The organism is Brevibacterium sp. LE-L, from assembly GCF_050214925.1.
Taxonomy (GTDB): domain Bacteria; phylum Actinomycetota; class Actinomycetes; order Actinomycetales; family Brevibacteriaceae; genus Brevibacterium.
This window is the reverse complement of sequence record NZ_CP189759.1, coordinates 1,089,168-1,203,449: the sequence shown is the minus strand read 5'-3', so window position 1 is coordinate 1,203,449 and position 114,282 is coordinate 1,089,168. Positions and strand designations below refer to the sequence as shown.

Annotated in this window: 105 protein-coding genes and 2 pseudogenes (2 of these 107 running past the window's edge); 57 read left to right on the top strand and 50 right to left on the bottom strand. The window is 63.3% G+C overall.

Going from position 1 to position 114,282, the window contains the following annotated elements:
* Window positions 1-82: the start of a glycosyltransferase gene (locus ACQE2J_RS05405; protein ID WP_135540366.1), read on the bottom strand. It extends 941 nt beyond the left edge of the window; the window shows 82 of its 1,023 coding nt (coding positions 1-82); the start codon lies at window positions 80-82; the stop codon falls past the left edge of the window.
* A gap of 380 nt (window positions 83-462) precedes the next feature.
* Between ACQE2J_RS05405 and ACQE2J_RS05400 the strand changes: the two genes are divergently transcribed.
* From ACQE2J_RS05400 to ACQE2J_RS05390, 3 genes are all read left to right on the top strand, one after another.
* The gene (locus ACQE2J_RS05400; protein WP_426937267.1) at window positions 463-1,431 is read left to right on the top strand and encodes a methionine ABC transporter ATP-binding protein; all 969 of its coding nucleotides are present in this window, start codon (window positions 463-465) and stop codon (window positions 1,429-1,431) included.
* The gene (locus ACQE2J_RS05395) at window positions 1,431-2,105 is read left to right on the top strand and encodes a methionine ABC transporter permease (protein ID WP_135540370.1); all 675 of its coding nucleotides are present in this window, start codon (window positions 1,431-1,433) and stop codon (window positions 2,103-2,105) included. Before ACQE2J_RS05400 ends, ACQE2J_RS05395 begins: the two co-directional genes overlap by 1 nt.
* An 88-nt stretch (window positions 2,106-2,193) precedes the next feature.
* Window positions 2,194-3,030: a MetQ/NlpA family ABC transporter substrate-binding protein gene (locus ACQE2J_RS05390; RefSeq protein WP_426937266.1), complete on the top strand. Its 837-nt coding sequence runs from the start codon at window positions 2,194-2,196 to the stop codon at window positions 3,028-3,030.
* 71 nt (window positions 3,031-3,101) lie between these two features.
* On the opposite strand, the gene ACQE2J_RS05385 is transcribed toward ACQE2J_RS05390, so the two are convergent.
* The 3 genes from ACQE2J_RS05385 to ACQE2J_RS05375 form a co-directional block, all read right to left on the bottom strand.
* A complete protein-coding gene (locus tag ACQE2J_RS05385; RefSeq protein WP_135811190.1) occupies window positions 3,102-3,983 on the bottom strand; it encodes an IS3 family transposase in 882 nt (293 codons plus the stop codon).
* Complete coding sequence (locus ACQE2J_RS05380; protein WP_135811191.1) at window positions 3,980-4,549, bottom strand: transposase; 570 nt, start codon at window positions 4,547-4,549, stop codon at window positions 3,980-3,982. Before ACQE2J_RS05380 ends, ACQE2J_RS05385 begins: the two co-directional genes overlap by 4 nt.
* 154 nt (window positions 4,550-4,703) lie before the next feature.
* Complete coding sequence (locus tag ACQE2J_RS05375) at window positions 4,704-5,105, bottom strand: VOC family protein (protein ID WP_135810850.1); 402 nt, start codon at window positions 5,103-5,105, stop codon at window positions 4,704-4,706.
* Between the two features lie 159 nt (window positions 5,106-5,264).
* On the opposite strand from ACQE2J_RS05375, the gene ACQE2J_RS05370 reads away from it, so the two are divergent.
* The gene (locus ACQE2J_RS05370) at window positions 5,265-6,287 is read left to right on the top strand and encodes a helix-turn-helix transcriptional regulator (protein ID WP_135810851.1); all 1,023 of its coding nucleotides are present in this window, start codon (window positions 5,265-5,267) and stop codon (window positions 6,285-6,287) included.
* A gap of 39 nt (window positions 6,288-6,326) precedes the next feature.
* On the opposite strand, the gene ACQE2J_RS05365 is transcribed toward ACQE2J_RS05370, so the two are convergent.
* Window positions 6,327-7,226, bottom strand: a complete 900-nt coding sequence (locus tag ACQE2J_RS05365; protein ID WP_135810852.1) for a serine hydrolase — start codon at window positions 7,224-7,226, stop codon at window positions 6,327-6,329.
* Entirely contained in the window at window positions 7,223-8,239 is a 1,017-nt protein-coding gene (locus tag ACQE2J_RS05360) for a LysR family transcriptional regulator (RefSeq protein WP_425118321.1), read from the bottom strand. The genes ACQE2J_RS05365 and ACQE2J_RS05360 overlap by 4 nt, the downstream gene beginning before the upstream one ends.
* A gap of 174 nt (window positions 8,240-8,413) precedes the next feature.
* Here ACQE2J_RS05360 and bla point away from each other — a divergent pair, with 174 nt between their 5' ends.
* The gene (gene bla, locus ACQE2J_RS05355) at window positions 8,414-9,346 is read left to right on the top strand and encodes a class A beta-lactamase (protein ID WP_135810854.1); all 933 of its coding nucleotides are present in this window, start codon (window positions 8,414-8,416) and stop codon (window positions 9,344-9,346) included.
* A 20-nt stretch (window positions 9,347-9,366) separates the two neighbouring features.
* Here the strand turns inward: bla and ACQE2J_RS05350 are convergent, their stop codons facing one another.
* Window positions 9,367-10,152 carry an SDR family NAD(P)-dependent oxidoreductase gene (locus tag ACQE2J_RS05350; RefSeq protein WP_135810855.1) on the bottom strand — a complete coding sequence of 262 codons (786 nt, stop codon included), beginning with the start codon at window positions 10,150-10,152 and terminating at the stop codon, window positions 9,367-9,369.
* Window positions 10,153-10,256: 104 nt separating this feature from the next.
* On the opposite strand from ACQE2J_RS05350, the gene ACQE2J_RS05345 reads away from it, so the two are divergent.
* The 3 genes from ACQE2J_RS05345 to ACQE2J_RS05335 all read left to right on the top strand — a co-directional run bounded on the left by ACQE2J_RS05345 (window position 10,257) and on the right by ACQE2J_RS05335 (window position 12,315).
* Window positions 10,257-10,772: a MarR family winged helix-turn-helix transcriptional regulator gene (locus tag ACQE2J_RS05345; protein WP_135810856.1), complete on the top strand. Its 516-nt coding sequence runs from the start codon at window positions 10,257-10,259 to the stop codon at window positions 10,770-10,772.
* A gap of 119 nt (window positions 10,773-10,891) precedes the next feature.
* Complete coding sequence (locus ACQE2J_RS05340; RefSeq protein WP_426937265.1) at window positions 10,892-11,689, top strand: NAD(P)-binding domain-containing protein; 798 nt, start codon at window positions 10,892-10,894, stop codon at window positions 11,687-11,689.
* A gap of 62 nt (window positions 11,690-11,751) precedes the next feature.
* Window positions 11,752-12,315, top strand: a complete 564-nt coding sequence (locus tag ACQE2J_RS05335; protein ID WP_426937264.1) for an antibiotic biosynthesis monooxygenase — start codon at window positions 11,752-11,754, stop codon at window positions 12,313-12,315.
* A gap of 114 nt (window positions 12,316-12,429) precedes the next feature.
* On the opposite strand, the gene ACQE2J_RS05330 is transcribed toward ACQE2J_RS05335, so the two are convergent.
* Window positions 12,430-14,277 (bottom strand): formate--tetrahydrofolate ligase, encoded by a 1,848-nt coding sequence (locus ACQE2J_RS05330; RefSeq protein WP_426937263.1) that lies wholly within the window; start codon window positions 14,275-14,277, stop codon window positions 12,430-12,432.
* A 169-nt stretch (window positions 14,278-14,446) separates the two neighbouring features.
* Window positions 14,447-15,115, bottom strand: coding sequence for a TetR/AcrR family transcriptional regulator (locus tag ACQE2J_RS05325; protein WP_426937262.1), 669 nt, complete (start codon window positions 15,113-15,115; stop codon window positions 14,447-14,449).
* 97 nt (window positions 15,116-15,212) lie between these two features.
* Here ACQE2J_RS05325 and ACQE2J_RS05320 point away from each other — a divergent pair, with 97 nt between their 5' ends.
* The 6 genes from ACQE2J_RS05320 to ACQE2J_RS05295 all read left to right on the top strand — a co-directional run bounded on the left by ACQE2J_RS05320 (window position 15,213) and on the right by ACQE2J_RS05295 (window position 20,469).
* On the top strand, window positions 15,213-16,118 hold the full coding sequence (locus ACQE2J_RS05320) for an SDR family oxidoreductase (protein WP_426937261.1): 906 nt from the start codon (window positions 15,213-15,215) through the stop codon (window positions 16,116-16,118).
* Complete coding sequence (locus ACQE2J_RS05315) at window positions 16,115-16,912, top strand: DUF998 domain-containing protein (protein WP_426937260.1); 798 nt, start codon at window positions 16,115-16,117, stop codon at window positions 16,910-16,912. Before ACQE2J_RS05320 ends, ACQE2J_RS05315 begins: the two co-directional genes overlap by 4 nt.
* Window positions 16,909-17,289, top strand: a complete 381-nt coding sequence (locus ACQE2J_RS05310; protein WP_426937259.1) for a cyclophilin-like fold protein — start codon at window positions 16,909-16,911, stop codon at window positions 17,287-17,289. Before ACQE2J_RS05315 ends, ACQE2J_RS05310 begins: the two co-directional genes overlap by 4 nt.
* Before the next feature lie 33 nt (window positions 17,290-17,322).
* Entirely contained in the window at window positions 17,323-18,456 is a 1,134-nt protein-coding gene (locus ACQE2J_RS05305) for a serine hydrolase domain-containing protein (protein ID WP_426937258.1), read from the top strand.
* Between the two features lie 115 nt (window positions 18,457-18,571).
* On the top strand, window positions 18,572-19,594 hold the full coding sequence (locus tag ACQE2J_RS05300) for an aldo/keto reductase (RefSeq protein ID WP_426937257.1): 1,023 nt from the start codon (window positions 18,572-18,574) through the stop codon (window positions 19,592-19,594).
* Window positions 19,595-19,716: 122 nt separating this feature from the next.
* Entirely contained in the window at window positions 19,717-20,469 is a 753-nt protein-coding gene (locus tag ACQE2J_RS05295) for a class I SAM-dependent methyltransferase (RefSeq protein WP_426937256.1), read from the top strand.
* Between the two features lie 42 nt (window positions 20,470-20,511).
* Here ACQE2J_RS05295 and ACQE2J_RS05290 read toward each other — a convergent pair whose 3' ends face one another.
* From ACQE2J_RS05290 to galE, 4 genes are all read right to left on the bottom strand, one after another.
* Window positions 20,512-21,648, bottom strand: coding sequence for an FAD-dependent oxidoreductase (locus ACQE2J_RS05290; protein ID WP_426937255.1), 1,137 nt, complete (start codon window positions 21,646-21,648; stop codon window positions 20,512-20,514).
* 45 nt (window positions 21,649-21,693) lie between these two features.
* Window positions 21,694-23,046: a sodium/glutamate symporter gene (locus ACQE2J_RS05285; RefSeq protein ID WP_426937254.1), complete on the bottom strand. Its 1,353-nt coding sequence runs from the start codon at window positions 23,044-23,046 to the stop codon at window positions 21,694-21,696.
* Window positions 23,047-23,097: 51 nt separating this feature from the next.
* The gene (locus ACQE2J_RS05280; RefSeq protein ID WP_426937253.1) at window positions 23,098-23,994 is read right to left on the bottom strand and encodes a LysR family transcriptional regulator; all 897 of its coding nucleotides are present in this window, start codon (window positions 23,992-23,994) and stop codon (window positions 23,098-23,100) included.
* Between the two features lie 189 nt (window positions 23,995-24,183).
* Window positions 24,184-25,176, bottom strand: a complete 993-nt coding sequence (galE, locus tag ACQE2J_RS05275) for a UDP-glucose 4-epimerase GalE (RefSeq protein WP_426937252.1) — start codon at window positions 25,174-25,176, stop codon at window positions 24,184-24,186.
* Window positions 25,177-25,328: 152 nt separating this feature from the next.
* Here galE and ACQE2J_RS05270 point away from each other — a divergent pair, with 152 nt between their 5' ends.
* Complete coding sequence (locus tag ACQE2J_RS05270; protein ID WP_426937251.1) at window positions 25,329-26,384, top strand: hypothetical protein; 1,056 nt, start codon at window positions 25,329-25,331, stop codon at window positions 26,382-26,384.
* Between the two features lie 80 nt (window positions 26,385-26,464).
* On the opposite strand, the gene ACQE2J_RS05265 is transcribed toward ACQE2J_RS05270, so the two are convergent.
* Window positions 26,465-27,736, bottom strand: a complete 1,272-nt coding sequence (locus ACQE2J_RS05265) for an integrase catalytic domain-containing protein (RefSeq protein ID WP_240688886.1) — start codon at window positions 27,734-27,736, stop codon at window positions 26,465-26,467.
* A 210-nt stretch (window positions 27,737-27,946) separates the two neighbouring features.
* Between ACQE2J_RS05265 and ACQE2J_RS05260 the strand changes: the two genes are divergently transcribed.
* A complete protein-coding gene (locus ACQE2J_RS05260; protein WP_135810873.1) occupies window positions 27,947-28,471 on the top strand; it encodes a Dps family protein in 525 nt (174 codons plus the stop codon).
* A 537-nt stretch (window positions 28,472-29,008) separates the two neighbouring features.
* Window positions 29,009-32,638 (top strand): choice-of-anchor G family protein, encoded by a 3,630-nt coding sequence (locus ACQE2J_RS05255; RefSeq protein WP_426937250.1) that lies wholly within the window; start codon window positions 29,009-29,011, stop codon window positions 32,636-32,638.
* 114 nt (window positions 32,639-32,752) lie between these two features.
* Here the strand turns inward: ACQE2J_RS05255 and ACQE2J_RS05250 are convergent, their stop codons facing one another.
* Together ACQE2J_RS05250 and ACQE2J_RS05245 are read right to left on the bottom strand one after the other, a co-directional pair.
* The gene (locus tag ACQE2J_RS05250; protein ID WP_426937249.1) at window positions 32,753-34,282 is read right to left on the bottom strand and encodes a deoxyguanosinetriphosphate triphosphohydrolase family protein; all 1,530 of its coding nucleotides are present in this window, start codon (window positions 34,280-34,282) and stop codon (window positions 32,753-32,755) included.
* Window positions 34,283-34,547: 265 nt separating this feature from the next.
* Window positions 34,548-35,153, bottom strand: coding sequence for a TetR/AcrR family transcriptional regulator C-terminal domain-containing protein (locus tag ACQE2J_RS05245; protein WP_426937248.1), 606 nt, complete (start codon window positions 35,151-35,153; stop codon window positions 34,548-34,550).
* Between the two features lie 69 nt (window positions 35,154-35,222).
* Here ACQE2J_RS05245 and ACQE2J_RS05240 point away from each other — a divergent pair, with 69 nt between their 5' ends.
* Window positions 35,223-36,185: a quinone oxidoreductase family protein gene (locus ACQE2J_RS05240; protein WP_426937247.1), complete on the top strand. Its 963-nt coding sequence runs from the start codon at window positions 35,223-35,225 to the stop codon at window positions 36,183-36,185.
* Between the two features lie 130 nt (window positions 36,186-36,315).
* On the opposite strand, the gene helR is transcribed toward ACQE2J_RS05240, so the two are convergent.
* On the bottom strand, window positions 36,316-38,499 hold the full coding sequence (helR, locus tag ACQE2J_RS05235) for an RNA polymerase recycling motor ATPase HelR (protein WP_426937246.1): 2,184 nt from the start codon (window positions 38,497-38,499) through the stop codon (window positions 36,316-36,318).
* A 284-nt stretch (window positions 38,500-38,783) separates the two neighbouring features.
* Complete coding sequence (locus ACQE2J_RS05230; RefSeq protein WP_426937245.1) at window positions 38,784-38,987, bottom strand: recombinase family protein; 204 nt, start codon at window positions 38,985-38,987, stop codon at window positions 38,784-38,786.
* Between the two features lie 306 nt (window positions 38,988-39,293).
* Between ACQE2J_RS05230 and ACQE2J_RS05225 the strand changes: the two genes are divergently transcribed.
* From ACQE2J_RS05225 to ACQE2J_RS05195, 7 genes are all read left to right on the top strand, one after another.
* Window positions 39,294-40,031: a class I SAM-dependent methyltransferase gene (locus ACQE2J_RS05225; protein ID WP_426937244.1), complete on the top strand. Its 738-nt coding sequence runs from the start codon at window positions 39,294-39,296 to the stop codon at window positions 40,029-40,031.
* Between the two features lie 159 nt (window positions 40,032-40,190).
* Window positions 40,191-40,979: an SDR family NAD(P)-dependent oxidoreductase gene (locus tag ACQE2J_RS05220; protein WP_426937243.1), complete on the top strand. Its 789-nt coding sequence runs from the start codon at window positions 40,191-40,193 to the stop codon at window positions 40,977-40,979.
* 374 nt (window positions 40,980-41,353) lie between these two features.
* A protein-coding gene (locus ACQE2J_RS05215) for an IS3 family transposase (RefSeq protein ID WP_425120641.1) occupies window positions 41,354-42,588 on the top strand; the annotation gives its coding sequence in 2 pieces (ribosomal slippage) (window positions 41,354-41,639 and window positions 41,639-42,588; 1,236 coding nt in all).
* A 151-nt stretch (window positions 42,589-42,739) separates the two neighbouring features.
* A complete protein-coding gene (locus ACQE2J_RS05210) occupies window positions 42,740-43,192 on the top strand; it encodes a MarR family winged helix-turn-helix transcriptional regulator (RefSeq protein WP_426937242.1) in 453 nt (150 codons plus the stop codon).
* Window positions 43,192-43,392: a hypothetical protein gene (locus ACQE2J_RS05205; protein WP_135811132.1), complete on the top strand. Its 201-nt coding sequence runs from the start codon at window positions 43,192-43,194 to the stop codon at window positions 43,390-43,392. Before ACQE2J_RS05210 ends, ACQE2J_RS05205 begins: the two co-directional genes overlap by 1 nt.
* A 36-nt stretch (window positions 43,393-43,428) precedes the next feature.
* Entirely contained in the window at window positions 43,429-44,418 is a 990-nt protein-coding gene (locus ACQE2J_RS05200) for an ATP-binding cassette domain-containing protein (protein WP_426937241.1), read from the top strand.
* Entirely contained in the window at window positions 44,415-45,227 is an 813-nt protein-coding gene (locus tag ACQE2J_RS05195) for an ABC transporter permease (protein WP_426937240.1), read from the top strand. Before ACQE2J_RS05200 ends, ACQE2J_RS05195 begins: the two co-directional genes overlap by 4 nt.
* Before the next feature lie 502 nt (window positions 45,228-45,729).
* Here ACQE2J_RS05195 and ACQE2J_RS05190 read toward each other — a convergent pair.
* The 6 genes from ACQE2J_RS05190 to ACQE2J_RS05165 all read right to left on the bottom strand — a co-directional run bounded on the left by ACQE2J_RS05190 (window position 45,730) and on the right by ACQE2J_RS05165 (window position 51,471).
* Window positions 45,730-47,211, bottom strand: coding sequence for a phytoene desaturase family protein (locus ACQE2J_RS05190; protein WP_426937239.1), 1,482 nt, complete (start codon window positions 47,209-47,211; stop codon window positions 45,730-45,732).
* A 176-nt stretch (window positions 47,212-47,387) separates the two neighbouring features.
* Window positions 47,388-48,050 (bottom strand): response regulator transcription factor, encoded by a 663-nt coding sequence (locus ACQE2J_RS05185; protein WP_135811128.1) that lies wholly within the window; start codon window positions 48,048-48,050, stop codon window positions 47,388-47,390.
* Window positions 48,050-49,216 (bottom strand): sensor histidine kinase, encoded by a 1,167-nt coding sequence (locus ACQE2J_RS05180; protein ID WP_426937238.1) that lies wholly within the window; start codon window positions 49,214-49,216, stop codon window positions 48,050-48,052. Before ACQE2J_RS05180 ends, ACQE2J_RS05185 begins: the two co-directional genes overlap by 1 nt.
* A gap of 104 nt (window positions 49,217-49,320) precedes the next feature.
* Entirely contained in the window at window positions 49,321-50,109 is a 789-nt protein-coding gene (locus ACQE2J_RS05175; RefSeq protein ID WP_426937237.1) for an ABC transporter permease subunit, read from the bottom strand.
* A 1-nt stretch (window position 50,110) separates the two neighbouring features.
* Window positions 50,111-51,076 (bottom strand): ABC transporter ATP-binding protein, encoded by a 966-nt coding sequence (locus ACQE2J_RS05170; RefSeq protein WP_135811137.1) that lies wholly within the window; start codon window positions 51,074-51,076, stop codon window positions 50,111-50,113.
* A complete protein-coding gene (locus ACQE2J_RS05165) occupies window positions 51,073-51,471 on the bottom strand; it encodes a hypothetical protein (RefSeq protein ID WP_426937236.1) in 399 nt (132 codons plus the stop codon). Before ACQE2J_RS05165 ends, ACQE2J_RS05170 begins: the two co-directional genes overlap by 4 nt.
* A 263-nt stretch (window positions 51,472-51,734) precedes the next feature.
* Here ACQE2J_RS05165 and ACQE2J_RS05160 point away from each other — a divergent pair, with 263 nt between their 5' ends.
* Together ACQE2J_RS05160 and ACQE2J_RS05155 are read left to right on the top strand one after the other, a co-directional pair.
* Entirely contained in the window at window positions 51,735-53,012 is a 1,278-nt protein-coding gene (locus tag ACQE2J_RS05160; RefSeq protein WP_135811124.1) for a sensor histidine kinase, read from the top strand.
* Window positions 53,009-53,671, top strand: a complete 663-nt coding sequence (locus tag ACQE2J_RS05155; RefSeq protein WP_135811123.1) for a response regulator transcription factor — start codon at window positions 53,009-53,011, stop codon at window positions 53,669-53,671. The genes ACQE2J_RS05160 and ACQE2J_RS05155 overlap by 4 nt, the downstream gene beginning before the upstream one ends.
* 59 nt (window positions 53,672-53,730) lie before the next feature.
* Here the strand turns inward: ACQE2J_RS05155 and ACQE2J_RS05150 are convergent, their stop codons facing one another.
* Genes ACQE2J_RS05150 through ACQE2J_RS05140 form a run of 3 tightly spaced genes read right to left on the bottom strand, consistent with a single transcriptional unit; the run spans window position 53,731 to window position 56,263 of the window.
* Entirely contained in the window at window positions 53,731-54,153 is a 423-nt protein-coding gene (locus ACQE2J_RS05150; RefSeq protein ID WP_135811122.1) for a hypothetical protein, read from the bottom strand.
* Window positions 54,150-55,508 (bottom strand): FtsX-like permease family protein, encoded by a 1,359-nt coding sequence (locus ACQE2J_RS05145; protein ID WP_168216804.1) that lies wholly within the window; start codon window positions 55,506-55,508, stop codon window positions 54,150-54,152. Before ACQE2J_RS05145 ends, ACQE2J_RS05150 begins: the two co-directional genes overlap by 4 nt.
* Window positions 55,502-56,263 (bottom strand): ABC transporter ATP-binding protein, encoded by a 762-nt coding sequence (locus ACQE2J_RS05140; protein ID WP_135811120.1) that lies wholly within the window; start codon window positions 56,261-56,263, stop codon window positions 55,502-55,504. The genes ACQE2J_RS05145 and ACQE2J_RS05140 overlap by 7 nt, the downstream gene beginning before the upstream one ends.
* A 1,074-nt stretch (window positions 56,264-57,337) precedes the next feature.
* On the opposite strand from ACQE2J_RS05140, the gene ACQE2J_RS05135 reads away from it, so the two are divergent.
* Both ACQE2J_RS05135 and ACQE2J_RS05130 read left to right on the top strand, forming a co-directional pair.
* Window positions 57,338-58,267 carry an ABC transporter substrate-binding protein gene (locus ACQE2J_RS05135; RefSeq protein WP_135811118.1) on the top strand — a complete coding sequence of 310 codons (930 nt, stop codon included), beginning with the start codon at window positions 57,338-57,340 and terminating at the stop codon, window positions 58,265-58,267.
* Between the two features lie 87 nt (window positions 58,268-58,354).
* The gene (locus ACQE2J_RS05130) at window positions 58,355-59,185 is read left to right on the top strand and encodes an isocitrate lyase/PEP mutase family protein (RefSeq protein WP_135811117.1); all 831 of its coding nucleotides are present in this window, start codon (window positions 58,355-58,357) and stop codon (window positions 59,183-59,185) included.
* Window positions 59,186-59,414: 229 nt separating this feature from the next.
* On the opposite strand, the gene ACQE2J_RS05125 is transcribed toward ACQE2J_RS05130, so the two are convergent.
* On the bottom strand, window positions 59,415-60,605 hold the full coding sequence (locus tag ACQE2J_RS05125) for an integrase catalytic domain-containing protein (protein WP_426937235.1): 1,191 nt from the start codon (window positions 60,603-60,605) through the stop codon (window positions 59,415-59,417).
* Between the two features lie 393 nt (window positions 60,606-60,998).
* Here ACQE2J_RS05125 and ACQE2J_RS05120 point away from each other — a divergent pair, with 393 nt between their 5' ends.
* Entirely contained in the window at window positions 60,999-62,393 is a 1,395-nt protein-coding gene (locus ACQE2J_RS05120; RefSeq protein WP_426937234.1) for an IS1380 family transposase, read from the top strand.
* Window positions 62,394-62,565: 172 nt separating this feature from the next.
* Here the strand turns inward: ACQE2J_RS05120 and ACQE2J_RS05115 are convergent, their stop codons facing one another.
* Complete coding sequence (locus ACQE2J_RS05115) at window positions 62,566-63,837, bottom strand: integrase catalytic domain-containing protein (protein ID WP_240688886.1); 1,272 nt, start codon at window positions 63,835-63,837, stop codon at window positions 62,566-62,568.
* 186 nt (window positions 63,838-64,023) lie between these two features.
* Between ACQE2J_RS05115 and ACQE2J_RS05110 the strand changes: the two genes are divergently transcribed.
* On the top strand, window positions 64,024-64,203 hold the full coding sequence (locus tag ACQE2J_RS05110) for a hypothetical protein (RefSeq protein ID WP_135810392.1): 180 nt from the start codon (window positions 64,024-64,026) through the stop codon (window positions 64,201-64,203).
* 26 nt (window positions 64,204-64,229) lie between these two features.
* Here the strand turns inward: ACQE2J_RS05110 and ACQE2J_RS05105 are convergent, their stop codons facing one another.
* Both ACQE2J_RS05105 and ACQE2J_RS05100 read right to left on the bottom strand, forming a co-directional pair.
* Window positions 64,230-64,934: a peptidyl-tRNA hydrolase gene (locus tag ACQE2J_RS05105; protein ID WP_346763157.1), complete on the bottom strand. Its 705-nt coding sequence runs from the start codon at window positions 64,932-64,934 to the stop codon at window positions 64,230-64,232.
* Between the two features lie 162 nt (window positions 64,935-65,096).
* On the bottom strand, window positions 65,097-65,597 hold the full coding sequence (locus ACQE2J_RS05100; RefSeq protein ID WP_135810393.1) for a DinB family protein: 501 nt from the start codon (window positions 65,595-65,597) through the stop codon (window positions 65,097-65,099).
* A 164-nt stretch (window positions 65,598-65,761) separates the two neighbouring features.
* On the opposite strand from ACQE2J_RS05100, the gene ACQE2J_RS05095 reads away from it, so the two are divergent.
* Window positions 65,762-66,331: a cupin domain-containing protein gene (locus tag ACQE2J_RS05095; protein WP_135810394.1), complete on the top strand. Its 570-nt coding sequence runs from the start codon at window positions 65,762-65,764 to the stop codon at window positions 66,329-66,331.
* On the opposite strand, the gene ACQE2J_RS05090 is transcribed toward ACQE2J_RS05095, so the two are convergent.
* Window positions 66,318-67,394: an alpha/beta fold hydrolase gene (locus ACQE2J_RS05090; RefSeq protein WP_205749958.1), complete on the bottom strand. Its 1,077-nt coding sequence runs from the start codon at window positions 67,392-67,394 to the stop codon at window positions 66,318-66,320. The two genes, ACQE2J_RS05095 and ACQE2J_RS05090, sit on opposite strands and share 14 nt — an antisense overlap.
* A 128-nt stretch (window positions 67,395-67,522) precedes the next feature.
* Window positions 67,523-68,542: an aldo/keto reductase gene (locus tag ACQE2J_RS05085; protein WP_135810395.1), complete on the bottom strand. Its 1,020-nt coding sequence runs from the start codon at window positions 68,540-68,542 to the stop codon at window positions 67,523-67,525.
* Window positions 68,543-68,677: 135 nt separating this feature from the next.
* Here ACQE2J_RS05085 and ACQE2J_RS05080 point away from each other — a divergent pair, with 135 nt between their 5' ends.
* The 4 genes from ACQE2J_RS05080 (at window position 68,678) to ACQE2J_RS05065 (ending at window position 73,522) form a co-directional block, all read left to right on the top strand.
* The gene (locus ACQE2J_RS05080; RefSeq protein WP_426937233.1) at window positions 68,678-69,253 is read left to right on the top strand and encodes a TetR/AcrR family transcriptional regulator; all 576 of its coding nucleotides are present in this window, start codon (window positions 68,678-68,680) and stop codon (window positions 69,251-69,253) included.
* Window positions 69,250-70,320 (top strand): alpha/beta hydrolase fold domain-containing protein, encoded by a 1,071-nt coding sequence (locus ACQE2J_RS05075; protein WP_240688786.1) that lies wholly within the window; start codon window positions 69,250-69,252, stop codon window positions 70,318-70,320. The genes ACQE2J_RS05080 and ACQE2J_RS05075 overlap by 4 nt, the downstream gene beginning before the upstream one ends.
* 125 nt (window positions 70,321-70,445) lie before the next feature.
* A complete protein-coding gene (locus ACQE2J_RS05070; protein WP_240688787.1) occupies window positions 70,446-71,588 on the top strand; it encodes a phosphatase PAP2 family protein in 1,143 nt (380 codons plus the stop codon).
* 197 nt (window positions 71,589-71,785) lie between these two features.
* The gene (locus tag ACQE2J_RS05065) at window positions 71,786-73,522 is read left to right on the top strand and encodes a DEAD/DEAH box helicase (RefSeq protein WP_135810397.1); all 1,737 of its coding nucleotides are present in this window, start codon (window positions 71,786-71,788) and stop codon (window positions 73,520-73,522) included.
* A 50-nt stretch (window positions 73,523-73,572) separates the two neighbouring features.
* Here the strand turns inward: ACQE2J_RS05065 and crtI are convergent, their stop codons facing one another.
* From crtI to ACQE2J_RS05050, 3 genes are read right to left on the bottom strand one after another with little or no spacing between them, the layout of a single operon-like run.
* A complete protein-coding gene (gene crtI / locus ACQE2J_RS05060; RefSeq protein ID WP_135810398.1) occupies window positions 73,573-75,162 on the bottom strand; it encodes a phytoene desaturase family protein in 1,590 nt (529 codons plus the stop codon).
* Complete coding sequence (locus ACQE2J_RS05055; RefSeq protein ID WP_426937232.1) at window positions 75,159-76,085, bottom strand: phytoene/squalene synthase family protein; 927 nt, start codon at window positions 76,083-76,085, stop codon at window positions 75,159-75,161. The genes crtI and ACQE2J_RS05055 overlap by 4 nt, the downstream gene beginning before the upstream one ends.
* Window positions 76,082-77,176 (bottom strand): polyprenyl synthetase family protein, encoded by a 1,095-nt coding sequence (locus ACQE2J_RS05050; protein WP_426937231.1) that lies wholly within the window; start codon window positions 77,174-77,176, stop codon window positions 76,082-76,084. Before ACQE2J_RS05050 ends, ACQE2J_RS05055 begins: the two co-directional genes overlap by 4 nt.
* A gap of 115 nt (window positions 77,177-77,291) precedes the next feature.
* Here ACQE2J_RS05050 and ACQE2J_RS05045 point away from each other — a divergent pair, with 115 nt between their 5' ends.
* Genes ACQE2J_RS05045 through ACQE2J_RS05020 form a run of 6 tightly spaced genes read left to right on the top strand, consistent with a single transcriptional unit; the run spans window position 77,292 to window position 83,202 of the window.
* On the top strand, window positions 77,292-77,870 hold the full coding sequence (locus ACQE2J_RS05045) for a MarR family winged helix-turn-helix transcriptional regulator (protein ID WP_426937230.1): 579 nt from the start codon (window positions 77,292-77,294) through the stop codon (window positions 77,868-77,870).
* A complete protein-coding gene (locus ACQE2J_RS05040) occupies window positions 77,852-79,237 on the top strand; it encodes a cytochrome P450 (RefSeq protein WP_426937229.1) in 1,386 nt (461 codons plus the stop codon). Before ACQE2J_RS05045 ends, ACQE2J_RS05040 begins: the two co-directional genes overlap by 19 nt.
* A complete protein-coding gene (locus ACQE2J_RS05035) occupies window positions 79,234-79,665 on the top strand; it encodes a lycopene cyclase domain-containing protein (protein WP_426937228.1) in 432 nt (143 codons plus the stop codon). Before ACQE2J_RS05040 ends, ACQE2J_RS05035 begins: the two co-directional genes overlap by 4 nt.
* The gene (locus tag ACQE2J_RS05030) at window positions 79,662-79,985 is read left to right on the top strand and encodes a lycopene cyclase domain-containing protein (protein ID WP_426937227.1); all 324 of its coding nucleotides are present in this window, start codon (window positions 79,662-79,664) and stop codon (window positions 79,983-79,985) included. Before ACQE2J_RS05035 ends, ACQE2J_RS05030 begins: the two co-directional genes overlap by 4 nt.
* Entirely contained in the window at window positions 79,982-81,664 is a 1,683-nt protein-coding gene (locus ACQE2J_RS05025; protein WP_426937226.1) for an FAD-dependent oxidoreductase, read from the top strand. The genes ACQE2J_RS05030 and ACQE2J_RS05025 overlap by 4 nt, the downstream gene beginning before the upstream one ends.
* Window positions 81,661-83,202 (top strand): cryptochrome/photolyase family protein, encoded by a 1,542-nt coding sequence (locus ACQE2J_RS05020; RefSeq protein WP_426937225.1) that lies wholly within the window; start codon window positions 81,661-81,663, stop codon window positions 83,200-83,202. Before ACQE2J_RS05025 ends, ACQE2J_RS05020 begins: the two co-directional genes overlap by 4 nt.
* Window positions 83,203-83,286: 84 nt before the next feature.
* Here ACQE2J_RS05020 and madM read toward each other — a convergent pair whose 3' ends face one another.
* Together madM and madL are read right to left on the bottom strand one after the other, a co-directional pair.
* Window positions 83,287-84,048 (bottom strand): malonate transporter subunit MadM, encoded by a 762-nt coding sequence (gene madM / locus ACQE2J_RS05015; RefSeq protein ID WP_426937224.1) that lies wholly within the window; start codon window positions 84,046-84,048, stop codon window positions 83,287-83,289.
* Window positions 84,048-84,443 (bottom strand): malonate transporter subunit MadL, encoded by a 396-nt coding sequence (gene madL, locus ACQE2J_RS05010; RefSeq protein WP_135810405.1) that lies wholly within the window; start codon window positions 84,441-84,443, stop codon window positions 84,048-84,050. The genes madM and madL overlap by 1 nt, the downstream gene beginning before the upstream one ends.
* Before the next feature lie 194 nt (window positions 84,444-84,637).
* On the opposite strand from madL, the gene ACQE2J_RS05005 reads away from it, so the two are divergent.
* The 3 genes from ACQE2J_RS05005 (at window position 84,638) to ACQE2J_RS04995 (ending at window position 88,193) form a co-directional block, all read left to right on the top strand.
* A complete protein-coding gene (locus ACQE2J_RS05005) occupies window positions 84,638-85,348 on the top strand; it encodes a GntR family transcriptional regulator (protein WP_135810406.1) in 711 nt (236 codons plus the stop codon).
* A 212-nt stretch (window positions 85,349-85,560) separates the two neighbouring features.
* Entirely contained in the window at window positions 85,561-86,832 is a 1,272-nt protein-coding gene (lhgO, locus tag ACQE2J_RS05000; RefSeq protein ID WP_426937223.1) for an L-2-hydroxyglutarate oxidase, read from the top strand.
* A 5-nt stretch (window positions 86,833-86,837) separates the two neighbouring features.
* Entirely contained in the window at window positions 86,838-88,193 is a 1,356-nt protein-coding gene (locus tag ACQE2J_RS04995) for an MFS transporter (RefSeq protein WP_426937222.1), read from the top strand.
* Window positions 88,194-88,372: 179 nt separating this feature from the next.
* Here ACQE2J_RS04995 and ACQE2J_RS04990 read toward each other — a convergent pair whose 3' ends face one another.
* The 3 genes from ACQE2J_RS04990 to ACQE2J_RS04980 form a co-directional block, all read right to left on the bottom strand.
* Complete coding sequence (locus tag ACQE2J_RS04990; protein WP_426937221.1) at window positions 88,373-88,795, bottom strand: hypothetical protein; 423 nt, start codon at window positions 88,793-88,795, stop codon at window positions 88,373-88,375.
* Window positions 88,796-88,801: 6 nt separating this feature from the next.
* Window positions 88,802-89,209, bottom strand: a complete 408-nt coding sequence (locus ACQE2J_RS04985) for a helix-turn-helix domain-containing protein (RefSeq protein WP_135810410.1) — start codon at window positions 89,207-89,209, stop codon at window positions 88,802-88,804.
* A 106-nt stretch (window positions 89,210-89,315) separates the two neighbouring features.
* On the bottom strand, window positions 89,316-89,522 hold the full coding sequence (locus ACQE2J_RS04980; protein ID WP_425118503.1) for a hypothetical protein: 207 nt from the start codon (window positions 89,520-89,522) through the stop codon (window positions 89,316-89,318).
* 51 nt (window positions 89,523-89,573) lie between these two features.
* Here ACQE2J_RS04980 and ACQE2J_RS04975 point away from each other — a divergent pair, with 51 nt between their 5' ends.
* From ACQE2J_RS04975 to ACQE2J_RS04945, 7 genes and pseudogenes are all read left to right on the top strand, one after another.
* Window positions 89,574-89,789, top strand: coding sequence for a hypothetical protein (locus tag ACQE2J_RS04975; protein WP_425118502.1), 216 nt, complete (start codon window positions 89,574-89,576; stop codon window positions 89,787-89,789).
* A 108-nt stretch (window positions 89,790-89,897) separates the two neighbouring features.
* Window positions 89,898-95,948: pseudogene (locus tag ACQE2J_RS04970) on the top strand (amino acid adenylation domain-containing protein); the annotation flags it as partial.
* Between the two features lie 78 nt (window positions 95,949-96,026).
* A complete protein-coding gene (locus ACQE2J_RS04965) occupies window positions 96,027-100,448 on the top strand; it encodes an amino acid adenylation domain-containing protein (RefSeq protein WP_426937495.1) in 4,422 nt (1,473 codons plus the stop codon).
* 13 nt (window positions 100,449-100,461) lie between these two features.
* Entirely contained in the window at window positions 100,462-100,668 is a 207-nt protein-coding gene (locus ACQE2J_RS04960; protein WP_135810413.1) for an MbtH family protein, read from the top strand.
* Entirely contained in the window at window positions 100,668-101,651 is a 984-nt protein-coding gene (locus ACQE2J_RS04955) for an ATP-binding cassette domain-containing protein (protein ID WP_168216756.1), read from the top strand. The genes ACQE2J_RS04960 and ACQE2J_RS04955 overlap by 1 nt, the downstream gene beginning before the upstream one ends.
* Window positions 101,648-102,448, top strand: coding sequence for an ABC transporter permease (locus tag ACQE2J_RS04950; protein ID WP_135810415.1), 801 nt, complete (start codon window positions 101,648-101,650; stop codon window positions 102,446-102,448). Before ACQE2J_RS04955 ends, ACQE2J_RS04950 begins: the two co-directional genes overlap by 4 nt.
* Window positions 102,445-103,311 (top strand): 4'-phosphopantetheinyl transferase family protein, encoded by an 867-nt coding sequence (locus tag ACQE2J_RS04945; RefSeq protein ID WP_135810416.1) that lies wholly within the window; start codon window positions 102,445-102,447, stop codon window positions 103,309-103,311. The genes ACQE2J_RS04950 and ACQE2J_RS04945 overlap by 4 nt, the downstream gene beginning before the upstream one ends.
* On the opposite strand, the gene ACQE2J_RS04940 is transcribed toward ACQE2J_RS04945, so the two are convergent.
* Window positions 103,222-104,262: a Vms1/Ankzf1 family peptidyl-tRNA hydrolase gene (locus ACQE2J_RS04940; protein ID WP_426937220.1), complete on the bottom strand. Its 1,041-nt coding sequence runs from the start codon at window positions 104,260-104,262 to the stop codon at window positions 103,222-103,224. The two genes, ACQE2J_RS04945 and ACQE2J_RS04940, sit on opposite strands and share 90 nt — an antisense overlap.
* Before the next feature lie 220 nt (window positions 104,263-104,482).
* Here ACQE2J_RS04940 and ACQE2J_RS04935 point away from each other — a divergent pair, with 220 nt between their 5' ends.
* Window positions 104,483-104,707, top strand: coding sequence for a hypothetical protein (locus ACQE2J_RS04935; RefSeq protein ID WP_426937219.1), 225 nt, complete (start codon window positions 104,483-104,485; stop codon window positions 104,705-104,707).
* A 12-nt stretch (window positions 104,708-104,719) separates the two neighbouring features.
* Here the strand turns inward: ACQE2J_RS04935 and ACQE2J_RS04930 are convergent, their stop codons facing one another.
* The gene (locus ACQE2J_RS04930; protein ID WP_426937218.1) at window positions 104,720-105,721 is read right to left on the bottom strand and encodes an ABC transporter substrate-binding protein; all 1,002 of its coding nucleotides are present in this window, start codon (window positions 105,719-105,721) and stop codon (window positions 104,720-104,722) included.
* A 152-nt stretch (window positions 105,722-105,873) separates the two neighbouring features.
* Between ACQE2J_RS04930 and ACQE2J_RS04925 the strand changes: the two genes are divergently transcribed.
* Window positions 105,874-106,599: a helix-turn-helix domain-containing protein gene (locus ACQE2J_RS04925; RefSeq protein ID WP_426937217.1), complete on the top strand. Its 726-nt coding sequence runs from the start codon at window positions 105,874-105,876 to the stop codon at window positions 106,597-106,599.
* Window positions 106,600-106,679: 80 nt separating this feature from the next.
* On the opposite strand, the gene ACQE2J_RS04920 is transcribed toward ACQE2J_RS04925, so the two are convergent.
* Complete coding sequence (locus ACQE2J_RS04920; protein ID WP_426937216.1) at window positions 106,680-107,792, bottom strand: DUF418 domain-containing protein; 1,113 nt, start codon at window positions 107,790-107,792, stop codon at window positions 106,680-106,682.
* Window positions 107,793-107,988: 196 nt separating this feature from the next.
* Here ACQE2J_RS04920 and ACQE2J_RS04915 point away from each other — a divergent pair, with 196 nt between their 5' ends.
* Window positions 107,989-108,786, top strand: coding sequence for a TetR/AcrR family transcriptional regulator (locus ACQE2J_RS04915; RefSeq protein ID WP_426937215.1), 798 nt, complete (start codon window positions 107,989-107,991; stop codon window positions 108,784-108,786).
* Here ACQE2J_RS04915 and ACQE2J_RS04910 read toward each other — a convergent pair.
* The 6 genes and pseudogenes from ACQE2J_RS04910 to ACQE2J_RS04885 form a co-directional block, all read right to left on the bottom strand.
* Window positions 108,736-109,119 carry a hypothetical protein gene (locus ACQE2J_RS04910; protein ID WP_426937214.1) on the bottom strand — a complete coding sequence of 128 codons (384 nt, stop codon included), beginning with the start codon at window positions 109,117-109,119 and terminating at the stop codon, window positions 108,736-108,738. The genes ACQE2J_RS04915 and ACQE2J_RS04910 overlap by 51 nt on opposite strands.
* A gap of 10 nt (window positions 109,120-109,129) precedes the next feature.
* The gene (locus ACQE2J_RS04905; protein WP_426937213.1) at window positions 109,130-109,789 is read right to left on the bottom strand and encodes a TetR/AcrR family transcriptional regulator; all 660 of its coding nucleotides are present in this window, start codon (window positions 109,787-109,789) and stop codon (window positions 109,130-109,132) included.
* A 47-nt stretch (window positions 109,790-109,836) separates the two neighbouring features.
* A complete protein-coding gene (locus ACQE2J_RS04900; protein ID WP_426937212.1) occupies window positions 109,837-111,306 on the bottom strand; it encodes an MFS transporter in 1,470 nt (489 codons plus the stop codon).
* Window positions 111,303-111,911: an NADPH-dependent FMN reductase gene (locus ACQE2J_RS04895; protein ID WP_426937211.1), complete on the bottom strand. Its 609-nt coding sequence runs from the start codon at window positions 111,909-111,911 to the stop codon at window positions 111,303-111,305. The genes ACQE2J_RS04900 and ACQE2J_RS04895 overlap by 4 nt, the downstream gene beginning before the upstream one ends.
* A 166-nt stretch (window positions 111,912-112,077) precedes the next feature.
* Window positions 112,078-112,668: a GNAT family N-acetyltransferase gene (locus tag ACQE2J_RS04890; RefSeq protein WP_426937494.1), complete on the bottom strand. Its 591-nt coding sequence runs from the start codon at window positions 112,666-112,668 to the stop codon at window positions 112,078-112,080.
* 45 nt (window positions 112,669-112,713) lie between these two features.
* Window positions 112,714-113,091: pseudogene (locus ACQE2J_RS04885) on the bottom strand (SRPBCC family protein); the annotation flags it as partial.
* Between the two features lie 260 nt (window positions 113,092-113,351).
* Here ACQE2J_RS04885 and ACQE2J_RS04880 point away from each other — a divergent pair.
* Both ACQE2J_RS04880 and ACQE2J_RS04875 read left to right on the top strand, forming a co-directional pair.
* Entirely contained in the window at window positions 113,352-114,149 is a 798-nt protein-coding gene (locus tag ACQE2J_RS04880) for an alpha/beta fold hydrolase (RefSeq protein WP_426937210.1), read from the top strand.
* Window positions 114,146-114,282, top strand: partial view of a M23 family metallopeptidase gene (locus tag ACQE2J_RS04875; protein WP_426937209.1) — the 5' end (the start) only. The gene runs 778 nt beyond the window's last position; only the first 137 of its 915 coding nucleotides appear in the window; its start codon is at window positions 114,146-114,148; its stop codon lies beyond the right edge, outside the window. The genes ACQE2J_RS04880 and ACQE2J_RS04875 overlap by 4 nt, the downstream gene beginning before the upstream one ends.

Sequence of the window (114,282 nt, the reverse complement as noted above, 5' to 3'; positions counted from 1 at the left end):
GGTCGCCGACGACCTTGGCGACGGTGATCTCCTCGTTGCGGCAGGGAACGATCGCCGCTATTCTCACCGGTTCTGCGTGCATCTCCTGCCCCCTTGAGGTGTGGGCGCTCCGGTCGTGGTGTGGTCTCTCGGGTCGAGTCCGGCCCGGTGCGCAGATGAGTCGATTCCACTGGTTTACGCCTCGGACATGGACTGCGGGTTACGGGACGGGAAATAGCAATGCACCCTCCCCTGAGCATGCGCAGAAAGCGTGGATCCGCGTGCCGGCGGGCGCGGCCCGAAGAGTATGCGCTTGGTCACGAACTCCCGGTTATGCGTCCTTTTGTGACATCTTCCTGTGAGCTCTGCGTCGTTCCTTGTCATCCTGAATCGTCGGCCTTACTGGACCGTAGGTCGACCCATCCCCATTTTTCGCTGTCCACCACCGTGCGCGGCGACCCTCAACCACACGAGGAGGCGCCTGTGATCGAACTGCGCGCACTGCGGAAGGTGTTCGGAGACACCGTCGCCCTGGAGGAGATCGACCTCTCGGTCCCTGCCGGAGAGATCCACGGCATCGTCGGGCGCTCCGGCGCCGGCAAATCCACCCTCATCCGCTGCCTGGCCGGACTCGAATCCCCCACCTCCGGCACCGTGTCGATCGACGGTGCCGACATCACCGACCAGACGGGACCGAGCCTGCGCGAGGCGCGCCGCAGCATCGGCATGGTCTTCCAGCACGTCAACCTCCTCGACTCGCGCACTGCGCTCAAGAACGTCGCCCACCCGCTGCAGATCGCCGGTGCGCCCAAAGCCGAACGGCTGGCCAAGGCCCGTGAGCTGCTCGAGATCGTCGGCCTCGGCGACCGCGCCGACAACTACCCTGCCCAACTCTCCGGAGGACAGAAGCAGCGCGTGGGCATCGCCCGGGCGCTGGCGGCCGAACCGAAGGTGCTGCTGTGCGATGAACCCACCTCGGCGCTGGATTCGTCGACCACGGAGCAGATCCTCACCCTCATCCGCTCCCTGCGCGACCGGCTGGGCATCACCGTCCTCATCATCACCCACGAGATGTCCGTCATCCGCGAGATCTGCGACTCCGTGACGCTGCTGGCCGACGGCAAAGTGGCGAAGACCGGGAAACTCGCCGAGGTGATCGCTGAGCCCGGTTCGGCCCTGGCGAAGGATCTCGTCCCCCTCCCACCGGTCGGCATCGACGATGGAGCCAGCCGCCTCGTCGAGGTGTCCCTGGCCGGCACCGACCTGCCCACCGTGCTCACCGCCGCGCAGAAGGCCGGAGTCAGCGCCGAGGCGATCCTCGCCGGAGCCGTCGAGACGATCGAAGGCCGCCAGATCGGGCGCCTGCGCTTCACGGTGGCTTCGGCCGACCAGTCGACGGGCCTGATCAGCGCGCTGAAGGCCGATGGAATCTACGCGGAGGAGGCTGCCTGATGAATGACCCCATGTGGTTCGACAACCCCGCGATCACGGATCAGATGTGGCCGGCGACCATCGAGACCCTGCTCATGACCGCCTGGTCGACCGGACTCGCCGTCCTCTTCGGGCTGCCCCTGGGCATCTGGCTGTTCACCGCCTCGAAGGGCGGACTGAACTCGAACCAGTTCGTCTACCGGGTGCTGTCCTTCATCGTCGACGTCACCCGCTCGATCCCATTCATCATCCTCATCATCGCGCTCATCCCCTTCGCCCGCTTCGTCGTCGGTTCGGCACTGGGGTGGCAGGCGACCGTCGTGTCACTGACCATCGGTGCGATCCCCTTCTATGCCCGGCTGGTCGAGAACTCGCTGCGTGAGGTCTCCGAGGGAAAGGTCGAGGCGGCACTGATGATGGGCGCCTCGAACCGGCAGGTGGTCCGTCAGGTCTACGTCCCCGAGGCGAAACCCGGTCTCATCGGAGCCGCCACGGTCACCTCGGTGACTCTGGTGTCCTACACCGCCATGGCCGGTGCCGTGGGCGGCGGCGGACTCGGTGCGCTCGCGATCTCCTACGGCTACAACCGCTACCAGGGAGACACGATGATCGCCTGCATCATCGTCCTCGTCCTCATCGTCACGCTCATCCAAGTCATCGGCGATCGTCTGGCCCGCGCGGTCGACCACCGCTGAGCCGCCTCGGCGCGGGATGTCTCCCACAGCAGACCGCGGCCTCCCCTGAACCACTGACTTCAACCCACACCACACATCAAGGAGAATCATGAAGACCAAGCTCATCGCGATCGCAGCGAGTGCGACCCTGCTGCTCTCGGGCTGCGGCCTCGTCGGCGGCGGCACCGATTCCGTCGGCGAGAAGGACGGCGACCTCACGAAGCTCACGGTCGGTGCCACACCGGTCCCGCAGGGCGATATCCTCAAGTTCGTCGACGAGAACCTCGCCGAGGATGCCGGCCTCGACATCGAGGTCACCGAGTACACGGACTACACCCTGCCGAACAAGGCACTCAACGACGGCGACATCGACGCGAACTACTTCCAGCACAAGCCCTACCTCGATTCCGAGGTCGAGGGCCAGGGTTACGAGATCACCGCCTTCGATCCGATCAACCTCGAGCCCTTCGCGCTGTTCTCGAACGACATCAAGGATGTCGACGACATCCCGAAGAACGCGAAGATCGGCATCAACAATGACCCGTCGAACCAGGGTCGGGCGCTGAAGATGCTCGAGGACGCGAAGCTCATCACCCTCAAGGACGGCGTGGACGCGGTCGACGCGAAGCTCTCCGACGTCGAGGACAATCCGAAGAACGTGAAGTTCGTCGAGGCCGACGCCGCGCAGCTGGCACGCACCCTCGAAGATGTCGACGCCTCTGTCATCAACGGCAACAACGCCCTCGAGGCCGGACTGAACCCGGCCGAGGACGGCATCCTGCTGGAAGAGGCCGAGGACAACCCGTACGGCAACTTCCTCGCCGTGCGCACGGAGAACAAGGACGACGAGAACATCAAGAAGCTCGACGAGCTGCTCCACTCCCCCGAGGTGAAGAAGTTCATCGAGGACAAGTGGGCCGACGGCTCCGTCCTCCCCAGCTTCTGACCCCAATTTGCTACCTGACGGCGGCTCTGCAACCTGGCGTGGACTGGTCCCGGAAAGTTGGACTGCTTGGGTCAGCATAGTTGATAGACATGCTCACCATCCTTGGCGGTCTTGGTCCGATACTCCATCGGGGCAAGACCGCCAAGTCGTGATGAGGATCGTTCGTAGTTATACCAATGAATGTATTCCTCGACCGCGGCCTTGAGATCCTCGATGGTGTTAAAGGATTCCAGATAGAACATCTCGGACTTCAACTGCCCGAAGAAGTTCTCCGCGACCGCGTTATCCCAACAATTCCCCCGCCTGGACATCGACGCCTGCGCACCATGATCGGCCAGGATCGCCGCCCAGGACACGTGCTGATACTGAAACCCCTGATCGGTGTGCACCAGGGGTGCCTGCCCGGGGCGCAGCCCCTGACAGGCCCGGGTCAGTGACTCATTCGTCAACGCCGTATTCGGTGACGTCGACATCGTGTACGACAGCACTCCACGGTCGAAGAGATCAATGACGGGTGACAGGTACAGTTTCCGGTCTTCAACAGCGAATTCCGTGACGTCAGTGACCCACTTCTGGTTCGGTTCCGCCGACTCGAAGTCCCGGGCAAGGACGTTATCGGCGATGGTCCCGACCGTCCCGCGGTGAGAGTTGAATTTCTTCTGCCGCACCCGGCTGAGCAGACCCAGCTGACGCATCAGGACCAGCACCGTCTTCTTCGACACGAACACTCCGGTCTTGGCCAACTCGGCCCGCACCCGACGGTGCCCATAACGTCCACGAGTCCGGTCGACGATGTCCTGGATGAGGGTCTTCACGTGGGCGTACCGGTCGGGTTTGTCCCCGAAGCGGTTCTTCTGGTGGTAGAAGAACGTCGACCTTGCCAGGCCTGCGATCTGTAGCAGCATCGCCAGCGGATAGTCAGCCTTGAGGCTGGCAACAATGCGTGCTTTCACTGCTGCCCTTGTTGCCTCAAGGCCCGAAGTTTTTTTAAGTACGCGTTCTCTGCTTCGGCCCGCAGCAGGCGGTCTTGAAGCTGTCGGTACTCAGCCAGACTGATGTCCTCAGCACTGGTCTTCGGCGCCAGCACATCCGGTTGCGACGGGTGTGGGTGCGCATCGGGGTCCTCACCCTTGTCGATGGCGCGTATCCGAGCCGTTTCACCCTTCGCAGTTGAGGGCTTCGGGGCGAATGCGTCATCGCCTTTGTCACGGTATTCCTTGGCCCAGTCGACGACCGGTCGAGATGAAGCCAGGCCGAGTTCCTGAGCCAAGGCGACTTTGTGTTCGCCGGCGAGATAGCGTTTGGCGGTCGCGATCTTCGTCTCTCGGGTGACTCGACGTGGCTGGTGGGGTTTCATGACCGCCATTGTTCCACGCACTAACCAGCGGTCATGGAGGAGTTTGAGTGTGGGTTTGTGCACGGCGAGTCTCGTGGCCGCAGCAGAGTATCCGTACCCGTGATCGAAGAGTTCGACCGCGGCTTGGGCTTGCTCGTCGGTGATCAGACAGTTGTGACGCATGGAGTGGTCCCTTCAAGTTGTCCTGTGTTAATCACAGTCCAACTTTCGGGGACCACTCCAGCGCCAGGTTGCAGAGCCGCCGTCGGGTTGTTTGGGGAGGGGCGCGACGGGGTGAGGCCCGCAGCTGGGACAGCGGAGCAAGCACAGCGCGCCCTCAGTGCGCACCCTTCCAATGCGGGCTGTACATGATTCCGAGCACATTGCCGAAGGGATCGACCACCGAGGCGGTCACGAACTCCGGACCCCGTGGTGTCACCGGCATATGCACTGTCGCGCCGCGGTCGACGAGATCTGCCACCGCTGCCTCGACGTCATCGACGTGCCAATAGGTCACCGAGCTGCTTCCCGGAGCTGTCCCCTCGGGCGAATAGGCCCGGTCCATGATTCCCAGCTCGTCTTCGTCGGGCCCGATTCGGAATTCGACATAGGCCGCCGGCCCCTCTGCAGGCTGGCGGAAGTAGGGCTCGATGCCCAGATAATCCGAATACCAGTTGACGGCCGCCGCCACATCATCCGCGGTGAGCACCATCGTCGTCAGTCCCTGGATTCCATTCATGGCTCTGCTCTTCTCTCTTCATCGCCGTCCGGCCTCGCAGGCCCACAATCGCAGCACTATTTCCCTGACGGCTCCTCATCCACCCGGCCGGATGAACAGTTCTCACTTTTCCAGCCAAAGCGATCACCTTATGATCACTTTTATTGAGATACTTCAGGTATGCGCGCAGACCGGCTCATCGCTCTCGTTCTCTTCCTGCAGTCCCGCGGGAAGGTGACCGCCGCCGAGGTGGCTGCGGAGCTCGACGTCTCGATTCCCACGGCTCGCCGCGACCTCGAGGCCCTGTCCGCAGCCGGAGTGCCCGTCTACGGACAGCCCGGCCGAGGAGGGGGCTGGCAGCTCGTCGGAGGAGCACGTACGAATCTCACCGGGCTGACAGAGCACGAGTCAAAAGCGCTGTTCTGGATGCTCGGCACCGCCGGGCTCTCCGATCCCGGAACGCGGGCGGCCACACGCAAACTCGTCCACGCCCTACCCGCGACGCTGCAGGACGAAGCCGAGATCCTCGCAACGAGAATCCACTACGACCACACCGCTTGGGGCGACCATCCGCGAACCGGTGAGCGCAGCGAGATCCTCCACGCCCTCCGCTCCGCGCTGGTAAATAGACGAGCCCTTCACATCAGATACACGAGGCGCGACGGCACCTCTGACGAAACCATTGCACGACCTCTGGCCCTCGTGGCGAAAGCCGGGACCTGGTATCTCATCGCCCACCCGCAGCACGACGACACACCGCGCACCTATCGGACTGATCGAATCAGTGAGGCCGAGCCGGTCGACACGAGCCGCGAACAGCCGTCGGATCGAACCGAGCGCCGGATCCGACGCGCGACCGTTGACGATGACCGCTTCGACCTCGAAGCATTCTGGACCGCCCATGTCGACGAAGTCGAGGCGCTGCGCTCGTCCGTGATCGCCAGGGTTCGATGCCCCAATTGGGCAGTGCCGATCCTGGCCGCTCAGTTCGGAAGGTATTTCTCCGTCATCGACCACGGCACAGAGTCCACCACCGCCGAGGTGGGGGCCAATCTCGTCATCGCCCTGGCCGAGCAGTTGGCCGGGTGGGGACGCACGGTGGAGGTTCTCTCCCCGCGCGAACTGCGAAGCGAACTTTCCCGAATCGGCGCCGAACTCAGCGACCTGTACGCCGAGCACACTGCAACGACCGGTGAACGGTGACCTGTGTCCACCGCCGATCCCGACCGATGCGAGGTGACCTCACCTCAGCAGATCGTGAAGGGCACGAGCAGCGGCACCGAGGGCAGCCTCGGCGGCGGGCTGAACCGAGGCGGGATTGCACGATTCGCTGAGCGCGACGATCGCGATCGACTGACCGTCGGCGTGGTCGACGACGCCGATCTCGTGCCTGAGGTGGAGCAGCGTCCCGGTCTTCGATGACCAGCGAGCCGAATCGGACATGAGGTCGGGCGCGAGACGATTGCGGACGATGTTGCCGGACATCAGCTCCCGCAGCCGGGCGGCGACTCCGGGGTCAACGCGCTCAGGGCGCCACACCTCGGCGAGGAGGCTCATCAGCCCGCGGGCAGCAGCGGAATTGGCGCGAGAGACATCGAGCTGCCAGATCCGGTGCCCGTCGCCCTGGGGCGGTCGCGTCTGGGCAAGATCGTAGGCAAGATGTGCGTCGGTCCTGTCGAGGCTCTCCAACGGTGTCATCGTCAGCGCGTCGAGCCGATGCCTGATATCAATGCCACGCAGTCCCAGAGCGTCGAGGTCTCGCTGCACCTCGGCTGCAGGAACGAGCTCGAGCAAGGCATCGGCAGCGGTGTTGTCGCTGAAGCACACGGCCAAGGTGAGCAGATCCTCGATCGCGATCCGCGCCGGATGCCGAAATCGTGCCGCTCCTGTCGGGCTCGCGGACCCGGTCGCGGCCGGTGCGACCTGGACCTGTTCGTCGGCCGAAAGATCCCCCGCCCCGATCCGATTGAGCACGGCGAGCGCGACCGGCACCTTGACCAAGGACGCCAACGGCAGCGCTCCGTCGGGCGAGAGCACAACCTCGGCGTTCGAATCGAGATCCCGGGCGATGATCCTGGCGCTCAGGCCAGCGTTCTCAAGCTCGGCGCCGACGGCTCTGACGACCTTCTTCCGCTCGATCATGGCGTATCCCTTGTCGATGTCCCGGTTCGCGGTTCCTTCGCCGAGGCGGGCCGGCCTGTCGGCGCTTGTCGTTTCCCCGACGCCGAGGTCCGGCTCCCCAGTGCCGAGGTCCGTCGACTCGAACCAGGGACGACCACCCCGCCGAGGCAGTCGGCGATCTCCTCGGCGAAGTCGGCAAACAACGCACTGTCGTCGTCCGAGTTCGCCGCGAACGTGTAGCCCCGTGCGAGGGTCGGGTCGAGGAGCGGCACCCAGGGGAGTTCGAGTTCCGCGGCTTCGGCTTCGCTGGAGAGCAGCAGATCACCCTCGCTGAGCACGGCCGCGACCGCGTCCGCGTCGGACGAGTCCACAACGACTTGAAAGGGAAGCAGTCCCGTGGTCTCGGCGGATCGTCGGACGCGCTCCCTGATGTGTGGGACGTTGTCCTCGCTCGTCAGTCGCAGGCGTCGTCCCGCAAGCCCGAGTTCATCGCCCGGCACCTGGGTCCGGGATCGCCGCAGATCAGCGATCCGCACCGGAGTCTTTATCGAAGATCGATGCGCACATCCCAGCGCAACCGTCCATGTGGCCTCGTCGGCGGGGACGGCCTGCAAAGAGGCCCGGGTTCGTCTCGCGGCGAGGTCATCGGCCCGCCTGCCAGGCGGTGCCGAATGGAAGTCGATCCGCAGTCCCTCGTCCTTCACCGAAGCGGCCAGCACTGCGAGGTTTCGCGTTGAGCAGGCCGTCGGGACCGCCAGGGAGATCGGTCGCAGCTTCGCTCTGTCGGCGTCGAACATCATCTCGTCGGCCAGGTCAACGAGGCGAGTCGCCGAGGCGAGCATGTCACGCCCGAACGGGGTGAGGCTGACACCGCGACCGGTCCTCTCGAGCAGACGAGCACCGAGCTCCTTCTCGAGCCCGGCGATGCGCCGGCTGGCCACCGGCTGCGGGATCCCGGTTGCAGCAGCACCGAGTGTCATGCTGCCGAGTTCGCTGACAGCGGTGAATGTTCGGCACGCGTTAACCAGATCCATCACCTCATGATATGCGTTACCGGTATGGGAGCAGACGTTTGAGTCTTCGACTGCATGACGACAGCGGAGAAAGATGGTCAGCACCGAGCATCGCGAGCTCGTCGACAGTGAGACCACTCCTGTCCGAAGGCCCAGCCCCACAGCCACTCCTCCGGGAGAGAACGGAACGAATCGATGAACATCCGAGCATTGCAGCTGCTTGCCGCGTCGACGGCGACAGTTCTGGCCGTTGCCGGCTGCGCTTCGAGCCGGTCACAGTCCGCGGACGAACCCGGTTCTCGCACCGACACGGCACCAGCGACGATGGAGGAATCCGCACACCGACAGCTCGACACGCAGCTCACGAACCTCGAAGACCGCTACGACGCACGGATCGGAGTGAGCGCGATCGACACCGGCACCGGAGAAGCGGTCGATCATCGGGGAGACGAACGTTTCGGGTTCGCCTCCTCTCTCAAGGTGTTTGCGGTCGCCGAACTCCTCGATCGCACGACGCCGAAGCAGCTGAAGAAGCATGTGACGTGGTCGCAGGCCGATGTCGACGAGGCCGGCTGGACACCCGTGACCTCGAAGCACGTCGACGACGGCCTCCCCCTCGCCGAGGTGGCCGAAAGCGCTCTGCGAGTCAGTGACAATGCCGCGATGAATATCGTGCTCGATGAGCTCGGCGGTCCCGACGGCCTCGACGAGGCGCTCCACAAGGGCGGTGACACCACCACCGAGGTGACCGACGAAGAGCCAGAACTCAACAACGTCGAAGCGGGCAGTACGGACAACACCACCACTCCGGCCGCTTTCACGGCAGACCTGCACGGCCTCCTCGACCCACAGCGGTTATCGGACGACGACCGCGACGTGCTCCTCGATTGGATGTCGGACAACGCGACCGGGGATCCGCTCATCCGCGCCGGGGCACCCGATGGGTGGACTGTGCAGGACAAGTCCGGGCATTCCGACGCGATCCAGAACGACATCGCCGTGGCGACTCCGCCCGATCGCGATCCCATCGTCGTGTCGGTGTTGATCGAGACCGAAGATCCCGAGTCAGCAGACGGCCCTGCCGTGGTCGCCGCCGTCGCCGAGGTTGTGCTCGATGAGTTCGAATGAGGGCGACTTGTCTGCCCCACTCAGACCACGGTCGGCAGCACTCCCCCGTCCGCGCGCACGGCAGCACCGTTGGTCGCCGAGGACAGCGGGCTGGCCAGATAGGCCACGAGGTTCGCGATCTCGCCGGGTTCGATGAAGCGCTGCAGGAGTGAGGATTCGCGGACGAGGGAGGCTTTCAGCTCGGCGGCGGGCATCGATTGTGCGGCGGCGATCCGCTCGACGGTCGCGGCCACCCCGTCCGAGTACGTCGGCCCGCCGAGCACGGTATTCACTGTCACCTCGGTGCCGCGGGTGAGCTTCGCCAGGCCATTGCTCAACGCCATCGCCGCAGCCTTCGTCGCTCCGTAGTGGATCATGTCACCGGGCACGTCGACCGCCGATTCGGTGCCGATGAAGATGATTCGGCCCCACCCGTCTTCGAGCATCCGCGGGAGCAGTCGCCGGGACAGGCGAACGGCACCCATCAGATTGATCTCGAAGTATCGCGTCCACTCCGCGTCGTTGATCTCGGTGAACGCCGCCACCTCGAATTGGCCGACATTGTTGATGAGCACGTCCACGTCGCCGAGGCGGTCGAGCAGTTCGTCGAACTGCCCGGCATCCGCGAAGTCCGCTGCGATGCCCCTCGCCGAGGCGTTCGGATTGTCGGCGCACAGACGTGCGACAGCCGCGTCGACCCCTTCCTCGTCGCGACCATTGAGAATGACCGTCGCCCCTTCGTACGCGCACAGGGCAGCGATCGCAAAGCCGATCCCTTTCGTCGAACCCGAGATGAAGACGGTCTTGCCTGCCAGTTGAAGATCCATGTGCTTTCCGCCGTGTCGTCTCTCAGTGAGTTTTTACTTGTCCAGGAAAGTCAACGCTAGATGAATTGAGTTTCCCAGGCAAGTCACCCGCTAGACTGCACTGCATGAACAGAGCCGACAGTCGCGCCTCAGAACGAAACCCTTCAGACTCTGATCCGGTCGCTTTCACCGCGGACGAGCTCGAGACCTGGTCCTCGATCGCGACCTTGCTGGAATGGCTTCCGGCCGCACTCGATGCGCAGATGCAACGCGATTCGCAGATCAGCCATTTCGAGTACGGGATCCTCTTCGCTCTCTCCCAGGCGAAAGAGGAGACGTTGGCGATGAAGATACTCGCCGGCTTCGCGAACAGCACTCTGTCCCGTCTCTCACGGGCGGTCGCTCGACTTGAACGCCAAGGGTGGGTGACTCGCTGCCCGGACCCCGATGACGGCCGCACGACGATCGCTTCCCTCACCGAGTCCGGTCGCACAGTCATGCATGCAGCCACTCCGGAGCACGTTGCCTTCGTGCGACACGTGGTCTTCGGTTCCTTGACCCCGGGCCAGGCTCGCGCGCTCGGCAGGGCAAGTCGGCGCATCACCTCGGCGATTAGGGAAGACGGCAGCTGGCGCCCCTAGCCGGCAGACTCTTGTCCAGGATCTCAACAGCCCGCCCTGACTGCTCGATTCGATGACACAATGCGACCAGACGAATACACCTGCGACAGTCTCAACGTGAGTCTCTCAAGGAGGACAGTATGAGCACGATCGGATTCATCGGAGTCGGAGAGATCGCCTCGGCGATGGTCGAAGGTCTGAGCGCGGGCACCGCAGCTGAGGACGGCGACGGGCAGGGGAACCGCCTGCGGTTCGTGCTCTCCCCGCGCAGCGCCGGCCGCGCACGGCACCTGGCCGACACGATCGAGGCCGCCGAGGTGGCCGAGAGCAATCAGGACGTCGTCGACCGCAGCGACCTCATCGTCCTTGCAGTCCTCCCTCAGCAGGCGGCCGACGTCCTCGGTTCCCTCGACGTTCCGGCGGAGAAGACCGTGGTCAGCGCGGTCGCCGGGATGCCGACCGACGAACTCTCAGCACTCCTCGCCCACGGTCCGGCCATCGTGCGGATCATCCCGCTCCCGGCCGTCCGTGAGCGCAAGGGAGTGACGGCGATGTTCCCGGCCGACCGCGATGTCGAAGCCCTCCTCGACCTCCTCGGCGGGTCGGTCACTGCCGACGACGAGACGAAGTTCAGCACTCTGTCCGCGGTGACCGCGACGATGTCGGCGCATTTCGCGTTCCTGCAGACGATCACAGCGTGGCTGGTCGACCAGGGCTGGGACCAATCCGACGCCGACCACTTCATCCGCGGCCAGTTCGTCGGACTCGGCACCACACTCGCCGAGACGACCGAGCCCATCGCCGACCTCGTCGCCGCCCACGAGACGCCTGGCGGACTCAACGAGCAGGTCAACCGTGATTGGATGGACGAGACGAACCGAGCGAACCTGGCCTCCGCGCTCGACGGAGTCTTCGCGCGGGTGACCGGGGACGCCTGAACTCGGTGCGGCAGCTCGAGGCGACCGCTGATCCGACCTGTCGGGTCTCTATACTCTCCCTTATGCCGCAATCGTCTCCGATCACTGTCTCGATCACCCGCACCGTCCAGCCCGGGCAGCATCGCCGATTCAACGCCTGGGCGCAGGCCGGCCAGGCGCTGGCGCGCGAACGCGAGGGCTACCTCGGTTCAGGTTGGGTGAGGACGACTCCGGACTCCGATGAGTGGCATCTGCTCTACCGTTTCGCCGACGAGAAGACCCTGCGCGCCTGGGACGAATCCGAGGATCGCCGGTGGTGGATCGACAGCGCCTCTGAACTCGTCGAGACCACCCGCGTCGAACACCGCACCGGCATCGAAGGCTGGTTCGAGCCCCAGGGCGAGGAGACGCTGACGATCCCCGAAACCGTCGTCCCACCTCGGTGGAAGCAGGCAGTGAGCATCTTCCTGCCGTTCTTCCCCCTCAGCCTGCTCTCGACGTTCTTCCTCCTGCCGCATCTGGACAGCTGGCCGACCGTGCTCGCAGTGCTGCTCAACATCTGCATCCTCACACCGCTGATGACCTACATCTTCCTGCCGATGAGCACCCGTCTGCTCAGGCCGTGGCTGCAGAAGCCACGACGTTAGGCACGGCAGGCCCCGACCCAACACGCGCACGCTCCATCCCCAAATTGCTACCCGACGGCGGCTCAGCAACCTGGCGCCAGGTTGTTAAGCCGCCGTCGGGTAGCAATGGGTGGGTCAGAAGAGGCCGGTGATGTTGCCGTCCTCGGTGACGTCGATCTTCAGCGCCGAGGGTTCCTTCGGCAGCCCGGGCATCGTCATGATGTCGCCGGCGATAACGACGACGAACCCGGCTCCTGCGGCCAGCCGCACGTCCTTGACCTCGATGATGTGCCCGGTCGGTGCCCCGCGGAGGCTCGCGTCCGTCGACAGCGAATACTGCGTCTTCGCGATGCACACGGGAGCATCCCCGTACCCCTCCTCGGTGAACTGCTTGAGCTTCCGCTTCACCGCAGTCGGCAGGTCGACATCTTTCGCCTGGTAGATCCGCTGCGCGATCGTCCGGATCTTCTCCTCCAAGGGCTGGTCGAGTTCGTAACTGTAGCGTGCCCGCGATGCGGCTCCCGACACCGAGGCGGTCCCTGCCGGAGGTGCTTCAGCGTCCCCAGCGGCCACGCCCCCAACGAAGAGTGAACCGTCCTCGACAGCAGGTCCGGCCGTACCGCCGCCGCGACTGGCATGGGCTCCCTCACCGGCCCCGGCGCTCGCACCGCCACCACTCGCCGCTTCGACGACCGCCTCGGCGAGCGCCAATGCACCCTGGCCTCCGTCGGCCCAGTGCGTCGACTCGACGGCCGCGACCCCGATCCCGTCCAAATGGGAGATCGCCGCGGCCATCTCCTCGTCGGTGTCCGTGGGGAACCGGTTGAAGCACACGACCGGGGTCAGCCCGTAGATCTCGCGCAGGTTCGTACAGTGCAGCTCGAGGTTGCTCATCCCCTCAAGCACCGCTGACACATCAGGTGAGTTGACGCCCTTGACGTCGACCCCGCCGTGGTATTTCAGCGCCCGCAGGGTCGCGACGACGACCACGGCCGAGGGCCAGATGCCAGCGGTCCGACACTTGATGTCGAGGAACTTCTCCGCCCCGAGGTCCGCACCGAATCCGGCCTCCGTGACCACCCAGTCGCCCAGAGCCAGCCCGGCCTTCGTCGCCAGAAGGCTGTTGCAGCCGTGGGCGATGTTGGCGAAGGGTCCCCCGTGGATGAACGCCGGCGAATGCTCGAGCGTCTGCACGAGGTTCGGTGCCAAGGCGTTGCGCAGCAGCGCAGTCATCGCCCCGGCCGCACCGATGTCATCAACGGTGATGGGTGCGCGTCCGCGGCTGTGCGCGAGCACGATCCGTCCCAGCCGTTCTTTGAGGTCCGCCAACGAGGTGGCCAGGCAGAATACCGCCATGACCTCGCTGGCGACGACGATGTCGAAGGCATCCTCGCGGGGCACTCCCCCATTGATGCCGCCGAGACCGACGACGACTCCGCGCAGCGCCCGGTCGTTGAGATCGACGACGCGGCGGATGTGGATGCGCCGCGGGTCGACGTCGAGGTCATTGCCGAAGTGGATGTGATTGTCGAGCATCGTCGCGGCGAGGTTGTTCGCCGCCGCGATGGCCGCGAAATCCCCGGTGAAATGCAGGTTGATGTCCTCCATCGGCACGACCTGCGCGTATCCGCCGCCGGCCGCTCCGCCCTTCATCCCGAAGACCGGACCCATGCTCGGCTCCCGCAGTGCCAGCACGGCCTTGCCGATATCGGGGTTCGCCCGCGCGAGTTCGTTGAGGCCGTCGGCCAGGCCGATGCTCGTCGTCGTCTTGCCCTCCCCCGCCGGAGTCGGGCTCATGGCGGTGACGAGGATGAGTCGGCCGTCCTCAGCGTCGGCCGATGCCTCGTCGAGGACGTCGATCGGCACCTTCGCCTTCGTCCATCCGTGGGGAATGATGTCCTGCGCGTCGAGACCCAGCCCAGCGGCGATGTCGACGATGGGATCGAGCTCGGCGCTGAGCGCAATATCCATATCTGTGGTCATAAGGCCATCATGCCCGTTCTGCGAGATTTTGTGACCATCAGCGACCCGAGAATTCGCGCAATGTGCACTGAGTTCCGCCCACCGCAACATCTCCCTCGCCGAGGCGGCCCTCCACTGAGGACGGATGTGCCCTTGCGTCACATGCGGGGTCCGCGCCCGCCCGGCGGTCCTACCCCGACGTCCGGCGAGCCGCCACGCCCGCGATGTGCACTGCGACCGTGGAGACGACGATGTCGTCGAACGACAGATACGTCGCGGCCACCTCGGGGTCGGAATCATATGCCGCCTGAAGAGCAGCCGATGGTCGGCTGTGCGGCCAGGCGGCACTGGCCATCAGCAACGTCACGACGACGATTCCATAGGCGTCTTCGGCACTGAGCTCGTGCAGCACCGTCATGATGATGTCGACGACCGCGTCCGCTGACACCGCTGTGGCATGTTTGTGGCTGATCGCTGCCTCGGTGGAGATGTTGCGCTCGAGAACGGCGGCCTGTGAGGCGATGAGATCGCACATCACCGGACTCTCGGCCATGGTCTCTGCGATCGCTTCGGCCAGCCTGTCGCCGCGCGCACGGAGATCACCGTCGATCGGCCCGGACCGCTCGCGGAGCCGCTCGGCCCATTCGCGCAGCTCGACGTCGAGCAGCTCGAGCAGGATAGCCTCACGGGACTCGAAATAGCGTAGTACGTTCGACTTCGCCAGACCGACCCGCCGGCTCAGCTCATTGAGGCTGAGTTCGGACACCGTCATCTCGGCGAGCATTTCCGCCGCCGTACCAAGGATGTTGCTTCTTCTCTGCTCTCGCTGCTCGGCACTTCGCGCCCTCTGAAAATCCATGCCTCCATTCTACAGACCACCTGTCTCTTGTTTACAGACCGGTGGTGTGTTAGCGTTGAAACCATACAACAGACCACCAGTCTTTAAGGAGACGAGCATGGCAGACCCGATCCCCGACCAGTCCGGGAAGCTCGCGATCGTCACGGGCGCAAACAGCGGCACCGGAAAGGAGGCCGCCCGCGGCCTTGCCGGCGCAGGAGCACGAGTGATCATGGCCGTGCGCACCCCGGCCAAGGGCGAAGACGCGAAGGCCGAGATACTGACCGACCACCCGGGCGCCGATATCGAGGTCCGAAGCCTCGACCTCGCCGACCTCACCAGCGTCAAGGACTTCACCGACTCCCTCATCGCCGACGACCGGCCCATCGATCTGCTGCTCAACAACGCCGGCGTGATGATGCTGCCCAAGCGGTATGAGACCGCTGACGGCTTCGAAATGCAGCTGGGCACGAACTTCTTCGGCCCCTTCGCTCTGACCCTGCGCCTGCTGCCCCTGCTGCTCAAGGCAGAGGCACCACGAGTGGTGACGATGTCGAGTGGCAACCAGGCACCCATCGACTTCGACGACCTCAACTGGGAGAAGGACTACAACGCCAACGGCGCCTACGGTCGTTCCAAACTCGCCGACCTCCTCTTCAGCCGAGAACTCGCCCGCATCGCGAAGGCTCGTGGCTGGAACCTGCTCTCCCTCGGCGCTCACCCCGGCAACGCCTCGACGAGCATCTTCGATAACGGCAAGCAGTACGGTGACGAACCGATCCTCGCCATCCGCATCGCCTGGCGCATCACCCCGCAGCATTCCGCTGCCGCCGGAGCCGCGCCGATGCTCTACGCCGCAACCCGACCCGATGTCGTCCAGGCCGGCTACTACGGCCCCCGGTTCAACCTTGTCGGAAAACCGGCACCGGCGAAAGTGTCCAAGCGTGGTCAGGACGCACAGGTCGCCGCCCGTCTGTGGGCCGAGGCCGAACGCCTCACCGGCGTGAGCCTGCCCGAGGCATGAGTGACATCAGCCCGGCCGGGTCCGGGGCGCCCCAGCGCCAAACAGGCGACTCCCCCACCCGCACAAAGCGGGCCAGGATCGGCGCCGTGCTCCTCATCCTCAACGCTGCGGCCTACGTCCTCGCCGAGGCGATCACTGCGGCACCGTGGCAGAACCCTGCCTACAGCTACAGCTTCAACTACATCAGCGACCTCGGAGTGCCCGATGTGGCCCGGTTCCAAGGCCGCATGGTCGACTCACCCCTGCACACGGTGATGAATACCGGGTTCATCATCCACGGCATCATCTTCATCCTCGCAGCCGTCCTCCTCCAACACGCGATCACCCGGACAGGACCACGGCGAACCTACCTGGTCCTGGCCGTCCTCCACGGCATCGGCATCAGCCTCGTGGGCCTGTTCCACGGCTCCCAAACCGCCGTCGATGACGGCACCGCCGCCTTCCACGGCCTCGGGGCACTGCTGGCCATCGGGGCAGGCAACACCGCCGCGATCATCGTCGGCATCCACCTGGCCCGCAACAGCCGCCACGGCAGTGGGCGAGCCAGTGGCGGCGGACGTGGCCGTGGCGTGGGGTGGGCGCTCGCCGGCCTCGGCACCACCGGGCTCGCCGCATTCACGTACCTGCTGGCCACCACCGGAACCGATATCGACGGAATCCCCGAACGCATCGCCGTCTACACCATCATGGTCGCCGAAGCACTCGCCGGAATCGCGCTGCTGAGCGCCCAGCGACGACAGCAACGACTCATATCCGAAACAACACCCCTACCGAATACAGGAGAGAACTCTTGACCGAGACCCTTGGCACCGTCATCCGATTCCACAATGCCCACACCTCCATCGACGTCACCGTCGATGAGGACAACTCCGCCGTCCGCTCCCTCATCGCCCAACTGCCCCTGAAGAACCTCGACTTCGCCGACAACGAAGGGTACGAGAAACTCACGCGCCTCACCGACCCGCTCGACACCGCCGATTCCCCCGCCTCAGGCATCCGGCCCGGCGATCTGATCTGCTTCACCCCGTGGAACAGCATCGCCTTCTGGTACGACCCCGACGGCTTCGAACCCCGCGAACAGCTCGTCCACATGGGCCGCTACGACGCCACCATGGACCAGCTCGAAGCACTGACAAGAGCACCCGTGAGCGCACACCTGGCCACCGACTGACCCAGACCATCCCCACCACGTAAGGGACAATCCATGCCTGTGCACGGAACCACTGAGACAGCATTCGAACCACTGAAGACCCTCCTCGCCGACGCCCTCGACACCGACGAAGTCGGAGCCTCACTGGCAGTCGATATCAACGGCGAAACCGTCGTCGACCTCTGGGGCGGATATCGCGACGTGGACCGGACGCTGCCGTGGACACGCGACACGATCGTCAACATCTTCTCCACCACCAAAAACATCACTGCCCTGGCCATCCTCGTCCTCGCAGACGGTGGACTCATCGACCTCGACGCCCCAGTGGCGACCTACTGGCCCGAATTCGCCGCCAACGGCAAAGAATCCGTCCTCGTCCGCCACCTCCTCGGCCACGCCTCTGGAGTATCAGGCTGGGAGCAGCCGGTGACCGTGACCGACCTCTACGATCTGCCTACCGCGACGGCCCGTCTGGCCGACCAGGCGCCCTGGTGGGAGCCTGGGACAGCGGCCGGCTACCACGCACTGACATTCGGCCACCTCCTCGGCGAACTCATCCGCCCCACCGATGGACGGTCCCTGACCGACTTCGTCGCCGAGGAACTCGCCATCCCACTCAACGCCGACGTCCAGATCGGAGCGAGGAAAGACGACTGGGACAGGATCGCACCCGTGATCCCACCACCCCCGCTCGACATCGACCTCACCGGACTCGACATGGACAGTGTCGCCGTGAAAACCATGACCGGGCCCACACCTGACGCCGACCTGGTCAACACTCCCGGATGGCGCAACGCCGAAATCGGAGCAGGCAACGGCCACGCCAACGCCCGCGGCCTCGTCGACCTGCTGCGCACAATCTCGTTGGGAGGCAACGTCGACGGCCACCGCCTGCTGTCGAAATCCATGATCGACAGAATCTTCGACGTCCAAGCCGACGGCCCCGACCTCGTCAACGGCGCACACGCGAAATGGGGCACAGGATTCGGACTCACCCCCTCCCCCGTCGCACCGTTCCTCCCCACCGGGAAGGTTGCGTGGTGGGGCGGATGGGGCGGATCCATCGCCATCGTGGACCTCGACCACGGTGTCACCTTCGCCTTCGTGCCCAACAAGATGGGCGACGGCGGTCTGGTCAGCTTCGACCGCCTCGGCGGTTACCTCGACGCCATCTACACCGCACTCTGAACTAACCCCACCAACCCCACCGAACCACCGAACCACCGAACCACCGAACCACCGCTCACCCCAACCTGACGCCCGGGCAGTCAACCGCCCGGCCACACAGAAGGAGAACACGACCATGGAACAGCGCACACTCGGCCGCACCGGCATGAAAGTCAGCACGCTTGGCTTCGGAGCCATGAATCTCGGCGCCTGGGGCCAAGTCGATCAGCCTGCAGCCGACCGCCTCGTCGGCAGAGCCCTCGACGCCGGCATCACCCTCTTCGACACCGCCGACATCTACAGCTTCGGCGAATCCGAGCAACTCCTCGGCAAAGCCCTCGGCACCCACCGCGAGGACATCGTCCTGGCCACGAAATTCCGCAACACCGCCAGCGACCACTCCCTGGCAGGCGGTGCCTCCCGCCGCTACATCCGCCGAGCCGTCGAAGACAGCCTGCGCCGCCTGGGCACCGACCGCATCGACCTCTACCAAGTCCACCGCCCCGACTGGGACACCGACATCGAAGAAACCCTCTCAGCGCTGACGGACCTGCAGCGAGAAGGCAAAATCATCGACTTCGGGACCTCCACCTTCCCCGCCCACACCGTCGTCGAGGCCCAATGGGTCGCCAAGGACCGTGGACTCGCACGTCCCGCCACCGAGCAGGTCTCGTACTCAATCTTCCAACGCGCCGTCGAAGCCGACCTCTTCCCCATCGCCCAGAAGCACGGGCTTGGGATCCTCGTGTGGAGCCCGTTGGCCAACGGGTGGCTGGCCGGCAAGGTCACACGCGAGAAAGCAGCGAACACACCGCGGACCAACCTCGCCCAGGCAGAGTTCGACCTGAGCACACCCGAGGCCCAACGCAAACTCGACATCGTCGACGGTCTCCGCGACATCGCCGACGACCTCGGCATCACCCTGCCCGCGCTGGCATTGGCGTTCGTGAAGTCCCACCCAGCCGTGAGCACCGTCCTCATCGGGCCCCGCACCCCCAAACACCTCGAGCAGAACCTCAAGGCCGCGGACATCACCCTTGACGAGGCGACCCTGGACCGGATCGATGAACTCACCCAGCCCGGCACCGACGTCGCACCCCAGGACCGCTACGAAGTCCCCGTGCCCGAAGTCACCGACCCCCGACTCCGCCGCCGCTGACACCCACCGGACCGGCAGCAGCGTTTCCGCCAGTATCGGTGCAGGCAGAGCCGAGCACTGGCTCCGCTGCCAGGGGCGAACCGCGCTGTACTCCCAACGGGTCAATGCGACAAGATAGCTTCATGCGCACATTCGACGAGCTCGTCACCGAGGCACAGTCCGCCGATGTCTCCGGTTGGGGATTCGATTGGCTCGACTGGCGCGCTACCGAAGAGCGTCCGCCGTGGGGCTACGCGACGCTGCTCGCCCGTCGCCTGTCGACGTCGACCGCGGCCCTCGACATCGACACCGGCGGCGGCGAGGTCATCGACGAGGCACCGGTCCTGCCTCCGCGCATGGCCGTCACCGAGTCCTACGCACCGAACGTCACCATCGCCCGGCACCGCCTCGGTCCGCGCGGGGTCGACGTCGTCGAGGCGGACCCGCACAGTTTGACCTTCGCCAACGGCAGCTTCGACCTCGTCAGTTCGCGTCATCCGGTCACGCCCGTGTGGTCGGAGATCTCCCGCGTGCTCGTGCCCGGCGGCACTTATCTTGCCCAGCACGTCGGTCCCGCCTCGGCGTTCGAACTCATCGAGTTCTTCCTCGGGCCGTTACCGGAGAACCGGAAGGCCCGCGATCCCGAAACCGAGACCAAAGCCGCCGAGGCGGCCGGACTCGTCATCGACACCCTGCGGACCGCACGCTGCCGCATGGAGTTCTACGACGTCGGTGCCATCGTGTGGATCCTGCGCAAGTGTCCATGGTGGGTTCCCGATTTCACGGTCGACGACTACCTACCGCAACTGCGTGAGCTCGATGCCCGGATGCGCCGAGGCGACCCCTTCGTCGCCCATTCGACGCGGCACCTCATCGTGGCGTCGAAACGCGGGTGATGCGGCTGCGTCCGCCGCCGGTGACATCCATCCTCATCCGCTTCAGGCACCCACCCGGAAACGGTCCGGCACCTCGCCGGTGCCCATTGCCAGGTCAGCCGCGAACTCGCCGAGCAGCGGCGCGAACTTCGCCCCATGCCCCGAACACGCGGAGACGACGACGAGTCCGTCCACCTCGTCGATGACGAAGTCCTCGTTCGGGGTGTTCGTGAACAGGCAGGTCGTCTCCGCATACGGCTCCGGAACGAGTCCGGGCAGGTGCCGCTTCGCGTAGTCGATCATCCGAGCACGCATCTCCTCGGTGATCTGTCCATCCTGGTCAAGTGCCGAATCGATCACTCGGCCGCCGTTGAACTGTGCGAGCTTCTGGCCGGTGAATCCTGCGTCCCGCCCGCCCGGCAGTCCGTAGGTGAAGATCTCGGAGGACTTGTGGATGAACGTCGGCCAGACAGTGCGCGGTCCTCCCGATTCGTCGGCGTCGCGGTAGGGCATATGGAAGGCCTGCTCCTGCCGGACTTCGAAACGCGGCAGGGCAGAGAGGAAACTCTGGGGTAGTCCGAGATCCCCGAGGAGGGCGGGCAGCCATCCGCCCGCGGCGACGATGGCGCGGTCCCCTTCGACGAATTCCCCCGTCGCCGAGGTGACTCTGAACCCTCCCTCGGAACGTCGGGTCACCTCGGCGACCGTCCAATCCCTGAGCACCCGTGCCCGTCCGGTGGCCGATGCGAGGTCGAGCAGAGTGTTCACGGTGGTCTCGGCGTCGATGACGCCGGCGTCGGGGTGCCAGAGAACATCGGTGTCGAAGGCGAACTGCGGCCACCGTTCGGCGGCCCGCGCAGGGTCGAGGACTTCATGATCGACGCCGACGGCCTCGAAGATCTCGGCGAGTCCCGCGGTGTGCCGGACGTCGCCGTGGTCGATCGCCCCGGTCACGGCAATGAGCTCCACGCCGGAAGCGGCTTCGACCTCGGTCCAGAGTTCCCGGGATCTCACGACGAGTTCGGTGTAGAGCCGGCCGGGGTAGGCGTAGCGGAAGATGCGGGCGGACCCGTGGGAGCTGCCGCGGTCGTTGGCCGGAGTGTGCCGTTCGAGGACGGTGACGTCTTCACCGCGGGCTGTCAGCGAGTAGGCGGCTGCGGCTCCGGCGAGTCCGGCGCCGATGACGATGTGGTGGGACACAGCTGTTCTCCTGGTCGGTGGGTGGATGGTGGCCGTCTTCGGCGGTCAGACTTGGATCTTACTGCGCCTGTCACCGGCAACGATGACGAGTGCCGCGACGATTGCGACCACGGTGATCGCGCCCCAGATTCCGACCACCGCCCACGAGGCGCCGGCGATGACGAGCAGTGGGGCGAAGGTGACGGCGGTGACCTCGACGGGGATGACGGGGAGGTAGGCCAGTGAGAAGTCTTCCAGGGTTCGGGAGTTGAGTTTCGGGTCGACGATGCGCAGCAGGGCGATTCCCGTGGCGACCGCGCCGGTTGCCCATCCCCAGGTGAAGAGCTGGCGTTCGAACCAGCCTTCCTGCATCACACGCGGAGCGACCCACAGTCCGAGGAACAGGCACAGGGCCAGTCCGACGGCGAAGAGGATGACGAGCGAGAGCCATTGGTCGACGACGAAGCTCGGCACCACCGAGGCGATGCCGCACACCATGAGTACGTCCGTTGCGGAACCGGAGATGGAGTTCTGAGTGTCCTTGTCGATGAACTTCGTCGTGCTCGTCGCGGACAGCAGTGCCCGGAGCAGGAGGCCGACGAGGAAGGCGATCGAGAAGAGCGGAAACGCCACCGAGGGGATGAGCCCGCCGAGGATGGCATTGATTCCAAAGGCCGCCGCGGACACAGCGGCGACGATGCCGGCCTGGAAGGTCAGGGATTCGATGGCGCTGCCGGAGAACTTGTGGGTGCCGATCGACGGTTGGTCGACGGTGTCGTCAAGGACTCCGGTCCGGAGTTCAGCGGGCACAGTGGCGAGACCGGCGAATTCGCGAGCGTGCCCCTTCACCGCGCCGTACTTCGCCTGGATGATGCCGCCGACGACTCCGACGAGCAGACCGACGGTGGCCGCGGTGAATGCCAGGGACTGCACTGCCGGGTCTCCGGAATCGGCGAAGACGGTGCCGATCGCCGCTGCGGAGCCGAAGCCGCCGGCCCACCCGGCGAAGAGCAGCAGCCCGACATAGTCGGGCGCCCCGAACAGAGGGCCGAGAGCGAGCAGCACCAGGCCCATGCCGATCGCCGTCTGAGCAGCATAGATGAGGACACCATAGCTGGCGAAGCCGGCGACCGATCGGCCGATCTTGAGGATGTTGAAGTCACTGGTCATCGCCAGGCAGGCGAAGACGAGGACGATGAGCAGGGAGGTGTACTCGCCGAGCTGGTCCGAAAACGGCAGCCAGCCGAGGACGTTGGGGCCGAGCACAAGTCCGAGCACACCGGCGATGACCCCGGCCGGAATCATCATCGTCTGGATCGCCGGAATCTTGGCGCGCAGGATCGTGCCGATGATGAGCAGTCCGCCGATGAGCCCGGCATCGACGAGCAGTGCTGAGGGGCTGAAGTCCGTGGGTTCCATGAGTGCAGTCTCCTGTGAAAGCGATTCGTGGACGTGAGGATGGGTGGCTGGTCAGGCGATGAGTCGGTTGTCTGCCGCCCACGTCTCGAGCGCGCTGGTCAGCGGGTCCAGCAGCCCGAGCGGGTCGCCGGGGGCGGTGCGGATTGTCAGCGGATACGTGTGTCGCGCCTCGGCGAGGGCGGCGAAGACGACGCCGTTCCACGGTTGGAGGGCGACCGATTCCGGTACGAGGGTGATGCCCATTCCTGCGGCGACGAGCCCGAGGATGGATTGTTCGTTCGACACCTGCGCCGAGGTCCGCATCGTGCGGCCGTGTTCGATGAAGATGCTGGCGACGAGGTCGAAGGCGACAGGAGCGAATGAACGGTGGAACAGGACGACCGGCTCATCGCTGATCTCCTCGACGCCGACGTCGCGTCGGCCTGCCAGCCGATGGCCCCGCGGGAGCGCCACACACAGCTTTTCCCGGAATGCGATCCGCTCATCGGGGCGGTGACTGCTGAACTCCCGCACCAGACATGCGTCGATGTCCCCATTGTCGACGGCCCGAGTGAGGCCGGAGCTGCTGCCGTCGGAGACGACGATCGAGTGGTCGGCGAGTGCTGTGAGCACCCCGGCAATGATCGCCGGGAAAGTCGAGCTGACCCCGCCGAGGCGGATGCGCTGAGTCTTCGTTCCGTCCCGCATATCGACGACGAGCTGCGGGAGCGAATCGGCTCGACGCCGCAGTTCGAGTACCTCAGGGTAGAGTCCGCGGGCCGCAGCTGTAGGGACGACCTCGCGGGGTCCCCGTTCGAAGAGTCGCTCGCCCAAATGTCGTTCGAGGGAGGCGACTGCCTGGCTGACCGGCGACTGTGCCATGTGCAGGGACTTCGCGGCCTTCGTGAAGCTGCCTTCGGAGTACACGGCGAGGAAGCAGCGCAGCTGTTTGAGACTGACTTCGCTCATCACTGCACTCCCGGCCGACGCGTGACACAAGCAACCGTGATTGTGTTCATGAGAGTCGAGTCTATGAAGTCACCCTCAAGCACATCAAGATGTCTTTCAGATCAGTTTTCATCTTTGCTAGACGAAAAACCGATAGCAGAATTGTCGGGTGGTGCCCTCGCAGCCTCAGCAAGGCCAGAGCAGTGCCGTCTACTGCTGCTCGGGCAGCATTCCCGCGGCCTCGACGGCGCTGCGGACGATCTCCTCGAGACCGAATTCGGCCTTCCAGCTCAGCAGGGCAGAGATCCGGGAAACGTCGGCGACCAAGGCAGGCGGGTCACCCGCGCGACGCTCGCCCATGTCGGGGACGATGTCACGGCCGGCCACCTCGGCGATGGTGTCGATGACTTCCTTGACCGAGGCCCCCGTGCCGGTGCCGACGTTGAATACGGTCTCCGTCGTGCCGCCGGCCTTCATATAGTCCAGCGCGGCGATATGGGCCTCGGCGAGGTCCTTGACGTGGACGTAGTCGCGAATGCACGTGCCGTCGGGGGTGTCGTAGTCGTCGCCGAAGATGATCGGCGCCTTGCCGTCGTTCAACCGCCCGAGCACGATCGGGATGAGGTTCATGACCGCGGTGTCGGCGAGATCGGTCCAGCCGGCGCCGGCGACGTTGAAGTAGCGCAGCTTCACCGCATTGAACGCGGTTGCCCGCATCTTTGAGGCAGTGATCTGGTTGTCGATCATCCACTCGCCGATGAGCTTCGTCTGGCCGTAGGGGTTGATGGGGCGGCAGTCGAGGTCTTCTGCGACCATATCGACGTCAGGCATGCCGTAGGTCGCGGCCGACGAGGAGAAGACGAGCGATGCGATGCCTGTGCGCTCCACTGCGGCGAGGATGTTCGTCAGGCCGCCGATGTTCTGCCGGTAGTACATGACCGGTTCTTCGACGGATTCGCCGACCTGCTTCTTCGCGGCGAAGTGGATGATCGAGTCGACGGAGTGTTCCTTGATCGCGGACACCAGGCGTTCCTCGGCATCGGCTGCGGCCAGGTCGAGGCTGACCACGGGCAGGCCGTCGACGCGAGCGTCGATACCGGTGGAGAAGTCGTCGACGACGAGCACATCGTCTCCGCGTTCGGTGAGCAGCCGCACCACGTGCGAACCGATATAACCTGCTCCCCCGGTCACCAGAACTGCCATTGACCGCGTCCTCCTTCATCTCGTCGACACGTCGGTATCAGAATACGCGTTCAGGCATCGGAGTTCAGATCCGACCTGAAAGACCGGTGGACAGAGTGTCGGAATTCGCCTCCGCTCTGGCCATGAGCAGGCGGTCCTGCCACAGTGGGAAAATGCACATCCTCCTCATCTGCGATCCCGGTCCCCCGAGTCGCCGTGTGGCCTCGCTCAAGGATGAGTTCGCAGAGCTCCTCCGGCAGGACTTCCAGTCGGATGTGACTGTCGACGTGTGTACGGAGGCGCTGCGAGTCCAAGCAGACCATCAACTGGAGCTGTCGACTCTCGATGCGATCGTCGACCGTTTTCCCGCAGCGGACCTCGTCATCATGCTCACGGACATTCCGCGGCACACCCACGGCAAACCACTCATCGCCGAGGTGCTGCCGGCGCGCAACATCGCTGTGATCTCCTGCCCCACCCTCGGCGCGCTGACGACGAAGCACCGTCTGCTCAAGATCTATATGAGCTGCGTCAATCAGCTCCTGCCCGACGGGCATCTGCCGGCGAGCACGCGTCGTCTTCCACGCTGGGGACAGTGGTCGAGCCGATCCGAGTCGGGGCGGCGCACCCTCCACGCCCACACCTTCACCGGCGGAACCCGGCTCGTCCTGGGCATGACCATGGCCAATGAGCCGCTGCGGATGTCCCGCAGACTCTCACGCGCCATGGCCGCAGCCGCTGCGACAGGGGCGTTCGGCATCTTCTACAGCTCCATCTGGCAGATGTCCCACCACCTCTCGACAGCTCGTCTCATCTCGATCGGCGCCATCGCCATCGCTGTCATGGTCGGCTGGCTGATCACGATCAATCGCCTTTGGGATCGTCCGGTCAATGAACGCCTGGCTCAGGTCGTCTTCTACTACAACCTGTCCACCGTGCTCACTCTCACCATCTGTGTGGCCGGCCTCTACGCCCTGTTGGTCGTCGGCATCCTCGTCGGCAGCCTCATCGTCATCGACCCTGAGTTCATGGCGCAGACGATCCACCGTCCCGAAGCGAGCTTGACGAACTACCTCGACATCGCGTGGCTGAGTGCCGCAATGGGCGTCGTCGCCGGCGCACTCGGGTCGAGCTTCGACAGCGACATCGACATCAAGAACCTCACTCACGCGCAACGACTGCGCTCCCGCGTCTACACCGTCCAGGACGACGACGGCGGCACATCCTGACGGGGGGGCGGAGTGCCTCATGTCAAGATCCCCGGGAAATGAGGCCGTGCCTCACAGACATTTTCCCCGCCAGCCGGGTCTTAACCGGCCCGGGTGTGATGGACCTTGATGCCCGCGGGATCCGGCAGGGCTTGGGCCTTCTCGATCTCGCGTTCCATCCTCGCGGTCTTGCCCGCCGCGAGCTTGATCAGCCGTTGCTGGATCTGGTCGATCTTCGCGGCGAGGTCGACCAGATCCAGGCCTGCCCGATACTGGTGAAGCTCGGCCTTCTGCTCGCCGCTGAGAATGCCGGAATCGAGCAGTCGCCGGTACGGGGTCTTCGGGGCGTCATAGACGCGTTTGCGCCTGCCCACACGGTCGGTGGAGTACCCGGTCGGTTTCTTCGTCGGGGTGAAGTAGTTCAACCGGTCATTGACCAGCGGCCACAGGCGCTGCAGCAGCTCGAGTTCGGTCGGGGTGTCGTAGCGGTAGTAGAACCCGTATCGACGCACGAGGTGGTTGTTCTTCGATTCGATCGTGGCCTGGTCGTTCTTCGTATACGGCCGTCCCCGGGTGAAGAAGATCTTGCGTTCGGCGGCCCAGTCAATGAGGGTGTGGTTGATGAACTCGGATCCGTTGTCGAAGTCGAGTCCGGTCACCAGGTAGGGCACGGTATCGACGAACTGGGTGCAGGCATCGATGACGTGGGTCGCGGCGTTGTTTCTGATCGCGTGGGTGTAGACCCATCCGGTGTGCATGTCGGTGTAGTTCACGGACCTAGCGAACTCACCCTTAAGCGTCGGACCGCAGTGGGCGACGGTGTCGACTTCGAAGAAGCCGGGTTCGTCTTCGACTTCGTCACCGGCCTTGCGCACGGTGATCGAGTTCCGCAGCAAAGGGCCGGGCTTCGTCGCTGACTTCCCGCGCAGGGGGTCCTTGTCACGGACGGGTTTGAGATACCGGTCGATAGTGGCCGGACTCATCGCCAACAGTTCTGCCCGCACAGTGTGGCTGTAGCGGCCCTTGCCCGGGATCAGGTGGTCATGGGCTTCGAGGGAGTCGAGGAGGCCGTCCATGGCCGCGGCGAGGTACTTGCCGCAGATACCACCGGCGATCGACCACACGTACTGCAGGATCTTGACTGCATCGTAGGTGTATTTGCGGGCCTTCGTCTTCCTGCCGTCGATGACCGCGACTGTCGCTTGTGCCCGTCCTTTGGGTTGTCGGGTGCGGCGGGTCAGTTGTTGGCGGGCGTGGTCACGGTTCCACCCGGTGATGGTGGTGACGGTGTCGAGGATCGCAGCTTTGCTCTTCTTCGAGGCCGTCGTGTAGGCGGTGGCGTATTTCTTCGTGATCTCGATTCTCGTGGTCATCGAAACGTCCTTATCGACCATGACCCCATCGTCGGCGTGCCCTGCTGCCCGGCGGAAGTGTTTCGCGGGGATTTTTCTGTGAGGCACGACCCCTTGGAACGCGGGGACTTTCTACGAGTCTCGTCGGGGGGTTACGTTGCGTCGATGGTGGCGTTATGGTGGCCACAGACTCCGGATCCACGCGAAACCGGAGAGATTGGAGCAAGAATCATGACACAGTCAGTGACAGTTCCCGACCCTCATGGCTCAGAGAAGACCACTCGCGAGAACGCCGAAAAGGGCTTCGTCGCCTCCGATGCCCTGACCAAGAATCTGCAGACGGTTCTGGTCGATTTCATCTCCCTCAGCCTCACTGCCAAGCAGGCACATTGGAATATTGTGGGCACGAACTTCCGTGACCTCCACCTCAACCTCGACGAGGTTACGGACATCGCCCGTGCCGGCAGCGATGAGATCGCCGAACGGATGCGCGCCCTCCACGCCTCCCCTGACGGTCGCCCAGCGGTGATCGCCGAACAGACCGGACTGCCGGAATTCCCCAACGGAGAGATCAGCACCCACGACGCAATCGACCACATGGTCGCGTCGATCGAGGCGACGGTGGATTCGATGCGCAGCTGCCATGACGAGGTCGACTCAGCGGATCCGACGACTGCCGACATCTTCCACAGCTACATCGCCCAACTCGAGCAGCAGGCCTGGTTCATCAGCGCCGAGACTCGTACACCCAAGTGAGTCGCTGCGGCTGAGCAGTCACACGGAACCCTCGGGCCGCCTCCCCGTCCTCATGGTCGGGGAGGCGGCCTTTCGTCGATCGCCGTCGCTCCCGTAGTTTGAGCCGACTGTAGGCGCTGTTTGGCAACAGGTGTTGTCTGTTTACACGGCGGAAGTCGTGACCTTGCAGATCACCCCATGGTCACAGAATGATGTCGCGACCAGTTCCATGTGGGTCGACTTGTGACAATCAGGAAAAGCAACAATGCCTCTAGTATGACCGCGGCATTTTTGAGGTCGATGAATTCACCGATGGATCACAAGCCTGTCACCGGGCGTTTTACTGATTCAGACAAGCGTGAGGTGAGCCGCGTCGGCTATCCGCAACTTCCACCGGGTTCTACCTGAGCGTAACTATAACGACGATGTAACTTTTCTGATGATTCACTGATTACTTTTTGGTTACTCCGTAATGTTGTGAGCGATCTGCCAGGAAACTGCCCGTTTCCGTCCAGGCCATGCTTGGAAATGATCAGGATCCGAACGATGTGGAGAACCATGAGAATACTGAGAGGCCGGCCCGGAACCGGTCGCAAGATTGCGGTGGGCTCTGTCGCCGCGGCGACAGCAGTGGGTCTGACACTGCTGACGACGTCGCCAGGCTCTGCCGATGAGCAGAACCCGAACGAAGATTCAGAAGCCTATGGGCAGCTGATCAATGCCGACATCCTGGGCGCCGACACGCTCGATGCCCTGTCGGCGTACAGCAGCTCTCCGACGAGCACGGATGCAGACAGCACTCCGATCAACGCCGAAGTGCTCCAGGCCATCGGTGTCGAACTTCCCGGAATCGGCATTCCGCTCATCAGCAACGAGGGCGGCGAGGGCCTCCTCGAGCTCGGTGAGGGCGGAGCGCTCAATACCTATGGACACGCTCCTGCCTACAACGACGCAACGGCCAGTTCCGGCGCTGTCGGGACAGACGGCGGGCTCAATCTCGATGACATCAACAACGGTGAGTACGGCAACGCGAAGGTAGACCTGACCTCTGTGCTTGGCCAGCTCAACCTCGACGGCGTCACCGATCAGGTCGTCGATGAGCTCAGCCTCGAGCTCGGCGCGATCGCGTCGACCGCCAACAGCAACGGCGAAGCCGACGACTCCGAATACGCCGTCGCCGATGGCATCCTCACGGTCTCCAGCCCCGCTGTGGGTGACCTCTCGGGCGCTCTCAATGAGGTCGTCGACGGCGCAGGCGGCACACTCGAAGATGTGATCGGTGAAGAGGGACTCGTCAATGCCCTCGCCGGCCTCGGCGTGAACCTCGATGTCGGGATCGCCTCGGTCAACATCGGCGGAAGCAATACCCAGGTATCCGTTGACGTGCGAGATGCGCTCAACAGCGTCGTCGAAAACGTCATCAACGAGGCGCTCGAGGACGAGGCGGGCATCGTCTCGATCGATCTCGCCAACGGCGACATCAAGATCGACCTCGCGAAGGTCGTCAAGGGCGGGGACGCCACCGACCTCAACGGTCTCGACCCGAACACTCAGGTGCTCACTTCGGATACCATCTCGAAGATCACCGATGCAGTGGCCGACGCCCTCGGCGCGCTGACCGGTAAGGTCAACGACACCTTGTCCGATGCGCTCAATAATGTGCACCTCGTCATCGAACTCCCGGCGAACATTTCTGCACTCGGAATTCCCGCCGTCGACGGCAAGGTCACGGTGGATGCCACGCTCGGACAGCTTGCAGGCACCGATGACTCCGCACCGACTGTCAACACCGATCTCTCCGTTGCAGGAGTTCCTGTCGGCACAGTGCTCAACGCCATCACTCAGCCTGTGATCAACGCTGTCCTCAGCATCACCGAGCCTCTCATCGGCGGCATCCTCGATTCCACAGCGGAAGAAGTCGCTGGTGCCGTCACAGGTATCGTCAACCCGGTGCTGAGCTCCCTCGACCCTGTCTTCGAAGCTCTCAATCAGGTCGTCGATCTCACGATCAACGAGCAGCCGACCAAGAGGGATCCGGCAGAGGAGAGCCAGGTCAAGGGTAATAACGGGCCTGGCTTCACGGTCAGCGCGGTCAGCCTGGAAGTGCTTCCGGGCGCCAACGCCATCGACATCAACCTGGCCTCGTCCTCGGTCCGTGCGACCGCGGACGCACCGGATCCGGGCGATGACGATGCGAACACCAACGCAGCGGCCTCGGCATCAGCTTCGGCTGATGCTGACGGTGATAACAACCCCGCCGCTCAGGCCGCATCCGAGGCAGCCGCCGACAACAACGCCGACAACACGGCATCGGCTGCAGCCGACGAGAACGCCGAAGCCGCCGCAGAATCGGCAGCGGCCGAGGACGCTTCGTCCGAAGCCTCTGCTGACTCAACGTCGGATGAGAACGCTTCATCGACGACCGCTTCGCAGGCCGCGGCGAACGCAGACAACACCGACAACACGAATGCGGAATCCTCAGCCGCAGCGGATGCCAACCCTGCAGCAGCCGCTTCAGCGGCCTCGACGGCAGATTCGTCAGCGACGGCTTCGGAGAACGCTGCGGCAAACGCCAACGCCGATCCGACGTCCGAGGCCACGGCTGACACAGCAACTGAAGCAGATGCGAACGTGAATGCAGCAGCTTCGGCTTCCGCATCCGCTGACGCAGACGATGATGGCGATCCGGCCGCGCAGGCCGCCGCTCAGGCAGCTGCCGACAACGATGCCAACTCCACGGCATCGGCAGCAGCCGACGAGAACGCCGAAGCAGCTGCGGAATCCGCTGCCAACGAAGAGGCCTCCTCGGAGACCTCGGCGGATGCGACATCGGATCCCAACGCCTCGGCCCAGCAGGCAGCCAACGCCGCCGCAACCGCCGACAACGAGGATTCGACGAACGCAGACGCCTCGGCCGCAGCAAATGCCAACGCCGGTGCCGCCGCTTCGGCAGCATCGACCGCGGACTCCTCCTCGGAAGCCTCCGCTGCTGCGGCGGCTGACGCTGATGGCTCGGACACGGCAGAGGCGGATACTGCCGCCGACACCGACGGAAACGAGAACGTCAACGCAGCCGCCTCGGCTTCGGCTTCGTCCAATGCCGACGACAACGGCAATGCGGTCGCAGAGGCCGCTGCTCAGGCAGCTGCCGACAACGATGCCAACACCACGGCATCGGCAGCAGCCGACGAGAACGCCGAAGCAGCTGCGGAATCCGCTGCCGACGAAGAGGCCTCCTCGGAGACCTCGGCGGATGCGACATCGGATCCGAACGCCTCGGCCCAGCAGGCAGCCAACGCCGCCGCAACCGCCGACAACGAGGATTCGACGAACGCGAATGCTTCGGCCGCGGCTAACGCCGATCCGGCAGCAGCTGCATCCGCAGCATCGACGGCGGACTCATCGTCGGAGGCTTCTGCCAACGCAGCGGCTGACGCCGACGGCGGAGATGGAGCCGCAGCCAACGCTTCGGCCGACCCGGACGACGATGCCAACGTAGATGCAGCGGCCTCGGCTTCGGCGTCTGCCACGGCCGACGCCGACGGCGACAACGATCCTGCTGCCCAGGCCGCTGCTCAGGCAGCCGCCGACAACGATGCCAACACCACGGCATCGGCAGCAGCCGACGAGAACGCCGAAGCAGCTGCGGAATCCGCCGCCAACGAAGAGGCCTCTTCAGAGACCTCGGCGGACGCGACATCGGATCCCAACGCCTCGGCACAGCAGGCAGCCAACGCCGCCGCAAACGCCGACAACTCGGATGACAGCAACGCACAGGCATCTGCCGCTGCGAACGCTAACGCCGGTGCCGCCGCTTCGGCAGCATCGACCGCGGACTCCTCCTCGGAGGCATCCGCTTCGGCAGCAGCTGACGGTGCAGAGGCGAACGCCTCGGCTAACGGCGACGAGGCCAACGCTTCGTCGGCAGACGACGCGAATGAGGCGTCGGCTGATTCGGACCAGGCCGCCTCGGCCAACGCCGGATCGTCGGCCAGCTCCTCGGCCGGTGCCAATGCTTCGGCCGGTTCGAGCACGAACGCCTCGGGCAGCAGCGATGGCGGAGACCTGCCGCGGACGGGTACCGACGGTATCCCGGCCCTGGTCGGATTCGCAGCACTGCTCCTCGCCGGAGGTGCCGCAGCGGTGTGGGCAACCCGCCGCTACCGCGCCTCGGCAGGCAAGCACTGAGGGTGACGCAGCCCAGCAGCTGAGCTGACGCCACAACGGCGGGGTCGGAGTGAGAACTCCGGCCCCGCCGTTTGCGTGCCCGCCGCTTTCCTGGAAACGGAAATGCGCCTGAGCCTACAACCCGCGCCCGGCCTCCCACGGCTCTTCCGAAGCGCCGGTGATCAAGGCGTTGACCGACATTGCCTGTGCATCGGTGAACGAGGCGATGTAGTCCACGACCGCCCGCGCCCGGCCACGTCGCACGATCCCCGTAGCGCCCTCCTCCCCCAGCGCCGCAGGATTGCGCGCATACAGGTCGGAATACTCCTGCGTGGCCGCCTCGACGGAATCGACGAGCCGCCGCGGAATCCGCGTCGCCTCCTCGGGGTCGAGCAGCCATTCGTGGAACCCCTCTACCAGGGACGCGATGATGCGGGTCTGCCCACGCTGATACACGGCCAGGTCGGACCGTTCGAGAACGAACCGCGAATGCACGAACTTCAGCACCACGACATCGTGCCAAGCCTCCTGGCTCAGTCGCACATGACCGCTGCGGATATGCGGCTCCGGGTCGATGACGATGGAGGCCTGCAGCCGATCGATCCACCGCCGGGTGAACCCGGTGACCGCCCGATCCGCCTCCAGCCCCCCGTCGTAGGGAACACCGAGCAGCCCTTCGGCCAGATCCCGATTGACCCGCTCCACCGACGCCCGGAACGCCTCTTCCGACGCGATCCACGGGTCCTTCTCCCGCGTATGCCGCCGGATCGCCTCGAGCGCATGCCCGGGCCGCCGGCGGTCCAATTCCGCGGAGTCGAGCGCCGCCAATTCCTGACAGTCGCGCAGCCAACGCCCGAGTTCCGCGGACACCGCCGTGTACTGCAGCACGTTCGACCGGTAGAAATCGTCCAGATCGTGCACCGCATAAGCAATATCGTCGGCGACATCCATGACCGCGCACTCGAGCGTCTGCTGATACTTCCCGATCGCCGGGAACACCGACAGCACGTCCGCCATCTCCTCGACCTCGGTGGCGTAGGCGGAGAATTTCATCGCCCCCGCACTGACATCATCGCCGACCCCGCGCGGCATCCGCGCCGCCGACGATGCCTGATCCCCACGCCATTCCCCGCGCTCCCACGGATACTTGAGCACCGCGGCCCGAATCGCACGGGTGAGGTTGAGACCGCGCGCCGTGGCCTCACAGCTGTCGAGGGCAGTGAGAATCCGAAACGTCTGCGCGTTCCCCTCGAACCCGTCATCGAGGCGCAGCACTTGCCGCGACACCCGATCGAGTTCCTTCTCGCCGAGGTGGCCGAACGGCGGGTGCCCCAGATCGTGGGCGGCCGCGGCCGCCTGGACGACAACTGGATCACAGCCGCCGAGGTGGCTGACCGTTTCGCGGGTCCGTTCGTCAGCGTTATTCAACGTGATCGCAATCGACCGGGCCACCGCGGAGACCTTGAGCGAATGGGTCAGCCGATTATGGATGACGGTGCCGGAGCCGGCCTGCGGGATGACTTGAGTGACCGAGGCCAGGCGGGAGAAGAACGGGGAGAACCGGATCCGTTCGATATCGACGCGGAACTCGTCCTCTCCGGGGCGGGCCGCCTCGGCGACATTGCGTTCGCGACCTCCGGTGGTGTGAAATCTCTGTCGTTCCATGAACTCAGACTACCGATTTCAGGCCTTAAGCGAATGCGGATTCCGTGACGCCGAGGCGTCGTGCCCCTGCAATCACGCCAAGGCCAAACTCGGACCTGTCGAGATACCGAACCGGGACCGCAGTGTCCGTACAGCTGCACACCACCCATTCGTTCCGTAGACACCGGGAGCAGGCGGAGTAGTCTGCGAACACAGATACACACCGGGCGCACCAAAGCTCACGGACGACGATCGTCAGTCCCGACTGATGTGTTGCGTTTTCAGATCAGTCGGCGAGTGAGGCGAGGATGAGTTGGAGACTCTCTCGGTAAAGATCCTCGAGGGTGGCACCGTCGGCGAAGTAATCGGCAATCGCCTTGGTGAGGAGTGGGTATCGCGCAGCGATCTCACTCGCTTCAAGGGGCGAGGCGACACTGGAGTCGACGGCACCAGACTGTTCTTCAAGGGCAACACCCAGAGTGAATCGTTCAATGAGGAGAACGAGCAACCGAGCTTGGTGCAGAGGCATGTGGGAGACGAGAACGCTCATCACGTGTTCCGAGAAGTCGGCCATTGCTGGTGATAGCTGTGCCGCAGATACAACCCGAGCCCCGTCGCGGTGGGCAAGCAGCGCGGCTCGGAACCGAACGGCGGCGTCGAGCAGCCACTCCCGCCAGTCGACGCACATCGAGTCGGGGAGGGTGTTGAGAGGGGAGAGGATGCCATCGCCGAGGTGGGCGAGTAGTTCAGCCTTATTGCGGATGTGCCAGTACAAGGTTGGAGCCTGTACGTCGAGACGGGAGGCAAGTCGACGCAGGGTCAGTCCGTCCAGTCCATCCTCATCGAGAAGTGCCAATGCCTCTCGTACGATCAGGTCTTGATTGAGCGCCACAGTAGTCCCTTCCGAATTGCCTCTTACGCTGTTAGAGTAACGTATCTAACGGTGTTAGAGAGGAGTGAGATGAAGGCTGCTGTGGTTCATGAGATTGGCAACCTCCCGCGTTACGAAGACTTTCCCGATCCCATTCCCGGCGATGGCGAGGTGATGATCGATGTCAAGGCAGTCGCGGTTGAGAACCTGGATCGCGAAATCGTTGCAGGACATCACTTCTCCTCCGGTGCATTTGCCCAGGCGTTGCCAGCTATTCCCTGCTTCGACGGTGTGGGAACGCTGCAGGATGGAACGCTGGTCGGTTTTGGCGGAGTACGTCCACCTTACGGAGCACTTGCCCAGCGTGTTGTCGTGGCTGAAGAGCATGTGTCCCCCGTACCGGATGGCCTCGAACCGGCTGTCGCCGTTGTTCTTGCCTCTGCTGTCACCGGTTTCACGATCAGCACTGCAGGTGACTTCGAGCCGGGAAAGACAGTGCTCGTACAAGGAGCTACTGGCGTGGCCGGACGCCTCGCCGTTCAGATTGCGCGCAAACTCGGTGCTGGCCGGATCGTCGCGACTGGGCGACGCGAGGACACCCTGCGCGAGGCGGCTCTGCTAGGTGCTGATGCGACCATCAATACCGCGGTTTCCGATGAGGAACTTGTGGCAGCGTTCCGAGAGCACTCGGGCGACGGCTACGATATCGTGCTTGACTTCCTCTGGGGCAGGCCCACAGAACTATTACTTCATGCGCTGACTCCGGAAGAACTCGGATTCGTCAAGCCGACGCGAATCGTCCAGGTCGGATCCAGTGCGGGTGAATCTCTTACCGTCCCTGCCGCCGCCGTGCGAACCTCCGGGGTCGAACTCGTCGGTGCCACCAAGGAGCTCGGACCTGAGTCGATGGCTGCCGCTTACAAACGGGCCGCAGGCTGGGCACATGACGGCGAACTCGTGTTTAACATCGAGCGCGTGCCGCTGAGTCAGATCGAATCCGCCTGGACACGCACTGACCTTGCGGGCAAGCGTTTAGTTGTCATTGCGGGATAGGCTCACCGCGACAATTCCACCAATTGAATTGATGTTGGTTGCCGCGGTGGCGGTTGAATTCTGCCCTGGTTTTTGCAAACGACTACTGCAACTGGCAGCCGCTCAATCCAACAATCAACCGTTGCGCCGACTATTTGTATACGGCTCCCCGCTGACGACTCGGAGGCACACCGTCCGTTGCTATCACCAGCTCAGCGGTCGCCCGGGTCATCGACACATAACGATCCACACCTCCCTGTATGCCGGTGCCGAAACCGTCCGGGTCCACGAGAATCACCAGATCGAATTCCAATCCTTTGACCTCGGCAGGGGCCATCACGCTGACTCGCTCAGCCTCCGCGGAGCTCCACTTTGCCGGTGACACCGTGACGATACAGACGGTTCCCTCGCGGTGAGAGTCCAACCACGTGCCGGCCAGTGATGACACTTCGTCCAGACTGCAGGATCCGACCGCACTTCCTGATTCCCGCACCGATTGCGGGACGTTCGCATGTGGGAGGACGGCACGGATCACCGGCTCTGCCGCGCCCATGACCTCAGCGGGGGTGCGGTAATTGATGCTGAGGTGAACCTCGTTGACGGTGAGGCCAAGCTCGGTCATCCTCTCGTCCCAGCTCTGGGCGAATCCGTGTCGTGCCTGCGCCCGATCGCCGACGATGGTGAAGCTCTTCGACGGACACCGGTCGAGGAGAATGTGCCACTGCGCATCGGTGAGCTCCTGCGCCTCGTCGACGATGATGTGGCCGAACGGTCCGGCCAGACGATCGGCGCTGGGAGTCTCTCGCCCTGAGGGATCGTCCAGTGCGCCTCGCAGATCGTCGCCTCTTAGCATCGTCATCTGCATCAGTTCGCTGTCATCTGCGGCGATGAGGTCGTCGACGACGTCGACCATCCGAGCCTGTTCGGCCGCGGCCTCCGACGCAGCACGCCGCCTCCTGCGCAGATCGGCCGGATCGCCGATGCGGCGCCTGGCAGCGTCGATGAGCGGGACATCGGCTTTCGTCCAGGCTCTGGGTTCGGCGCGCTGCAGACACGTTGCCTCCGCCTCGGTCAGGTCGGGAGCAGCCAGACTCAGATAGGCCGGAACACTCCACAGATCGCCCACGATGTCCAAGGGGTCGAGGATCGGCCAGGCAGCGGTCAGGGTCGCTCGCAGGTCGGGGTCCTGACTGAGGAAGCGGCGAACCTCCAGAGGTTCGGCGTCCTCATCGGCGTCGACGACCGACTCGGTGAGAATCTCCAGCAGTTCGTCCCAGATCTGATCACGAGCCGTGTTGTGATCGACGTCCGCATCGATAGAGGTGAATGCCGCCGCCCAATCGCCCGGTGTGACAGTGAGGTCACCCCCGACAGTGTCGATGACCATGGCGGCGGTGGGAGGTTCCTCGTAGATGCTCACCGCTCGGTCGATGACCGCACCGGGGTTCAGATTCGCCTTGAGGCCGGAGCTGTCATCGTCGTCCTCGGCGGTGGGGCTCTCCTGGATCAGGTCGTCAAGCGTGCACAGACGGACACCGTCTTCGCCGAGGCGGGGCAGAACGTCATCGACATATGACAGATATGTGTGGTTGGGGCCGATGAAGAGCAGTCCTCCGCCCCTGACGATGCTGGAGTCGCTGTAGAGGAGGTAGGCGGCACGGTGCAGGGCGACCACCGTCTTTCCGGTCCCGGGCCCTCCGTCGACGACCATCGGCGCATCGGCCGGGGCACGGATGATCGCGTCCTGGTCTGTCTGGATGGTGGAGAGGACATCGTGCATCTTCGCTGACCGGCTCGTGCCCAGTGAGGCGATGAACGCTGACTGATCGTCCAGGGACGCGGTGTCGTCGACGGTCGCCGAGGTGAATCGTTCGTCCCAGTAGTCCGAGATCAGGCCGTTCGCCCAGCGATAGCGGCGCCGTGTGGACAAGCCCATCGGGGAGGCGAGTGTGGCGGCGAAGAACGGCTTGGCCATGGGTGTCCGCCAGTCGATGAGCAGGGCGCGCCCATCCTCGTCGCGCAAGCCGATACGACCGATGTAGACGGTGTCTCCGGACTCAGCAAACACCATTCGTCCCAGGCAGACATCGAGGTCGAAGCGGCGTAGCAGGTTCAGCTCGGACGACAGTCGGTGGATCGCGGTGTCCCGTTCGAGTGCCGCCTCGCCACCACCTCCAGAGGACCGGCGGAGGTCAGCGAGGCTGGCCTCGAGAGTGGCGGCTTCACGGTCGAGTTGACTGGCGATGCGGGCGAAGTGCTGATCATCGGCGGCGATGAGATCCGCGGTCGTTTTAGCGGACAGTCGGGAAGGCAGGTCAAAGACAGTGGCGGGCACACGGGCTCCTTGCTCGGAAGAGTGAAGACACCATTGTTCCCCCTGACCAGGGCCTTGCGGCAAGGCCCTATCCGTGGCATATTCTGATAATGGCAGGCACACCGGAATTCCCGGAATTCGCCCCACAGGCGATGCGTGAGTCTGCATTTCTCCGCAGCCACCGGTGCTTTTCAGACTGAGAGCGCACGGAGTCTGGGCCAACGCGGTCGATCGCACTGGGACGATCTCGGCGTCGGCCGATACCGGTTCTCCATCTCCTGGGTCGGCAATCTCCTAGGCCCGCATCATCGGCGACGGATTCCCGAACACGAAATCCAAACCCCCGCGTCGCCGGGGTCAGAGTTGTCGGAGGCGGAACGGACCTCGGCTCCCCTTCTGCGAGGAAGGTTCACGGTAGCCGAAACCTCAAGTACTGATCGGCCAAGGCGCCTGATGCGCCAAATGACGATGAGGTCTCCGTCTTCAGCATCATCGAGCAATCGCCTCATTCCGAGGGCCTGTTTCGCGGGTCTTGCTGCCGGAAGTTGCGCCAGAGAATACTTTTCGCTTGGCCCCAGCACCGACGAATGCATAGAGGTGGGGCTGTGCATCTTGCCCGGCGGTAGTGGCTCACGTGCATCCCAGGACGCCAAGCTTCTTCATGGGAAAGGGACCGGCTTCAGTTCCGATCCACAGCCTTAGGAGGCGGAGCTCGGCGCGATGCACAAGTGATTAAGGCACGGCCTGCAATCAGCGCGGGTACTGCGGGCTGAAAAGGACGTTGCGGCATCCCGATCGACCGATAGTGTGGACAAATGCCTGATGCCCTATATTCACACCCCCGACTTGCTCGCGTCTACGACCCGCTCGACCCTGACCGGAGCGACCTCGACGCCTATCTGCAAGTTATCGAAGGCGTCGAGGCAAAAACGGTTCTCGACGTGGGCTGTGGCACAGGAACTCTGATCTCGATGCTCACCGAGTTGGGGCTGACAGCTCTGGGGGTTGACCCGGCTGAAGCGTCGATCGATGTCGCTCGCGAGAAAGTGGTCTCTGACCTCGCGGAATTCGTCGTCGGCACAGTCGTGGACGTCGCCGCCGATCCAAGCCGACACGGCACCTTTGATCTCGCTGCAATGACTGCCAACGTCGCCCAGGTGTTCCTCGACAATGACGACTGGCTCGCCAACCTTTGCGCGATCAAACTCTGCCTCCGCCCAGGTGGACACATCATTTTTGAGACAAGACAACCTGCTGATCGCGGGTGGGAGCGTTGGACGAAAGAGCAGACTCATCAAGTGGTGCATGTTGAGGGTGAAGGATCGGTCGAAGAATGGGTGCAGGTGACCAAAGTCGACGGCGAGTTTGTCACTTTCGAATCACCAACGATCTTTCACCGTGATGGAGAACGAATCGACTCCACGTCGACTCTGCGTTTCCGAAGCGAAGATGCTCTCGAGCGCACGTTATCGGATGCCGGCTTCAAAGATTGTGAGGTCCGAGATCTGCCCTACGCGCCCGGTCGTGGGTGGTTGATCCTCGCGAAGAGCTGAGCAGCCAAGATCGCTCACGCTCTGGGCAATACGCCCCTCGTGTCAGTGACGGATCGGCATCTGGCAATCAGACAAATGCACAAACCTGCTGAAACGACACCATCATTCCGTGCGAAATGAGGGGCCCTCTCTGCCAGAGGCGACGACTATGCTTGTTTCATGGATCTACATTTGGAGGGTAAACGCGCTCTGATCACTGGCAGCAGTTCGGGTGTTGGCCGCGCCGTCGCGGACCGGCTGGCCAAAGAAGGGTGCATAGTGTTGATTCATGGACGTCATGAGCAACCATGCGAAGATGTGGCCTCCGAGATCCGTGCGCAAGGTGGTACGGCGACCATCGTACTCGGAGACTTGACTGATCCGGCCGCAGTAGTCGAGGTAGGCGAACGGGCGTTGGAGCATGGCGTTGACATTCTGGTCAACAATGCAGGTCCATTCAGCGAGCATTCCTGGGACCGTGTCAGTCCAAGCGATTGGATTCAGTCGTATCAAGGCAATGTGGTCTCTGCAGCGTCGCTTATCCGCCAGTTGACCCCGATGATGCGCGAGAGAAGCTGGGGACGTGTCATCAATATCGGCAGCCGCGCAGTGGTGAGCCCGCTGGAGAACATGGTGGACTATTCTGCTGCCAAGGCGGCCGTGCTCAACCTCACTTCTAGTTTGGCCAAGAGTCTCGCACATTCCGGGGTCACTGCGAACTGTGTGAGTCCGGGAGTCATCCTCACTGAATCCCTGGAGAGAATGTTCTCTGAACGGGAAGACTGTACCGCTGAGGCGTCGAAAGACTCCGAGCCTGATGCGATGGCAGACTATGCGCCGAATCCCGCCGGTCGGCTCGGCCGCCCCGAAGACATCGCCACAGCAATCGCCTACCTCGCGAGCCCTCTGGCCGGATACATCAATGGTGCGAACCTCCCAGTCGACGGAGGAATCACCGGCGCCGTCTGATGTCTCACCGGTGCCCTGCTAAGGGGCCTTTATCCGAACCCCTGCGTCAGTTCCGCCTCTCGCAACCGGTCATCCGACACTAGATCTCAGGGCCTCTTGCACGCCGAGTCTCACTTCGTGACCTCGACTCCAGATCTGAGGCAACCCTCGAATAGTGGACACCCAAGTCAGCGGGATCTCCGGTCCTGCCGGAAAGCCAGATCAGAAGCGACAGCGTCAGCTTCGCACTCATCGGAATACGTTTCCAGAGACCTGCCGCTGCTTAACCGATGATCTGTCGTTCGGCCTGCTCGCTCACGTCTTCTCCCGGCGGGATAGTTGGGGTGTCATGATTTGAGTAGACAGCAGAACCCGATGAAAGGAAACTGCTGCACATGACTACCAACCAATCCCCGCGGCGGCCCCGCAGAGAGTTCACCTCGGAGTTCAAGGCCGACGCCGTCGCGATGGTCACCGACCTCGGGAAGTCCCGAGCCGAAGTCGCCCGCGACCTCGACATCAACGAGTCGACGCTGGGCCGGTGGGTCGCGAAGGCCACTGGCACTGAAGGAACCGGCTCCGGATCAGCTCGACGCGCTCCCGACGCCAACAGTGATGACCCGGCCGAGATGGCCAAGGAAATCGCTCGTTTGAAGCAGGAGAACGCGTTCTTGAAAAAAGCCGCGGCCTTCTTCGCGAAGGAACAGCCGTGAGCGCGAAGTACGAGCTGATCCACACCGAAGAAGGCGCCTTCCCCGTCACCTTGATGACCCAGATTCTGGGAATTGAGCGCACCGGCTACTATGCGTGGAAGAACCGGCAGGACACCGAACCGGACCCTGAGTCCAGGCGTGGTCGCCGCCAGATCGTCGCCGACCGGGTCTACGCCCTGTGGTTGGCGTCGAACAAGGTCTACGGCATTCGCCGGATCCACAAGGATCTCGCAGCCGAAGGGATCACCGTTTCGCTGGGGTTGGTCGCTGCGATCATGCGCGAGCTCGGGATCGCGGGTGTCCAACCCCGGGCAACGAAGCGAACCACGATCCCTGCCGCCGATGCCCAGGACAGGGCGGATCTGGTGCGGCGGGAGTTCAACCCGCCGGTACCCACGACGCATCTGGTCAGCGACATCACTTATCTGAAGACGGGTGAGGGGTGGTTGTTCCTGGCCACGGTCATCGATCTCACGACCCGGATGGTGGTGGGGTGGGCGACGGCGAAGCATATGCGCACGAGTCTGATCATCGATGCTCTTAAGGTCGCCTACCAGGGCGGATACGTTGCCGAGGGCGCAATAGCGCATTCGGATCGAGGCAGCCAGTACACCTCTGCGGAGTATGCGGAAGTCGCACGATTGATGCAGGTTCGCTTGTCAGTGGGCAGGACTGGGGTGTGTTGGGACAACGCGGTCGCGGAGGCGTTTTTCGCTTCGTTGAAGAATGAGATGTTCCATCGTCAGCGATTCGCTACTCGCGCAAGGGCACGGCTGGCGGTCGCGGAGTATATCGAGGTGTTCTACAACCGGAAGAGGCGTCACTCGGCGTTGGGCTATGAGATCCCTGCCCGGGCGATGGAGTCGTTCTTCGATCGCACCGAGACGGAATCATCGGCAGCCGACCGGGCTGCTTGAGGAAATAGTGTTCTCCTGTCGAAACAACTTGACACAGTCCAAGTGGACCGGGCCATGCGTACGAGCAGGGGGCCTCACGCGTCACCTTGGCATTGACGAACTCAGTCAGCACATATTGTTACCTACCTTCTTAATGTAGTATAGTAACTATATGCATTCCTCGATCGTAGACAAGCTGATGGCCATCACGAGCATGTTCCAGCAGGACATGGCCCGGGCCTTCGCCGGCACTCCATTCACGGAGTCGCGCGTCGCCGTCTTGTGGACGTTGGCACTGAGCGGCCCATCTACCCAGCAGACGCTCGCCGCGGCGTTGTCGGTGACACCTCGCAACATCTCTGGCCTCGTGGACGCGCTGGAGCAGCACGGATACGTTGAGCGCATCGCGCATCCCACCGACCGCCGTGCCGTGCTGGTGACCCTCACCTCGAACGGCGAGACGGCGATGGCCCGGATGCAGGAGGAGCACGCCCACCTGGAAGGCGAGTTGCGTGACGCGGTCGCGCCCGAGCAACTCGATGCACTCGAACAGGGCATCGACGCGATCATCGCCCGCCTCACCACGCTGGTGAGTGCGGAGCAGCCGGAAGCAGAGGACGGCTGATGGGCATCACCGACCGAACCAACATTGAGGTCATCCTGGAACGACCGACGACAATCCTCCTTCCCGGTCTGCCGCCGAAGGGCGACGAGCAGGTCGTCGACTGCGTCAACCTCTGGGCCGATGGGCCGAGGACCTCACTTTTCCCGGTGCGAGAGCATATCGGTTCTGAGGCGGACAGCGTCAGGGCCAAGAAGGCGTAGGTTTAGGCCGCGCAGGATGAAGAACGGAGAAAGCGCATGAGTCAATACTGCAGCAGCCCCGCAATCGAGGTGAGCGGCCTGGTCAAGAGATTCAATGACACCACCGCTCTCGACGGCATCGACTTCACTGCGGAGCCCGGGGCCGTACTCGGGCTGCTCGGCCCGAACGGTTCGGGCAAGACCACCACGGTGCGCATCCTCGCTACCCTGGCGAAGGCCGATGAAGGCATTGCTCGAGTCTGCGGATATGAGGTCATTCGAGACGCCTACAAGGTGCGGCAGCTCATCGGCCTCACCGGGCAGTATGCCTCGGTGGATAAGGACCTCAGCGGGCACCAGAATCTCACCATGATCGGTCGGTTGCTGGGCATGTCCCGCAAGCAGGCCCGAGCCCGTGCTTCCGACCTCATCGAAGAAGCCGGGCTCACCGACGCCGCAGCCAAACCGGCGAAGAGCTATTCCGGCGGGATGCGCCGCCGCCTCGACCTCGCAGCGAGCATCATCGGCGATGCTGCGGTCGTGTTCCTTGATGAACCCACCACTGGCCTCGACCCTGCCCGGAGGGGTGAAACCTGGGCGATGATCCGCAGACTCGCCGCGCAAGGGTCCACGGTGCTCCTCACTACGCAGTACCTCGAAGAAGCCGATCACCTGGCAAACGACATCATCGTCATCGACTCAGGCACGGTCGTCGCACGCGGCACTCCCGACAGCCTCAAACGGCGCATGGGAAGCCAGACGCTCGATCTGCGCCTGAGCGACCCCACCCAGCTCGAAGAAGCAACGAATCGCGTCCAGAACATCATCAACGCAACCCCGGTCGTCGATGCACACACCGGAGTGTTGAGCGCAGCTGTGACCGATGGCGAGGTGATGCCCGCCATCGTGCGGAGCCTCGATGAGGCCGCCATCGGAGTCAGCGACCTCTCGCTGCGCCTCCCGAGTCTCGACGACGTCTTCCTGACGCTGACCGGACACCGTGCGACCCCTGCCGACGAGAAAAACGAGAAGGAGGCAGCAGAATGACTGCCGCAACGCTCCCCACCGCCCACACACCACTGAGGAAGCACATCGGGCTCGGGCAGGTGTTGGTCCAGTCCGCGACGCTGTCCCGACGAGGCATCGTCAAGCTTCGTCGGCACCCGGCGGGCCTCGCCGACGTTATCATCGGCCCCGCGATCTTCCTCGTGCTCTTCGGCTACGTTTTCGGCGGCGCCATATCCGGTGACACTGGCGATTACCTGCAGTACGTCTTTCCCGGCATCCTCGGCATGATGAGCCTCTTCGCCACGATGGGCGTCGGCGTATCCCTCAGCACCGACCTCTCTGAGGGAATCTTCGACCGCTTCCGCAGCCTCCCCATCGCCCGCATCGCCCCACTCGTCGGTGCCATCGGCAGCGACATAGTCCGTCAGCTCGTCTCACTCGCAGCGCTCATCGGCTTCGGGCTGTTACTCGGCGTACGATTCGAGACCAACCTATGGTCGGTGCTTGCCGGATGTGCCCTCGCCCTCGCGTTCGCCCTCGCGGTGTCATGGGCGGTGGTCCTCCTCGCCCTGGCGATCAAAGACCCGATGGCAGTGCAAGATCTCGGCGCAGTCATCATTCTCCCCCTTGCCTTCGCCAGCAACATTTTCGTACCGGTCGAGACGATGCCGGGCTGGATGCAGACCTTCGCCTCATGGAACCCGATCGGGCACCTGGTCGACGCCGTGCGCGGTCTCATGATGGGCGGCCCCGTCAGCGAGCCTCTGATGCTCACTCTCATCTGGATGGCGGTGTTCGTGGTCGTGTTCGCTCCACTGTCGCTCATCGCCTACAACCGACGCGCATAGACGAAGTCGCTGGCGCGGAGGCGCTGCCTCGCCTACCTGCCGAAAGGCAATCCCCTGGTCACCGCTGCGCGCGGAGCTCCCACACGATCAGCCAGCTGCACGAGGAATATTGCTGTCTCCGCATGGTCAGCGAGAACGAACGCATGGCGAACTTCTGACAAGTCGCAGCGGACCGACAGGACCAGACCCTGCATGCGGCAACGCACGCTCCCCCAGAAGGTCGGCGAACGTGGGAGCGCTCTGGCAGGCGTCTTGCCGTGGGTACTGGTGGCTGGCCTCACGGGAGGGGGCACCGTGATCGAACACACTTCACTCGGCGGCTGCGATGCTGCGGCCCCGGCTGGTTCACCTCCTTGCCGGACGTGAACTCAGCACGGATGATCCGCACGAGCGAGTCGCCTTGAGCCATCCGACGTCATCACCACATCGGTGGTCCGAGTGCGATCGGCCGAATTCGGATACACCGAGGTTGGAAGACTAAAGGTTGAGTTGATTCCGGCGCTTATGTCGCCGCCAGACTCGGCTCGGAAGAGATCCCGAACTGTGAACGCAGCGCCCTCACAGCTGCGTACCATCCGTTCATTCCGTGCACGCCAGGAGCAGGCGGCGTGGCCTGCGAACACAAAAACACACCAGGAGCACCTAGGCTGTACTCGTCCCAAGCCACACGTGGTCGTGCCATCATCCGATAGAAGGTCACAAGACCAGTCGCGATGTCGCCGCCAACGTAGTTCTGATTGTGGTCAGCCATCTGCGAGGCAGGTATCGATACGTAGTCGACAATGGTGTCGCGGAAGCCCGGAGCGAAGCGCTCGATCTGACCGATGATGCTTTCTGCTGGATCCACTGAACAGTCGAACGGCACATGGCAATATGTCCACAGAGGACGCAGGCCACCGACTTCCCGTCCTGGATCGAACACAGTCGGATCAGATACCAAGCACACTGGATGTTCGGGCATGCGACCATGCGCGACCTCTGCTTCAGCGAAAGCCATCTGAGCACGGGTTCCACCAACATGAACAGTTCCAGCTCGACCGACAGCGGGATCTGCCCACGGGACCGGACCATTGAGAACAAAGTCGACTTTGGCTGCTGCATTGCCGTGTTTGAAAGTCCGCAGCGCTTTGTCGACACCGGGCGGCAGAACTCCTCTGAAGATACTCGCCGCGTCGGCGGCCGAAGTGTCAAGGAGATAGGCGTTGGCATGCGGCATATCAGAGACGTGTCGAATCCGCGCTTCCGTCGTCATGGTGCCGCCGTGCTCTTCGAAGTCCGCGACCATGCTGTCGACGATCGCCTGCGATCCGCCTATCGGTGCCGGCCATCCGACTGAGTGGGCCAACATCGACAGCATCGTGGCAGTTGCAGCACTGGCCATGCTGGGAAGCTTGCCGATTGTGTGGGCAGATACTCCTGTAAACAGTGATTGAGTCGCCTCGTGTGTGAAGGGCACGTTCCACAGTCGCCCGGATTGCGACAGCAATCGTGTTCCGAATCTCGCAATGCTGATGAGTCCCTGAATATCACGAAGAGTTTCAGGAAGTGACCGTTTGTCGCTGAGGGACAGCCAAGTCAAATCATCGACACGGTCCAAAAGCGGAGCGAAGAAGCGTCGCCACTCGGGTCCGGCCTTGCCAAGACGATCAGTAGTCTTGTTCAGATCGTGGTAAGCAAGCGCGGCGCGCCCTCCGTCGAGCGGTTGAGCGTAGGCAATTTCAGGGGTGAAGAATTCGACGCCTCGAGCACGGAGGTCGAACTCTGCGAAGAACGGGCTGGCAAGCGCGAGGGGATGCCCGGCCGAACACATATCGTGGGTGATGCCCGGAGCGATCCCTAAATCGAGAGTCCTCGCCCCACCGCCGATAGTAGGTTGCGCCTCATACACATGAACGCTCAGTCCTGCGCGAGCCATGGTCACCGCTGCAGACAGACCGTTGGGGCCGGACCCGACGACAATGACGTCGGCCTCACCACGATTCATTGAAGCAGTCCAACTTGGTCGCTTGACTCCGCCTGTCGAAACGGCAAGACGGAAATACGGACTTCGCACACAATGCGGTTGGCTTGGCCAGCGCACCTGGGTTTGGAAAGCGATGACCTTGAGCGGGTCCTCTGCCTGCGTCTTTCACCGGTGGCTGACGGCTGATCAGTCAATCTTCATCGCCTTATCTGTGCGTCTCGAACGATCAAAGCAATCTGGAGCCTGCCGGAAACCTCGAGTTTGTTGAAGATACTGCTGACTTGAGCCTTGACGGTCGGGACAGAAATATAGAGTTCCCGAGAAATATCAGCGTTGGCTTTGCCGTCGCTGATTGCAATTGCGACTTCCAGTTCTCGCGGAGACAGTCGCTTCAGTTGCCGCTGCGCGATCTTCTGCCGGTCGGAATTGAGATGCACCAGACCGATGAGCTGCCGAGACACTGACGGCGACAGCAACGTGTGTCCATGTGCTGCGCTGCGAATCGCCTCCAGCAGCTCTGCCGGTTCCGTGTCTTTGAGCAAGTAACCGGTTGCACCAACCCTCAGCGCTTCGGTGACTTCTTCATCGAGATGAAAAGTCGTGAGCACGATGACTGCCGGAGACGCAGGTCTGCGTTTGATCAACTCAGTCGCTTGGATCCCGTTCATCTGGGGCATGCGGATGTCCATGAGGACGACGTCGACGCCCTCGAGATCGGAATCGACGACCTCCTGACCGTCGGAGAAGCAGCCAAAAAGGATCACTCCATCAGTTGGAGACAAGACAGCTGTCAACGCTGCCCGTACGTAAGGGTCATCATCGACTACAGCGACGGTGATGGCCGATTCTCTGCCCGTCATCACTTCTCCTCCCACGGCAACCACACTTCCACCTCGAACTTATCCGCAACCGTCCGGCCTGCGGTCAACCAGCCGTCATGGACCTTGATACGTTCCGCCATCCCCAGCAAGCCAAACCCTCCCGAGCTGCCTCGACCATCGTCAGAGCCCACAGCGTTTGTCGACCGAATCGAAAGACCGGATTCGGTGTTCCCCGCGATCACCAAGGTGAGCAGACGATCAGAACTGTGCTTACGGGCATTTGTCAGAAGCTCCTGAACCGCTCGATACGCAATACGTGCGATGTTCGGGGGCAGTCCTGGAGCTAGCGAGACTTCAGCGTCAACCTCTTGGCCTGAAGCTCGCGATTCTTCGACCAGTTCGAGAATGCTCGCTCGTGCAGAATCCCGGTCAACGCAGACTTCGGCGGCCCGTCCCAAACGAACTCCACCGACAACAGTTCGCAGTTCGGCAAGCGCGTCGTTCGAATTCTTCTGCAGCGTTGCCGCAAGTTCGGCCAGGTCCGAGGGGATCTGGTCTCTTCTGAAGCTCAACGCGCCTGCACTCATGCTGATCAATGACAGTCGGTGTGCCAGTGAGTCATGCATATCCCGAGCGATCTCCTCTCGTTCAACACGGCGAGCCCAATCAGCAACGAGATCTCGCTCCCGAGCCAATTGTTCCGCACGCTCTCCGAGTGCTCGTACAACTTCGCGTCGAGACCGCAGTGCCATTCCCCACCCGACGACGAGCAGGGACCCAAGGCCAAGAGGAATGGCGGCTTTCCAGAAGTCACCTTCGGCAAGCGGTGTTCCCACGAGAATCTGCATGGGGGCACTGATCAGTGCCAGCACCGTGATCCACAGGGTTGGGGCCCACCGCCGATGGCTTGCTACAGAGAACAGTGCAATAAGGCTGGGCCCCGACAATATCGGGAGAACGATCGAGCCGACGATGAGCGTGGTGGCCAGAATGATGCCGTATTTCCGCCGCCACCACTGTGCAAAGATACTCAGAACACCCACCGTGTAGCTCACGATATAGTACCCGGCCCCGGCATATTTCGGCTCCGGTTCGGGATCGATCACCCATACAGTCACCATCAGGGCGGCAATCGCCATCGCGCCGGCGTCGAGCCAACGCTGACCAGTCTTGCGACGAGACTTGCCGAAAGCTTCGTCCCCCATCTGCCGCTCCTTCAGACTCGGATCTAGGTGTCACTCATACCAGCATGCCGCGTGGCACCAATACCTGCGACCCCTAATCGCTTCGAATGAGTAGGCGGCCCCTTCTACTCGTCCCGCCGCAGTTGACTCGCAAACGCCGCTGCAATGAATAGTGAGAGCCAGCCGATTGTGACACCGACGGCCGTTCCAGTCTCCATATAGCCGACTGTTCCCGGCTGCGCTTGGCCGGTCAGGCTTTCCATGGGTCCCCCTGGCGCAAGTCGCACAGCGATATCGGCCCACACTGATGAACCGAGTTCTGCCATCACCATGGGGAAGAACGCAATCAAGAGTGTGAGTAGAACGGCTCCCGTTGCATGGCGCGTGACGAAGGCCAGGCTCGCAGCGATCAAAGGGTAAACGAGTGTGAACACGCCAGTGACTGTCACAGCTCGGATAGTGCTGACATCGCCCAAACCAATGCTTGGCCGGTCCGTTCCCGAGAGGATCAGCTGACCGACTGCGTAGCACAAGAAGGAGAGAACGAGGCCGCTCAGCAGACTGATCGCCGCTACGAACAGCAGTTTCGAAGTGATCAGTCGCCCGCGACGTGGTGTCACCGCAAGTGATTGCTGGATCATGCCCGTTGAGTATTCTGTCGCCACGACATTTGATGCCAGTACAACGAGAAGCCATGTTCCAAGGAAGGGACCGATCAGGCTTAGCGACAGCGGATCTGCGCTGCCGTCGTTGAACACGGTGATAAGCACAGTGACGAACACTGCCACCCCTATCGAGAGCGCAATCGTCAGACCCGTGGACTTGGCGCTCAGGATCTTGACAATTTCGCCCTCCAGGCAATCACGCAGTCGGGGACGGGCGCTCGCTGTCTGGATTGGATCTGCTGTGGCCACCTCAACCACCCGTTCGTGCAGTCGTCGCCACAGAGGCGAGCATTGGATCGTGTTCCGTACCTTCATACTCGAGTGCGCCCGCGGTCAGATCCATAAATGCTTGCTCCAACGTTGTCTGTACCTGAGCCAGGTGATGTAGTGGGAGGCCGCTGCCGACAACAATCTCACCGACTTGAGCTGCCGAAAAGTTGCGGATGATCAGCGTTCTACCACTATCGTCGGTGCTGTCCCGCTCCACGCTTGCGTCGGACCTTTCGAGAAGACGCACAAGCTCGTCGGGCTCGGGAGAGACTGCGACGGTATGACTCGATCGCGCATGCTGATGAAGGTCGGCCATCGTGGACTCCACAATCAAGCGCCCCCGGCCGATGACAATGATTCGATCAGCCACTGTTTCCATTTCCGATAGCAGGTGACTGGAGATGAAAACAGTACGGCCCTCGTTCGCCAGCTCCTTGAAGAGCGATCTGGCCCACATCACCCCTTGGGGGTCGAGTCCGTTGATCGGCTCATCGAGAATCAGATGCGTGGGATCGCCGAGTAGGGCGGACGCGATTCCCAAACGTTGGCGCATCCCAAGAGAGAAGTCGCGAACCTGTTTCCGGGCCGCCTCTCCCAACCCAGTCTGTTCGAGCACCTCATCGATCCGCGATTTCGGAAGTCGAGCAGCTCGCGCCTGCCAGGCCAGATAAGCGCAGGCAGTCAAGCGAGGTTGTCGGCTGCCAGACTCAAGCATCGCACCGACGGTGCGTGAGGGAGCCGGAAGGTCAGCAAACTTCTCGCCGTCGACGAGCGCGACGCCATCACTGGGACGATCAAGGCCCAAGATCATTCTCATGGTGGTGGACTTTCCGGCCCCATTCGGCCCAAGAAACCCGGTGATGGAGCCGTTGGGGACAGTAAACGAAAGGTCATCGACAACAGTGGCATCGCCATAGCGTTTGGTGAGGTGATGGGTTTGAATCACGACTGCCACTCCAGAAGTGCGTCTTCCCAGTCAGGGTTGTCCGTCTTCTCGAGAAATGCCCGGTGGTTGAATAGGACATACATTACGGTTCCGTCTTTGAGTTCAATAATGACCGGAGCTCCCCATTTGGCCGAGGCACCGCCGATGAAGGCACCATAATGCTTGTCAAATTGGCGAGTGACTCTCCGAACCGATGTCGGAGAGAGGGTGATTGAACCTTTGGTGTCCCAACTTGTGAGTTCTAGTTGAGAAGCAGTCAAGATCGCTTTCCCTCGATGGGGAAAGAGTGCCCGTTGATTGATCAACGCGGCCGCACGCTTCGCCGGCCCGGCGTCAGACAGCTCGGTGCGAAGGGCTGCAATGTACTCGCTTGATCTGATGATTGGTGTGTTCATGTCGTCGAGCCTAGGTATCGCACCTGGCTGCTGAATCGGCCTTTAGCGTCGATTTATGCGACCAAAGTATGCATTTTCGCACGATGTTCAGTTCGCTGTGGTGCCGCAGTCAGCCACTTGGGTACATTCAGGATATCGCCCAGTCCAACGGCAAGCTCAGATTCGAGGATGCCCGTGGACTCTTGTCGCACTGATTACCAGAGTGTGCAGCAAGCGCGAGCTCTGTTCAGCAAGTCGACCTGATCAGTCAATCGACGGCATCAATGCGTATTGGGGGTTTCATGCGAGACACGAATGTCGTTGGAAGACCATCGGGCCAGCGATCGCTGGAGCGACCGTTTCGACGGATCATCTGCGAGTTCGTCGCAGTTTTGCTTTGGCCGTTTGAGTGCGTGGCAATCGTGTTCTTTCCGTTGTTGCCTTTCGCAGCTGCCGGAATCGCTGAGTTCGAGCGAGCTCGAGCACGGGAATGTGGACAATCGATACCCCGTATCAGGCCGAATGGCGCCCCATGGATGTCGTGGGCAGCAGTACGTGTCCGCTCATCTCCTTTGTGGTCCCAAGATGTTCCTCTGACCCTCGCGTCGGCTGTTGTCGGCCTGGCTTCGAGCACAACATTCGCTGTTGCGCTTATAGCATCGGTGGTTCTCATAGCCACACCAGTTCTGGTCAGTCGGGGAACCGGTGCAGTATTCGGTCCTGTGGAAGTTTCGGATGCACCCGGTGCGGTTTCTGTAGTTCTGATCTGCACAGTTGTCCTGCTGCTCATGGGCACTTCAGCTGTGTGGCTGTCTCTTCTGCGAGACGCTATCGTGCGTGCAGTGAGCCGTCCCGCGACCTCACAGCTTGTCTCCGAGCTCAGAGACGTCCGGTCCAACCGGGCAGAGATCGTCTCTGCGTTCGAACTTGAGCGACAGCGGATTGAACAGGACCTTCATGACGGCGTTCAGCAAGATCTCTTGGCACTGTCAATGAGCCTCGGGCTGCTCGACTACCGTCTCGGACCGACGAGTGGCGAGCATGACCTTGTCTTACGCGCTCGCAGGCAAGTCGAGACGTCTCTGCAATCTCTGCGAGAAATCGTGCACGGGGTGCACCCGAAAGAACTGTCAGACCTCGGGTTGAATGCCGCCATCACGGGCCTCTGCGAAAGGTCTGCCGTCGCTGTCGAGATCGATATCGACGGCAAAACTGACGAGATCTGTTCCACCACAGCTAGCGCACTGTACTTCGCAGCCTCTGAGGCGCTGAGCAACGTAGCCAGACATGCAGGCACAGGTCGGGCCTATCTCAGACTCAGACGCCTCAATGGCAGACTGTCGCTACTTGTGTCTGACAACGGCAGAGGCACAGCACACATCGATACGAAGAAGCGTACGGGCCTCGCCGGTCTACGTCACCGTATGCAGAGTGTGAATGGAGACCTCCACATCCACTCGGATCCGCACAAAGGGACTCGGATTGAAGCGACTGCTCCCGCAGTGCTCTCAACGTCGACGGGCGAACCGAGCCGTTACGTCAGTCATGAGCGTGAAGCATGAGGATCGTGATCGCTGAGGATGCCGCGCTCATCCGCGCGGGCCTGTCAGAGATTCTGACATCCGCCGGGCACGAGGTCACAGGCGAAGTCTGCGACGCTACCGAATTGGAAAACGTGCTGAGAGAACTCGCTGAGACGAGCTCTCTTCCGGACCTCGTTGTCAGCGACGTGCGCATGCCGCCGAGAAATGCCGACGACGGTCTGGAAGCAGCTGTTCGGCTGCGTGAGAAGCACCCTGACTTGCCAATAGTTCTTCTCTCCGCCTATATCGGGGGACCATACCTTCGAAGACTCGTCCAGAATGAAGCTTCGCAAGGCGGGATCGGATACCTGCTCAAAGAACGAGTGAGTCACGTCCGCGAGTTTCTTCAATCGCTCGACGTCGTCGCCAGTGGCGGCTTCGTCATCGACCCGGAGGTTCTGCATGCAGCCATGCACAACGAACGCGACGAATACCCCGGCGGGCACCTCACTGAGAAAGAACGCCAGGTCATCGAGTTCATGTCTCGTGGCCTATCGAATACTCAGATAAGCGATCAGCTGAGCATTTCCGCTCAAGGTACGAGTAAACATATTGCATCCATATTCCAGAAGATGGGGCTACATGCTGATGAGGACAACCGTCGCGTGCGAGCCATCCTCCGCTGGCTTCGAACCTAAAAGGGATACGATTCCCCTGCATCGCTCCATGACGATGCGTAAAGCGAATCGCTGCGTCATCAGCTTTCACTGCCGACCGTCTTCAACGGATCGACCTCGGTGCCTTTCGGCACTGTGATCCGATAACTGACCTGACAGATTCCAACCGTTGACGCACACGGTTTGCCCAAATCCAGTGTGCCCTGTTCAAGCGTCCATTCTGGATCGTCTGGCGCAGTTCCGAACGCAGTGCGATATTCTCGAACTGTGATTGATCCAGGCTCACCGTGGTCCACTTCCACGTCCGCGTAGTCGTTGGCGACTTCTAAAACTGTCTCGTCGAAATCAAAGGACTCGACGCGTTGTGCATCAGAATCTTTCCCCGTCGAGGGCGGACCGCAGCCGTTCAAAGCCGCCACGAGGCCGATGGCAACCAGGCCGTATATTGTCGTCCTCTCCACAGCAGGAAGCAGCGGCAAACTGACGTTGTTTTGATCACTCACGAGTATTCTCCTTGTGTATTTGTTGACCGCGGTTTTTCATCGCGTGCATTTTGGACAGGCTGATGGATTGAGATAAGAGCGGTACCGATGGCCAATCCGATAGTGGCCAAAGAAATAACAAGAAATGCCGACCACGGGAGCTCATGCAAGGCAGAGCTGAGACTGATGTCGCTGACGCTGCTCAAGACGAGAATCGTGGCCGAAAGAAACAATGCTTCATACAGGAGAGCTGTGATGGCGTAGATGATGCCTTCGAGGCAGACTGTCTGCAGAAGTAATTTCCTACTTGCACCTGCAGCAATGAGAAGTCGCCGCTCTCGGGCCCGTGACTGACCGATCAGCGCGATAATACAGATTCCGCCGCCCCATGCGACAACTATCGTCGGCCCGAGCAGAACACCGATTTCGGTAAGAGAGGTGCCCCCGCCCGAGATGGCACCTCCACCATAAAGTACCGCCAGCAACGACGATGCGATCGCAAACGGCACAACTGTTGCCAGAGTGCGTGAAGCAGCAAAGCGACAAGCTTCGCGAGCTAGAAACCATGGGGCGGACTGCGAGAATACGAGAGCCGTCCATCCCCAGAGCAGTGGCCGAATCGTCCACAACGGAACAAGCAATGTTGCAACGATCAAAAGCAGCAGACCTGACAAGGCTCCAGCCGCCCGGTCATCCGAACCGCCCAAAGGCAATAACGACACGGCCAAGAGAATTGCCGTACCTCCGACAAACAGCATGACGGCGAGGCCTGAGCGGACCCACGCTATATGCGGCTTGTGCGTGCTGGCTTCGCGCAAAGCAGTCGCTGCTGGAATCTTCGACGCTCTCCTGGTGGGTCCCCATGTTCCCCAGACGGCGGCCAACACCACGAGGAGAAGGATTGCGTACGGGTGCCAATATGCGGCCACCGGCAACTGACCCGAAGCAACAATGCCGATCGCTGCCCATTGCCACAGGATCACCGTCGCAGCTGCATACGACAACGGAATCGCTGCTGCTGCGGCAAACAGGACGAGGCATGCAATCTCGGCTCTTAACATTCGCTTCAATTGTTTGGGGGTGAACCCGATAAACAGCAACCTCGCATGGTTCGGCGCTTGGCTGGTGAGAATGAAACCAGCGGTCGATCCCACGACCCCGGACGTTGCAGTCAACGTCAGAAGTGAAACCGTGCCTCCGAGAACGCGAACTCCTTCCAGCGCATCGTTCACGGGGGCGGGCTCAGCTGTGTGCAGCCCAGAAGAGACCGCGATGATGACACCTCCGGCACACGCAGCTCCGAGACCCGCCGATACAAACGCCGGCAGCCAGAGTCGGATGTGGAATCGGAGATCTGAAAGCATGAATTTCAGCAACGAGGACGCTCCTTGATCTGAAGAAGGCATTCTGAGATTCGCTCCGGAGAACCGCCAGGAAGGTCGAATCTGAAACGTCCCGATTCCATGACGTATACATGATCCGCACGTGCCGCGGCGTGCACGTCGTGAGTCACCATTACGACGGCGGCTCCTTCGCTGGCCGTCCTGCGCAGCCAATGGAGAACCTTCGCTGAAGCGGACAGGTCCAACGATCCTGTCGGTTCATCGGCGAAGACGATCTCAGTGTGGTTGGCCATGACTCTCGCGATGGCGGTCCTTTGTTGTTCTCCTCCCGAAAGCTGGTGAGGACGATGACTCTTCCGATGGGAGAGTCCCACTTCGTCAAGATTCTCATCTGCTTTGGTTCGGCCCATCGGTTGTCTACGCAATAATGATGGCAACCGGACGTTGTCGCGAGCGGTCAGAGAGCCAACGAGGTTGTGCTCTTGAAAAACAAACCCGATGTGAGCTCGACGCAGAACCGCGCGTCGTTCGTAGCTCAACTTCGAAATCTCAGAGCCAGCGATGACCACCTCACCGGCGTCAGTGTCCTCGAGACCGCCTGCGCAGTGCAGGAGAGTCGATTTCCCCGAGCCAGACGGTCCGACAATTGCAATAAATGTTCCAGAATGAACAGTCATGGACACGTCCGACAGGATGGTCACAGGCATTTCGCTTCCGGGGCTGGGAAAAGATTTCTGTAAGCCATGAACTTGCAGCGCGGGTAGCCCGGTTCCCGAATTTTCAGTCATAGGATCATTTCAGCAACTCCGACGATGCAGGGAAATGGAGCCGCGTCCCGAATATTCGGTGGTGCTGTCTATACCTCGATAAGCAGCCAAGCTATTCACTGCTGCACACGGTCGTGGAGCTGTTGAGCAGCAACGATGATGGGCTGTTTCGTATACGAGGTGGAATACGGCTCAGGGCCGATCACGGAGCAAAACTGAGTTCAGTGCTAGGCAGCTGACACCAATACAGACGACGGCATCTAGACCGTGTGCAATAAATGAACCGACCGCAGTTGGCCCGCCCCAGGCATTCAACGTCAGCGCTGGATTGAAGCCGACAGTGGCTTGAAATCCCATCCTGAAGACAAGGAAGAAGTTGAACACCATCAGCGCTGTTCCGATGACGGTTCGAATCACTCCGCCGAATGACGTACGCGCTGACCGTATCGTCCAGGCGGCTCTAGAAGTTGTACGTATGCTGACCGGCCAGGTCACCCAGCGACAAGACCTGGAGCGCAGACTCACAATGAGCGCAGACACACCGACAACTGCACCGACGACTGCGTGAGGAACGATGGCATTGAGCTCAGGACGATGCTCGCCGGACAATGATCCGGTATTCGTTGCCGTGATTGCGCCCAGCAACATACCGATGAGCAGGACGACCGAGCACATGAAAACCATTGTCTTCGAAACTCTTCGCCATGGTCGTTGCCGCATGGACTTACCTCGCAGTACTTCTCGCACCCTCAAGTCTGCCGACCGCGGGCGCGGGTATGTCGTTGGTGAATCAGCGCTTCACCATGAATGTAGCGCCGATCATGGAACATACGCCCATTTTCTATACTTTGGTCGGAACTTCCGATACGTCGGTAGGCCTCTCCGTTCTGGAACGTGGACCGGAAGAGCAATTATCAGTAAGGTTAGGCTCACCTATTGTGGCGCTGAGGTCGGTTTGCGCCCTTTTATACGAACTGGGAGTCTCTCGTGCACTTATCGAACCATCAAAGAAGAGTCGCTGACCTCCGCGGCCAAATCCATCGCATTTCAAACCATCTGACTCGCCGCAGATTGTTGGCAGCGGGGCTCAGCACTATGGCTTTTGGGACCGTGGGCTGTTCATCGATCGGCGACCATGATTCTCCTGGCGCACACGCTCGGAGCATCGAACACGCTTTTGGATCAACCCAGGTACCTGAAGATCCTGAACGTGTGGTGGCCCTCGGATACACCGATGTCGAAGTCTTGCTCTCCCTGGGCATCGTGCCCGTCGGCTTCACCGATTTCTTCGGCACGGGGCTCAATGATTGGGCTCGGCACCTTGCCGGGAAGAAGACTCCGGAGCGCTGGGAACTCACCGACGGAGTGCCGCTTGAGAAGATCATCGAGCTGGAACCAGACCTCGTTATTGCCAGCGATGCTCTGGACAAGTCCAGCTATGACCGGCTGAATGCGGCAGTGCCGACCGTGGGGCCATTTGAAAAGAATGCCGCCTTCGGCACCCCGTGGCGTGATCACACTCGCCGCACGGCCAAAGCTGTCAACCGAGTCGATCGAGGCGAGAAGGTCATCAGTGAGCTGGAAGAACGGTACGCGGACGCCCAAGCGCGACATTCAGCTTTTCTCGACACGACGCTCACGTACACTTGGCCGATTGCGCCCGACTACTATGTCTACGGCGCAAGCGATCCGCGGGTGCAGGTGTTCCTGGAACTCGGGTTCGTACTGACGGAAGCAGTTGAAGACCTCGACCGTGACGAATCCAAGGCGTCGGAGGCCGGAATCGCACTCAGCGCCGAACGGCTCAACCTGCTCGATGCCGACCTCATCGTTGCCCAGAACTATGGGGATGAACGCGACGGTGTTGAACGGCGCGATCTGTTCGGCAACATCCCCGCAGTAAAACAGGGCAACCTCCTCTGGCTGCCCGAACGAATCTCCGATGGCCTGGCATTCGGGACAGCCTTGAGCACCTCAGCAGTTCTGGACGATCTAGTGGCATTGATCAGCAAAACAGTGGATTAGCTCTCACTACCGTGCGCACGCCAGCCCGCTGACTGTCAGGTCCGAATTCCGCCAGACACGGGCAAAGTGCCTTGGTTCACTTGAGACATGATGTATATCACTCGAGATAAGACAACCCAGTTTCATGCTCTCCACCATGCAGAGTCCCCTCTTTTACTCAGCAATGCGTGGGATGCCGCATCAGCACGAATTGCTGAGGCAACGGGAGTATCGGCGATCGCCACCACCAGCGCCGGTATCTCCTGGGCCGCGGGACTACCCGATGGCGACTATCTGGAAAGATCGCGGGCCGTAGCTGTGGCCGAATCCATCATTGGGGCAAGCGAGCTTCCGGTAACTGCGGATATTGAGGGCGGATACGCGGACACAGCTTACGGTGTCTCCGAAACGGTCAAAGCCTTTCTCGACGTCGGGGTCGTCGGAATCAACATCGAAGACGGAGACAGATCGGCCGATGACGCGGGCAACCGGATTGCAATGGCAAAGAAGGCTGCGGACTCTGCCGGTGTCGACCTGTTCATCAACGCTCGCACCGATGTCTTCCTCAAAGAGGCCGGACCCGACGAGGACCTGGTTTCCCTTGCTGTCTCCCGGGCCGAACGATTCATCGACGCTGGCGCCGACGGAATCTTCGTGCCGGGTGCCACTGAGATCGACACCGTTGCCGCACTCGTTGAACGCATTGATGCGCCTCTGAATCTTATGGTCGGGCCCGGAGCTCCCACCGTGCAGGACTTGGCCGCACTCGGCGTTGCACGAGTGAGTCTAGGCTCCGCGGTGGCTCAGGCCGCCTACGCCGTAGTGAAGAATGCAACCGCGGAGCTCTTAACATCCGGAAGCTACTCTCGGCTTGAGGATTCGCTCGATTACAGCTCCCTCAATGACTTGGCCTCGATGAATCATTCTGCAGATCAGTAGTCGATGCTGGGCTTGCACCTCCAAGCTGGAGGCAGATGCAACTCAACTTGGTCGCTGCAGCCAGGCGAGCGCGTTTGCTTTCGAGCTATCGCATCACTTCGAAACACTCTTGGCCTGAAGCCCCCCCCTGAAGCCTCATTGCAATACCTCCGGGAAAGAAACATCGTTGCCTCATAGGAAAACCTCCGGCACGGCAGGGTCGTTGCCTCAGATGAGAACCTCCGGAAGTTCACCCGTGTTCCCAGAACTTGTGGGGCACAGGCTTGGCCCGGGCTGGGTTCTTCGCCACCGATAGTGCCTCGAGCCGACCAGTGAGGTCGAGGACCTGCCGCTCCAGGGCCGCCGGTTTGATCCGTTTGAACGCAGCATTCATCGTGATGATCGGGCGTTTGCGCATGGTCTCGTGGCCGATCGCTCGCTGGTGGGGCGTCTTCGGCTGGTCATGATTCTTCGAGACTTTAGCTCCGTGGCGGGTCTTGGAGATGAGTTTCTGTTGTGGGAGCAGATAGTTCGTGAACACTCGGTCGAGTTCCCAGATCTGGTTGAGCAGCTCGAGTTCGGCTGGCGTGTCGTAGCGGAGGTAGCCGACGAGTTCGCGGACTCTGGCCCAGTTCTTCTGCTCGACATGAGCACCATCGTTCTTATTGCCAGCCCTTGACCGGGTGAACGTGATCTCATGGTCGGTGCAGTAGGCCAACAGGTGGTCGTTGATGAACTCTGACCCGTTGTCGGAATCGATGCCGATGATCGGGAAGGGGAAGACGCTGATGACGTGCTCGAGAGCTTCGAAGACCCATTTCGCGGCCTTGTTCTTCACCGACCTGTTCACCGTCCAGCCCGTGCTGATATCGGTCACGGTCAGGGTGAAGCAGTACTCGCCGGAAGCGTTGCCGCCCTCGTGGCCGACGAGGTCGATTTCGACGAACCCGGGCACCGCGTCGTCCCACTCAGCCCAGGTACGGATGGGGATCTGTGACTTCAACAGGGATCCGGGCTTGGTGTGGGACCGGCCCCGGGGAAGCATCTTCTTCCGCTCGCCGGCGAGCTTGCGATCGATGGTCGCCGCACTCATCTTCATGAGCAGGTCTGCTTGGTCATCGGTGATGTCGAGTTCTTTGTCGCGGCGCAGCATCGGCACCAGAGTCGGCAGCATCGCGGCCAGGAGGCGTCCTGCTGGTGCTCGCAGTACCGCCCAGCAGGTGATCAGCGCTGGCATCAGGTCGGGTCCATAGACGGGTTTCCGGCCCGGTTTGGGTTTGACGATGGTCGGGGTCAGCGCGTTCCTTAACGCTTGGCGGGCGTAGTCACGATGCCAGCCGGTGAGGTCGACGAGTTCATCGAGGATCCGGGTCTTGCCGGCCCGGTCGGCGCGTTTGTAGGCAAGGGCCTTCTTCTTCGTCACGGCTTGTCGTTGCTTCATTGTCAACTCCATGAAAATCAGGCGTACTCGTCATTGGTGCCTGCCTGGTGGAGCCACTCCGGTGGCGGAGGTTTTGTTCTGAGTCAACGACCCGGCCGTGCCGGAGGTTTTCAAATGAGGCAACGATGATGGTTACGCGGAGGTTTTCTATGAGTCAACGCGCCCCCCGGAGTGCCTCATGTCAAGATCCCCGGGAAATGAGGCCGTGCCTCACAGACATTTTCCCCGCCAGCCGGGTCTTAACCTTGATCCACCGATGCGAGTAGCCGGATCAAGCCGCGCGTGAAATGGAAATGCCCCTCCTGAACTGGGAAAATGGTGATGTTCTAAGTCTCCATATCCCACACAGAAAGGGGCACCTCTCAGGTGCTATTCAACCACACACCCACGACTGTGTCCCACTCCTTCGACGACACGAACCTCACCGCTGCCACCGGGCTCGTCCCGACCATGGCACTGGCCCAGAACGCCGCCCTGCCAGACCTTGCCGATGACCATCTGACCGTGACCACCACCGGGGCCGATAAGGGCGCGAACCCAGCAGCGAAGCTGGCCACACTGGTCGCGGGGATGGCCGCCGGGGCTGACTCGATCGATGACATGAACATCCTCCGCCATGGCGGCATGAAACACCTCTTCGACCGCGTCTATGCCCCTTCGACTTTGGGCTCGTTCCTCCGCTCGTTCGCCTTCGGCCACGTCAGACAACTCGACGCCATCTCCTCCCGCTTCCTGACCAACCTCAATGAACACACCCCTCTGCTGCCGGCCAGTCAGGACAACGAGCAATCATCCACAGTCTTCGTCGATGTCGACGACACCGTCATCGACGTTCACTCTGCGTCGAAGCAGGGAGCTGGGTTCGGCTACCAAGGCAGTCGCGGCCTCAACGCACTGTTGGCGACCGCGTCAACCCGCGACTCCAGCCAGATCATTGTGGGCCAGCGTCTGCGCAAAGGCTCGACCTCGTCAGCACGTGGTGCTGATAAGTTCGTCTCCGACGCTGTGGCCACCACCAAACGCATCAACCCTGGTGCTGCGGTGCTCGTTCGCGCTGACTCGGCATACTACTCATCGACCGTGACCAAAGCCGCCCACGATGCCGGGGCCAATGTGTCGATCACGGTACGCATGGACAAGAGGGTCAAAGCAGCGATCGGAACGATCAGCGACGACGCATGGACTGGCATCGAGTACCCCGATGCGATCTATGACGAGGAGTCCGGTGCCTGGGTCAGTAAGGCTGAAGTCGCCGAGGTTCCGTTCACCGCGTTCACCTCGAAGAAGAAGGCGCTGCAAACTACGGGCCGCTTGGTCGTCCGCCGCATCCCGGAGCTCAACGAGACGAAACGCGCTGCCGGGCAGGACCCATTGTTCGACTTGTTCCGTTACCACGCGTTCTTCACCACCGTCGATCAGGATCGTTTCGACACCGTTGTTGCTGATCAAGTGCACCGCAGGCACGCGATCATCGAGCAGATCAATGCGGAACTGAAAAATGGTGCCCTGGCGCATATGCCCTCCGGGGTGTTCAACGCCAACGCTGCCTGGCTCACGATCGCAGCGATCACTCACAACCTGTTACGGGCGGCTGCCGGGATCATCGGCGGGCGGATGAGCAAAGTGCGCGCCCAGACGCTGCGGACACGGATCATCGGGGTTCCGGCTCGGATTGCTCACCGGGCCAGGAAACTGATCCTGCACCTGCCCAGAGCCTGGCCGTGGGCGACGGAGTTCTCCCGGTTATGGCAATCGGCGTTGGGACCACCCCGGACAATGTCGACCTGACCAATTCGCCCTTTGGAAGGGGGCCCGAGACCGCAGTCATGGAGGAGGCTCTGGGAGGCTCAATGTGGAAGAGACCGGTGAGAGACCGGGACACTACCTCCTGCCCACTCATCGTGCCCAAGCTCAAATTCGAGTGGGCCACCGGACATCAAGCAGATCGGTGGATCAAGGCTTAACCGGCCCGGGTGTGATGGACCTTGATGCCCGCGGGATCCGGCAGGGCTTGGGCCTTCTCGATCTCGCGTTCCATCCTCGCGGTCTTGCCCGCCGCGAGCTTGATCAGCCGTTGCTGGATCTGGTCGATCTTCGCGGCGAGGTCGACCAGATCCAGGCCTGCCCGATACTGGTGAAGCTCGGCCTTCTGCTCGCCGCTGAGAATGCCGGAATCGAGCAGTCGCCGGTACGGGGTCTTCGGGGCGTCATAGACGCGTTTGCGCCTGCCCACACGGTCGGTGGAGTACCCGGTCGGTTTCTTCGTCGGGGTGAAGTAGTTCAACCGGTCATTGACCAGCGGCCACAGGCGCTGCAGCAGCTCGAGTTCGGTCGGGGTGTCGTAGCGGTAGTAGAACCCGTATCGACGCACGAGGTGGTTGTTCTTCGATTCGATCGTGGCCTGGTCGTTCTTCGTATACGGCCGTCCCCGGGTGAAGAAGATCTTGCGTTCGGCGGCCCAGTCAATGAGGGTGTGGTTGATGAACTCGGATCCGTTGTCGAAGTCGAGTCCGGTCACCAGGTAGGGCACGGTATCGACGAACTGGGTGCAGGCATCGATGACGTGGGTCGCGGCGTTGTTTCTGATCGCGTGGGTGTAGACCCATCCGGTGTGCATGTCGGTGTAGTTCACGGACCTAGCGAACTCACCCTTAAGCGTCGGACCGCAGTGGGCGACGGTGTCGACTTCGAAGAAGCCGGGTTCGTCTTCGACTTCGTCACCGGCCTTGCGCACGGTGATCGAGTTCCGCAGCAAAGGGCCGGGCTTCGTCGCTGACTTCCCGCGCAGGGGGTCCTTGTCACGGACGGGTTTGAGATACCGGTCGATAGTGGCCGGACTCATCGCCAACAGTTCTGCCCGCACAGTGTGGCTGTAGCGGCCCTTGCCCGGGATCAGGTGGTCATGGGCTTCGAGGGAGTCGAGGAGGCCGTCCATGGCCGCGGCGAGGTACTTGCCGCAGATACCACCGGCGATCGACCACACGTACTGCAGGATCTTGACTGCATCGTAGGTGTATTTGCGGGCCTTCGTCTTCCTGCCGTCGATGACCGCGACTGTCGCTTGTGCCCGTCCTTTGGGTTGTCGGGTGCGGCGGGTCAGTTGTTGGCGGGCGTGGTCACGGTTCCACCCGGTGATGGTGGTGACGGTGTCGAGGATCGCAGCTTTGCTCTTCTTCGAGGCCGTCGTGTAGGCGGTGGCGTATTTCTTCGTGATCTCGATTCTCGTGGTCATCGAAACGTCCTTATCGACCATGACCCCATCGTCGGCGTGCCCTGCTGCCCGGCGGAAGTGTTTCGCGGGGATTTTTCTGTGAGGCACGACCCCTTGGAACGCGGGGACTTTCTACGAGTCTCGTCGCCCCCTTGAGACTCAGATCACGGCATCGTATGGTGAGAACACCTGTAGGAGGTGGTCACAATGACCGGAGTCAATGAAGATTTCTACCAGCCCCAGACCCACCCCGGCGACATCATCGAAGTCGAGGACGAAGAGACCGGTGAGATGGTCAAGCACGTGATCTATCTCGACGAGTTCGGCAACGGCACGAAGACGCGGCCGCTGACCGAGGAAGAGCTGAAGGACCGCGGCGAGGCCTGAGTCGCCCCTCGCCGAGGCGGACACGATCACCAGCGGGCGCGCACGGTCTCCGTGGGTCCGTCGACTTCGGTGAAGCCTGCGTCGACGACGCTGATCTGCTGCTCGTTCGCCGCCCAGGCTTCCTTCGTCGCGGTCTGCACGCGCAGACTGAATCCCGACTCACGCCAACGATCCCGCACATCGTCTGGCATCTGCTCGAACGCCAGCTGCGCGGCGTGACCGCTCTGGGCGGCGGCCTTCCCGGTCGTCAACGTGAGCGCGGGTGAGAGTTCGATCGTCACGACCGCCTCGGCGGCGGGGACGGAGCTCTCCCCTCCACCGGGGAATTCGGTGCCGCCGACCTGGAGTTTCTTCAGCTCGGGCGGCAGCGGCTCCACGGGTCCGGGCGCGAAGACGAACGCCTCGGCGGCGGCGAAATCATCCGTCCCGCCATGAGTCACCCCCACGCACCCCAGGGCCTGTGCGTCCTCGAGCTTCTTCCCGTCACCTCGGCGCACGACCTTGCGAATGGCACCATCACGCCAGTATTCGACTGCGTCGTGCCACTCACCTCCTTCGTGGGCGCGCGGGTCGTCAAGGAAGGTGACGACGGCTCGGGCGGTGGCCTCGAGGACGTCGATATGGCGGGCGATGGCGGTCTTCGACCGGCGCACGACGATCGGCAGTGACCATGGGACTTCGTGGTCGGTCTCGTGTCGGCGCATGTGTTCGGTGCGCATGGGTTCGGTCAAAGTGCTCGCTCCTGGACGACGGTCGGAAGTCGGATGCTCCCCCCATCACAACGCCCCACAGCCGGCCGTATTCCCGTGGTCGCACCCGACTCGCCGAGGTGGCCCGCAATCGTCGAGGCAAGCCGCTGCCAGCGAGGCGATTGCTTGTCGGCCGGTCGGTCATCAGCGCCCGGTGCGTCCGTCGATGAGCTCGCGGAGGATGTCAGCATGTCCAGCATGGCGGCCGGTCTCCTCGATCATGTGGGTCAGCGCCCACCTCGCGCTGGGGCCGGTGCGGTCGCCTCGCGCACGAAGGACAGGCTTCGAGAGGTCCGTGCACCCGTCCAACACGGCATTCGCCCGACTCACAGTCTCGCGATATCGGGCGACGACGTCCTCGACGAGGTCGGTCTCTGAGCACCGGAACGTCGACTTCCAATCGGTGATCTTCTCACCCAAGAAGACGGTCTCTTCGACTCGCGTGAGGTGGTTGAGCAGGCCGAGCAGATTCGTTCCGGAAGGCACTTGAGCCGTACGCACGGCAGGTTCGGGAGCGGTTTCGACCTTGGCAGCGATCGACTCGCGCAGATAGTCGAGAAACCCGCGGAGCACGTCGATCTCTGTGTTGTCGGTCTTCGGAGGCGGAGTGTCACGGCGACGTCGCCGAGTCGTGGTTCCAGGCATATCATCCTCTTTCTCGTATGGTGCGGTGTCGCGGCCAGGGTTGCCGGGCGGAGGCAGGGCATCGCCTGATCGTGGGTTCCACGCTCCCACGGGCCATTGCAGAACCGTGAGATCTTTTGCAGAATTGCAAGTGATAACGCAGTTGTCGATGTGAGGAGCCGGTGATGGATGACAACGAAGTACTTGACACCCTTGGTCCGCGATTGCGCGGCTTCCGGCAGGCGTTCGGACTCAATCTTGCCCAACTGGCCGAGCGGAGCGGGCTGACCGCGAGCACCATCTCTCGACTCGAAAGGGGCCTGGTGCGTCCCGGCCTCGAGCAGCTGCTGCCCCTTGCCCGGGTCTACGGTCTGCCCTTGGATGAGCTGGTCGCCGCTCCCAGGGTGGGCGATCCGCGCGTCCACCTCAAACCCGTACGCAGACACGGTCTCACCTTCATCCCCCTCGGCGTCCCCACAGGCGGCCTGCAGGGCTACAAGGTCGTCTTCCCGCCGGGACCGCAGCCCGATCCTCCGAAGTTTCACACTCACCCCGGCCGCGAATGGTTCTATGTCCTCTCCGGCACACTCAACCTCACCCTGTCCGATCAGCGCACCGCCCTCGTCGCCGGCGAGGCCGCAGAGTTCGACACGATGACCCCGCACTGGATCGGCAACGCCGACGTCAATCGCCCCGCCGAGATCATCGCGCTCTACGGCACTCAGGGCGAGCGCGTCCACGTCACCGATGTGTGACCGGTGAGCGGATGAAATCGATGATCTCGGCACTGACTGCTTCAGGACTCTCCTCGGCGAGCCAGTGCCCCGAGTCGGGGACCTCCTCGGCCTTCCGCAGATCAGTCACCAACGATTCGAGGGTCGGCTGCGTCCCTGCCAAGGAGCCCTCCGCCGTCAGCAGCATCGTCGGAGCGGCAACCGGGTCTGCAGCGTCGTTGTCCCGCTCGTCCTGATCAAGTGACCTGTAGAGCTCGAATCCGGCGCGAAGCACCTCGGGGCGTGAGTACGTGCGGGTGTACTCATCGATCTCGGCATCCGAGAACGGAGCCTCGGTGCTCTCGCCGCCAAAGGCGGCTCCGTCATGGGCGACCTGTGCGTAGAACTCCTGCAGATATTCCCGGACGTCGCCCCGGTCGTCGACGAGCTTCTCGGGAATGCGCGGCCGGCTGTTGAAACTCATGTGCCAGGAGAACGTGCGATATGTCTCTGCCGGCAACACGTCGCTGCTGGGCAGCGGATAGTCCAGATGAACGTAGCTGCGCACGTCATCCGGATACCGGGAAGCATATTGGAATCCGACGCCCGCGCCGAGGTCGTGTGCGACGATATCCGCCTGCTCTCCATCGAGTTCAACCTCGAGCAGCTCGTGGACATAGCCGGAGAGGGTCTTCTTGTCGAATGCCTCCGGCGTACCCGAACTGTCACCGAATCCAGGCAGATCGATCGCATACACCGTGCGGTGTTCGGCGAGTTCCGGCATAATCTCCTTCCATGCGTACCAGGTCTGGGGCCATCCATGGATGAGCACAAGAGGCGGGCCGTCTCCTCCGACGACGTAATGCATGTTCACGTCGTCGACGTCGACGAATTCATGGCTGAACCGCTCGTTGAAGTCCGTATCGTTGCGGGTGGCCGCATCGTGCGTCCCGTTGACCGTGGAGACCGCCTCAAGGACTCCGCCACCTTGTGAAACGCTGTGGCCCAACGGGACACCGACCGCCGCCCCGATCACCAACCCCGCGCCGAGTGCCGCACCGACAAGTCTTCGCATCCGCCTCGGCGGCGTCTTCGTCTCAGTCATGCGATCAGTCTCGGCAACATAGGATCATTACTGCAATCAATTTTGCATAACTGCAAACCCGCGGCCCGGATATGACGCCCGGACCTACCGTTCGGAAGTGCCGGCCCGGACACGCCCACCCGGGCTCATCACCGGCGGCGCAGACGCGGATCGTTCAACGCAGGCGGAGCGGCGTTCTTCTCTGCGGGAGCGAGGTCGACTCCCGGCGGCACGATCTCGTCGACCGCGTCGAGCACTTCGGTCGACAGCACCACATCCGCAGCATCGAGCTGGGATTCGAGGTGGTCGAGCGTGCGCGGACCGATGAGCGCTGCCGTCACGGACCGGTGTGCAGTGACGAAGCCGAGAGCGAGCTGGATCAGCGTCAGCCCAGCTTCCTCGGCGAGTGCTGCCAACCGCTCGACCGCCTCGAGCTTCGCACGGTTCTCCGGCACCGTGAGATCGAAGCGCGATTGCATGAACGCTGACCGGCTGGTCGCGATCTCCCGACCGTCTCGGACGGCACCGGACAGCCACCCTGAGGCGAGTGGACTCCACACCAACACCCCGAGCCCGTAGTCACCTGTGACCGGCAGGACATCACCTTCGATTCCGCGCTGGAGGAGGGAGTAGTTCGGCTGCTCGGTTGAGTAGCGGCCGAGCCCCCGCTCCCGGGAGGTCCATTGCGCTTCCACGATTCGATAGGCAGGGAATGTGGAGCTGCCGAAGGCGCGGATCTTCCCGGCCCGCTGCAGATCGGTCAGGGCGGACAGCGTTTCCTCGTCGCTGGTCGCAGGGTCCCACCGATGGATCTGATAGAGGTCCACGTGGTCGGTTCTGAGCCTGCGCAGGCTTTCGTCGAGCGCCTTGACCAACCAGCGACGTGAGCTTCCACGGTGGTTGCGCTCCTCCCCCATGGGCAGACCCGCCTTCGTCGCAAGGACGACATCGTCGCGACGAGCTCCCAGCGCCTTGCCGATCATCGTTTCGGACTCTCCGCCGCTGTAGACGTCGGCGGTGTCGATGAGGTTGACACCGGCATCGAGGGCGGAGCCGACGATCGACTCGATGTCCTTCTGCTCGGTCCGGCCGATCTGGCCGAAGTTCATGGCCCCGAGTGCGAGTGTGCTGACCTGGACTCCGGTGCGTCCGAGTGTGCGGTATTCCATGACGGAACTTCCTTCCGGCGGCCTGTCCGCCATTCAGTGTCTGCGCCTCCTCTGGCATGATGGAAGCGGAGCATCGCTCCGTATTCACTATACGGAGCGCTGTTCCGCTTAGCAATGGTTATGAGAGGAGATTCTGTGACCGACCGAGATGAGCGACCCGCCCGCGCAAAGCGCGCGGACGCCAAGCGCAACGAGACGGTGCTGTTAGAAGCTGCCGCCGCTGTCTTCGTGGAATCGGGCGTCGATGCCCCGGTACGCGAGATCGCGGCAAGAGCGCAGGTCGGCATGGGCACGATCTATCGCCATTTCCCCACTCGAGCCGACCTCATCGTGGCCGTCTATCGCCATCAGGTCGACGCCTGTGCCGAGGCGGGTCCGAGACTGCTCACCGAGCGCATCTCACCGCATGCGGCGTTGAGCCGATGGGTCGAGCTCTTCGTGGACTTCCTCGTCACCAAACACGGGCTCGCCGCCGCCCTGGGCAGCGACCAAGCCGGTTTCGCAAGTCTCCACGCCTATTTCATCGACCGCCTCGTCCCCGTCTGCGAACAGATCCTCAACGCCGCGATCGCCGCAGGTGAGATCAGGAAGGATGTCGGTGGGTATGAGCTGCTGCGCGGCATCGGCAATCTCTGCATCTTCGCCGACGACGACGCGGACTATGATGCACACCGCCTCGCCGGCCTGCTTGTCGCCGGGCTGCGAACGTGAACGACTCGGCCACATCCCACGATCTCGCCCAGGCGCTTCTCGCGACGATTCCCGATGACATCGTCGCGTCGATGTCGGTGCAGATGAGGCACGTGCTCGCGATCCAGGCCATGCGTGCCGAATTCTGCCGGGAAACCGGCGACGAGGCCGTTCGAACCGCCTCCGCGCACTCGGATACGCCCCTCCGCTTCGTGCGGAGCCGCGCCGAATACCACGCCGAGCGCGCCATGTGGAACGAAGGCGGCCCCATCATGGCACGCACCGACGATCGACACATCCGCGCCGCCGGCGTCGACGTTCCGATCCGCATCCATCGCCCCACCGCCGAGGCAGTCCTGCCCGGAATCGTCTTCCTCCACGGCGGCGGGTTCACCGTCGGTGACCTCGACACGCATGATCGGATCATGCGGGTCCTCGCCGAGGCGGCCGGCAGCGCCGTCATCGGCGTCGACTATTCGCTCTCCCCCGAAGCGACATTCCCGCAGGCACTCCACGAATGCGCGTCCATCATCGATCACCTCGCCAGGCACGGTGACGAGCACGGCATTGACGGCGGGCGACTGGCTCTCGCGGGTGACTCGGCCGGGGCCGGACTGACGTTGGGCGCAGCACTGCTCTTGCGCGACGAGCCGGAAGTCGTGGCGGCAGCACCGGCGGGCTTCACCTCTCTGCGCGCCCTCATCTCGATCTACGGCGGTCACGGACTCGCCGATTCAGCCAGCCGCAGGCTCTTCGGCGGCGACTGGGACGGAATGGGAGCCAACGACCTGGGCAACCTCATGGACGACTACTTCGCCGAACCTCAGGATGCGCAGTCACCCTACGTCGCACACATGACCGCCGATCTGTCCGGCCTGCCTCCGGTGTTCGTCGCCGCGGCCGGACTCGACCCCCTGCGCGACGACAGCCGCCGCCTGGCCGAGACACTTGAGCGGGCCGGCAATGATGTGACATTCGAGGAGCACCCACACGTCCTGCACTCATTCCTCCACTTCGGACGTGTGCTCGACGACACGACCACCGTGCTGCACCACGCCGCCGAGTTCGCTTCCACCCAGCTGAGCTGAGGCGCCGCGTCCACTCCTGTGTCGACGCCGTCCGGCCCTGAAACGCACCGGACAAGGTCCCTCCGGTCAGCCCGCATCGAGGAAAATCCGAAGAAGCACTAAAACAGAATCTGTACGGTGTGCCGATGACCAGAATGCGACGTTGGCCCTACACCTTTGCCATGGCGCTCTCCCTGCTCGTCGGAGCGGCCGCCGTGGTCTCATCCCTCTACCTCGATCTCCCGCTGAAGGACCCCGACGGCTTCCTCGGACCTTCATACATCCGCCTGCCCCTGCTGGCTCTGGGGTTCATCGGCGGCGGGCTGATCGTCGAGGCGGTGAGACGAAGTGGGTGGCGGAACCTGCCCACCACTGTCGTCGACGTCGTCAAGAAGGAATGGAACACCCACCGTCTGCTGTGCATCGGCACCGGACTGCTGAGCTTCTACGTCTGCTACGTCGCCTATCGAAATCTCAAGAGCGTGCTGCCGGTCTATCGCGACGGCGTCCTCTTCGATCGACAGCTGTTCCGCCTCGACAATTGGCTGAGCGGCGGAAGCACCCCGTCGCTGATCCTGCACGATCTCCTCGGCACGGGCATCGCGGCGAACTTCCTCTCCATCGCCTACCTCGCCTATCTTCCGCTCATCCCGATTAGCCTCGGCGCATTCCTCGTCCTCAGCCGCAACCACGCCATCGGAGCCTGGTACGCGACGACGTTGTGCCTCAATTGGGTGCTCGGCACCATCAGCTACTACCTCCTGCCATCGGTCGGACCGGCATTCAGCCACCCCGAGGCCTACCGGGCGCTGCCTGACACCGGAGTCAGTCAGCTCCAGGAGTCCCTCTTCGACACTCGTCTCGACTATCTCAGCAATCCGATCGGAAGCGACTCCATCCAGGGTGTCGCCGCGTTCGCGTCCCTCCATGTCTCCGTCACCTTCGCCGCCGCGCTGTTCGTGACGCTGACGAAGCAGAAACGCGCCGTCCGGGCGTTCACCTGGATCTTCTTCGGCGTGACGGTCGTGGCCACGCTCTACTTCGGCTGGCACTACATCCTCGACGACATCGCGGGCATCGGCATCGGCTGGGCATCGGTGACGCTCGCCGCATGGGTCACCGGGCAGCATAGAGCACGCCGAGCCCTGGTCGCCTCGGCACATGAGCAGGCGGACGCCACCATCACCGTCGCCGAACCTGAGCCTGAACCCTCCGCCGCACTCGACGTCGTCCCGGAGCCGGCACCCGAACTGTCACCCGTCGATGAGGGGCTCGGGCGTCCGGCCTAGGTACGCTGACGCCGCCCTGCTCACCGACGGATTCTGCTCACGACCCGACGGGCGCTATACTGAAAGTACTTGCGAACCCGTTTTCGGGTTCCCTGCGTCGTCAGGACGCCTCGTCTCTGCAGCTGGGTGAGATCACCCGCGCATGTTTCCGAAGCCGTTTTCTCTCGGCGATCGAGAGCGCCGACAGCGCTCATTCCATGACCGGAAGCGGCTGCCTGCCATCAATCCACGGCACCGGCACGCCCTCCGGCACGTCGAAGGGCCATCCCATCACTACGTCACAGACACGCACCACCCGCACCAAGAAGACCACCCAGGCACCGACCTCGTTCGCCGAGCTCGGTGTTCCCCAGAAGCTCGTCGACTCCCTCAATCGCGAGGGCAAGACCTCTGCCTTCCCGATTCAGCAGGACACTCTGCCGGACACCCTGGCCGGCCGCGATGTGCTCGGCCGCGGAAAGACCGGGTCCGGCAAGACGCTCGCGTTCTCCATTCCACTCGTGACTCGTCTCGTTGAGTCAGGAACGGGTGCACAGAAGTTCCGTCAGCCCCGCGGACTCGTCCTCGCCCCAACTCGTGAGCTCGCCACCCAGATCACCGAGGTCATCGACCCGCTGGCCAAGGCCGTGGGCTTAAGGACGACGACGATCTTCGGCGGAGTCAAGCAGCGTCGCCAGGAGGATGCACTGCGCTCCGGCGTCGACATCGTGGTGGCCTGCCCCGGCCGCCTCGAGGACCTGCTCAACCAGGGTGTCCTCACGCTCGAGCACATCGAGGTCACCATCCTCGACGAAGCCGACCACATGGCCGACCTCGGTTTCCTGCCCGGCGTCACCCGCATCCTCAAGCAGACCCCCGCAGAGGGGCAGCGGATGTTCTTCTCCGCCACCCTGGACAACGACGTCGACAAGCTCGTGCGTCGCTTCCTGCACAACGAGGTCCTCCACTCCGTCGACGAGGCGACCTCGCACGTGTCGGCCATGACCCACCACGTGTTCGAGGTCTCGGTCGATGACAAGAATGCACTGGTCCACAAGCTCGCTTCGGGCACGGGCCGCCGCATCCTCTTCACCCGCACGAAGCACCGGGCCAAGCGCTTCGCCCGCCAGCTCACCGCCGCCGGCATCCCCGCCGTCGACCTCCACGGCAACCTGTCCCAAGGCGCCCGCGACCGCAACCTCGCCGCGTTCACCAATGGTGATGCGAAGGTGCTCGTGGCCACGGACATCGCCGCCCGCGGAGTCCACGTCGACTCTGTCGAGCTCGTCGTCCACGTCGATCCCCCGACCGAGCACAAGGCCTACCTGCACCGTTCCGGTCGCACCGCTCGTGCCGGCAGTGCTGGCGACGTCGTCACCGTGATGACGCCCGATGAACGCAAGGACACCCAGGTTCTGCTCCGCAAGGCCGCCATCAAAGCGACACCGAAGAAGGTCACCGCAGAATCCCCCGAGGTGACCGACCTCGTCGGTGAGATCGCCGGGTACGTCGAACCTCAGCCGAAGGAACCGGCACAGCCGCGGAAGAAAACCGAACCGGCGACCTCCAATGGTCGTTCATCCCGCCGTCGCCGAGGTGGCCGTGGCGGACGCGGTGGAAGCTCGGGCCGCGATGGCGCCGGCAATGGCGCCACCGACCGCAGCCGTGAGAACTCAGGCAGCACCGGTGGCGGTCGCAATGGCGAGTCCCGTCGCGGCGAGGGCAGCGGCCGCGGCAGGGGAACCGGGCACAGCGGCGAGGGCAATCGTCGTCGCGACAACTCCCGCGGAGGCCGTTCCGGCAATGGTCGATCGGGCGGCCAGCGGTCGGGTGACTCCAGCCGTCAGCCGAGCAGCCGCCGCACTTCGGATTCCCGTGGCACGAGCCCCGAGACCCGTCGCCGCAATCGCACCCGCTCCGGAGGCTCGCAGCAGGTCTACTCGACCAGCAGCTGAGTCGGCGAAAGCCTGACGGCTCGCTCTGGGAATTCTCCTCACGGCACACATCACACGGGCGTCGGCCCTGCCGAGTGATCTCCGCGAATGCGCTTGGCGACCACCTCGGCGCTGATGAGGCACATCGGCACGCCGATTCCCGGCGCGGTCGTCGCACCGGCATAGTAGAGTCCGTCCACGCGCCGTGACTGGTTCTGCATCCGCAGGAATGCGCTCTGACGAAGCGTGTGCGCCGGCCCGAGCATTCCGCCCTTCCAAGAGTGGAAGTCCCAGGCGAAATCGGCCGGTCCGAGCGTCTTTCGGAGCTTGATCCGGGAGTGCAGATCATCGATCCCCGCCCACAGTCCGATGCGCTCAATCGCGGCATCGACCGCAGCCTCCACGCTGGGAGACCCTTCGCCGTCCGATCCCCCGCTGCCGATCGCCACGTCCGCCGGGACCGGGATGAGAACGAAGAGATTCTCTTTCCCGTCCGGCGCGACTTCGGGGTCAGTGGCGCTGGGTTTGCACACGTAGAGCGACGCCGGCTCGGGGATCTTCTGCTTGGTACCGAAGATCGCCTGCAGGTTCGCCTCCCACTCATCGGTGAAGAACAGCGAGTGATGACCGAGCTCGGGCAGGGTCCCGTCGACGCCGAGCATCGCGATGATCGCCCCGGGACCGCTCTCGACGCTCGACCACGCCGATTCGGGATAGCTGCGCAACCGCGACGGAAGCAGCTCGGTCTCCGTGTGGTGCAGGTCGGCCGCAGAGACGACGAGATCGGCCAGTTCGACATGCGATCGCCCCTCGGCATCGGTCCAGCGGACGCCGCTGACAGTCGTTCGACTGCCGCGCTTGATAGCGGCGCGGCCACCACTCTGTTGCGTCATCACCTCGGTCACCTCCGCCCCGGTGACGACCGAGACCCCGGCCGCGCAAGCCAGTGCTTCCACGCGCTCGACCACGGCCCAGAACCCGCCCATCGGATAGAAGACCCCCTGGTCCAGATCGAAGGCACTCAACAGATGATAGATCGCAGGAGCACGATTGGGATCGGTGCCGAGGAACACCGCCGGGTACGTCAGAATCCGCCGCAGAATCGGTTCTCTGAACCGCCTGTCCACGAATGCGGCAAGAGGCCGCAACAGCAGTCCGGCAAACAGCGGCAGCGACCGGAGAACATCCTGCCCAGCCATCGAAGCCAACCGGGTGAAGGGGTTGTAGAGGAACCGACTGCGAGCGACGTCGGCGGTCGCGCCCGCCGATCGCACGTACTTCCGCACCGCGCTGCCTGCGCCGGGTTCGATGCTCTCGAACAGTTCGACGACCGCGTCTACACCGTGCGGCACAGTCACCCGGCGCGGCCCGGTCACATCATCAGGTTCGGAGAAGACCTGATATCCGGGGTCGAGGAGCCTCAGATCCAACTGCTCGTCCGTACTCGTTCCCAGCAGCGCGAAGAAATGGTCGTAGACCTCCCGCATGAGGAACCATGAAGGCCCGGTATCGAACCGGAACCCCTGATCTTCGACACTGCCGGCCCTCCCGCCGAGGCGGTCCCCGCGCTCGAGGACGGTCACCTCTTGACCGTCGCGGGCCAGGAGCGCCGAGGTGGCGAGTCCGGCGATTCCCCCGCCGATGACGATCACTCGGCTCACCGCAATGACCCCCTCCGCACCTCATACATCGTCCGGAGGACGAGTGCCGCCTTGCGTGGGCCGGCCACGCGGATCCGTTGTCGCGGAAGCTCGGCGGCAGGCACCGCAGCCAGTCTGTCGGTCAGTTCCGAGAACAATCGCAGCGCGCTCAGTACCGCCAAGCGAGCGTCGCCGGGCAGGAGCGGAATCGTCTGCGCGGCAGCATCGAGCTGATCGCGGATCGCGTCGATCCACTGCTCCTGTGCCTCATCGTCGACCGTGCCCGTCTCGCTGAGGTAGCTGCGTCCCAGACGCTGAGTGTCATCGCCGAGGTCGCGCAGGAAGTTGACGTTCTGGAAGGCCGCACCGAGGCTGCGCGCACCGCGGACCAGCCGTCGTTCGTCCTCAGGTGTGCAGCTCTCATCACGGATGAAGACCCGCAGGCACATGAGGCCCACGACCTCTGCGGACCCGTAGACGTAGTCGGCATGGTCTGCGGGTCCGAAGCTCACCGGATCGGCTGCCTCGGTGATCTTGGGATCTGCCGGAGTCAGCTGCAGGTCAGTGCGCATGGAAGCGAAGAATGGGCGGGTCAGTTCGGCACCGATCTCGGCCGCGCGTGCGGTGCGGGCGTAGGCGTGGATGATGGGGTTGCTGCTGTATCCCAGACGCATTCCGCTTTCGGTCTCGGATTCGAGCTGGTCGAGCATCCGCCGCTGTTGGTCGGCGTCGACCCCTGCCTCGGCCGCCACCCCGTCGACGAGTTCGTCCGCGACCCGGACCAGCGCGTAGATGTTGCGCACATGGTCCCGGTGTCGGGGGCCGAGCAGTCGCGTCGCCAGGCCGAAGGACGTCGAATACGCTCCGATGACCGATTTCGCGACCCGGTCGGATACGGAGGAATAGCGCCCGAGGGGACCCATTCGGTCCACGCCGTGCCTCATGATCGCCTTCCGTCGAGGGTCTCGATGAGGTCGTCGATGAGCATCACCATGTCCGGCCCGAGGAGGTCCGGTTCGGTGAAGACGAGGTCCCGCGCGTTCACGGAGAGTTCGACGATGAGCGCCCGAATGTCATTCTCCGCACCGCTCTCGGTCAGCAATGACCGCACCGCTGCGCCCTCGGCGGCGCTGAGGTCGCCGGCGCCGAAATGCGGTTCGATGAGCGGCCAGGCTGTGCTTCGTCGGGCGATGGCGATGACCGCTGTCTCCTTGCCCTCGCGCAGGTCGGAATACGGGTCCTTGCCGTGGTCGTCGGGTTCGCCGAAGACCGACAGGAGATCGTCCTGCAGCTGGTAGGCCAGCCCCAGAAGATCACCGACCTGTCCGAGGAGGGCTTCGACCTCGGGTCCGCGTCCGGAGAGGATCGCAGCAGACCGCAAGGGCAGTTCGAAGGAGTACGTCGCCGTCTTCTGCCGGCTCATCTCCACGACCTCGGCCAGTTCGGGACGAACACGACCGGCGCTGAGTGCGACATCGGTCAGCTCTCCCGACACCGATTCCAGCACCGCCTGATCGAGCGCCTCGAGAAGCCGCTGCCCCGCCTCACCCGGTGTCGCTTCGCGGAAGAAGATCTGATGAGCGGTCGACAGCAAGAGGTCTCCGACCAGAGTCGCCGTGCTGCGCGCGGCATGCAGCCGTGACGCGGAACCGCCGTCGTCCTCCTCCCACTCCTCGAGCAGGAGGGCGATGAAGTTCGGGCGTCCGCGGCGCATGAGGTCACGGTCGATGACATCGTCATGGAGGAGGAAGGCGAAATGAAGCAGCTCGATCGCCGCCGCGATGCGCACCGCTGGGCCTCTCGCCTCGGCGTTGCGCTGCTCGGAGCCAGTCAGTGCGTCGACGGCTCCGACGAGCAGCCGCGGTCGCAGCAGCTTGCCGCCGAGAACACAACGCGAGGCCAGGTCCCATGCGTGCGCCGCCGCAGAACCGAGTGTCGCCAAGCGATCCGCTCTGGAGTCCAGTGCGCGTCTGACTTCGGACTCGATGTCGGTGGAGATGGAGGGGCCGAACGCGACGCCCGTGGCAGTGGTCATCGATGAGTCCTTCGTTCGAGTTTCAGTAGCCTCAACGATATACTACACTTTGGGTTAATATATACAGAAGGTTATTCTTGTGCACTCGAGGGGGAAGCATCAGTAAGATGGCGATATGGCGTCACCGGAGGTCGCGGACAGTCACGACCCGATCACAGCGAACATGTACACCGGCTCAGAACACAGCTTCCCCGGTGCCCTTGTGGACTCTTCCGACCTGTCGAACGCTGACCGCGAGCAGATCGCTCAGCTCATGAACTCCCTGGCCCGGCTGCGCGAGGCCGAACGCACTCTCTCCGACGCTTCACGGAAGTTCATGCACTTGAGCGAACAGGACATGCGTGCCCTGCACTACCTCATCGCCGCGAAACGGCAGGGCGCGGTGGTGACCCCGAAGATGCTCTCAACACACATGAGCATGTCGGCCGCCTCGGTGACGAAGCTGATCAACCGCCTGGAGCGCGAAGGGCACGTGATCAGGGCTCTCCATCCCAGCGACCGCCGGGCCTATGCCATCACGGTCACCGAGGAGACAGCTCGCTCGGCACGAGAGACCGTCGGTCGTTCGCAGGCCCGACGGATCTATGCGGCCGCCCGGCTGACCAGCCGCGAACGCGATGCCGTCATCCGCTTCCTCGACGGAATGTCCGACGAGTTGTCCCTGAGCAATGCCGAATGGGCGAACCAACCGTGACTCCGGCTCCTCGGGCGCATCGATGCTCGGGGGTGCGTGGGCGCAAGGCCCGACGCGAAGACGAGCCGACCGCTCCTCCCGTCGAGACCGTCACGATTCGCAAGGCCACCGAAACCGGCAATTCCGCCGAGGTGGCCGGACCTCAGCGCGACATGTCCGGAACTGAGCGCGGCATGTGGAGGCTCCGCGCGTTTGCACCGGCCCGCCGAATCCTGCGCGCCCGCGGACGTTCGATGCAGGCGGGCTTCACCGCGGAGAAGATCCCCCGCGGCCTCTTCCGCGCCCGCCCCATCCTCATCTCCGACGGCCCGGACCATGACCGGCAGCGTCGGGAAGTCGCCCGGTTCTTCGCCCCTGCCGTCATCGCTGACCGCTATGGTGAGAGCATCGCCGACGCCGCGCAGAAGATCGTCGACGAGGCCGTGGTCACCGGTCGGTGCCGGCTCGACGAGTCGGCCCTGCACTTCACCGTGGACGTGACCTCGCAGGTGGTCGGCCTCACCGAGTCCGATACCGACAGCATGGCATCACGGCTCGTCGCTTTCTTCCGTCAGCCGCCGGTCGACCTCGCCGCAGAGAATTGGGGACGGACGAAACGCCAATGGGTGCAGGCCGCGGTCAACGGCATCGTGCCGCTCCTGCGCTTCTTCGCCCACGATGTGCGCCCGGCCATCCGCGCTCACCGGCGCCGCCACCGTGGTGATGTCATCTCCCATCTGCTCGATTCCGGGCACAGTACCGGTGACATCCTCGTCGAGTGCCTGACCTACGGCACCGCGGGGATGGTCACGACCCGCGAGTTCATCGCAATGGCATGCTGGCATCTGCTCGAGGACGAGGAACTCCGGCAGGATTACCTCACGGCCGAGCAGCCTCGGCGGCTGTCCATCCTCGAAGAGATCATCCGGCTCGAACCCGTCGTCGGTCATCTCTATCGTCGCGCCACCTCGGCGATCGACATCGGCGACGACCGCACCACCATCACGGCCGGCGACCTCATCGATGTCTGCGTCCGTGAGGCCAACGTCGATCCCGATGTCTACGGTGCCGACGCCGAGGCGCTCTGCCCGCATCGGAGCGGATCCGTCCCTGCCGCGGGCCTGAGTTTCGGCGACGGCGCCCACGCCTGCCCCGGCAAACCGTTGGCCCTGTTCGAGACCGACGCCCTGCTCCACCGGCTTCTCGCCTGCGAGCCCCGGCTGCTCACCGAGCCCACCATCGACTGGGACGACCTCATCGAGGGATATCGGATCCGCAACTTCGATCTCGGATTCTTCGTCACCGCTCGTCCCGCCCGTGTACCTGGCCCGGCTCCCACACCCCGCCCGGCGAGCGGCGGCGAGCCTGCCGAGAAGGCGCAACCATGATCGGCGCGTGGGACGGCTTCGGCCACTGGGATTATCTCGCCCTCATGGGTGCGTGCGTGCTCATCACGCTGCCGCTCGAATTCGTGTTCTCGGCCCGCGTGTACCGCCGGCTGCCGCTTCTGCTCAAGGCCCTGCTGCCTGTTGTCGTCGTCTTCGCCGTCTGGGACATCGTCGCCATCGCCCGTGATCACTGGACCTACGATCCGCGGTTCGTCACCGGCATCGACCTCGGGGTCCTGCCGCTCGAGGAGCTCGTGTTCTTCCTCGTCATCCCGGTCTGCGCGCTGCTCAGCTACGAGGCGGTCGGCACCGTGATCGGCTGGGCCAAACGTCACGCCGTTCGCCGAGCGAACGCGGGTCACGGGACGACGTCCACCGACCGGACCAAGCCCGACCCCCACCCACCGGAGGGAGGGGACACCCGATGATCCCTGAGTACACCGTCTGGACCGTCATCGGCATGCTCGTGGTCATCGGGCTCGAGCTCTTCGTCATCCGCAGCGGCATCTTCCGCCGCGCGCAGTATTGGGCGGCGCTGGCCATCTGCATGGGATTCCAGTGCCTCGTCGACGGGTGGCTGACGAAACTGTCCGACCCGATCGTCATCTACAACCCGGACATGTTCCTCGGCATCCGCTTCCCCTTCGACATCCCCATCGAGGACTTCGGGTTCGGCTTCGCCATGATCACCGCGGTGCTCATGCTCTGGCAGCGCAACCTCAACCGACGCCCCGAGGAGGCTCCGTGACCCCGCACGATCCCCACGCCGTCCGCATCCCCGCCGCCCCCGGACGTGACCGCCTGCTGCGGCCGAAGACCGTGACGGTCATCGGCGGCGGCATCGCCGGCCTGTCGGCTGCTGTGATCCTGGCCGAACGCGGATCCGAGGTCACGATCGTCGAATCCGGGCACCGCCTCGGCGGGCGTGTCAGTGCGTGGCCGCTGGGCGATGGACGGACGATGAGCCGGGGATTCCACGCATTCTTCCGGCAGTACTACAACCTGCGCGACCTGCTCGCCCGCACCGACCCTGACCTCGATCGTCTCCGACCGATCCCCGATTATCCGCTCACCCGCCGAGGTGGTCCCACCGATTCCTTCGCCTCGATTCCGCGCATTCCCCCGTTCAATCTTCTGGGCTTCGTCCTCGCCAGCCCCACGTTCCCTCTGCGTGGGCTCTTAGATGTCGACCTGCGCACTGCCTTAGAGCTCATCGATGTCGATTTCCCGGACTCGTTCTCCTTCTATGACGGGGAGTCGGCGGCGGCTTTCCTCGATCGCCTCCGTTTTCCCGAGCAGACGCGCGACCTCGCCCTCGAGGTGTTCGCGCGGTCGTTCTTCGCCGATCCGTGCGAGTTCTCCGCCGGCGAGCTCGTCGCGATGTTCCACACCTACTTCGCCGGTTCGGCTGAGGGGCTGCTCTTCGACGTGCCCGATGATGACTACGACACTGCTTTGTGGGCACCGCTGGGGCGGTATCTGCAGGATCTGGGCGTGCGCATCGAGACCGGCACGCAGGCGCGCGCGATCTCACGCTCGTCCCGCGGCTGGAGTGTCGAGACGACGGCCGGGGACATCGACTCCGATGCCCTCGTCCTCGCAGCCGATCCGGCAGGAACGAGGCGGCTCATCGCCACGCTCGGGGCGCATGCCGACGGTATGGATGCCGGCGGCGTCTCGCAGAGCTCGAGGCCCGCCCGGGGTTCGAGATCCGCACAAGAGTGCACGCCGAGCAGTTCGGGAGCTGATCATGAGCGAATGCAGGCCTGGTTCGACCGGGTTGAGGCAGGGCGCAACGCTCCATCCTTCGCCGTGCTGCGACTGTGGTTCGCCGAAGCGGTCTCGGCTGAGCGGCCGGCATTCTTGGGCACGAGCGGCTTCGATCTGCTCGACAACGTGTCCGTGCTCGAACGCTTCGAGGCCGGTGCCGCCCGGTGGACAAACGATCATGCCGGATCCGTGGTCGAACTCCACGCCTATGCCCTGACCGACCCTCCGCCCGAGGACGAGCTCATCGAACGACTGCTCGCGGACCTGCACGACGTATATCCGGAGACGCAGCACTTCGAGATCCTCCACCACGAACTCCTCATCGAGTCCGACTGCGGGCTCACCGACACCCGTCCCTGGGGCAAGCGCCCCGGGGTGACTACTCCACTGCCTGGCCTTGTCCTCGCCGGTGACCACATTCGGTGCGAACTGCCCGTGGCGCTCATGGAGCGGGCGGCGACCACCGGCTACCTCGCCGCCAACGAACTGCTGGCCGACTGGCGGGTCGAGGGTACTCCGATCTGGTCACCGTCACGGCAGGGCATGCTGCGCCGCGGACTCCTGGGCCGTCTGCGACAGCATCGCGGACCTGAGGGCCCGATGGGGCGTGACCCGCTTGGCAGCCAGCGCCGGCCGAAGAAGGAGTCGAGCCGATGAGCGACGACGCTGCTCAACCTGCTGACCATGACCAACTCACCCTGGTCTGGTTCCGCGACGACCTGCGCGTTGACGACCACGAAGCACTGACGGCAGCCCGCACCGACGGTCAGGTCATCGGCATCTGGATCAGAGAGCAGCGTGACGCCGACGGCCTCGGTCCTCGGCCGCTTGGCGCGGCCGCCCGCTGGTGGGCACACGAATCCCTGCGCACCCTGGAGACCGCACTCGACGAGCTCGGCATCACCCTGCTCTTCGCCGCCGGACCGGCTGCCGACATCATCCCGCAGGCCGCCGCGGACCTCGGAGTTGATACCGTCCGGTGGTCACGTCGCTATACGCCGGCCTCCCGTGCCCTCGACGCGCAGATCAAGACGCTGCTCACCGACGCCGGGACCGCCGCGCACTCCCATACCGGCGCACTGCTCGTCGAACCGTGGACCGTCAGCCCTCAAAGCGGTGACTTCTATAAGGTCTTCACCCCGTTCTTCAACGCTGTGCGCGACCGCAAGGTCGGAGATGTCCTCCCGGCCCCGGCCAAGCAGTCGCCGTCCGATACGCGACGGCAGTCACTGAACGAGCACGACTGGGCGAGCGACCTCGACGGTCTCGGCCTCCGCGACGGCACTGGCCATCGCAACGAAAGCGGCACCGATTCAGGCGGAACCGACACTGCCTCCGACGGCACAGACACGGGCATCGACGGCACCACCTCGGCGAGGGTTCCGCAATGGTGGAAGTCGACCGTGGCACAGCATTGGTCGCCTGGCTGCCGGGAAGCCCAACGACAACTGCAGGGCCTGGGTGAGAGCATCGACGGCTACGGCGACTCGCATGATGTCCCGGGCGATCCCGACAGCACGTCGGCGCTGTCGCCGCGGCTGCGGTTCGGTGAGCTCTCCCCCAGACAGGCCCTGGCGGCCGCACTCGATCTGCCGGACATCAGTGACGACGACCGGTATACGTGGATCAGGCAGCTCTACTGGCGGGAGTTCTCCTGGCACCTGACCTATCACCTGCCCCATATCGAGACCGAGCCGATGCGCCCGGAGTTCGCACGTTTCCCCTATGAGGACGATCCCGAGGCGCTGAAGCATTGGCAGAACGGGACGACGGGGATCCCACTCGTCGATGCAGGCATGGCTCAGCTGTGGCAGACCGGGTGGATGCACAACCGGGTGCGGATGGCCACCGCGAGCTTTCTGACGAAGAATCTGCTCATCCACTGGTGGCACGGTGAGCAGTGGTTCTGGGACACCCTCGTCGATGCCGATGAAGCCAACAACCCGGTCTCATGGCAGTGGGTCGCAGGGTGCGGAGCCGACGCTGCCCCGTACTTCCGGATCTTCAACCCCGAACGCCAACGGGAACGCTTTGACCCGCACGGCGAATACGTGAAGCTGTGGCTTGGACAGGGACCGGGCGGCCTCACCCAAGCGGAGCGGACCGGCGGGGACTGCGAACCGAGCGTCGACCTCAAGGCCTCGCGGCAGGCGGCGCTGGCAGCCTATGACCGGATGAAGGCCGAATCGGACTGAACTCGACGACGTGCCTCGGCGGCTCTCCACCCGTTCGCCAGACGTCTCGCAGGGCACGCCTGCACGAACTCAACCGACAAGCACTCAGCCGACGAGCGCCCGGACGGCGAAGTAGAGCACCGACGGTGCCATGAGCAGTCCCAGACCGGTATAGAACGTCGACGTCATCGCTCCATAGGGGACGAGTCGTTTGTCCGTGGCCGCCAGGCCGGCGGTGACACCGCTCGTGGTGCCGAGCAGACCGCCGAAGACGATCGCCGACCGTGGGTTGTTCAGACCGATGGACTTCGCGATGAACGGTGTGACAACCATGGTCAGTACCGACTTGACCAGACCGGCACCGACGCTCAGCGCGATCACACCGCTGCCCGCGCCCAGGGCTGCCCCGGTGACCGGGCCGACGATGTAGGTGGCAGTGCCGGCACCGATGGTCGTCAGCTCGACCGGATCACGGTAGCCGAAGAACCAGGCAATGACGGCACCGATGACGAAGGAGAGCACAACACCGAGCACCAACGCGATGATGCCGCCCAGCCCGGACTTCTTCATCTCGTCGAAGCTGGCCCCGAAGCCGGTGGCGACGATCGCGAGGTTCACGAGCATGCCTCCGCCCATGAGCCCGACTCCGGAGAACAGGGTGAGGTCGGCGAGGCCGTCTTCACCACCCGTGGCAACCCCACCGAAGTAGGCGAGTACAAGGCCAAGGATGATGGCGATCGCTGAGGCCTGGAACTTACCTCTTGTGAGGACTTTCGAGATGACTACGGACACCGCGACGACAGCGCCGACCAGAGCGAAGGCAACGATGAGGTCGTTGTCCCGCAGGGTCGAGAGCAGGGCGTCCATCAGTTCTCCTCAGCGAAGACTGCGACCGGCTCGTCGACGCCCGGCGTCTTCACACGGGCGAGCACCGGCACGAGGGCGAAGCTGATAATGACCGCCACAAGTCCGGCGACGAGCGCGACAGGACCCGCGGTGACAGCCCCGACGACATTCTGCGTAGCTGCCATGGCCACCACGATGGGGATGTACATGGCCGACCAGAATGAGATTCCCGAGGAGGTCTCGGGTTTGAGCCGACCGTGTCGCGCCAGCATGTTCGTCGACAGAATGAGCAGAATCATGGCAATACCGACTCCACCGACATTCGCATCGACACCGAGCACATCGCCCAGCAGATTGCCGATGAAAGTGCCGATGAGCAGGCTGCCAGAGAGCAGAGCAACACCGAGGATGACCACGGGAAGAGACCTCCTTGTCAGAAGCTGTGTTCGACTCGCTGGAACTGAGCCTCGACCAGCTTAGTTGACCGACAAGAGCCCTTGACGACAGGGGTGGTTAGTTCAACGTTCGCGGGCGAACATTGAGTGCTCATCCGCGCTCAACAGCGAAAGCCGGAGCAACATGTCGACCATGCACATGGCAGAATCGAAGCATGTCCATCGTCAACCGTGGGCCGACACTGACCCAACAGACTACCGAGCAGCTGCGTCAAGCAATCATCAAAGGTGACCTGCCCGCGGGAAGCCTTCATTCGGCGACGGCGCTTGGCGAATGGCTCGGAGTCTCACGCACTCCGGTCAGGGAAGCTACCGCCGAACTCGCGCGTCTAGGGCTCGTCGCCATCGAGCCGAATCGCGGCATCCGCGTCCTCGAGACCAACATCGAATCCCTCATCGACGGCTTCGAACTGCGGCTCATCATCGAAGTTCCGCTCGCCCGCAAGGCCGCCCTCAACCCTGATGACAACGCACGGCAGAAGCTGTCCTCCCACTTCTCAGCATTCGAAGAGGCAGCCGACAGCGACGACGCCGAGGCGACACTGCGAGCCGATCGCGATTTTCACTCCGCAATCCTGGAGATGGCCGGCAACGCTCGCGCAATCGAAGTGCTGCAGGAACAACGGAACATGGTTCTGCAGACGGGCGTGGGAACCGTGCCGACGAGCCGAACATGCCGAGACTGCTTCGACGACCACGTCGACGTCTTCAACGCAATCATGGTCTCCGACCCGGAAGCAGCCGCAACGGCTATGCAGCGGCACATACGCAACACCGCCGACCTGCTGATCAAGCAGGAGACACGACAGCGACCCGAGTTCGGCGAGCAGGACCTCACAGCGCGTCTGTCCTGGCTGACCGCCTGACTCAAGACCAGTTCTGCGAGAGCCGCGCCGGCGCTTCACCGACAAAGCCTCAAGCACCCCACCCCGTCGCGCTCGACCACCGGGCAGATCATGTAGTTGCATGCAACATGTAACGTAGTTTACGCTGACTCCAGCGAGGCTGTGGTCAGGGTCTCCCCTGCAGTCGCAGGACATCTGGACACACCGCTGCCCCAACGAGGAGGAAGCAGACGATGACAGCAGAGAACCGGCACGACAGACACACATTCGCCGTGATCGGAGCCGGGATCAACGGCACCGCGGTCGCCCGAGAGATCACGCGCAGATTCCCCGATGCCACGGTCACCATCTTCGAGAAATCCGATCGTGTGGCGGCCCACCAATCCGGCCACAACTCCGGTGTGGTCCATGCCGGTCTCTACTACGAACCGGGCAGCCTGAAGGCTCGACTGTGCCGTCGCGGAGTCCACCTGCTGCACGACTACGCGCGATCCAATCAGCTCCCTTTCGAAGAGTGCGGAAAGATCGTCGTCGCTCTCACCCCCGAAGAAGAAGAGCGCCTGCACGATATCCATGAACGCGCTGTGGCCAACGGGGTGCCCGATGTCGAGCTCATCGGCCCCGACCGGATTCGTGAGATCGAGCCGAACTCAGTCGGACGTCTCGCCCTGCACTCACCTCACACGGCAATCACCGACTACGCGGCGATCGCCCGGTCGTTCGCCGAGGATGTCGAGGCCGCCGGAGGCACGATCCACCTCAACGCCGAGGTCGTCGACATGAATGTGCAAGCCCACGGGTGCACGATCACCTCCGAGCGCGGCATCGACCGACACGTCGAAACCTTCGACTTCGCCATCGCCTGCGCCGGACTCCAATCCGACAGGGTCGCAAAGATGGCCGGCGGAGCGACTCATCCCACTATCGTGCCGTTCTTCGGCCAGTATTCGCGGCTGGCACCCGAACATCGCACCATTCTCAATGGACTCGTCTACCCGGTGCCTGACCCTGCATACCCGTTCCTCGGGGTGCACCTGACGAAGCGCGTCGATGGAGAGATGCTCGTCGGGCCCAATGCATTCCTGTCGTTCGGCAGAGAGAATTACTCCGGACGGAAGATCGGCATCAAGGACAGCCTCACGGTCGCTGCCGACCCTGCATTCTGGAAGTTCGCAGCGGGGAACATGAAGGCCGCGGTCCGCGAGTTCGCCGCCGTGGTCTCTCGGAAGAAGTTCCTGGCAGGCGCTGCCGAATACGTGCCTTCACTCAAGGGAGCCGTCTCGAAGCCGATCCCCCGCGGCATCCGGGCTCAGGCAATGGATGCCGATGGCGGTCTCGTCGATGACTTCGTCATCGAGCAGCAGGACCGAGCCACCCTCATCCGCAATGCCCCGTCCCCCGGGGCCACCTCATCGATGGCGATCGCCGAACACATCGTCGACGTCGTCACGAACACCCACGACCTCCTCCCATCCTCACCGGAATCGACACCAAAGGACGACTGACGCTCATGAGCTCCATTCGCAACGACGCGAGTACCGACCCTCGGCGGTACCGCGATGAAACTCCTCACGACGAGAAGAAGCGGCTGCGCAAGGTCGCGGTCGCGACCATCGTCGGCACCACCGTCGAGTGGTACGACTTCTACCTCTACGCCACGATGGCCTCGATCGTGTTCGGCAAGGTCTTCTTCCCTGAGGGCGACAGCCAAGTGGCGACTCTGTCGGCTTTCGCGACTTTCGCGGTCGGCTTCATCGCCCGACCGATCGGCGGCATCGTCTTCGGCCACCTCGGTGACAGATTGGGGCGCCGCAAAGTCCTCGTCATCACCTTCGGGCTCATGGGTGTGTCGACTTTCTGCATCGGCCTGCTCCCCACGTATGCCACCATCGGTGCGTGGGCGCCGATTCTGTTGGTGGTGCTGCGCGTCTTCCAAGGCATGGGCGCTGGAGCCGAATACGCGTCAGCTGCGGTCAACGCCTACGAACACGCGCAGGCCGGAAGACGCGGGCGTCAGGGTTCCTGGCCTGCTCTCGGACTCAACATCGGCCTCGTCCTGTCTTCTGCGACGATCTTCCTCCTCACCCTGCGCAACGACGAATTCCTCATGGCCGGCGGATGGAGGATTCCGTTCATCGTCTCCATCGGGCTCGTCGGAGTGGGAATGTGGATCCGATCATCTCTGCCCGAATCTCCGGAATTCGAGCAGAAGGTCGAAGAGAAGATCGAGAATGATGAGAAGCGCGCGCCGAGGTTCTTCGACGTATTCATCCACCACTGGCAGCCGCTGCTCGTCGTCTTCGTCGTCGCCATCGGCTATAACGCTCTCAGCTACGTGTTCAAGACCTTCTCACTGGCCTACCTCGACGAATTCCAGGGCGTCTCGGCCAACGTCACCTCCGGGGCCGTCATGGTCGCAGGCATAGTGGCCATCGTCACCGTCCCGATCTTCGGCGAACTGTGCGATCGCCTCGGCTCAAAGATGGTGATCATGGCAGGCGGTGCCTTGTCCATGGTGTTCGCGTTCATCTTCCTCGCCCTGCTCCAGGACTCGGGCACATTCATGGTCTATCTCGCGATTGCGATCGGCACCGGCGTCCTGGCTCCGATGATGTTCTCTGCCCAGGGGTCGTTCCTGTCGAGGCAGTTCCCACCGGAATCCAGGTCGGCCGGTGTCGGCACGGCACGCGAGATCGGCACTGCGGTGGCCGGTGGTCTGGCCCCTCTCGGCGCTCTGTCCCTCGTGGTCTCGTCGCCGACGAACTCCACCGCTGGAGTCGGCTGGGTTCTCGTGGCTGCAGGTCTGCTGGTCGTCGTCGGAGCTCTGGCCGACCAAGGCAAGCGCTACACAACCGAACGGAACTGAGTCCGACCGCGATACCGGCCAACGCGGTCCGACACCGTCCCCTCAGCCACATGCTCGCCCGTTGCAACGGGTGGGCATGTGGCTGATCGAGGATCTGTGGTCACGACGCAGTCGGCTCGAGCGCGCCGCGGTGCGCATCCGGCGTATCGCCTCGGCGATGGCGTAGGCTTCGGCGCCCGTTAATCTATGTCAACGGTGATATCGCCTCGCGAAATGATCGGGAGGTTCAATGGAGTGCCAAACACCTTCGCAGTGATGGTGGCGATTCCTTCACGCAGATAGGGCAGCACAGTCATCACGGCCACTTCATTGACGAACTGCTTGATGACGCGGCTGCTGGGTGCGATTCCATCTTCGATGACATATTCACCCGCGACGCTGACCACGGCCTCACCGGCTGGAGCTTGGGTCATGCCCCTGAGACGAACACCGAATCTGTCAGAGTCTTCGTTGATCTGCACTTCGATGGAGATATCACCGTCAGCGCCGCCTCGATCAGAGTCGAAACGACGGGCGGAGACTTCGTGGAACTGCACAGAGTCGAGTCGAACTCGGTCGATGAACTCGCGAAGACCGCTCAGCTCTGATTCCGCATCATCCATCGCTGATCAACCTGCCAGTCCGACATCGGACTGCTTCACAGTTCGCCACTGCCGCACCACCGGCAGCGTCGCAGCAGCGGCCGGCGGTTCCACCGGTAGGGACGTCTTCTTCGCAGTCTCCCACCTGCGGCGCGTTGCCAACCATGCTGATTGCCCGTGATCCCTGTGAACCCGATGCTCATACATCGCCCCGAGAGCATTCGCGTACCGACGCATAGTCGATGCTTTCGGATCAGAGTCGTAGCGTTCTAACTTGTGGATCGCTTGTTGCGAGACACCCATGATCTCAGCGACATCCTTTTGAGACAGACCCGACTCCTGTCGGGTTCGGATCAGAGCGGCCTTGAGCTCGCGGTCCTCTCGGGCCAGCACTTTCGCCCGCGCCTTCACAAACTCAGGTTCGAGCGTCGACATAACATCCTCCTAGGGGATAGCCACAAAGCCCATATTACCGAAACAACCTTTAGGTTGTTAAGACGCTTAAGGAAATTAGAGCCAATGCTCCGGCGCAACGAGGCGGTCACCCGCAGCAGTCGTCGATCAACCGCGAAATCGTTGTCTCCCCCGGGACAGACTCGCCGACGGCTTCGTCATCGAGCAGCAGAACCGTGCCACTCTCATGCGCGCCGGTCACAACCATACTGACGAGATTCACCGGCACCTGGACCGCCGGTGACAATTTTCGACGCCGACCAATCCAATGCCACGAGCCCTCCGAATTGCCCATGTTCGCTCCGCTGCAGACGACAGCGGCCACAGCCAGAAGAGGACAGTGACAATGAAGAATCTCAAGCTCATCAGCGCTCGCACCGCCTCCGGTGCCGCACTCGCGACCCTCGTCATTGCGGTCGGTCTCGTGGCCGCACCCGGCGGCGCCTCCGCTGCCCAGGCTTCCCAGCCGGAATCGACTGAGACATCGGGGGCACTCATCAACGGTCCGATCATCGATCTGGGCGACCTCCTCGGCGATATCAACATCGGTCAGTTCCAGTAACGACCACTCCCCCTGCAGCGGCGCTCGCGTAACCTCTGCGCCTGATTGCGCTGAGCACCCGCGCTCCTCATCCCCGACGTCACGCCCCTACCCGATGCGAAAGACACGATGACTGACGAGACCTCTCGAATCGACCTCACTTCGGCACAACGCGGAATCTGGTATGCCCAGAAGATCGAACCCGATAATCCGACCTTCCAGATCGGGCTCTATGTCGACATTCACGGACCGCTCGATGTCGAGAAGATGCGTGAGGCGGTCGCCACGGCCGTCACCGAAGCCGACTCACTCAATGTCGTCTTCGGCGAGGACGAGCAGGGCCCCTTCCAACAGCACGGACCGGCCCGCAGCCATCTCATGGTCCGTGACCTGCAGACGGAGGCAGCCGAGGATCCCAAAGCCTCGGCTCATGCGCTGATGCAGGAGGACCTCGAAACCGTCCACGACATCGACGAGGGTGATCTGCTCAGGTCACAGCTGTTCCACCTCGGGCCCGACCACTGGATCTTCTATCAGCGAGCCCACCACCTCCTCGTCGACGGATACTCCGCCGTCCTCGTCCTGCGCCGCGAATCCTAGATCTACCGTGAACTGGCCGAACTGGCCGAGCAGGGAACCGGACCTTCGGACTCGCCCTTCGGCAAGCTCGACGACCTGATCGCCGAGGAGGGCGACTACCGCTCCTCACAACGCTTCACCACCGACGCCGAATTCTGGAGGCGGATGCGCTCCGAATCGGAAACAGCGACCGGTCTGGCCAAACGCCCGGCCTCCCCGGCACGAAGGCTTGTCACCTGCAACGCCGACATCCCCCAGGGACTATCGTCACGTCTGGCCGGGTCCCGGTCGGCACCGACGCTCATCCTCAGCGCCGCAGCGGCTTACCTGCACCGCATGACCGGACGAGAATCCGTCTCGGTGGGCCTGCCGGTCACCGCCCGCCGCAGCGCCCTGGCCAAATCGGTGCCGTCCATGATGTCGAAGGTCCTGCCGGTGCAGCTGCGGACAGCACCGGAGATGACGACGGCAGATCTCCTCGCCGACACCGGCTCTACCCTGCGCGAAACACTCATCCATCAGCGCTTCCAATACCAAGAGCTCGGCACAGACAACGACTACATCGGGCCTTCGGTCAACATCTTCCCTCACGTCGATGACATCGACTTCGGAATGTCGACTGCCTCGCTGCACCTGCTGTCGACCGGCCCGGTCGATGACCTCTCGATCATCATCCACGGCATCGGAGCCGACCCGCACTCCGACGGAGACAGCGGGCCTGCCATCGTCCGTTTTGAGGCGAACGCCGAACTCTACGACCATCACAGCCTCGCCGAGCATCAGCGCCGGTTCCTCTCCGTTCTGTGCCAGTTCGCCGCAAACGAAGATCAGCATCTGTCGGGTCTCTCACTCCTGGACTCAGACGAGTCCGAAGTGCTCATCGCGAAGGGCAAGGGACCCGACCTTCAACTTCCCCACCACACCGTGGTGGAGGAATTCTCCATACACGCCCACAAGTCCCCGCTCGCCACTGCGGTCGTCGCCGAAGACGGACACATCAGCTTCGGCGAACTCGATCGTCGCTCGACTCGGCTCGCTGCCTATCTTCGAGACTACGGAGCCAAACCCGGAGCCCGCGTCGCTGCACGCTTGGGCCGGTCCACTGCTCTGCCCATCGCCGTTCTCGGAATCCTCAAAACCGGCGCCGCCTACGTGCCCCTCGACCCCGACTATCCGGCCGGCCGCATCGAAGCGATGATCGCCGATGCAGCGCCGGTGCTCGTCATCAACTCCTCAACGGTGTCGGGTCCGGCGGGAGAGACGAGTGTCATCACGGACCGTCCCGTCATCGACATCGGTGCGGAACCCCAGGCGGCAGCACCGGCAGACGAGTCGCCCCAGACCGAGTCAGTGCAGAACGGGTCGACGCCTTCCCCCGACGACCTCGCCTACGTCATCTTCACCTCCGGGTCGACCGGTCGCCCCAAAGGCATCGGAGTCGAGCACCAGTCGCTGCTCAATCTCTTCCACAGTCACAAAGAGGCCATCTTCGATCCGGCCGTGCAGCGGCTCGGGCGAGGCCTGCGTGTGGCACACACAGCCGGGATCTCGTTCGACGCCTCCTGGGACCCGCTGCTGTGGCTCTTCGCAGGACACGAACTCCACATCATCGACACGACCACCCGCCGGGACCCTGAAACTCTCACCGACTACTTCTCCACCCACGGCATCGACTCGATCGAGACGACGCCCTCATTCGTCAAGGCCCTCCTCGCCCACGGCACCTTCAACGGCACCGAACATCCCAGCGTCGTCGCCCTGGGCGGGGAAGCCGTCGAACGCGGACTCTGGGATCAGCTCGCGACCCTGCCCGAGGTGGACTCCTATAACCTGTACGGACCGGCGGAGACGACCGTCGACACTCTCACTGCACCCATCGTCTCCGGCTCCTCACCTGACCTCGGCAGCTCCGTAGCCAACACCAGACACTACGTCCTCGACTCACGTCTGAACCCCGTTCCCTCACAGGCACGGGGAGAGCTCTACATTGCGGGGACGAATCTGGCACGCGGCTATGTGGGCCGGCCGGCCACCACGTCCGAACGATTCATCGCCGATCCCTTCGCCGACGACGGTTCCAGAATGTATCGCACCGGTGACATCGTCCGCAGACCCCTGGCCGGAGGCATCGAATTCCTGGGCCGCGCCGATGAGCAGATCAAACTGCGCGGTTACCGTGTCGAACTCTCCGAGGTCGAGCTCGCCCTCCAGGCGGAGAGTGGAATCCGATCCGCCGCGGTCATCCTGGGGCAGAATCAGGCGGGCTACAGTCAGCTCCTCGGCTACATCACCGCCGATGAGCAGATTGACACCGCCGAGGTGCGCCGGGACATGAAGACACGCGTACCCGACTATATGGTCCCCTCGTTCATCACACAGATCGAGCGGATCCCTCTCACGGTCAACGGCAAACTCGATCGGGCTGCACTGCCGCAGCCGGAGTCGACGCGATCGGAATCGGCTGCCCCGCGGACCCTCCAGGAACAGGCCGTGGCCGAGGCCTTCGCGCAGTCACTGGGAGTGGACACCATCGGCATCGATGATGACTTCTTCGAACTCGGTGGGCACTCTCTGCTCGCCACCCAACTGGTGTCCTCGCTGCGGACGCGATTCGCCGCCCCACCTGCACTGAGCGAAATCTTCCACCACCCCACCGTCCGCGAACTCAGTGCCGGGCTCGACCTCGGCGATTCGGCCCACGAACCCGTGGCAGAGCTCGTCGCCGCAGACCGACCCGCGACCATCCCCCTGTCCTATGCACAGAGCCGTCTGTGGTTCCTCAACCAGGTCGACCCGACATCCGCGGCCTACAACATTCCGCTGACCCTGCGCATCCGCGGAGACCTGGACAGCAATGCTCTGCGTGAGGGAATCAACGATGTCGTGTCTCGGCACGAGAGCCTGCGCACCGTGTTCCCGTGGACCGAAGGTCAGCCCGAACAGGTGATCCTCCCCGCTGCCGATGCGCAGATCGCCCTGCCCGTTGTGGAGATCGGCGAGAAGCTCGTCGATCACACCGTCAACGCTGAAGCCACACGCGGCTTCGACGTCTCAACGCAGCTGCCGATTCGGGCACTGCTGGTCAGACTGGGCGCCCGGGATCATCTCCTGCTCCTGACTCTGCATCACATCGCCGCCGACGGTTGGTCGCTGCGTCCTCTGGCGGATGACCTTTCCACCGCTTATCGCGCTCGGACTCACGGTGTCTCTCCCGCCCTTGCCGAGCTGCCTGTCCAATACGCCGACTACGCACTGTGGCAGCGGAGAGCTCTCGGCTCCGAGGACGTACCCGACAGTGAGATCGCCTGCCAGCTGGCCTACTGGAAGGACGCACTGAGCGAGGCTCCCGTCGAGCTCAGGCTTCCCGTCGATCGGCCCAGGAGCGCACAGAGCACGGGTCATGTCTCGCGCAGGATCCCGGTCGAAATCGACGCCGCGACCCATGCCGGTCTGCGCCGGCTCTCCGGGGAGAGGAACGCCAGTCTGTTCATGGTGCTGCAGGCAGCGTTCGCGGTGTTGCTGAGCAAACTCGGCGCCGGCAACGACATCCCCATCGGCACACCCGTCGCCGGCAGGACGGAGACGAAGCTCGACGACCTCATCGGCTTCTTCGTCAATACCCTCGTCCTGCGCACCGACACCTCCGGTAACCCCGACCTCGTCGATGTCGTCGATCGGGTCCGCGCTTTCAACCTCTCCGCCTATGCCAATCAGGATGCGCCCTTCGACCGTGTCGTCGACGAGGTCGGTCCTCCGCGCTCGGACCAGCTCCATTCCCTGTTCCAGGTCATGCTCACCCTGCAGAACACCGCCCCGGCGGATCTGGACATGGGGGACCTCGACATCGAGTCCGCGCCCGGGCCACAGGTGACGGACGCGAAGTTCGACCTCCTCCTCGACCTGGCCGAACGCGAGACCCACGGCGGCGCTCACGCACCCGGTCAAGCCGCCGGCATCACCGGTTCCCTCGAGTTCGACTCCGCGCTCTTCGACGAATCCACCGCCGAAGCCATCGCCGCACGATTCGTCCGCGTGATCGACCGGTTTGCCGCCGCTCCAGACACACCGATCTCGGAACTCGAGGTGCTGCGACCGGACGAACTCGCAACGATCCGCGCTCAGGGTCAGGGTCGCGGCCTGGTCGCACCCGAGTCCACGATCCTCGACGCCCTCGATTCGACGGTGAGGTGCCACCCCGATCGTCGGGCGCTCATCGCCGAGGACGGTGAGCTGACCTTCGCCGAGCTCGGTGCCCGCATCCACCACTTCGCTCAGGTCCTGACCGCCCGAGGAGTCACAGCCGGAGATTCCGTCGCCATCGCCCTTCCTCGATCCGCCGACGCCATCGCGGCTCCCTTGGCCGTCCTGTCGATCGGGGCCGTCGCCGTGCCCATCGACCTCACCTACCCCGGTGACCGGATCCGGCTGATCCTCGACGCGAGCAGTCCCGAGGCCGTCATCACCGACGAGGCTGCGCTCCCGGTTCGGCCCGGCACAGCAATCGCCACCGCCGAACTCCACGCCGCCGAGGCGGGTCGGCGTGAGGTCGGCCGCCCGGCTCCCAGCGATCGCGCCTATGAGATGTATACTTCGGGTTCGACCGGCACTCCGAAGGGCGTGGCCGTCCCCCACAGTGCACTGATGAATCTCCTGGCTCATCATCGCGAGACGATCTTCGCCGAGGCGGGTCTCGGGTCCGGCCCGGTCCAGGCAGCGCACACAGCCGGGTTGGGCTTCGACGCCGCCTGGGATCCGGTGCTGTGGCTCGTGGCCGGCGCGAGTCTGCACATCGTCGGCGATGAGGTCCGCCGCGATGCCGAGGCGCTCGTCCGATTCTGCCGAGAGCACCGGATTCGGGCCCTCGAGACCACCCCGTCCTTCGTCAGGCAGCTCATCATCTCAGGACTGCTCGACGACGAAACCGATGGAGACCGCGTCCCACTCTCGCTCGCCCTCGGCGGCGAGGCCGTGCCCGAAGATCTCTGGCGCGAACTTGCTGCGCACCCCGGCGTGCGAGCCCACAACTTCTACGGCCCCACCGAATTCACCATCGATTCCGTCACCGCAGAAGTCGAGGGAGACCGGCCCACGATCGGACACCCGATCGGGAATGTTCGGACGATGGTCCTCGATCAGCATCTGCGAGAGGTCCCGCACGGAGTCATCGGCGACCTCTATCTCGCAGGAGCTGGAATCGCCTCCGGCTACGTCGACCGACCGAAAGAGACAGCGACACGGTTCGTCGCCGATCCTCTCGAAGCGGGCGCGCGGATGTATCGCACCGGCGACCTCGTGTGCCGGAATCCTGACGGCAGCCTCGACTTCGTCTCCCGCGATGACGACCAGATCAAACTGCGCGGGTACAGAGTCGAGCTCGGCGACGTCGAGAATGCCTTGGCTTCGGGCGACGGAGTCGCCCAGGCGGCGGCCATCGTCGAGAACCTCACGGATCCGGAATCGGCACGGCTGATCGGCTACTTCACCGGCAACGTCGACGAGGTCGCTCTCCGCGAGCACCTCGCAGCCCAGCTCCCGGCCCCGATGGTCCCCCACGTTCTCGTGGGTCTCGACTCGATCCCGCTGACGTCACATGGCAAACTCGACCGTTCCCTGCTGCCTGCCCCCACCACGTCGAGCACCAAGGGTTCCCGAATCCCCCGCACCGCCGACGAACGCACCATGTGTCGGCAATTCTCATCCGTACTCGGAACGGAAGAGATCGGCCTCGACGACGATTTCTTCGAACTGGGCGGCCACTCGCTGCTGGCGGTCTCGCTCATCGGCCGCATTCGGGCTGCCTTCGACACCGAGCTGCCTCTGCGCGCCATCTTCGACTCACCCACCCCAGCAGCGCTTCTTCATCGACTCGGTCCACACAGCTCGACCGCGCCGACGCCCGACGACGATGCCGCGATCACGGCAGCCCCTGCCGACGGTGCACCGCACACGAGCCTGACGGCATGGAGTCGATCAGGTCAGCATGCTCGCCCGCAGCTGATCCCCCTGTCGTTCGGGCAGGCACGACTGCACTTCCTCAATCAGCTCGACACCGATGCCTCGGACTACACCGTCTCCGTTGCTGTCCGATGCACCGGAGATCTCGACCCGGAGACTCTCGGGCAGGCGCTGTCGCACGTGATCGCCCGGCACGAGATTCTGCGCACCGTCTACCCCAGTGTCGACGGAACCCCTGTCCAGCAGATCTTGCCCCCGGACGCCGGTGATGGGCTCGTGGAACGCCGCACCACGGCGTCTGGCACCGAGACCGCGGAGCAGATGAGGGCAGAGGCAGCCATCGGATTCGACCTCAGCCGCGACCTTCCCATTCGCGCGAACCTCTTCGCCGAAGGTGACGAGTGGGTGCTCCACCTCGTGATGCACCACATCGCCACCGATGGTGCCTCGCTGCGACCACTGACGCAGGACCTGTCGACCGCCTATGCCGCATTGCGAGGCTCCGCCCATCCGATGCAGCGCACACTGGACGTCCAGTACGCCGACTTCGCGCTCTGGCAGCGCCATATCCTCGAGGACGAGCAACGTCCTGGCGCAGATTCCCCGCTCCTGGACCGAAAGATCCAGACCTGGCACGAACGGCTCGAGGGGATTCCCACCGACATCAGACTGCCCGCCGATCGCCCCCGCCCCACGACCGCACGACAGTCGGGGCGTCATCATCACTTCAGCCTCGACGCACGCACATCTGCGCGTCTGGCAGCGGTGGCCTCAGAGAACGGGGCCAGCCTGTTCATGGCGCTGCACTCGGTTCTCGCCGGCTATCTCAGCAGGCTCGGTGCCGGTGAGGACATCGTCATCGGCTCGCCCAGCGCCGGACGGTCGGACCCGGCACTGGAGGACATGGTCGGCCTCTTCGTCAACACCATTCCGATCCGCACCGACACTTCGGCGGGCCCCGGCCTGCGCGCACTCCTGGCCCGCACCCGCACCGCAGTCATCGACGCTGTGGAACTCGACGACGTACCGTTCGAACGCCTCGTCGAATCCGTCAATCCACCTCGTGAACTGGGCCGTCACCCCCTGTTCCAGGTCATGCTGTCCGTCGAGGAGGCGGCAGCACCGAGCCTCGAGCTGCCCGGGGTCGCCACGAGCATCGAGCCTGAGGTCGAGACCGGTGACGCGAAGTTCGACCTCTCGTTCACGTTCCGCCGCGGCGAAGCCGACGCGGGGCTCGCGGTGGTCCTCGATTTCAACTCATCGATGTTCGACGCAGAGACCATCGCCGGTCTCTGCCGACGATTCTCCCGATTCGTCGACGAGGCTGTGCAGGACCCCGAGCGACCGCTGCACGACATCGCTCTGCTTGACCCGGTCGAAACGCAGACAGCGATCGATTCTCTCACCGGCCCGACGCCCGCAGACACGCCGCCGCCGGTCCTCGACGTCTTCGCCGCCACAGCAGCCCGAATGCCCGATGCCGTGGCGGTCCGGTCCGACCAGACGTCGCTGTCCTACCGGGAGCTCGACGCGGCCTCGACCCGGTTGGCGCACGAGCTCATCGCCCAGTGGGCAGGTGCCGGCGAGACGGTCTCCGTTCGGCTCAGTCGCGACATCGGCGTCATCGTCGCCACGCTGGCCGTGCTCAAGTCCGGTGCGGTGTTCAACCCGATCGACCCCGACTACCCCAGCGGCCGCACCACTGCGATCCTCAGCGATGCCGAACCGCTCATCGTCATCACACAGCAGGGCGGGACCGCAGAGCTCACGCCGCTCCTCACCGATGCCGGGATCACCCCGAGCATCATCGAAGTCACCCCGAACGGCAGTTCGACGTATCCGTCATCAGCCCACTCGCCTGCCGCGGCCTCAGGCTCAGCGAGGACGAACACGGCCGCGATTCTGCCTGTGCCGCATCGGGATTCGGCGGCCTATGTGACCTTCACCTCCGGATCGACCGGTCGGCCCAAGGGCGTCGCGGTCGGCCATAGGGTCCTGGCGAGCCTCCTTGCCTCCCACCGCACAAGGCTGCTGCCGACCCCGAGCAGTGGGGCCGACCGGATTCCGGTGGCCCACACCACCGGAATCGGATTCGATGCCGCCTGGGATCCGCTGCTGTGGATGATCGTCGGGCACCCGCTTCACATCGCCTCTGAAGCCGTCCAACGCGATCCACAGCAGCTGGCGGCCGACCTCCGCAGACTCGACATCGGATTCTGGGAGACGACGCCGAGCTACCTTCGTCTGCTTTCCACCGAACCGGAATTCGGGCGAATGCTCGCAGAAGCCGCCGAGCAGGACTCTCCGATCATCCTGGCCCTCGGAGGGGAAGCGATCGATGCGGACCTCTGGCAGTGGCTGCGCGACCATCCCGGCATCATCGCCTACAACCTCTACGGACCCACGGAGACGACCGTCGACGCGTTCGCCGCGCCCCTGGCCGCTTCCTCAACGCCTGTGCTCGGATCACCGCTCGAGCACATGGTCGGATACGTCCTCGATGAGCGCCTGAACCACGTGCCGTCCGGGACGGTCGGGGAACTGTATCTGGCGGGTGAGCAGTTGGCCCACGGGTACCGGAACCGTCCGGGGCTCAGTTCCGAAAGCTTCGTCGCCGATCCGCACGGTGCACCGGGTGAGCGGATGTACCGGACCGGTGATCTCGTCGTCAGGCACGAGGGTGGTGTGCTCGAGTTCATCGGGCGCGGCGACGATCAGATCCAGCTCCGCGGTTACCGGGTCGAACTCGGGGAGGTCGAGCGCGCCCTGCGCCAGGCACCGGGGGTCAAGGACGCGCTCGTCCGTCCGTGCGGCACGGATCCTGCCACCCTGCAGCTCATCGGCTATATCGTCGCCGAGTCGGGCGTGAGCACCGAGACCGCCACCGATCTCGCCGATGAGGCGCGAGACCATGTGCGATCGATCGTTCCCTCGTACATGATGCCCGCGCGCCTCGTCGTCATCGAAGGGATTCCTCTCACCGCTCATGGCAAGATCGATGAGGCGGCCCTGCCCGACCCGTCGACCGCGGTCGTCGGTTCGCGACTGATGCCCCGCACGCCGCAGGAAGACACCGTTGCCGCGATCTTCGCTCGCGTGCTGTCCCTGCCCCACGTCGGCGTCGACGAATCGTTCTTCGAACTCGGAGGGCACTCGTTCCTGGCCCGACCTCTCATCGCAGAGGTCAACGAAGGTCTCGAGGCCGACCTGTCGGTCCAGGCCCTGTTCCGCTCGCCGACAGTCGAGCAGCTCGTTCTCGAGGCCGGCCGAGGCGGCGCCGGCTCTATCGCCGACAGCCTCCACCGCCTGCTCCCGCTGCGTTCGGCGGGCACCAAGCCACCGCTGTTCGCCGTTCATCCGGCTACGGGCATCAGTTGGGGATTCGCCGCGATGCTCCACGGTCTCGATCCGCAGCGTCCACTCATCGGCCTGCAGATGCCCGGCCTCTCCCCGGACGATCCGGAGGAGATGACGGCACAGACACTGACCGAACTCGCCGACGACTACATCGCCCACCTGCGAACGGTCCAGCCCGAGGGTCCGTACCACCTGATCGGGTGGTCTCTCGGCGGCATCCTCGCCCACCGCCTGGCCACCCGCCTCCAGGAGCGGGGCGAGAGGGTCGCGTTCCTCGGCATTCTCGACGCGTTCCCCACCGGACAGGAACGCAACGCCGATGTCGGCGAAGGATCCGAGCTGTGGGCGAACTACCTCGGCGCCAATCATCCGGCGATCACGGAGGCAACGGATGGCCTCGACGACGAAAGGGCCATGGAGATCCTGCGTGAACATGGGGATCCTCTCGGCAATGTCGCACCGGAGACCATTGCGGCGATGACGTCCGGGTTCTTCACCCTGGCCCGGCTGATCCGCGAGGCCCCGGTGGAGACGTTCGACGGTGAGCTGCTGCTCTTCACCGCGACCCGGGACGTACCGAACAGCACTCCCGGACCCGACTCCTGGCGCCGGTTCGTCACCGGCGACGTCCACGTCACCGAGGTCGCTTCGCGGCACTCGGACATGCTGGGCGCCGAGGCCCTCGAAGAGATTCTTCCCGTCCTGTCCATCCATATGGACGAGGCCGCCGAATCACAGACGAGTTCCAATCACTCCTGGAACCAAACCCCGCCAAAGCAACACCACTAGGAGCTGAAAACCAGTGAACAACCCCTTCGACGACACAACCGGTACCTTCCGCGTGTTGGTCAACGATCTCCAACAGCACTCGCTGTGGCCGTCGTTCGCCGATGTGCCCGCGGGATGGGTCCTCGTGTTCGGACCGGCCAGCCGCGACGACTGCCTCGAATTCGTCGAGGAGAACTGGACGGACATCACTCCGCGCCGGCTCGCCGAGATCGCCTCATAGTGATTCGGCTGGAGAACCTGAGGAAGAACTACGGAGCCTTTCGTGCTCTTGACGGCATCAGTCTGGACATCGAGGAGGGACAGATCTTCGGTCTCCTCGGCCCCAATGGGGCCGGGAAGACAACGACCGTGAAGGTCCTGTCCACACTGATTCGCCCCGACTCCGGCACCGCCCTCGTCGCAGGGCACTCGGTGCTCACCGATCCCACGGCCGTCCGCCGCAGCATCGGTCTCTCCGGCCAGTACGCTGCCGTCGACGAGAAGCTCACCGGGTACGAGAACCTCGTCATGGTCGCCCGCCTCTACGGGATGACTCGCAGAGAATCGGTGGCCCGTGCTCGCGAACTGCTGGCCGAATTCGGTCTCAGCGACGTCGCGGGCAAACGCGCTGGCGCCTATTCGGGAGGCATGCGGCGACGACTCGACCTGGCCTCGGCCCTGGTCGTGCGTCCCCCGGTGGTCATCCTCGATGAGCCGACCACCGGGCTCGATCCGCGCGCTCGGCTCGACACCTGGGAGGTCATCACCACCCTGGTCAGAGCCGGCACCACCGTGCTGCTGACGACCCAGTACCTGGAAGAGGCCGACCAACTGGCAGATCGCATCGCCGTCATCGATTCCGGACAGGTCATCGCCGAGGGAACCTCCACAGATCTCAAGGGCAGGCTCGGTGCTGAACGCATCACACTGACGCTGACCCACCGCGACTCCCTCGAAGGGACCCTGCGGATCCTCGACCGCATCATCGGCGAGCCCGCCCGTCCGCAGGCGGACTCCTCGGGACTGCGCATCACCGCGTCCGCACCGCTGGGACAGAGGGACCTGCTGCAGGTGCTTGCCGACCTGGATGAGGAGGGACATTCCGTCACCGAGGCGGCCCTGTGCCGTCCGACGCTTGATGACGTGTTCCTCGACCTCACCGGCCAGCCCGCCTCGGCGAGGCCCTCACAGACACCAGCCGACACCGCCGAGGTGGGAGTATGAGCACCCTCGTCTCGGCCGCCCGCGACAGCTCCGTCATCGCCTGGCGCAATCTGCTCACCGTCCGCCGGACTCCGGGTGCCCTGGTCACGGGGGTTGTCCAGCCGGTGATCTTCGTCTTCCTTCTCGCGTTCGTCTTCGGCGGCAGCCTCGGCGGTGGCCCGTACCGGGAATTCCTCATCGGTGGGATTCTGGCTCAGACGCTGACCTTCAATTCCTCCTTCACCGCCGTCTACCTCGCCAAGGACCTGCAGCTCGGTCTCATCGACCGGTTCCGTTCGCTGCCGATGTCACGGGTCGCCGTGATTCTGGGCAGAACATCCTCGGACCTGGTCACCAGCCTGATCTCCGTGGCGGTGACGATGATCTGCGGTCTGCTCATCGGGTGGCGCATCACCGAGGGATTCGGTTCGGCGCTGCTCGGCATCACGCTCCTGCTCCTCTTCAGCTTCGCCATGTCGTGGATCGGTGCGGTCATCGCGCTGACGGCCAGGAGCGTCGAGGTGGCGCAGAGCCTCGGGCTCATCTGGCTCTTCCCCGTCACCTTCATCTCCGGGGCCTTCGTCTCGATCGACACCCTTCCAGGCCCGCTGCAGGCGATCGCCGCATGGAATCCGATCACCGCCGTCGCCACCAGCGTCCGAGAGCTCTTCGGCAACGCACCGCCGGCAGGATTCATCACCAGCACAGGGTGGGCGGCCGACAACGCCGTCATCTATGCGATCCTCAGCTGCATTGCGGTCATCGCCGTCTTCTCCCCCATCGCCGTGTCGCAGTACCGTCGGATCAGTCGGAGATGACGAGCACCGCGATCGAATATCTCATCAGCGACATCGCAGCGATCGACCGAGTGCTGACCGAACACCCCTGGCTCGATACGCTGCTGTCAGCGGACGAAGCTGCTCGAGCAGACCGTTTTCGCAGGCGCACGGATCGGGATGCGTACCGAGGAGCGCATCTGCTCTTTCGGCTAATGGCTGCCCGCCGCCTCGGCATCGATCTCAAAGAGGCCGGCGACTTGGCGCTGACACGCCGCTGTCGCACGTGCGGCGGTCCCCATGGGAAACCAGAAGTACCCGGGGCCGAACTGAGTCTGTCGCGCTCGAACGACACGGTCGTGATCGCCTCGGCGCCTGCGTCCTCACCGATAGGAGTCGACATCGAGCAGGTTCCGAGCGATGTCTTCTCAGGCTTCGACGACTATGTCATCAACCCCTCGGAATCACTGCCCGATGGCGAGGATCCCGTTCGTCAGCGCATCGACCTCTGGGTGGGCAAAGAAGCCGCGGTGAAGACCACCGGACACGGTCTGTCTGTGCCGCCCGGCGATCTCACCCTCAAACAGGTCAAACGAGCGCCATCACGGTCCAACTCGGACCGGCAATGGACGGCTTCGATCAGCGCTCCCGAAGTCTGCGAACTCGACGCACTCAACATCTCTTCTCTGCCGAGCCCACGGGGATATGCCGCCGCATTGTGCTGCGCTCAGAGACCGCCGATCGAAGCTGTGAGCTTGCTCGATATTGTTGAGGTTCTGCCGAGGCTCGGCCGCTCGAAACAGACGAGCACCGGGTCAATCGGCCAGAGCAGAACCCACGTCGTAACGGAGGATCGCCGCGATGCCGTCCGGCATCGGATCATGGCTGAGTCCGATGTCTGCTGAGGACAGGACGGCCTGGGCCACGATGGCGGCCTCCCCTTCCGATGCCTCGGCGTCATCAAGCAGCAGGGTTGCCACAGCTCCGCGCCCGACAGCCTTCTCGACCTCGGCGCGGCCTTCGACCGCACGGTCATGTGCCTTGCTCTCGGCCAGCCGCTCCGAGTTCGCGGCCTCGCGCTCCTGGGCAAGGCTGGTGACGAGCGTTCGCACTGCCACATCGATCGCCTCTTCAGCGCCCTCATCATCGTCGCCGCCTTCCGAGATCTCGTGAAGCAGCTCTTCGGCCTTCACTGACAGCTCGGCCTTGACCGCCGTTCTGCCCTGGACCTCTCCGGCCAATACGACCGCATCTGGTGCGTGATCCGTGATGAGTCGATCGACGAAGTCAGCGACACTGCGCGCATGGTCTTTGATGATCTCGTCGACACGGCGCCGGATCTGGTTGTGCGAGTACGCGCCTCGCCGCGGCTTGTTGATGTCTTCGTCGTTGTCGCCGGTCACGTGGACACCGTCAAACTCACTTCGTTCACGATCCGGGGTCACACTCAGCTCGCGGACGGTTGCGCCGTCCTGGCCTGCGATGACGAGGACCACATCGAACTGTCTGCATTCCTGGCGCAGGTAAGCACCGAGTTCTGGCACGTCTCCGTAATGGGCGTCATCCCCATCTCCCAGCGCGGCGTCCCAATGCGCATCGAGTTGGACACCCTGCGAGTTCACCACGATGGTCCGACCATCCGTGTGGACCTCGGTCGGTTCGTCGATGAGGACGATGGCATCGATGGATTCGAGGAGGGACTCATCCGCCCCGGCCGAGGACAGTCGTTCCCTCAGGTCCGACCAGCGCAGACGCAGCTGCGTGTCGGCATCGGCCGAAGGGGACCGCCCTTCGAAGTAGACCGTGGCGTAGGGTCCGCCCTGCTCGTAGAACTTGCGTAGCTGACTGGTGTTCATCGCTTGTTCCTCCTCGGCTTCCGCGATTCAGGCGACGGGACCGACAGGAGCCCCGCAACGCTTGGAGCGTTGACGTCAGCCTGTCATCACCGGGCGGCCCCTGTAAACAACCCCGACGAATCTGACAGTGCTTCGGTCGACACAGCTGGGGGTACTGCTCAGCGAGGGGACCCGCGTAGACTGATCACCCGCCCGCGCTCTCCAGCGAAAGGTGACGAGAATGTCGACCGAAGACAGCACCGAAGGCACCACTGCAGACAGCATGCGCAAGGCTGCGGAGAATCTCGACCACGAGGCCGGAGGCGCGCCATCAGCCGAGTACCTCAAAAAGGTCGATCCCGACGAGTTCGGTCGCTCCGACCAGACCGTCGACGATGAGAGCGATGACGATGAAGATGCCGACGATGAGGATGTCCCACCCGCTGCGCCGTCGACAGATCGCTGATCGCCTTCCTCATCACTGCGTCGCGGGGAACATGTCCTCAACGATGTCGAGCAGAGCCATCGCCTCGTCGTAGTCGCCGCGCATCGCCCAGGACGGGAGGTCGTGGACCTGACCGGACTCGAAGGCAGGGACGCGATCGTACGGAGCTTCGTCCTTGAGGTCGTCGACGCCGATGCTCGCATTGTTGAAGCCGACTAGGAAGACCGTCTCCGAGTTCAGAATGTCAGGCAGAACCTCGAGCGACGGCCCGAACATGTCTCCACCGGCAGTGTAGGGTTCGATGTCGTTCTCTTCGAACAGCGGAGCAGTCGTGAAACCGAGCGGTTCCAGCTCCGCCGACAGACTCTCGCCCTCGATGAGGATGTAGGGCGTGTCCTTGCTGTCGAGCGTGAGGATGGAGATCTCACCCTCGGGGATCGAGATGTTGTCCTTCACCTCGGCGACGCGATCCTCATAGACGGATACGAACTTCTCATAGTCCGCCTGTCTGCCCAGCACGTCGGAGGCGATGAATGAGAACTGGTCCTGCCATGTCTGCTTATCCCCGGACACGAGCACCGTGGGCGCCACCTCCTGCAATCTGTCGTAGGAATCGGTCGCATGCTTGAGCGGGAACCCGATCCCTCCGGCGATGATGAGGTCAGGATCGGCCGCGATGATGGCCTCGAGGTCGAATCCATCGTTGCTCCACGGGAGGAATTCGGTTCCCTGCGCCTCAGCCTCCTCAGACCAGAACTGTGAGAACTCCCCGTCGGTTTCCGTCACCTCGGGGGTGGTGGCGACGACCGGCACATCGAGATCGAAGAGGTAGCCTGCCAGGGCGTAGTTGAGCACAACCACCCGCTGCGGATCGGCAGGAACCTCAACCTCTCCCTGCTCGGTTGTGACAACACGCGTCTCGGATCCACTCGCCGAGGAGCTGTCGTCAGTAGCGCTCGTGGGGTCCGCACAGGCACTGATGAGCAGAAGACCTGCACCCACAAAGAGCGCGCTGATGCGACGGAGCAAGGACATTGGCTACCTCTGTCAGGTGAGTAGGACTAGAATCAGACAACATAGCCCAGCCTAACCAAACTCTTCGATTCACCTACGACAAAGGCGACACCATCACTCGACCAGCACGACATGTTCTTCGACGACGCAGCGACACCGAGGCTGAACGACCGGTGCACTTCACAGGCCATGATTGGCACAGCCATCCGTACCCGCTGCTCATTCATGTCATCAGCGGCTCCGTGGACGTCCATCTGCGCGGACACAGATTCGAACCGACGCGCCTCAGCCTCGGCTCCGAGTCCAGCCTGTGGCTGGGTTCGGGCATCGACCACTCGGTCACGACGAAATCGGATTCCATCATGCTCGGCCCGCGTCTGTCACCGGCGACAGAGCCTCCCGAGGGGTTCCTGCATATCCGCCGATCAGACACCATTCGTGAAACCGCTCTGCTCATCCTCGCCTCGTCCCCGAGCTGCGAGGCCGAGCGCAGGCCATTCAGGGAGACCCTCGACGCAGAGCTCAGCACGTTCGCCGTCGATGACTTCTCCATTCCGGAACCCCAGCACCGCGCGGTGAGAGCGATCATGGACGACCACATGAGCCTGCTGGTGCCGTTGACCGCTGTCGCCGCGCGACATTCGATGAGCAGAAGGCACGTCGAACGGATCGTCAGAGACGATCTCGGCATGTCTTTCGTGCAGTGGAGGACGCGGAGACGACTCAACTTGGCCCTGCGCAGGATCCGTGCGGGATCGACGGTCGGCTCTGCTGCCCGATCCGTCGGCTACCGCGGATCAGACGGGCTGATCAGGGCGATCAGTCGCCTCACCCACCTCACCCGCCATGATCTCTCCGGCGATCTGGCCGGTGCGGTCAGGGACTCGCGCAGAAGGTGACCTGAGCCCACGGACTCGAATGGAACGGCAGGTGACCGCGGGCATCGCATCGGCACCCTGCCGCTCTGCGACCCCGCCGCTCAGGCGGCAGAGGGTGGAAGGCTGCTCGGCGCCGACACCGACCGCCCGCGTCTCGGCCTGCTCCAATTGGTCAACAGCCTGAGGAGGTATTCGGCCGGCCCGTACCGGTGGGACTGCAGCCACCAGGCACTCACCCCGGCCTGCACCGCGAAGATCACCACAGCAAGCACGAAGAGCATCAATGGAGAGACCCGACCGGCAAGGCCGAGACCGATCCCGGTGAACAGGATGAGGCCCACCAACGACTGCCCGAGGTAGTTCGTCAAGGCGATTCGACCGACCGGCTCGAGGACTCTGCGCAGCGGTCCGCCCTGCCGAACATGCAGGAGGCGGATGAGAGTAGCCACATAGGCGGCACTGAGGAACGGGGCCGTCACCACGCTCACCGCTGTCGCCCATGTGTTGGCATCCCCTCCGAGCCAGGCGAAGAGCACTCCACCGGGCAGACCGACCGCGAAGCCGACCAGTTGAACCCGCCGCAGGAGCTGCGTCCGATTCCCCAGGTCCGAGAACAGCCGGCGTCGCGCGGCGATCATCCCGATGAGGAACATCGCCAGCGCCGTCGGCCCCTGAAGGGAAGCCGCCTGGATGACCAGGAGGTCCAGCCCGGCCAGATGGTGGCCCAGGATCTCGAGCGGGCCACCGAGCATGGTCTGAGTCTGTGTTGCGGCCTGAGCGAGTGCCTCGTCATGGCTGGGCATGAACATCGAGCGGTCGAGGAAGGCGGCACTGAAGACGAGCGACAGCGTCACAAATGCGTAGATGATTCCGCTCGTCAAAAGCGCCGTCCGATCTCGGACGCGATACATCGCCAGGAGCACCAGGCAGATCACCGCGTACGTTGTGAGGACGTCTCCGCTGTAGAGCAGCACGATGTGCCCTGCCCCGAAGATGAAGAGCCCCAACGACCGGCGCAGCATGCGCGGCACGAACGCAGCCCCCGCCCGAGCAGCAGCATCCATCTGCAGCACGAAGCTGTATCCGAACAGGAAGGAGAAGAGCAGGTAGAACTTCATTGAAAACAGCGCGGCCACAAGGAACCGGACGGCATCATCAATTGGTCCCGAGAAGTTCGGATCATCGACGAGGTTGCCCGGATAGGCAGATGCCATGAACGTGATGTTGACGACGAAGATCCCCAACAGGGCAAAGCCCCGGAGTGCATCGACATCATGTACTCGGCCGGCCGGCGAGGGTGGCTGCGATCGTGTTCTCTGAGTCATGCGAATGACGATATCACAGAAACTATATGCCTTAAACTATATGGGCCTGTAGAATCGTGTTCATGCTGGTGGAAGTGGAGAGTTCATGACCGATAACGCTGTTCCGGACTTCTTCAGAAGGCTCTGGCGGCTTCCGGAAGCACCACAGCAGCGGGGCCGGAAGTCGACCCTCGATGTCGAGACCGTCGTGAGCACCGCCGTCCGACTCGCTGATGGCGGCGGACTTGAGGCGGCGACGCTGCCCAAGGTCGCCGTGGAGCTGAACGTGACCGCCATGTCGTTGTACCGACACATCGGGTCCAAGCACGAGCTGCTTCAACTCATGATCGATGCAGCCAGTCGGCCGACCGCCCCACGCCCGGCCGGGGCCGATTGGCGGGAGGGCCTTCGATCATGGGCGGGTGATCTGTGGATGCTGTATCAGGAGCGACCCTGGCTCCCCCGCGTTCCCATCTATCGCGCTCCCTCGGGACCGAATCAGGTCGCCTGGCTCGAACGGGGGCTCGCAGAGCTCGCCCATACGGGGATGAGCGCGAAGGAGAAGCTCTCGGCGCTCACGCTGCTCAGCGGTTTTGTCCGGCAATCAGCTCTGCTTCAGACAGAACTTGAGGAAGGACGGGAACCCGGACAGGCGAAATCCGAGAGCGAACGCGCGTACGGTGAAGCGCTGGCGCAGGTGATCTCCTCAGAGACATTTCCGCACCTCGCCGAGGCGCTGTCCTCCGAGGCATTTCGCAGCGGCAACACGGACGACGGCGAAGCGGGAGAAGACACCGACTTCTCCGAGGGCCTCGAAGTCATCCTCGACGGCCTGGCGACCAATGTCGCGGTGTCACGGGCGGGGTCGCGAGCCGCGGAAGAAGACGATGGCGATGATCGGTGAGGCGATGACCTGATAGCTGAGCCACAGCGTCCATCCCTCTGCCCCGCGCCCGAACACCAAGAAGAGCGCAGCCGCGGTCGCAAGGAACCATCCCGCGTCGTAGGCCACAAGATACTTCGTGTGCGTTCCGGTCCCGCTTCGAGCTGCATACGCAATCTCAGCGACCGCGCTGATCGACACCGCCAGCACGGTCAGCAGAAGCAGCCAGGCAGGGGCTCCATCGTGCCTAGTGATCGGCTCGAGCAGAACCAGCATCACAATGGCGACGACCGCCTTGAACACTCCGTCGGCAAAAAACCCGATCCGCAGCAGTTGTGCAGTGTTGTGTCGCATGAGCCCAGCTTTACGTGCCATATGCACGAAGGAAGACGTCGACTCCGGCGCTGATCCATATCGATCGCCCTGCTGCGCTGAGGTTCGAAACAGCGACAGTGTTCGGCCCCGCAGACACGAGCTGAGCAAAGTGTGCCGCAGCGATGTCCGCACGTGGAACCGTCAGCAGTCCACGCTCATCCCAACTTTGGAAGGCCTCAGAAAGCCTGTCCAGGACCAATCCGGGCCCCGCTTGGTACCACGCTTCAACGAGGGCCGGCTCTTCGTGCGAGGCGATGCCATGCATCTGATCCATGAGGATGCGGTGTTCCTCCGACGGCGCTTCTGTCAGCAGCCATGCCGTCGCGAAGTCGGTCATAACGGATTCTCTGCCTTCGACACTGATTGCCCCCAAGAGGTGCTTCTCGATGAGTGCAGTGATGTCCTCGGCCACTCGAGCTGCGGATTCGGCAATGATCTCGGTGCACAGCGTCGCCTTGTCCTTGAAGTGCTTGTAGATGGTTCGGGTGGACACATTGGATGCGGTGGCGATCGCATCGATGCTTGCCCGTTCGATCCCGTACTGGGCCAGTACTGCCCGACCGCCTTCCATGATCGCGGCGCGCTTCTCAGGGCGCAGACGGCTCGTTGATTTTCCAGCTGGAACCGGCGTATTGGAAGTCGAAGTCATCCCTCACCTTTCATCTCGAGTATTGGCTTCGTCATAGTGTAAAGCAATCAATTTACCTTACTCTCCCTCGGCAGACTCTCAAAACGACTGCGCATCGGACGCCCGAGAAGGACCATGACCACGAATGCACCCACTGCGCAGACCGCCGCAAGGCCCCACTGCGCGAAAGTCCAGCCGAAGCTGATTGCTCCCGCGAGTGCCGCATCGCCACCGATGTCGACACCCGTCGCAAGCCTGCCCGCCAGTTGCGGATCACCGGTCTCCAATCCGATGAGTCCCACGACCGCCGAACCGAACAGAGCCATAATGAGCGTTGTCGATGCTCCTCGGACCGTGTTCACCAAGCCTGCTGCCTGCCCGTGCTTCTCCGGCTCGACGTGATTCATGGCCTGCGCATCCACGATGCCTGTGGCTGTCCCCAGACCGAGACCGATGAGCACGAGGGGAAGGATCAGCTCTGGCGCGGAAGAATCGGGGGACACTGCGAACCCGAGCCACGCATTGCCGGCAGCGATGGCGAGCAGGCCAGGACCGATCATCAGTCGGGCCGGCACTTTGGTGCTCAGCTGCCCCACCAGCATCGGCAGCAGCACCATGGGCACGACCGGAGTCAGCAGCATGAGCCCCGACTGCGACGGAGTGTATGCGAAGACGCTGTGCAGGTAGCTGGGCAAGTGGGCGAGCAGTCCGGCGTAGCCGAACGACACTGTTGCCAACGCGATCAACCAGCCCGAGAAGTTCGGGTTGCGCAACAGCGAGAAGTCGATGATGGGAGAAGCGACTCTGCGAGCATGAAATCGGAGTGCTGCGAAGCACACAAGAGCAAGCATGCCGGCGCCGAGCGTGACTGGGTTTGCCCAGCCGCGACTGGGCGCCCCAGCTATCGCGAGCATAAAGGAGCAGAGGCCGGCGACGACCAGCGCGGCACCGATCCAATCGATACGCACCGAGTCGTCCCCATGGGATTCCGGCAAGGCGAAGGATCCGGCGAACACAGCCAGACCTGCCAGAGCGAACGCCATGAATGCACCCCGCCATCCGAGCGATTCGACCAGTCCCCCCGATACGACAGGACCCGCCGCAAGTCCGACTGCGGCCGCTGTTCCGATCGCGGCGAACATTCGACTTCTGACAGGACCGGTGAATGCCGCTGCAGCAGTTGCCGCACCGCCTGCCATCACTGCCGCGGCCCCCATCCCGCTCAACACTCTCCCCGCGAGGAGTATGGTGATGCTCGGCGCGAAAGCGGCACAGACCGCGCCGAGGATGTAGATGACGATGCCGAAGCGATACGTTCGTCGCCGCCCGAGGTTGTCCCCCAGGGAACCGGTGACCAGCATGAGCGACGAGGCCGCAAGAAAGTACCCGGTGACTACCCACGACGCCGCAGATCCTGCGGACTCCAGGTCATCGCCGATTGCCGGCACTGCAACACTGGCCCCGGACATCGCCAACGGCAGGAGAACCGCGCCGAGGAGAATGACCGGTACGGCCCAGGAAGATGTTCGCGTGTTCATGCCGCTGAGAGTTTCCGACGCACGGTGGTCATCGCCTCAGCCCATGTCACCACCGCATGCAGAGTGGCAGACAGATCACCCAGTTGGCGCAGCGCCGGAGCGAATGTTCCTGTCGCCGCGGGGTCGGACTCATCCCAGCCGGTGTAGTCGAAGTCCGTAAACGTCGACAGCACGACCTGTGCACCCACATCGGCAAGTCCCAGTTCAGCGGCAATCATGCGCATCTGCTCGACTGCACGAACGCCGCCGTGCATTCCATAGCTGACGAATCCGGCCGACTTGTTGATCCATTCGTTGTACAGATAGTCGATAGCGTTCTTCAACGGACCCGGTACGCCGTGGTTGTACTCGGACAGGACGAAGACGTACCCATCGTAAGAATCGATGGTCTCTGCCCACTGTCGCGAATAGGCATGCTCATACACACCCCACGCCGCAGGTGCGGGCTCGTCGAGGACCGGAAGGGCGAAGTCGACCAGATCGACGATGTCGAAGTGCACTCCTTCCGGCGCTTTCGCTCGCCCGTGTTCGTATACCCAGTCGGCCACCATGCGGCCGCGGCGGTGTACGCGGGTGCTGCCGACGATGATTGCGATTCGAGTCATGACTGTCAGACCTCCATATGTAAAGTAAGTGTTGTACTTTACCTACTTTAATGGTCGATCTCCCCCGCCACAAGCCCCCCTCGTCGACAAACATCAAGACAGTGAGCATCTACGTGGAAACGCAGATTCCCACCCGAACGAGCCTCACTGCCCCGTGCAGCGAGCGTCACGTCAGACGGTCACTGAAGACTTCTTCGATCCCGTCGGGTCCGCGCTCGTCCATGTCGGGATCGCGCCGGAGGCCCAGCTTGAGTGCCACGTTTCGCGAGGCCAGGTTCTCTGGTCGCACCCGGGCGACAACGGGACCGTCCTCGGCATGAGCGTCGGCCCGCTCAAGCGCCGCCTTGACAGCCTCGGTCGCATATCCCGACCCCCATGCGTCCGGATGAAACCGAGCTATCAGGTTGCGGGCCGGCATGCCGTTGATATGCATCCTCTTCGTCCCGCAGTAGCCGATGATTCGCCCCGTCCGAATCTCCCGCACGCACCAGTACCCGTATTCGTGATCCGCCCAGTGGCGAAGCCACCTCTCGATGAGTTCGGTCGCCTCCTCAAGGTCGCTGACGTAGTCCGAAGGATTGTGCGCAACAGCGCGGTGGTCACCGACGATGGCGAATATGTCCGCGGCATCGTCACGGTCAGGCACATCGAGGACCAGGCGAGATGTGTGGAGGCGGCGGGTTCCGTTCGCATAAGACGAGGCGTTTCGCCTTTCCTGCTCCGAGGCCCTCTTGATCCGCAGGAGAGTATGGTCCATCCCGTCCCTCATGCTCCGTGTGAACGCGGCCGTTCCGCCCATGTGCTTTTCGGTCATGGCATGAGCCCAATCGGATATTCCGTGCGGCGCCTCGCGACGGTGGACCACGCGAGTCGCCTCCGCACCCATCGGCTCCAGAGTGAATGACCACACCAGCCAGTTTTCGTCGACCCGAAATGCCATTTCACGGAGGGGCACGAACCGTACGATCTCCGCAGATGTCGACCACTTCATTCCGTGGTCATGATTGTGATTGACGAAGCGGACGCCAAGCGATGCGGTGTCCGCACCGTCGCAGAATTCCGACGAAACGACCTGTGGGCTCCATTCGGCGAGTCGACGAGGATCGCCGACCAACTCCCAGACCTCTGCAAGTGGCGCATGGATGATTGTTTCGGTTTCCAGCTCTTCGAGCGCAGGCACGTCATCTCCGTTCCGCTCGGCACAGACGTGTCAGCCCTTGCCTCTCTCGCCTTCCATCGCCGGCATCACTGCTCATGCGCAGCGGAGACAGCACCGGAGGACAGCAGCATTGACGACGACGCTGTCGAGTTCAATTAGTGTAAAGTACATTCTGTACTATACCTTTTCTCTGCCGCGAACATGCCGTTCGGGCAATTCGACGACGATACCGGTACACGATTTCGGCTCAACTACGCCGCCGTTTCAGATGAGGACGACATATGACAACCTCGAACCACGACTTCGAATCATTGCTCATCGAACGCGAAGGCATACAGCTGCACGCGGTGCGGCGAGAAGGATCCGGGCCTCCGGTCATCGTCGTGCCCGGAGCAATGGCGGATTCCCACGATTTCATTGCGGCCGTGCGGGCGATGAACTGCGCGGGACCCGTGTTGATCCTCGACCGACGGGGTCGGAGGCAAAGCGGCGCACAGGGGGCAGGGTACAACCTGCACACCGAGATCGGCGACCTGCGGGCCTGGATCGATCATCTTAAACAGCCGGTGCACCTCGTGGGGTGGAGCCTCGGTGGGACGATCACACTCGAAACTGCCGCCCAGGACACGCGCGTTGAATCAGTGGTCGCCTACGACCCCGTGCTTCCTCCGTTCGCCGAGGACGCCGTGTCGACTATGGCAGAGGCCGATCTCGATGAACGGGTCGTCATCATCAACCGCGACATCAGCGGGCTCGAACCTGAGCTTGTCGAAGCCATGAAGGAACAGCCCGAGTGGCCACACCTGCGAGAACTGGCCAGGCCCCTCGCTCCGGAACTCGCCGCTCTCAACGATTTCACGCCCAGCACCGAATGGGACAACGTGGCTGCGACTCTGATCGTCGGCGAACGATCGCATTCGGTCGAACCATATGGACCTGCCTTCGACCGCGTATCGGAGCGCATCCCACGGGCACCGATCACTGTCCTGCCCGGGCAGGGACACCTTGCACACCTCGAAGACCCCACTCTTCTGGGCACCACTATCGGTGACCTCCTGACCGAAGCGGTGTCGACATGACGAGCGTCGAAGACAACCCCGTGTCTTCTGTGACCGCGCTGCGGGAGTGGATGTTCAGAGTTCGAATCATCCTCGCCCACGCTGTGGTCGCCATTATGCTGATCACGGCCGTGGCGGCATTTCTTCCGACCCC

Bases quoted from the DNA above. Each gene is read 5' to 3' on its own strand.
- ACQE2J_RS05395 (WP_135540370.1), top strand. From the start codon at position 1,431: ATGAATGACCCCATGTGGTTCGACAACCCCGCGATCACGGATCAGATG.
- ACQE2J_RS05390 (WP_426937266.1), top strand. From the start codon at position 2,194: ATGAAGACCAAGCTCATCGCGATCGCAGCGAGTGCGACCCTGCTGCTC.
- ACQE2J_RS05380 (WP_135811191.1), bottom strand. From the start codon at position 4,549: ATGCGTCACAACTGTCTGATCACCGACGAGCAAGCCCAAGCCGCGGTC.
- ACQE2J_RS05375 (WP_135810850.1), bottom strand. From the start codon at position 5,105: ATGAATGGAATCCAGGGACTGACGACGATGGTGCTCACCGCGGATGAT.
- ACQE2J_RS05370 (WP_135810851.1), top strand. From the start codon at position 5,265: ATGCGCGCAGACCGGCTCATCGCTCTCGTTCTCTTCCTGCAGTCCCGC.
- ACQE2J_RS05365 (WP_135810852.1), bottom strand. From the start codon at position 7,226: ATGATCGAGCGGAAGAAGGTCGTCAGAGCCGTCGGCGCCGAGCTTGAG.
- ACQE2J_RS05360 (WP_425118321.1), bottom strand. From the start codon at position 8,239: ATGGATCTGGTTAACGCGTGCCGAACATTCACCGCTGTCAGCGAACTC.
- bla (WP_135810854.1), top strand. From the start codon at position 8,414: ATGAACATCCGAGCATTGCAGCTGCTTGCCGCGTCGACGGCGACAGTT.
- ACQE2J_RS05350 (WP_135810855.1), bottom strand. From the start codon at position 10,152: ATGGATCTTCAACTGGCAGGCAAGACCGTCTTCATCTCGGGTTCGACG.
- ACQE2J_RS05345 (WP_135810856.1), top strand. From the start codon at position 10,257: ATGAACAGAGCCGACAGTCGCGCCTCAGAACGAAACCCTTCAGACTCT.
- ACQE2J_RS05340 (WP_426937265.1), top strand. From the start codon at position 10,892: ATGAGCACGATCGGATTCATCGGAGTCGGAGAGATCGCCTCGGCGATG.
- ACQE2J_RS05335 (WP_426937264.1), top strand. From the start codon at position 11,752: ATGCCGCAATCGTCTCCGATCACTGTCTCGATCACCCGCACCGTCCAG.
- ACQE2J_RS05330 (WP_426937263.1), bottom strand. From the start codon at position 14,277: ATGACCACAGATATGGATATTGCGCTCAGCGCCGAGCTCGATCCCATC.
- ACQE2J_RS05325 (WP_426937262.1), bottom strand. From the start codon at position 15,115: ATGGATTTTCAGAGGGCGCGAAGTGCCGAGCAGCGAGAGCAGAGAAGA.
- ACQE2J_RS05320 (WP_426937261.1), top strand. From the start codon at position 15,213: ATGGCAGACCCGATCCCCGACCAGTCCGGGAAGCTCGCGATCGTCACG.
- ACQE2J_RS05315 (WP_426937260.1), top strand. From the start codon at position 16,115: ATGAGTGACATCAGCCCGGCCGGGTCCGGGGCGCCCCAGCGCCAAACA.
- ACQE2J_RS05305 (WP_426937258.1), top strand. From the start codon at position 17,323: ATGCCTGTGCACGGAACCACTGAGACAGCATTCGAACCACTGAAGACC.
- ACQE2J_RS05300 (WP_426937257.1), top strand. From the start codon at position 18,572: ATGGAACAGCGCACACTCGGCCGCACCGGCATGAAAGTCAGCACGCTT.
- ACQE2J_RS05295 (WP_426937256.1), top strand. From the start codon at position 19,717: ATGCGCACATTCGACGAGCTCGTCACCGAGGCACAGTCCGCCGATGTC.
- ACQE2J_RS05285 (WP_426937254.1), bottom strand. From the start codon at position 23,046: ATGGAACCCACGGACTTCAGCCCCTCAGCACTGCTCGTCGATGCCGGG.
- ACQE2J_RS05280 (WP_426937253.1), bottom strand. From the start codon at position 23,994: ATGAGCGAAGTCAGTCTCAAACAGCTGCGCTGCTTCCTCGCCGTGTAC.
- galE (WP_426937252.1), bottom strand. From the start codon at position 25,176: ATGGCAGTTCTGGTGACCGGGGGAGCAGGTTATATCGGTTCGCACGTG.
- ACQE2J_RS05270 (WP_426937251.1), top strand. From the start codon at position 25,329: ATGCACATCCTCCTCATCTGCGATCCCGGTCCCCCGAGTCGCCGTGTG.
- ACQE2J_RS05265 (WP_240688886.1), bottom strand. From the start codon at position 27,736: ATGACCACGAGAATCGAGATCACGAAGAAATACGCCACCGCCTACACG.
- ACQE2J_RS05260 (WP_135810873.1), top strand. From the start codon at position 27,947: ATGACACAGTCAGTGACAGTTCCCGACCCTCATGGCTCAGAGAAGACC.
- ACQE2J_RS05255 (WP_426937250.1), top strand. From the start codon at position 29,009: ATGAGAATACTGAGAGGCCGGCCCGGAACCGGTCGCAAGATTGCGGTG.
- ACQE2J_RS05250 (WP_426937249.1), bottom strand. From the start codon at position 34,282: ATGGAACGACAGAGATTTCACACCACCGGAGGTCGCGAACGCAATGTC.
- ACQE2J_RS05240 (WP_426937247.1), top strand. From the start codon at position 35,223: ATGAAGGCTGCTGTGGTTCATGAGATTGGCAACCTCCCGCGTTACGAA.
- ACQE2J_RS05230 (WP_426937245.1), bottom strand. From the start codon at position 38,987: ATGAGGCGATTGCTCGATGATGCTGAAGACGGAGACCTCATCGTCATT.
- ACQE2J_RS05225 (WP_426937244.1), top strand. From the start codon at position 39,294: ATGCCTGATGCCCTATATTCACACCCCCGACTTGCTCGCGTCTACGAC.
- ACQE2J_RS05220 (WP_426937243.1), top strand. From the start codon at position 40,191: ATGGATCTACATTTGGAGGGTAAACGCGCTCTGATCACTGGCAGCAGT.
- ACQE2J_RS05210 (WP_426937242.1), top strand. From the start codon at position 42,740: ATGCATTCCTCGATCGTAGACAAGCTGATGGCCATCACGAGCATGTTC.
- ACQE2J_RS05205 (WP_135811132.1), top strand. From the start codon at position 43,192: ATGGGCATCACCGACCGAACCAACATTGAGGTCATCCTGGAACGACCG.
- ACQE2J_RS05200 (WP_426937241.1), top strand. From the start codon at position 43,429: ATGAGTCAATACTGCAGCAGCCCCGCAATCGAGGTGAGCGGCCTGGTC.
- ACQE2J_RS05195 (WP_426937240.1), top strand. From the start codon at position 44,415: ATGACTGCCGCAACGCTCCCCACCGCCCACACACCACTGAGGAAGCAC.
- ACQE2J_RS05190 (WP_426937239.1), bottom strand. From the start codon at position 47,211: ATGAATCGTGGTGAGGCCGACGTCATTGTCGTCGGGTCCGGCCCCAAC.
- ACQE2J_RS05185 (WP_135811128.1), bottom strand. From the start codon at position 48,050: ATGACGGGCAGAGAATCGGCCATCACCGTCGCTGTAGTCGATGATGAC.
- ACQE2J_RS05180 (WP_426937238.1), bottom strand. From the start codon at position 49,216: ATGGGGGACGAAGCTTTCGGCAAGTCTCGTCGCAAGACTGGTCAGCGT.
- ACQE2J_RS05165 (WP_426937236.1), bottom strand. From the start codon at position 51,471: ATGAACACACCAATCATCAGATCAAGCGAGTACATTGCAGCCCTTCGC.
- ACQE2J_RS05160 (WP_135811124.1), top strand. From the start codon at position 51,735: ATGCGTATTGGGGGTTTCATGCGAGACACGAATGTCGTTGGAAGACCA.
- ACQE2J_RS05155 (WP_135811123.1), top strand. From the start codon at position 53,009: ATGAGGATCGTGATCGCTGAGGATGCCGCGCTCATCCGCGCGGGCCTG.
- ACQE2J_RS05140 (WP_135811120.1), bottom strand. From the start codon at position 56,263: ATGACTGAAAATTCGGGAACCGGGCTACCCGCGCTGCAAGTTCATGGC.
- ACQE2J_RS05135 (WP_135811118.1), top strand. From the start codon at position 57,338: ATGGCTTTTGGGACCGTGGGCTGTTCATCGATCGGCGACCATGATTCT.
- ACQE2J_RS05130 (WP_135811117.1), top strand. From the start codon at position 58,355: ATGATGTATATCACTCGAGATAAGACAACCCAGTTTCATGCTCTCCAC.
- ACQE2J_RS05125 (WP_426937235.1), bottom strand. From the start codon at position 60,605: ATGAAGCAACGACAAGCCGTGACGAAGAAGAAGGCCCTTGCCTACAAA.
- ACQE2J_RS05115 (WP_240688886.1), bottom strand. From the start codon at position 63,837: ATGACCACGAGAATCGAGATCACGAAGAAATACGCCACCGCCTACACG.
- ACQE2J_RS05110 (WP_135810392.1), top strand. From the start codon at position 64,024: ATGACCGGAGTCAATGAAGATTTCTACCAGCCCCAGACCCACCCCGGC.
- ACQE2J_RS05100 (WP_135810393.1), bottom strand. From the start codon at position 65,597: ATGCCTGGAACCACGACTCGGCGACGTCGCCGTGACACTCCGCCTCCG.
- ACQE2J_RS05095 (WP_135810394.1), top strand. From the start codon at position 65,762: ATGGATGACAACGAAGTACTTGACACCCTTGGTCCGCGATTGCGCGGC.
- ACQE2J_RS05090 (WP_205749958.1), bottom strand. From the start codon at position 67,394: ATGACTGAGACGAAGACGCCGCCGAGGCGGATGCGAAGACTTGTCGGT.
- ACQE2J_RS05085 (WP_135810395.1), bottom strand. From the start codon at position 68,542: ATGGAATACCGCACACTCGGACGCACCGGAGTCCAGGTCAGCACACTC.
- ACQE2J_RS05070 (WP_240688787.1), top strand. From the start codon at position 70,446: ATGACCAGAATGCGACGTTGGCCCTACACCTTTGCCATGGCGCTCTCC.
- ACQE2J_RS05065 (WP_135810397.1), top strand. From the start codon at position 71,786: ATGACCGGAAGCGGCTGCCTGCCATCAATCCACGGCACCGGCACGCCC.
- ACQE2J_RS05055 (WP_426937232.1), bottom strand. From the start codon at position 76,085: ATGAGGCACGGCGTGGACCGAATGGGTCCCCTCGGGCGCTATTCCTCC.
- ACQE2J_RS05050 (WP_426937231.1), bottom strand. From the start codon at position 77,176: ATGACCACTGCCACGGGCGTCGCGTTCGGCCCCTCCATCTCCACCGAC.
- ACQE2J_RS05045 (WP_426937230.1), top strand. From the start codon at position 77,292: ATGGCGTCACCGGAGGTCGCGGACAGTCACGACCCGATCACAGCGAAC.
- ACQE2J_RS05040 (WP_426937229.1), top strand. From the start codon at position 77,852: ATGGGCGAACCAACCGTGACTCCGGCTCCTCGGGCGCATCGATGCTCG.
- ACQE2J_RS05035 (WP_426937228.1), top strand. From the start codon at position 79,234: ATGATCGGCGCGTGGGACGGCTTCGGCCACTGGGATTATCTCGCCCTC.
- ACQE2J_RS05030 (WP_426937227.1), top strand. From the start codon at position 79,662: ATGATCCCTGAGTACACCGTCTGGACCGTCATCGGCATGCTCGTGGTC.
- ACQE2J_RS05020 (WP_426937225.1), top strand. From the start codon at position 81,661: ATGAGCGACGACGCTGCTCAACCTGCTGACCATGACCAACTCACCCTG.
- madM (WP_426937224.1), bottom strand. From the start codon at position 84,048: ATGGACGCCCTGCTCTCGACCCTGCGGGACAACGACCTCATCGTTGCC.
- ACQE2J_RS05005 (WP_135810406.1), top strand. From the start codon at position 84,638: ATGTCCATCGTCAACCGTGGGCCGACACTGACCCAACAGACTACCGAG.
- lhgO (WP_426937223.1), top strand. From the start codon at position 85,561: ATGACAGCAGAGAACCGGCACGACAGACACACATTCGCCGTGATCGGA.
- ACQE2J_RS04995 (WP_426937222.1), top strand. From the start codon at position 86,838: ATGAGCTCCATTCGCAACGACGCGAGTACCGACCCTCGGCGGTACCGC.
- ACQE2J_RS04990 (WP_426937221.1), bottom strand. From the start codon at position 88,795: ATGGATGATGCGGAATCAGAGCTGAGCGGTCTTCGCGAGTTCATCGAC.
- ACQE2J_RS04985 (WP_135810410.1), bottom strand. From the start codon at position 89,209: ATGTCGACGCTCGAACCTGAGTTTGTGAAGGCGCGGGCGAAAGTGCTG.
- ACQE2J_RS04980 (WP_425118503.1), bottom strand. From the start codon at position 89,522: ATGGGCAATTCGGAGGGCTCGTGGCATTGGATTGGTCGGCGTCGAAAA.
- ACQE2J_RS04975 (WP_425118502.1), top strand. From the start codon at position 89,574: ATGAAGAATCTCAAGCTCATCAGCGCTCGCACCGCCTCCGGTGCCGCA.
- ACQE2J_RS04965 (WP_426937495.1), top strand. From the start codon at position 96,027: ATGTGTCGGCAATTCTCATCCGTACTCGGAACGGAAGAGATCGGCCTC.
- ACQE2J_RS04950 (WP_135810415.1), top strand. From the start codon at position 101,648: ATGAGCACCCTCGTCTCGGCCGCCCGCGACAGCTCCGTCATCGCCTGG.
- ACQE2J_RS04945 (WP_135810416.1), top strand. From the start codon at position 102,445: ATGACGAGCACCGCGATCGAATATCTCATCAGCGACATCGCAGCGATC.
- ACQE2J_RS04940 (WP_426937220.1), bottom strand. From the start codon at position 104,262: ATGAACACCAGTCAGCTACGCAAGTTCTACGAGCAGGGCGGACCCTAC.
- ACQE2J_RS04935 (WP_426937219.1), top strand. From the start codon at position 104,483: ATGTCGACCGAAGACAGCACCGAAGGCACCACTGCAGACAGCATGCGC.
- ACQE2J_RS04930 (WP_426937218.1), bottom strand. From the start codon at position 105,721: ATGTCCTTGCTCCGTCGCATCAGCGCGCTCTTTGTGGGTGCAGGTCTT.
- ACQE2J_RS04920 (WP_426937216.1), bottom strand. From the start codon at position 107,792: ATGGCATCTGCCTATCCGGGCAACCTCGTCGATGATCCGAACTTCTCG.
- ACQE2J_RS04915 (WP_426937215.1), top strand. From the start codon at position 107,989: ATGACCGATAACGCTGTTCCGGACTTCTTCAGAAGGCTCTGGCGGCTT.
- ACQE2J_RS04910 (WP_426937214.1), bottom strand. From the start codon at position 109,119: ATGCGACACAACACTGCACAACTGCTGCGGATCGGGTTTTTTGCCGAC.
- ACQE2J_RS04905 (WP_426937213.1), bottom strand. From the start codon at position 109,789: ATGACTTCGACTTCCAATACGCCGGTTCCAGCTGGAAAATCAACGAGC.
- ACQE2J_RS04900 (WP_426937212.1), bottom strand. From the start codon at position 111,306: ATGAACACGCGAACATCTTCCTGGGCCGTACCGGTCATTCTCCTCGGC.
- ACQE2J_RS04895 (WP_426937211.1), bottom strand. From the start codon at position 111,911: ATGACTCGAATCGCAATCATCGTCGGCAGCACCCGCGTACACCGCCGC.
- ACQE2J_RS04890 (WP_426937494.1), bottom strand. From the start codon at position 112,668: ATGGACCATACTCTCCTGCGGATCAAGAGGGCCTCGGAGCAGGAAAGG.
- ACQE2J_RS04880 (WP_426937210.1), top strand. From the start codon at position 113,352: ATGACAACCTCGAACCACGACTTCGAATCATTGCTCATCGAACGCGAA.